Origin of the sequence: Paenibacillus sp. MABNR03 (assembly GCF_050455445.1) — a bacterium.
Taxonomy (GTDB): Bacteria; Bacillota; Bacilli; order Paenibacillales; family Paenibacillaceae; genus Paenibacillus; species Paenibacillus xylanilyticus.
Genome location: NZ_JBCIYR010000002.1, coordinates 57,672 through 173,014 on the forward strand (window position 1 = coordinate 57,672; position 115,343 = coordinate 173,014).

93 protein-coding genes and 1 pseudogene (2 of these 94 cut by a window edge) are annotated in these 115,343 nt (G+C 46.8%); 70 read left to right on the top strand and 24 right to left on the bottom strand.

The features are described 5' to 3' along the window. The 13 genes from AAIH57_RS09060 to AAIH57_RS09120 all read left to right on the top strand — a co-directional run. On the top strand, nt 1–742 hold the 3' portion of the coding sequence (locus AAIH57_RS09060; RefSeq protein WP_430021389.1) for a ketopantoate reductase family protein. The gene continues 182 nt to the left of window position 1, outside the view; only the last 742 of its 924 coding nucleotides appear in the window; the start codon falls outside the window, past its left edge; its stop codon occupies nt 740–742. Between the two features lie 101 nt (nt 743–843). After that, on the top strand, nt 844–1,260 hold the full coding sequence (locus tag AAIH57_RS09065) for a DUF4395 domain-containing protein (protein ID WP_430021390.1): 417 nt from the start codon (nt 844–846) through the stop codon (nt 1,258–1,260). A 434-nt stretch (nt 1,261–1,694) separates the two neighbouring features. Further along, nucleotides 1,695–2,576 (top strand): diacylglycerol kinase, encoded by an 882-nt coding sequence (locus tag AAIH57_RS09070; RefSeq protein WP_430021391.1) that lies wholly within the window; start codon nt 1,695–1,697, stop codon nt 2,574–2,576. Nucleotides 2,577–2,728: 152 nt separating this feature from the next. Further along, nucleotides 2,729–4,444: a 23S rRNA (uracil(1939)-C(5))-methyltransferase RlmD gene (rlmD, locus tag AAIH57_RS09075; RefSeq protein WP_430021392.1), complete on the top strand. Its 1,716-nt coding sequence runs from the start codon at nt 2,729–2,731 to the stop codon at nt 4,442–4,444. 464 nt (nt 4,445–4,908) lie between these two features. After that, nucleotides 4,909–7,284, top strand: coding sequence for an EcoAI/FtnUII family type I restriction enzme subunit R (gene hsdR / locus AAIH57_RS09080; RefSeq protein WP_430021393.1), 2,376 nt, complete (start codon nt 4,909–4,911; stop codon nt 7,282–7,284). Nucleotides 7,285–7,307: 23 nt separating this feature from the next. Next, complete coding sequence (locus tag AAIH57_RS09085; RefSeq protein ID WP_430021394.1) at nt 7,308–8,750, top strand: type I restriction-modification system subunit M; 1,443 nt, start codon at nt 7,308–7,310, stop codon at nt 8,748–8,750. Beyond that, nucleotides 8,737–10,176 (top strand): restriction endonuclease subunit S, encoded by a 1,440-nt coding sequence (locus AAIH57_RS09090; protein ID WP_430021395.1) that lies wholly within the window; start codon nt 8,737–8,739, stop codon nt 10,174–10,176. Before AAIH57_RS09085 ends, AAIH57_RS09090 begins: the two co-directional genes overlap by 14 nt. Nucleotides 10,177–10,181: 5 nt before the next feature. Beyond that, complete coding sequence (locus AAIH57_RS09095; RefSeq protein WP_430021396.1) at nt 10,182–10,541, top strand: ImmA/IrrE family metallo-endopeptidase; 360 nt, start codon at nt 10,182–10,184, stop codon at nt 10,539–10,541. A 22-nt stretch (nt 10,542–10,563) separates the two neighbouring features. Beyond that, nucleotides 10,564–10,953, top strand: coding sequence for a hypothetical protein (locus tag AAIH57_RS09100; protein WP_430021397.1), 390 nt, complete (start codon nt 10,564–10,566; stop codon nt 10,951–10,953). 2,144 nt (nt 10,954–13,097) lie between these two features. Continuing rightward, entirely contained in the window at nt 13,098–14,252 is a 1,155-nt protein-coding gene (locus tag AAIH57_RS09105) for a restriction endonuclease subunit S (protein ID WP_430021398.1), read from the top strand. After that, nucleotides 14,249–16,003: an HsdM family class I SAM-dependent methyltransferase gene (locus AAIH57_RS09110; protein WP_430021399.1), complete on the top strand. Its 1,755-nt coding sequence runs from the start codon at nt 14,249–14,251 to the stop codon at nt 16,001–16,003. Before AAIH57_RS09105 ends, AAIH57_RS09110 begins: the two co-directional genes overlap by 4 nt. A gap of 4 nt (nt 16,004–16,007) precedes the next feature. Beyond that, nucleotides 16,008–17,681: an AAA family ATPase gene (locus AAIH57_RS09115; protein WP_430021400.1), complete on the top strand. Its 1,674-nt coding sequence runs from the start codon at nt 16,008–16,010 to the stop codon at nt 17,679–17,681. Then, entirely contained in the window at nt 17,626–18,795 is a 1,170-nt protein-coding gene (locus AAIH57_RS09120; RefSeq protein ID WP_430021401.1) for a hypothetical protein, read from the top strand. The genes AAIH57_RS09115 and AAIH57_RS09120 overlap by 56 nt, the downstream gene beginning before the upstream one ends. A 412-nt stretch (nt 18,796–19,207) precedes the next feature. Here the strand turns inward: AAIH57_RS09120 and AAIH57_RS09125 are convergent, their stop codons facing one another. After that, nucleotides 19,208–21,073 (bottom strand): leucine-rich repeat domain-containing protein, encoded by a 1,866-nt coding sequence (locus tag AAIH57_RS09125; RefSeq protein WP_430021402.1) that lies wholly within the window; start codon nt 21,071–21,073, stop codon nt 19,208–19,210. Between the two features lie 183 nt (nt 21,074–21,256). Then, complete coding sequence (locus AAIH57_RS09130; protein ID WP_430021403.1) at nt 21,257–22,138, bottom strand: GNAT family N-acetyltransferase; 882 nt, start codon at nt 22,136–22,138, stop codon at nt 21,257–21,259. A gap of 427 nt (nt 22,139–22,565) precedes the next feature. Here AAIH57_RS09130 and AAIH57_RS09135 point away from each other — a divergent pair, with 427 nt between their 5' ends. The 3 genes from AAIH57_RS09135 to AAIH57_RS09145 all read left to right on the top strand — a co-directional run bounded on the left by AAIH57_RS09135 (nt 22,566) and on the right by AAIH57_RS09145 (nt 29,450). Continuing rightward, nucleotides 22,566–26,546 (top strand): endo-1,4-beta-xylanase, encoded by a 3,981-nt coding sequence (locus tag AAIH57_RS09135; RefSeq protein WP_430021404.1) that lies wholly within the window; start codon nt 22,566–22,568, stop codon nt 26,544–26,546. A 329-nt stretch (nt 26,547–26,875) separates the two neighbouring features. Next, complete coding sequence (cysD, locus tag AAIH57_RS09140; RefSeq protein ID WP_110755561.1) at nt 26,876–27,775, top strand: sulfate adenylyltransferase subunit CysD; 900 nt, start codon at nt 26,876–26,878, stop codon at nt 27,773–27,775. Between the two features lies 1 nt (nt 27,776). Further along, complete coding sequence (locus tag AAIH57_RS09145; protein WP_430021405.1) at nt 27,777–29,450, top strand: GTP-binding protein; 1,674 nt, start codon at nt 27,777–27,779, stop codon at nt 29,448–29,450. A gap of 298 nt (nt 29,451–29,748) precedes the next feature. Here the strand turns inward: AAIH57_RS09145 and AAIH57_RS09150 are convergent, their stop codons facing one another. Next, nucleotides 29,749–29,955, bottom strand: a complete 207-nt coding sequence (locus AAIH57_RS09150) for a DUF2536 family protein (protein WP_175397799.1) — start codon at nt 29,953–29,955, stop codon at nt 29,749–29,751. 560 nt (nt 29,956–30,515) lie between these two features. Between AAIH57_RS09150 and AAIH57_RS09155 the strand changes: the two genes are divergently transcribed. Continuing rightward, complete coding sequence (locus tag AAIH57_RS09155; RefSeq protein ID WP_430021406.1) at nt 30,516–31,505, top strand: tRNA dihydrouridine synthase; 990 nt, start codon at nt 30,516–30,518, stop codon at nt 31,503–31,505. Nucleotides 31,506–31,681: 176 nt separating this feature from the next. Here the strand turns inward: AAIH57_RS09155 and AAIH57_RS09160 are convergent, their stop codons facing one another. Further along, nucleotides 31,682–32,737, bottom strand: a complete 1,056-nt coding sequence (locus AAIH57_RS09160; protein WP_175397797.1) for an ankyrin repeat domain-containing protein — start codon at nt 32,735–32,737, stop codon at nt 31,682–31,684. A 227-nt stretch (nt 32,738–32,964) separates the two neighbouring features. Between AAIH57_RS09160 and AAIH57_RS09165 the strand changes: the two genes are divergently transcribed. Further along, a complete protein-coding gene (locus AAIH57_RS09165; protein ID WP_175397796.1) occupies nt 32,965–33,534 on the top strand; it encodes an SF0329 family protein in 570 nt (189 codons plus the stop codon). 219 nt (nt 33,535–33,753) lie between these two features. Here the strand turns inward: AAIH57_RS09165 and AAIH57_RS09170 are convergent. Continuing rightward, nucleotides 33,754–33,825: pseudogene (locus AAIH57_RS09170) on the bottom strand (putative holin-like toxin); the annotation flags it as partial. 80 nt (nt 33,826–33,905) lie between these two features. On the opposite strand from AAIH57_RS09170, the gene AAIH57_RS09175 reads away from it, so the two are divergent. The 15 genes from AAIH57_RS09175 (at nt 33,906) to AAIH57_RS09245 (ending at nt 53,354) form a co-directional block, all read left to right on the top strand. Further along, nucleotides 33,906–34,805 (top strand): DUF5655 domain-containing protein, encoded by a 900-nt coding sequence (locus tag AAIH57_RS09175; protein ID WP_175397795.1) that lies wholly within the window; start codon nt 33,906–33,908, stop codon nt 34,803–34,805. 244 nt (nt 34,806–35,049) lie between these two features. Beyond that, complete coding sequence (locus AAIH57_RS09180; protein ID WP_430021407.1) at nt 35,050–36,210, top strand: cobalamin-independent methionine synthase II family protein; 1,161 nt, start codon at nt 35,050–35,052, stop codon at nt 36,208–36,210. A 342-nt stretch (nt 36,211–36,552) separates the two neighbouring features. Continuing rightward, nucleotides 36,553–39,924, top strand: a complete 3,372-nt coding sequence (locus AAIH57_RS09185; RefSeq protein ID WP_430021408.1) for a HEAT repeat domain-containing protein — start codon at nt 36,553–36,555, stop codon at nt 39,922–39,924. Between the two features lie 106 nt (nt 39,925–40,030). Next, entirely contained in the window at nt 40,031–40,840 is an 810-nt protein-coding gene (locus AAIH57_RS09190) for an AAA family ATPase (protein WP_175397793.1), read from the top strand. 257 nt (nt 40,841–41,097) lie between these two features. Beyond that, a complete protein-coding gene (locus AAIH57_RS09195; protein ID WP_281366156.1) occupies nt 41,098–41,685 on the top strand; it encodes a TetR/AcrR family transcriptional regulator in 588 nt (195 codons plus the stop codon). Between the two features lie 38 nt (nt 41,686–41,723). Then, nucleotides 41,724–43,013 (top strand): cytosine permease, encoded by a 1,290-nt coding sequence (locus tag AAIH57_RS09200; RefSeq protein WP_430021409.1) that lies wholly within the window; start codon nt 41,724–41,726, stop codon nt 43,011–43,013. 4 nt (nt 43,014–43,017) lie between these two features. Beyond that, nucleotides 43,018–44,133: a DUF917 domain-containing protein gene (locus AAIH57_RS09205; protein WP_430021410.1), complete on the top strand. Its 1,116-nt coding sequence runs from the start codon at nt 43,018–43,020 to the stop codon at nt 44,131–44,133. Beyond that, nucleotides 44,130–45,719, top strand: coding sequence for an ROK family protein (locus AAIH57_RS09210; RefSeq protein ID WP_430021411.1), 1,590 nt, complete (start codon nt 44,130–44,132; stop codon nt 45,717–45,719). Before AAIH57_RS09205 ends, AAIH57_RS09210 begins: the two co-directional genes overlap by 4 nt. A gap of 526 nt (nt 45,720–46,245) precedes the next feature. Continuing rightward, complete coding sequence (locus tag AAIH57_RS09215; RefSeq protein WP_175397790.1) at nt 46,246–47,424, top strand: DUF4317 domain-containing protein; 1,179 nt, start codon at nt 46,246–46,248, stop codon at nt 47,422–47,424. 75 nt (nt 47,425–47,499) lie between these two features. Then, the gene (locus AAIH57_RS09220) at nt 47,500–47,892 is read left to right on the top strand and encodes a hypothetical protein (RefSeq protein ID WP_430021412.1); all 393 of its coding nucleotides are present in this window, start codon (nt 47,500–47,502) and stop codon (nt 47,890–47,892) included. A gap of 56 nt (nt 47,893–47,948) precedes the next feature. Continuing rightward, complete coding sequence (locus AAIH57_RS09225; RefSeq protein WP_430021413.1) at nt 47,949–48,656, top strand: DNA alkylation repair protein; 708 nt, start codon at nt 47,949–47,951, stop codon at nt 48,654–48,656. 306 nt (nt 48,657–48,962) lie between these two features. Then, the gene (locus tag AAIH57_RS09230; RefSeq protein WP_430021414.1) at nt 48,963–49,772 is read left to right on the top strand and encodes an ABC transporter ATP-binding protein; all 810 of its coding nucleotides are present in this window, start codon (nt 48,963–48,965) and stop codon (nt 49,770–49,772) included. A 90-nt stretch (nt 49,773–49,862) separates the two neighbouring features. Next, entirely contained in the window at nt 49,863–50,618 is a 756-nt protein-coding gene (locus tag AAIH57_RS09235; protein ID WP_312884339.1) for an ABC transporter permease, read from the top strand. Nucleotides 50,619–50,715: 97 nt separating this feature from the next. Next, entirely contained in the window at nt 50,716–51,726 is a 1,011-nt protein-coding gene (locus AAIH57_RS09240) for an ABC transporter substrate-binding protein (protein ID WP_430021415.1), read from the top strand. Between the two features lie 269 nt (nt 51,727–51,995). Beyond that, complete coding sequence (locus AAIH57_RS09245) at nt 51,996–53,354, top strand: LLM class flavin-dependent oxidoreductase (RefSeq protein ID WP_175397785.1); 1,359 nt, start codon at nt 51,996–51,998, stop codon at nt 53,352–53,354. A gap of 101 nt (nt 53,355–53,455) precedes the next feature. Here AAIH57_RS09245 and AAIH57_RS09250 read toward each other — a convergent pair whose 3' ends face one another. Beyond that, nucleotides 53,456–54,397: an AraC family transcriptional regulator gene (locus AAIH57_RS09250; protein WP_430021416.1), complete on the bottom strand. Its 942-nt coding sequence runs from the start codon at nt 54,395–54,397 to the stop codon at nt 53,456–53,458. 401 nt (nt 54,398–54,798) lie between these two features. On the opposite strand from AAIH57_RS09250, the gene AAIH57_RS09255 reads away from it, so the two are divergent. The 8 genes from AAIH57_RS09255 to AAIH57_RS09290 all read left to right on the top strand — a co-directional run bounded on the left by AAIH57_RS09255 (nt 54,799) and on the right by AAIH57_RS09290 (nt 63,932). After that, the gene (locus tag AAIH57_RS09255) at nt 54,799–55,818 is read left to right on the top strand and encodes a glycoside hydrolase family 88/105 protein (RefSeq protein WP_430021417.1); all 1,020 of its coding nucleotides are present in this window, start codon (nt 54,799–54,801) and stop codon (nt 55,816–55,818) included. Nucleotides 55,819–55,831: 13 nt separating this feature from the next. Beyond that, on the top strand, nt 55,832–58,012 hold the full coding sequence (gnpA, locus tag AAIH57_RS09260) for a 1,3-beta-galactosyl-N-acetylhexosamine phosphorylase (protein WP_430021418.1): 2,181 nt from the start codon (nt 55,832–55,834) through the stop codon (nt 58,010–58,012). 156 nt (nt 58,013–58,168) lie between these two features. Then, nucleotides 58,169–58,843: a response regulator transcription factor gene (locus tag AAIH57_RS09265; RefSeq protein WP_430021419.1), complete on the top strand. Its 675-nt coding sequence runs from the start codon at nt 58,169–58,171 to the stop codon at nt 58,841–58,843. Beyond that, on the top strand, nt 58,828–59,922 hold the full coding sequence (locus AAIH57_RS09270; protein ID WP_430021420.1) for an ATP-binding protein: 1,095 nt from the start codon (nt 58,828–58,830) through the stop codon (nt 59,920–59,922). The genes AAIH57_RS09265 and AAIH57_RS09270 overlap by 16 nt, the downstream gene beginning before the upstream one ends. Before the next feature lie 132 nt (nt 59,923–60,054). Then, entirely contained in the window at nt 60,055–61,467 is a 1,413-nt protein-coding gene (locus AAIH57_RS09275) for a serine hydrolase domain-containing protein (RefSeq protein WP_430021421.1), read from the top strand. A gap of 150 nt (nt 61,468–61,617) precedes the next feature. Beyond that, the gene (locus tag AAIH57_RS09280; RefSeq protein ID WP_430021422.1) at nt 61,618–62,346 is read left to right on the top strand and encodes an SMI1/KNR4 family protein; all 729 of its coding nucleotides are present in this window, start codon (nt 61,618–61,620) and stop codon (nt 62,344–62,346) included. A gap of 47 nt (nt 62,347–62,393) precedes the next feature. Next, nucleotides 62,394–62,912 carry an RDD family protein gene (locus AAIH57_RS09285; RefSeq protein ID WP_430021423.1) on the top strand — a complete coding sequence of 173 codons (519 nt, stop codon included), beginning with the start codon at nt 62,394–62,396 and terminating at the stop codon, nt 62,910–62,912. Between the two features lie 30 nt (nt 62,913–62,942). Continuing rightward, on the top strand, nt 62,943–63,932 hold the full coding sequence (locus tag AAIH57_RS09290) for a phosphotransferase (RefSeq protein WP_430021424.1): 990 nt from the start codon (nt 62,943–62,945) through the stop codon (nt 63,930–63,932). A gap of 109 nt (nt 63,933–64,041) precedes the next feature. On the opposite strand, the gene AAIH57_RS09295 is transcribed toward AAIH57_RS09290, so the two are convergent. Next, a complete protein-coding gene (locus AAIH57_RS09295; RefSeq protein WP_430021425.1) occupies nt 64,042–65,037 on the bottom strand; it encodes a DUF4003 family protein in 996 nt (331 codons plus the stop codon). A gap of 445 nt (nt 65,038–65,482) precedes the next feature. On the opposite strand from AAIH57_RS09295, the gene AAIH57_RS09300 reads away from it, so the two are divergent. From AAIH57_RS09300 to AAIH57_RS09315, 4 genes are all read left to right on the top strand, one after another. Then, nucleotides 65,483–66,862: an amino acid permease gene (locus tag AAIH57_RS09300; RefSeq protein WP_430021426.1), complete on the top strand. Its 1,380-nt coding sequence runs from the start codon at nt 65,483–65,485 to the stop codon at nt 66,860–66,862. Between the two features lie 314 nt (nt 66,863–67,176). Beyond that, complete coding sequence (locus AAIH57_RS09305) at nt 67,177–67,596, top strand: hypothetical protein (protein ID WP_175397774.1); 420 nt, start codon at nt 67,177–67,179, stop codon at nt 67,594–67,596. Nucleotides 67,597–67,611: 15 nt separating this feature from the next. Further along, a complete protein-coding gene (locus AAIH57_RS09310; RefSeq protein ID WP_175397773.1) occupies nt 67,612–67,959 on the top strand; it encodes a hypothetical protein in 348 nt (115 codons plus the stop codon). 205 nt (nt 67,960–68,164) lie between these two features. Beyond that, complete coding sequence (locus AAIH57_RS09315; RefSeq protein ID WP_430021427.1) at nt 68,165–69,679, top strand: alpha/beta hydrolase family protein; 1,515 nt, start codon at nt 68,165–68,167, stop codon at nt 69,677–69,679. Nucleotides 69,680–69,705: 26 nt separating this feature from the next. On the opposite strand, the gene AAIH57_RS09320 is transcribed toward AAIH57_RS09315, so the two are convergent. Next, on the bottom strand, nt 69,706–70,698 hold the full coding sequence (locus AAIH57_RS09320) for a MerR family transcriptional regulator (protein WP_430021428.1): 993 nt from the start codon (nt 70,696–70,698) through the stop codon (nt 69,706–69,708). 360 nt (nt 70,699–71,058) lie between these two features. Here AAIH57_RS09320 and AAIH57_RS09325 point away from each other — a divergent pair, with 360 nt between their 5' ends. Continuing rightward, nucleotides 71,059–71,961 (top strand): SDR family oxidoreductase, encoded by a 903-nt coding sequence (locus AAIH57_RS09325; protein WP_430021429.1) that lies wholly within the window; start codon nt 71,059–71,061, stop codon nt 71,959–71,961. Nucleotides 71,962–72,059: 98 nt separating this feature from the next. Here the strand turns inward: AAIH57_RS09325 and AAIH57_RS09330 are convergent, their stop codons facing one another. After that, entirely contained in the window at nt 72,060–74,510 is a 2,451-nt protein-coding gene (locus AAIH57_RS09330; RefSeq protein ID WP_430021430.1) for a transglutaminase domain-containing protein, read from the bottom strand. A gap of 284 nt (nt 74,511–74,794) precedes the next feature. On the opposite strand from AAIH57_RS09330, the gene AAIH57_RS09335 reads away from it, so the two are divergent. Then, nucleotides 74,795–75,214: an ester cyclase gene (locus AAIH57_RS09335; protein ID WP_430021431.1), complete on the top strand. Its 420-nt coding sequence runs from the start codon at nt 74,795–74,797 to the stop codon at nt 75,212–75,214. A gap of 220 nt (nt 75,215–75,434) precedes the next feature. After that, nucleotides 75,435–77,813, top strand: a complete 2,379-nt coding sequence (locus AAIH57_RS09340) for a GH36-type glycosyl hydrolase domain-containing protein (RefSeq protein WP_430021432.1) — start codon at nt 75,435–75,437, stop codon at nt 77,811–77,813. 167 nt (nt 77,814–77,980) lie between these two features. Here AAIH57_RS09340 and AAIH57_RS09345 read toward each other — a convergent pair whose 3' ends face one another. Then, a complete protein-coding gene (locus AAIH57_RS09345) occupies nt 77,981–78,748 on the bottom strand; it encodes a GNAT family N-acetyltransferase (protein ID WP_430021433.1) in 768 nt (255 codons plus the stop codon). Nucleotides 78,749–79,106: 358 nt separating this feature from the next. Here AAIH57_RS09345 and AAIH57_RS09350 point away from each other — a divergent pair, with 358 nt between their 5' ends. The 5 genes from AAIH57_RS09350 (at nt 79,107) to AAIH57_RS09370 (ending at nt 83,958) form a co-directional block, all read left to right on the top strand. Further along, nucleotides 79,107–79,769, top strand: coding sequence for a M48 family metallopeptidase (locus AAIH57_RS09350; RefSeq protein ID WP_430021434.1), 663 nt, complete (start codon nt 79,107–79,109; stop codon nt 79,767–79,769). A 56-nt stretch (nt 79,770–79,825) separates the two neighbouring features. Next, the gene (locus tag AAIH57_RS09355) at nt 79,826–80,212 is read left to right on the top strand and encodes an iron chaperone (RefSeq protein WP_175397765.1); all 387 of its coding nucleotides are present in this window, start codon (nt 79,826–79,828) and stop codon (nt 80,210–80,212) included. Between the two features lie 197 nt (nt 80,213–80,409). Next, the gene (locus AAIH57_RS09360) at nt 80,410–81,993 is read left to right on the top strand and encodes a glycosyltransferase family 39 protein (protein ID WP_430021435.1); all 1,584 of its coding nucleotides are present in this window, start codon (nt 80,410–80,412) and stop codon (nt 81,991–81,993) included. A gap of 4 nt (nt 81,994–81,997) precedes the next feature. Continuing rightward, nucleotides 81,998–82,585, top strand: a complete 588-nt coding sequence (locus AAIH57_RS09365) for a hypothetical protein (RefSeq protein WP_430021436.1) — start codon at nt 81,998–82,000, stop codon at nt 82,583–82,585. A 386-nt stretch (nt 82,586–82,971) separates the two neighbouring features. Further along, nucleotides 82,972–83,958: a phosphotransferase enzyme family protein gene (locus AAIH57_RS09370; protein WP_175397761.1), complete on the top strand. Its 987-nt coding sequence runs from the start codon at nt 82,972–82,974 to the stop codon at nt 83,956–83,958. Nucleotides 83,959–84,035: 77 nt separating this feature from the next. Here the strand turns inward: AAIH57_RS09370 and AAIH57_RS09375 are convergent, their stop codons facing one another. Beyond that, on the bottom strand, nt 84,036–84,638 hold the full coding sequence (locus AAIH57_RS09375; RefSeq protein WP_430021437.1) for a hypothetical protein: 603 nt from the start codon (nt 84,636–84,638) through the stop codon (nt 84,036–84,038). Nucleotides 84,639–84,863: 225 nt separating this feature from the next. Between AAIH57_RS09375 and AAIH57_RS09380 the strand changes: the two genes are divergently transcribed. From AAIH57_RS09380 to AAIH57_RS09410, 7 genes are all read left to right on the top strand, one after another. After that, complete coding sequence (locus tag AAIH57_RS09380; protein WP_246311018.1) at nt 84,864–85,436, top strand: RNA polymerase sigma factor; 573 nt, start codon at nt 84,864–84,866, stop codon at nt 85,434–85,436. Next, nucleotides 85,408–86,256 carry a hypothetical protein gene (locus AAIH57_RS09385; protein ID WP_430021438.1) on the top strand — a complete coding sequence of 283 codons (849 nt, stop codon included), beginning with the start codon at nt 85,408–85,410 and terminating at the stop codon, nt 86,254–86,256. Before AAIH57_RS09380 ends, AAIH57_RS09385 begins: the two co-directional genes overlap by 29 nt. Next, nucleotides 86,237–87,112 carry an ABC transporter ATP-binding protein gene (locus AAIH57_RS09390; protein ID WP_430021439.1) on the top strand — a complete coding sequence of 292 codons (876 nt, stop codon included), beginning with the start codon at nt 86,237–86,239 and terminating at the stop codon, nt 87,110–87,112. Before AAIH57_RS09385 ends, AAIH57_RS09390 begins: the two co-directional genes overlap by 20 nt. Then, on the top strand, nt 87,109–88,179 hold the full coding sequence (locus tag AAIH57_RS09395) for a hypothetical protein (protein WP_430021440.1): 1,071 nt from the start codon (nt 87,109–87,111) through the stop codon (nt 88,177–88,179). Before AAIH57_RS09390 ends, AAIH57_RS09395 begins: the two co-directional genes overlap by 4 nt. 153 nt (nt 88,180–88,332) lie before the next feature. Next, nucleotides 88,333–88,665 (top strand): GyrI-like domain-containing protein, encoded by a 333-nt coding sequence (locus AAIH57_RS09400; RefSeq protein WP_430021441.1) that lies wholly within the window; start codon nt 88,333–88,335, stop codon nt 88,663–88,665. A gap of 18 nt (nt 88,666–88,683) precedes the next feature. Then, the gene (locus AAIH57_RS09405; RefSeq protein ID WP_430021442.1) at nt 88,684–89,133 is read left to right on the top strand and encodes an SMI1/KNR4 family protein; all 450 of its coding nucleotides are present in this window, start codon (nt 88,684–88,686) and stop codon (nt 89,131–89,133) included. Further along, the gene (locus AAIH57_RS09410) at nt 89,130–89,576 is read left to right on the top strand and encodes a hypothetical protein (protein ID WP_430021443.1); all 447 of its coding nucleotides are present in this window, start codon (nt 89,130–89,132) and stop codon (nt 89,574–89,576) included. The genes AAIH57_RS09405 and AAIH57_RS09410 overlap by 4 nt, the downstream gene beginning before the upstream one ends. 245 nt (nt 89,577–89,821) lie before the next feature. Here AAIH57_RS09410 and AAIH57_RS09415 read toward each other — a convergent pair whose 3' ends face one another. The 5 genes from AAIH57_RS09415 to AAIH57_RS09435 all read right to left on the bottom strand — a co-directional run bounded on the left by AAIH57_RS09415 (nt 89,822) and on the right by AAIH57_RS09435 (nt 96,797). Then, nucleotides 89,822–91,033 carry an alginate O-acetyltransferase AlgX-related protein gene (locus tag AAIH57_RS09415; protein WP_430021444.1) on the bottom strand — a complete coding sequence of 404 codons (1,212 nt, stop codon included), beginning with the start codon at nt 91,031–91,033 and terminating at the stop codon, nt 89,822–89,824. A 16-nt stretch (nt 91,034–91,049) separates the two neighbouring features. Continuing rightward, entirely contained in the window at nt 91,050–92,471 is a 1,422-nt protein-coding gene (locus AAIH57_RS09420; protein ID WP_430021445.1) for an MBOAT family O-acyltransferase, read from the bottom strand. A 108-nt stretch (nt 92,472–92,579) separates the two neighbouring features. Continuing rightward, nucleotides 92,580–93,737, bottom strand: a complete 1,158-nt coding sequence (locus AAIH57_RS09425) for a hypothetical protein (RefSeq protein WP_430021446.1) — start codon at nt 93,735–93,737, stop codon at nt 92,580–92,582. Nucleotides 93,738–93,755: 18 nt separating this feature from the next. Next, nucleotides 93,756–96,032, bottom strand: coding sequence for a glycosyltransferase (locus AAIH57_RS09430; protein ID WP_175397750.1), 2,277 nt, complete (start codon nt 96,030–96,032; stop codon nt 93,756–93,758). Nucleotides 96,033–96,392: 360 nt separating this feature from the next. Beyond that, the gene (locus AAIH57_RS09435; protein ID WP_095288594.1) at nt 96,393–96,797 is read right to left on the bottom strand and encodes a CBS domain-containing protein; all 405 of its coding nucleotides are present in this window, start codon (nt 96,795–96,797) and stop codon (nt 96,393–96,395) included. Nucleotides 96,798–96,945: 148 nt separating this feature from the next. On the opposite strand from AAIH57_RS09435, the gene AAIH57_RS09440 reads away from it, so the two are divergent. From AAIH57_RS09440 to AAIH57_RS09470, 7 genes are all read left to right on the top strand, one after another. Then, nucleotides 96,946–99,063 carry a penicillin-binding transpeptidase domain-containing protein gene (locus tag AAIH57_RS09440; protein ID WP_430021447.1) on the top strand — a complete coding sequence of 706 codons (2,118 nt, stop codon included), beginning with the start codon at nt 96,946–96,948 and terminating at the stop codon, nt 99,061–99,063. Between the two features lie 77 nt (nt 99,064–99,140). Then, on the top strand, nt 99,141–99,560 hold the full coding sequence (locus AAIH57_RS09445; protein ID WP_175397811.1) for a VOC family protein: 420 nt from the start codon (nt 99,141–99,143) through the stop codon (nt 99,558–99,560). Nucleotides 99,561–99,755: 195 nt separating this feature from the next. After that, complete coding sequence (locus tag AAIH57_RS09450; RefSeq protein ID WP_430021448.1) at nt 99,756–101,000, top strand: FxLYD domain-containing protein; 1,245 nt, start codon at nt 99,756–99,758, stop codon at nt 100,998–101,000. 14 nt (nt 101,001–101,014) lie between these two features. Then, nucleotides 101,015–102,160 (top strand): S1C family serine protease, encoded by a 1,146-nt coding sequence (locus AAIH57_RS09455; RefSeq protein WP_175397747.1) that lies wholly within the window; start codon nt 101,015–101,017, stop codon nt 102,158–102,160. A 114-nt stretch (nt 102,161–102,274) separates the two neighbouring features. After that, on the top strand, nt 102,275–102,874 hold the full coding sequence (locus AAIH57_RS09460; RefSeq protein ID WP_175397746.1) for a TetR/AcrR family transcriptional regulator: 600 nt from the start codon (nt 102,275–102,277) through the stop codon (nt 102,872–102,874). An 80-nt stretch (nt 102,875–102,954) separates the two neighbouring features. Next, on the top strand, nt 102,955–104,175 hold the full coding sequence (locus AAIH57_RS09465) for an MFS transporter (protein ID WP_175397745.1): 1,221 nt from the start codon (nt 102,955–102,957) through the stop codon (nt 104,173–104,175). Nucleotides 104,176–104,312: 137 nt separating this feature from the next. Next, the gene (locus AAIH57_RS09470; protein WP_175397744.1) at nt 104,313–104,480 is read left to right on the top strand and encodes a DUF3934 family protein; all 168 of its coding nucleotides are present in this window, start codon (nt 104,313–104,315) and stop codon (nt 104,478–104,480) included. Nucleotides 104,481–104,563: 83 nt separating this feature from the next. Here the strand turns inward: AAIH57_RS09470 and AAIH57_RS09475 are convergent, their stop codons facing one another. Both AAIH57_RS09475 and AAIH57_RS09480 read right to left on the bottom strand, forming a co-directional pair. Then, the gene (locus tag AAIH57_RS09475; protein ID WP_175397810.1) at nt 104,564–106,303 is read right to left on the bottom strand and encodes a methyl-accepting chemotaxis protein; all 1,740 of its coding nucleotides are present in this window, start codon (nt 106,301–106,303) and stop codon (nt 104,564–104,566) included. Between the two features lie 311 nt (nt 106,304–106,614). After that, nucleotides 106,615–107,724: a hypothetical protein gene (locus AAIH57_RS09480; protein WP_430021449.1), complete on the bottom strand. Its 1,110-nt coding sequence runs from the start codon at nt 107,722–107,724 to the stop codon at nt 106,615–106,617. Between the two features lie 208 nt (nt 107,725–107,932). Between AAIH57_RS09480 and AAIH57_RS09485 the strand changes: the two genes are divergently transcribed. The 3 genes from AAIH57_RS09485 (at nt 107,933) to AAIH57_RS09495 (ending at nt 109,927) form a co-directional block, all read left to right on the top strand. Beyond that, nucleotides 107,933–108,556, top strand: a complete 624-nt coding sequence (locus tag AAIH57_RS09485) for a deoxynucleoside kinase (RefSeq protein ID WP_175397742.1) — start codon at nt 107,933–107,935, stop codon at nt 108,554–108,556. Continuing rightward, complete coding sequence (locus AAIH57_RS09490) at nt 108,553–109,209, top strand: deoxynucleoside kinase (protein WP_413035016.1); 657 nt, start codon at nt 108,553–108,555, stop codon at nt 109,207–109,209. The genes AAIH57_RS09485 and AAIH57_RS09490 overlap by 4 nt, the downstream gene beginning before the upstream one ends. 235 nt (nt 109,210–109,444) lie before the next feature. Continuing rightward, on the top strand, nt 109,445–109,927 hold the full coding sequence (locus AAIH57_RS09495) for a hypothetical protein (RefSeq protein WP_312884334.1): 483 nt from the start codon (nt 109,445–109,447) through the stop codon (nt 109,925–109,927). Between the two features lie 190 nt (nt 109,928–110,117). Here the strand turns inward: AAIH57_RS09495 and AAIH57_RS09500 are convergent, their stop codons facing one another. The 6 genes from AAIH57_RS09500 to AAIH57_RS09525 form a co-directional block, all read right to left on the bottom strand. Next, complete coding sequence (locus AAIH57_RS09500) at nt 110,118–110,861, bottom strand: MerR family transcriptional regulator (protein ID WP_175397740.1); 744 nt, start codon at nt 110,859–110,861, stop codon at nt 110,118–110,120. A gap of 203 nt (nt 110,862–111,064) precedes the next feature. Continuing rightward, the gene (thiE, locus tag AAIH57_RS09505) at nt 111,065–111,730 is read right to left on the bottom strand and encodes a thiamine phosphate synthase (RefSeq protein WP_430021450.1); all 666 of its coding nucleotides are present in this window, start codon (nt 111,728–111,730) and stop codon (nt 111,065–111,067) included. Beyond that, a complete protein-coding gene (thiD, locus tag AAIH57_RS09510) occupies nt 111,730–112,542 on the bottom strand; it encodes a bifunctional hydroxymethylpyrimidine kinase/phosphomethylpyrimidine kinase (protein WP_430021451.1) in 813 nt (270 codons plus the stop codon). The genes thiE and thiD overlap by 1 nt, the downstream gene beginning before the upstream one ends. After that, complete coding sequence (thiM, locus tag AAIH57_RS09515) at nt 112,539–113,351, bottom strand: hydroxyethylthiazole kinase (RefSeq protein ID WP_430021452.1); 813 nt, start codon at nt 113,349–113,351, stop codon at nt 112,539–112,541. The genes thiD and thiM overlap by 4 nt, the downstream gene beginning before the upstream one ends. 55 nt (nt 113,352–113,406) lie before the next feature. Beyond that, a complete protein-coding gene (locus tag AAIH57_RS09520) occupies nt 113,407–114,474 on the bottom strand; it encodes an ABC transporter substrate-binding protein (protein ID WP_430021453.1) in 1,068 nt (355 codons plus the stop codon). A gap of 92 nt (nt 114,475–114,566) precedes the next feature. Beyond that, nucleotides 114,567–115,343, bottom strand: the 3' portion of a protein-coding gene (locus tag AAIH57_RS09525) for an ABC transporter permease (RefSeq protein ID WP_430021454.1). 36 nt of this gene lie beyond the right edge of the window; the window shows 777 of its 813 coding nt (coding positions 37–813); its start codon lies off the right edge, out of view; it ends in the stop codon at nt 114,567–114,569.

Below are 115,343 nucleotides of genomic sequence, written 5' to 3' on the forward strand. Positions count from 1 at the left end.
AAGAGAATTAAAAGCAGATGATGTCTATGATCTCATTTTCGTTGTCATGAAATATAATGATTTTCCATCGGTGTTACCCATTCTTGCTGACAATCAGAGCCACAACATCGTGATTGTGGGCAACAATGCGGACGCGCGAAGCATGCAAACCTATCTCGAAGACAACAGCCGGGTGGATAAGAGAGTGGCGTTTGGTTTCCACGTTGGCGGTGGGAAGCGGTACAAAGACCGGATGCTGTCCATAGGCGGGGGGAAGGGACTGATGGTGATCGGCGCCCTGGACGGTGAGATTCCTTTTCAACCTCTGCTCGATCAGGCCTTCGCAAAAGCAAAGTATAAGCTGGATGTGATTGAAGATATCGATGCTTGGCTGAAGAGTCATCTCATCCCGATTTTGATGCTGAATGCGGTGAGTTTCAATGAAGAGCGAGAGCTGAAGAAGCTGGAGGGAAACAAAGAGCAGCTCCTGCATATGATCGGTGCCTTGGATGAGGGGATTACTGTACTGGAGGCCATGGGCATCACCATGATCCCGAAAGCACAGGCGAAGCTAATCCGCAAGCATAAGCGGCTGCTGTATCTTTTGCTGAAAATCTATAGCATTCTTCCGGTGCATAAGCTGGTAGCGGGTTCTTTTGGCGAAATAGAGGCGATGGAAAGGGCATTTGCCGAGTGGAAAAGGGTGACGCATACTCCAACGCCCCATTGGGATGTGCTCAAAAGCGATTTTACCATCCTATAATGAAGAAAATTTGCATTTCCAATAGTTCTTCCTATTGCTCAAAACCTCGATCCCGACTACAATAAAACCAACTAATAAAATGGGGATAAGGAGATATGAGGATGCGGGAAGTGCCTATGCGTTATGTCAAAGCGAATCAGGTCGGGATTGTGCTGTGTGTATTGCTCTCATTTCTGTTTAATCCGCCGCTGATATTGGGTGCGTTATGGATCATCCAGATGATCGGGCTCGCCTCAGGCGGAAAGCTGAATCTATTTGTCCGGATCGGGAAGGCTGTGCTGAAGGAAAAAGGTACGGAAACCCAGGCGGTGGAGCTGCAGCGCTTCAATAATATATTGGCGGTCGTGTTCCTGTCGCTGGCTCTCGTCTCATTCTCCCTGAGCTGGCAGGTAGCCGGTTATCTGTTCTCCGGGATGCTCCTGCTTGCTGCAAGTGCAGCATTGCTCGGTTACTGTGTGGGCTGCACCGTCTATTTCTGGTATAAACAGCTTCGTGCCGGCAGGCGGATTGGCTTCTAAATGGATATTAAGTGCGGAAAATAACGTTCATATACACGCGGCTTCGTTCATCGGAGCCGTTTCTTTGTGCTCCCTTTCTAAGGAAGGGAAGGTTAAATTCTTGTCAGACGGGCAGAATGGGTGTCTATGAAATGGGTTAAATACAGTTGAAGAGAAAATCGATGGCTGTGTAAAATGAGAAGACACCGGGGTGCCGGAAGTCGTAAATACGTTACAGGCTAGGACATCTTCGCATTTGATGATATGATAGAATATAAAGGCTTTGGAATCAGATGGAATTCCTTATGCATAGATATAGGTATGGATGAAGATTCGGGCAGGATTAACGGACGTGGGTGATCATGTAAAATGTTCCCCGGTTGTGGACGCTCGCAAGTAGAAAGAAAATGAGGTCGATCAGACTCATGGATAATGTGGAATAGGTGGCGTATGAGATGAAAAAGGCTCGCTTAATATATAATCCGACCTCAGGCCGGGAAGAAATGAAGAAACGTCTGGCTGATGTTTTGCAGCGTTTGGATCAAGGTGGAATTGAAGCTTCAGTACATGCAACAACGGGTGAAGGAGATGCAACCCGGGAAGCGGAGCTCGCAATCGAGCGTGGATATGACATGATTATTGCCGCAGGCGGCGACGGAACGCTATATGAAGTCATTAACGGCATGGCTGAGCGGGAGAATCGTCCTCCGCTGGGTGTGTTCCCTTTGGGGACAACGAATGATTTTGCGCGTGCGCTCGGTATTCCAAAACATTGGGAACATTACGTGGATGTCGTGATTAATCAGCAGACCCGCCCTCTCGATCTGGGTAAGGCTAATGATAAATATTTCATTAATATTGCAGGCGGCGGCTCGTTGACCGAACTGACATATGAGGTGCCAAGCCGTCTGAAAACGATGATTGGACAGCTCGCCTATTATATGAAGGGCATTGAGAAAATGGCCAGCCTGTCTCCGCAGGAGCTGATTATCCGCGCGGCAGGCCAGGAAGAGATTCATGATGAATTCATGCTGTTCCTCATTGCGAATACCAATTCTGTTGGGGGCTTCGAGAAGCTGGCTCCGGGTGCGACGATTGACGACGGTCTGTTTGATGTTATCGGTGTGCGCAAATGTAACCTGGCCGATATGATCCGCCTCGTAACGCTCGCGCTGCGTGGTGAACATCTGAATGATAAGAAAGTGCTGCATTTCCAGACGGATTATATGGAAGTGACGTCACCTGGATACGTGCAGCTAAACCTGGATGGGGAGCTTGGCGGCACATTGCCTGCGACGTTCCAGAACCTGCAGCACCACCTGCAGCTGTTTCGGTAAGAGAAGTGTGTGATGGCACGGGTGGCAGTGTGTTTTTCCAGTTGCCGACCGCGAAGGGATCACGTATAATCTCAGGGTGAAATTGAAAAGATGAAGTGGAATGAACTCCCCATGCGTGGGGTGATATATAAGAAGAAAGAAGTGAATGTACGTTGTCTAATACGAACCGCAGCGGTCGTGGAAAAAACCGCCGGAATTCGGCTGCCTCTCAGGGGCAAGGGAACGCTACGGCGTCCCGTCAGCCAGGTAAATCATCTCGTCCATCAACACGTCAGCAAGGAAAAGAGGTGCGGCCACAAGGCGCATCTCTTTCTGCCGTTCATCCGAAGGGACGTGGACGTGAATCCGCGCCAATTGAAGGACTTCCAGTCAGTAAAAACGAAGAAACCGTTATCGACATCATTGGTATGAACCATGACGGCGAGGGCGTAGGCCGTGCGAATGGATACACGTTGTTCGTGCAGGGCGCACTTCCGGGTGAAACCGTCCGCGTACGTGTGATGAAGACCAAGAAGCAGTATGGCTACGCCAAGCTGTTAGAGATCGTGAAGGCGAGTCCGGATCGCGTATCCGCACCGTGCCCGATCTACGATCAGTGCGGCGGCTGCCAGATCCAGCATATGAGCTACGCCGGACAGCTTGCGTGGAAGCGTCAGCTGGTGGTGGATAATTTGCAGCGGATCGGGAAGTTGAACGTGATGGTGGAGGATGCAGGCGAAAAGAATGCGGATCAGGTAGCTGAACCAGCTATTTCGGAAGAACAAGGGAACGGCAGCAATCGTATTCGTCTTCGGCTGGAAGGTGTCATGAGCGAAGAAGATGCTGAGCAAGGCATTCGTGTGCTGCCTACCTTGGGCATGGACGAGCCGTGGCGTTATCGGAACAAGGCACAGGTGCCAATCGGCGTGACCGAAGGCGGCCTGGTGGGTGGATTTTACGCCAAAGGAAGCCATCGGATCATCGATATGGAAACCTGCCTTATTCAGCATGAGCATAACGACGAAGTGGTAGCGAAAGTGAAGGAGATCGGCAGTCATCTCGGGATCAGTGCATACAACGAAGAGACAGGCCGCGGCCTACTGCGTCATGTTGTCGTGAAGAAGGCATTCCGCACAGGTGAGATGATGCTTGTTCTGGTCACCAATGGCCGGGATATCCCGCATAAGGACGAATGGATCGGCAGTATCCGTGAAGCGATCCCGCATGTGGCGAGCATCTGCCAGAACGTGAACAAAAAGCAAACAAACGTTATCTTCGGTGATGAGACCCGCGTCCTGTGGGGCCGTGATGTAATCTACGATTATATCGGGGATGTGCAGTTTGCCATCTCTCCACGTTCGTTCTACCAGGTAAATCCGGTGCAAACTGAAGTGCTGTACGGGAAGACGGTAGAATACGCCGGACTGAGTGGCAAAGAGACCGTTATTGATGCCTACTGCGGCATTGGGACGATTTCTCTTTTCCTCGCGCAGCATGCGGATCAGGTGTACGGGGTTGAGATTGTGCCCGAAGCTATCGAAGACGCTCGCAGTAATGCGCTGCTGAACGAGATGAAGAACGTGAAGTTTGAAGTCGGTGCATCCGAAGATGTCATCCCGCGCTGGAAAGAGCAAGGCATCGAAGCCGACGTCATCGTCGTCGATCCGCCTCGGAAGGGCTGTGATCCACGCTTGCTGGATACGATTCTGGAGATGAAACCGGAGCGCGTGGTGTACGTGAGCTGTAATCCAAGCACCTTGGCACGTGATCTGCGTGTACTGGAGGATGGCGGTTATCGATCGGTTGAGGTAACGCCGGTGGACATGTTCCCGCATACGGTGCATGTGGAGTCGGTGGCGGTTCTAAAATGGGCAGGGACTAGCAATTAAGCCACTCATTTTCATACCCTATTAAATAAAACGAGTGATTATTGTAGGAATTTTAGTTCAACAATCTTTACTAGCTTCAAGTTATATATTTGAAAAAGTTGTTTCATGATGCGTTCATCTTTGATGTCTATCTTTGCAAGCTTATCAATTTTATGCTAAAAGGCATGAAGATGAACTCTTATTCATTTTGGGCTGTAAACCTTCCTTTACTAGAATTAAGGGACGCAATTGCTCATTGTTAGTGGAAATAAGATTTCAACAATAATATTCAGAAGTTTCATCAGCCCCTCAACCTCCCTAATTTGGGAGTTTTTTCATGGAAACATATAACTGCTTACAGCCAAGTTTAATTGAAATGTTATATAATGGAGGTAATAATCTGTCGAATAAAGGATCACCGGATAGATTGTGAACTAAGTTAAATGGACTGATTATAAGGTGTTTATCGATGAGGGGGTTTATCAATGAATAAGAAGGACATGTCAGAACGTGATATATGCTCTAAATACATAACACCTGCACTCATCCAATCAGGATGGGATTTACAAAAGCAAATACGTGAGGAAGTTACTTTTACAGATGGCAGAGTAATCGTTCGTAAAAAGATGGTTTCGCGTGGAGATAAAAAACGAGCTGATTATATTCTTTATTACAAAACCAACATTCCCATAGCTATTATTGAAGCAAAAGACAATAAGCATTCACTCGGTTCAGGTATGCAGCAAGGACTGAACTATGGAGAGATACTGGACATTCCTTTTGTCTATTCTTCCAACGGTGACGGCTTCTTAGAACATGATCGAACCGCTCAATCAGGAATGGTAGAACAGGAGATCTCCCTTAGCCAATTTCCTTCGCCTGAAGATTTATGGAATCGCTATAAGCAATTTAAGGGTATTGATCAAAAAGCTGAAGAAACAATCACCCAGGATTATTATTTTGCTCAAGGCTCTAAAAGCCCAAGGTATTACCAACGAATTGCAATCAACAGAACTATTGAAGCTATCACAAAAGGACAAGATCGTATTTTACTTGTTATGGCTACGGGCACGGGTAAAACATATACTGCGTTTCAAATTATATTTCGTCTATGGAAGTCTAAGAAGAAGAAGCGGATTCTATTTTTAGCAGATCGCAACATTCTTGTTGATCAGACAATGGCGAATGATTTTGCCCCTTTTGGAGATAAAATGATTAAAATTAAAAACCGGAAAGTTGATAAAGCCCATGAGGTTTATTTAGCTTTGTATCAAGGTATTACTGGTACTGAGGAATTTCAAGATGTGTATAAAGAGTTCTCCCCCGACTTTTTCGATCTTATTGTTATCGATGAATGTCATCGAGGAAGTGCTAAGGAAGACTCTTCTTGGAGAGAAATACTAAGCTATTTTAATGGTGCAACTCAAATTGGTTTAACAGCTACTCCAAAAGAATCAAAGGAAGTTTCAAATCTAACGTATTTTGGTGATCCTGTTTATACATATTCCTTGAAGCAAGGTATAGATGATGGATTTCTTGCTCCATATAAGGTCGTGAGGGTTACGCTCGATAAAGATGTTGAAGGTTATCGTCCTACGAAAGGACAGAAGGATAAATACGGTCATGAGATTGAAGACCGAGAATATAACGTTAAGGATTTTGACAGAAAGCTTATTCTTGAACAAAGAGCGAATACCGTTGCCAAAATGGTTTCTGATTATATGAAGAATAATAACTCACGTATGGCAAAAGCGATATTTTTCTGTGTTGATATTGATCATGCCGAACGGATGAGACAAGCGCTAGTTAATGAAAACTCTGATATGGTCGCTAAAAACGCAAAATATGTCATGCGTATCACAGGGGACAGCGAAGAAGGAAAAGCAGAACTAGACAATTTTATCGATCCTAACTCACCTTATCCTGTATTAGTAACTACGAGTAAATTGATGAGTACAGGCGTGGATGCTCAAACGTGCCAATTGATTATTCTTGATTCCAATATTGGTAGCATGATCGAATTCAAGCAGATCATAGGCCGTGGTACGAGAATTCGAGAAGATCATGGGAAATTGTATTTTACAATTATTGACTTTAGAAATGTAACGAAGTTATTTGCTGATAAGGATTTCGATGGTGATCCCGTTGTGGTGATGACACCGACAGGAGATATACCTCCTGAAAATGATGAACCAGACGATCCTGACATGGATGATGGTGAAACGGTAATACCTAGCGGCTACGGAGATGGAATAGGTGATGACCGAACTGCTGGGGGAAGTGACATACTTAATGATCCGCCAGCTAAATATTACGTCCACAATGTGGAAGTCAAAGTATTGAATCATCGGGTGTACTACTATGACAAAGATGGTAAACTGATAAACGAATCGTTGATTGACTACACGAAAAAAAACGTGAAGAATGAATATCACTCTCTCAACGATTTTCTGCAAAAATGGAATAATGCGGACAAGAAAGATGCGATATTGAAAGAGTTAGAATCGCAAGGTATTTTACTTGATGAGTTGCAGGATGAAGTAGGAAAAGACTTAGACCCATTTGATCTTATTTGCCATGTGGCGTTTGATATGCCTCCATTGACTCGCCAAGAACGGGCGAATAATGTGAAGAAACGAAACTATTTTGCTAAGTATAGCGGAAGCGCAAGAGTGGTTTTAGAGGCACTGTTGGATAAATATGCTGATGAAGGTTTGGAGAATTTAGAAAATTTGGAAGTGTTGAAGATTCCTGAATTCCAAGCTTACGGTTCACCCATTGAGATTGTTAAGAGTTTTGGTGGGAAAAGTGGCTACTTATCAGTAATCAAAGAATTGCAAAGTGAGATTTATACAGCATAGGTTACTCAGAAGGAGAATGATTCATGTCAGTTTCATCAGTTATTAAATCAGTTCAAGATACGATGCGCAAAGATGCGGGTGTCGATGGCGATGCACAGCGTATTTCTCAATTAGTGTGGATGGTATTTCTTAAGGTGTTCGATGCGAAGGAAGAAGAATGGGAGTTAATGCGAGACGAGTATACTCAGGTTGTTCCTGAAGGTTTGCGCTGGCGCGATTGGGCAGCAAATGATGAGGGAATGACAGGAGATGAGTTACTCGATTTCGTTAATAATAAGCTGTTCAAAGAATTGAAAGAAATGGTTCTTGATGAATATAGTGATCCGAAGGCTTTTATCGCGAAAGCTGTATTTGAAGATTCTTATAACTATATGAAGTCTGGTACATTGATGCGTCAAGTGATCAATAAGTTGAATGAGATCGACTTTTCCGCACAGGAAGATCGTCATACATTCAATGATATATATGAAAGTATTCTCAAAGATCTTCAAAACGCAGGGAACGCAGGAGAATACTACACGCCACGTCCAGTAACACAATTTGTCGTTGATATGGTCAACCCAATTCTAGGTGAGAAAGTGTTAGATTTTGCTTGTGGAACAGGTGGATATTTAACTAGCACGATTGAACACTTTAAAAATACAGGGCAGATCAAGAACGTTGATGACAATCAGGTGCTGCAGGAAACGATTATGGGAATTGAGAAGAAACCCATGCCACATATGCTTGCGATTACAAATCTGATCTTACATGATATCGATACTCCAAATATCAGGCATGACAATTCGTTAACTAGAAATGTTAGAGATTATAAACCAATAGAACAAGTGGATGTGATTGTTACGAATCCTCCATTTGGTGGAATAGAGGAAGATGGAATAGAGACGAACTTCCCAGAGAAGTTTCGGACAAAAGAGACAGCAGACTTATTCATGGTTTTGCTCATGTATGTATTGAAAGATGGAGGCCGTGCAGGGATTGTATTACCTGATGGATTTCTTTTTGGTGAAGGAGTAAAAACTGCGATTAAAGAAAAACTGCTAGGAGAGTTTAATCTGCACACAATCGTAAGAATGCCTAATGGTGTGTTTTCTCCGTATACAGGGATTAACACGAACCTTCTCTTCTTTGAAAAAGGGAAACCAACGGAGAATATTTGGTACTTCGAGCATCCGTTGCCTGAAGGTTATAAGAATTATACAAAAACCAAGCCAATTCGACTGAATGAGTTTGATCTTGAAAAAAACTGGTGGAATGATCGAGTTGAAAATGAATTTGCTTGGAAAGTTAGCGTCGAGGAAATAAAGAAACGAAATTACAATTTAGATATTAAGAACCCGACTACTCAAGATGAAAGTGTTCAGCATTCATCTGAGGAGATTATAAGAAGGATAATTGATTCAAAAACTAAATCTATTGACATTGCAAATAGACTAAAGGAGTTTTTGATGAATGAAGTTAGGTGACGTAATTGAAATAGAAAAGAATAACTTAATCCAAATTGAAGACAAAGGTAGCTATGTAATTGCAGGAGTTCAGAGTTATGGTCAAGGAATTGTCAATAGAAAAAATGTAACTGGTACTGAATTAACAATGAAGCAGTACCAGGTGATAAAGCCAAATCAACTAATGTGGTGTAAAGTGGATACTAAAAATGGAGCATTTGGTGTCACAAAAAAAGATCATCAAGATAGTTTGGCATCAACTAATATGGCATTAGCAAATATTTTACTAGATAAAGCTAATCCTGAATTTATTCAGCTGTTGTTCCAAATGCCCTTTTTCTACAATTATATTAATGGACTTTCAACAGGGACGACAAATAGGAAGTACCTAAAAATAGGTGAGGTATTTTCCAAAATAGAGATACCCGACTTGAGTTTAGAACAGCAGGATAAGTTTGTGAAATGGTACAACAAATTTAAGCAACAGTTTGATAAATTGCTCTGTGAGGACAATAAGCAAGTTGAATTAATACAAACTCTCCGGCAATCTATTCTCCAAGAAGCCGTTCAAGGTAAGCTAGTACCGCAGGACCCGGACGATGAACCGGCAAGTGTGTTATTGGAGAAGATAAAGGCTGAAAAAGAGAAGTTGATTAAAGAGAAGAAAATCAAGAAAGAAAAGTTACTTCCAGCGATTACAGATGATGAGATTTCTTATCAATTACCACAAGGTTGGGAATGGGTGAGGTTGGGTGAAGTCATGGAGTGTATCGGAGGTAGCCAACCACCCAAAAATTTGTTTATCTATGAACCTCGCGAGGGATATACAAGACTTGTTCAGATTAGAGATTTTAAATCAAACGAATATGCAACATTTATACCAAATGAATATGCTAATCGCCCATTTACTGAAGATGATGTGATGATAGGAAGGTATGGTCCTCCGATATTCCAAATTTTGAAAGGCCTAAAAGGGACATATAACGTTGCATTAATGAAGGCTTCACCAAATGAAACTGTATTATCAAAGGATTTTGTTTATTATCTTTTACAAGAAACTGAAATACAAAACAAAGTCATTAAAGAATCAGATCGGACTGCAGGACAAAGTGGTGTTAGAAGAGAATTAATTGATTCCTTTGTTGTAGGAATTCCCCCACAAAATGAACAAAAACGGATTGTTGGAAAAATCAATCAACTTATGGCTCTATGCGATGATTTGGAGAAATCAATTGAGCAATCAAAACAGGATAACGAGAAGTTCAAGCAAGCTGTTTTACAAGAAGCATTTAGTGCTATTGAAAGGGGAGATAATGTGGTTGAGTTCCCTTCAGCAAACCCCATTCATATCAAAGATTGGGATATTGCTGCTCGTTCTGATGGCGAGATTATTGCAGATACAAAAGCCAAAATCAAAAATAGAGTAACCGAATTACTCGGTAAATAAAATCGATGATACCTATCCTCAAAGCTCAACAGGTGCTGTTTGATTTCAGTATTACGACAGCGCCTGCACTGATTATTGACCAAATATTTGATCGCCACAATATCATCTACGATGAGATGGAATACGGCGATCCAAATTACATGGGAAGCTTGATACGAGCTGAAGGTAAGACAATCATTCTCGTTAATACGGATATAAAGAATGCTGGAAGAATTAATTTCACAAAAGCCCATGAGCTCGGACATTTCATCTTAAACCACAAAGGACAGCAGTTTGAATGTTCCCGAACCGATATGTTAGATTCTACTAGAAAGCCACTTGAGGTAGAGGCTAACCCAATTTGCAAAAGAATTCCTTCTACCTGAACATATGGTCAAACCCATATCTATGTCATCACCATTTGATTTTGATACAATCAAAGCAATCAGTAACGCATTTATGGTTTCCAAGCTTGTAGCCGTGTTTCGAATACTCGATTTTCATTTAGGAAATTATGCTGTTATTGGTTCTAAACATGGTGTAATCACTCATCTTGGAATGTCAAAGAATCTAGTTGGCAAGATTAATCTCATGAAATTAGGTGCTTCTATTCATAACAAATCATTTGCCAATGAGTGTCTACTTTCAAATTTTCGAATGAATGGGTATTCATCTATTGATCCTAAAACTTGGATTACAAGAAATAAGTTAGGATCAGCAATTACATTGAAAGAATATTCAAGAGCAGATAAGCTGTCCGGAAGTGTCTTGACTCTTCTCAAAGTGGATTGTTTGTAATTCGATATGCGTGAAAGATCATAGATGGGCAAGGTGTCACCATGTCATTGGACAGGGCAGTGATGTAGTGTTGATTAAGAAAGCACTCTTAAGTAGCAAATAAGTTGTAATCATTAAGCCGAAGCCCCTATTCTATTCAGGGCGTAGAATTTATACAATTAAGATAAAATGTTTAGTTCATTTTATCTATAAATCCGTAAAAGTCCGGTAGTCAGACGTTCATTTGATGGGGGCACATCGCATAAGATTTTTCGCACCAACACTACCACACATGTAGAGAGTGTGGTAGTGTTGGTGCGAAATAAATCTGATTTTTAAAAGCCTTATTAATTCTAAATTTTTCAGATAATATAGTAAGTTGGATTAGAGATATAGAAATGCTTTATAGCACTTGTCAAAAATTGGTGTGAAAATTCAACATGAATGAGCAAAATCATCGGATGTCTCCCTAAAAGAACTTGAAAAAAGACGCATTTTGAATAAACTGATATCGTCCTTAAGAAAATAACCCAAACGATCAGTATAACAATCGTTTGGGTTATTATATTCTTTACAGTTTTTAATATGGAATGATCTGATCAGATTTCATTATGGCTTACTTTATAATTTCAATAGTATTTGAATAGCGAGTTTAAATCCTTTTGCTTGCTCCATTAAGTAAATAGCTCATCGCAAAAATGGGGAATATCTAGTGTAGTAGTGGATTTAATGCGTATTTTATTTATTTAATGGAAAGCTATTTGATTTCCAGTTGACTTTAGAGTGAGACTATGAATTCATTAGAATGGACGAAGCAAATCGCTAGTACAGGCTTCATTACCTATTAGAGAGTAAAGAGAAAATCGTTCTTAATAGAATTATTTTATATTAAAATTGTCATAACTGAGGTGATTTATTACCTCGGTTTCTCAGCATATACATAATGGGAATGGAATGTTGCGTGGAAGAATTATTATAAGGTTGAGAAGGAAATGGTTTTTTAACCACGAATCCTGTCAGAGGAAGGTTTAGAGTGCATTGCATCTGAGACCAAGGTATTAGTGAGTTTGAGCTTCAATTATTATTTCAAAGAACTTGAGATCATGTGTTTTCCACCATATTTTGTCAGATCCGGTCTCTATACTTATAGAAATACTAAACTGAGGTGACCTCAAAAGTTCTCTAATTGATAGTATTTGGATGGTGTTGTTGACCGAGAGGCATGTACAGTCCTAAAAAGGTTATCAAGCAGCGTATAACGGGCGGGCTTGTAACGTAGGGTATTTGACTGTTCAAGGTCTGGCAAGATCATTATTAAGAGAAGTACTTGGTAGGGATACCGTTACTGACGATTCTAACTGAACCGGAAAATTGATCGAAGCGGTGCGTTGCGCGCACGAGACAAACATTGAAATCGTGAATAGAAATCATGAGCGGTCGCCGTGAGCGATACGTTTGCTTCCCAAATTGTACTAGGCGTTTTCGGATGTGTGCAGGCCTTTGATCGATACTTCGTAGAGGGGTTGAAGTATTGCGGGTTTAGCTCTACCATATTTTAATGCAGTCAATTCAGCAACTGCTTGTTTTCTATCAGGACTATTTCGCTGAGTTTTTGGTTTAAGGATGAGGATAGTGCTAGCTATACGTCGATGATGCTAATCGATATGCTCTTCTGATTAGTAGGTTTTTGGATTGGTGACAAGTCAGGAATATTCCAAAACGGGTTGAATCTTGAGGACGTTTGCGTCTTCATGTCGAGAAACCTTGAGCAGGTTAGAGTTATTGATCACTCCTGCTCGGCCAATGTTAGCTTCTAGAAAGACCGATGCAATTCGCGATTTTATTAGGTCACATGGTGAGTCTAGAAGGTTAGCGTTATGATAAAGTCCATGATACTGCCAGCGGAAAGAGTTCGACGAAGAGAGTTCGTTATTGGCTCTAATTTTAGAAGAAAAAGAAAAACATATGAACTAATGTGTTGAACTGGGAATTTGTTGCGAGAAAAACAAGAGCGAATTGAATCGTGAAATGTTGCATTTATGTATGTTCCTCGTTTCATTTTTGGCTTGATTTTTTCCTGTGTAATAACGTGATTGTAGGTGATAAGGGTTCGAGATATCTGAGGTAATGCTGATTATATACTTTCTTACTAGGGGATTGTTGCCATGAAAAGAAGTCGTTGGCGGGAGGTTCAGCTCGGTGAAATTGTCACAATGGGAGCGAACACCGGAAATCGCTATTATGTGGGGCGCCAAGGGGAGCAGAAAATCGTTGGACACCGAAGCTTGGCTGATGATCCAATGCTCACTGATGATGATCTGCTTCTAGAAGATGCAGAAAGAAACAAGGAGTACATTCTTTATCCTAAAGGCACTATTCTCGTTTCCTTGGGTCGACATTCACGCGGCGTTGGCTTTCTTCAGGGGGCTGCACTCGCAGAGATTACAATCTGTGGTATACGTGTAGATGTAAGCGACGTATTGCCGGAGTATTTGTTTTATGTGTTGCGGTGGTACCGAATGAAGCAGGCGGGCCGATGGAGTCAGCGACGATTGAAGAGCTGGCCCATCCCGTTGCCTCCGTCGATTATACAGCGTGATATCGTCAAATTTTTATTGAAGCTGGAAGAGATACAGCAAAGCCGCAAACGGCTGATTACCATGTTGTCCGATTATATAAAGGCCCAGTATGATACGATCATTCTAAAAGAGTCTACGTATCAACCCCGAAGCAAACTAAGTGATTGGATTTACCACGTCGAGGTAGGCCGTCAGATTCCTGAACATATCCTGCAGGAAGGTATCTGGTATTGGAAGGGAAGGCCTGATCCATTCAGGAAGGCGCCACGATCAGTGGTGGTACAAAGCAATCCCATTGAAAGGACCCGTTATTCAGGTGTGTTTTCCGAGCCGGGAGATATTTTGTGGTATCGGTACGCAAACGAGCGGACCGAAGGATCGGTACTCGTCCATCGATGGGAACGTCCAGTCGTCATCTCGAACGAGTGGATTAAAGTCACACCATTGCCAGGTATTCCCTCGGAGTTTTTAGCTGCATACATTAAGGAAAATTATCAGCGTGCCGAAGCGTTGTTCCAATACCGAGATCGTGGACGCATTGCAGATATGATCAAGCAGCTTCCGACTGTAGTTCCATCAAAAAATGAACAAGAAGAGTATGCAGCAATTGCGAGGGCGACTGAACAGATGGCAAATACGAATCTGGACTCTCTACATAAACTTAACATTTTATATGAAAACTATATGGAAAAAATGTTTGGAACAGATATGATAGATGGACGAGGTGAGGAAATCGAATGATAACGGAAAAAGATATTCATCGTCGAGCAGATGAGTTGTGGAGAATTGCTAATCGCAGTGGGTTGTCTGATCCAATTATGGTGTTTGAGCACTTATCTTACCTCATATTTTTAAGACTGCATCAGAGCTTCGAAGGCAATGACTATTCATGGTATGACTTGATGGAGTTTATTCGGATCGGGGAATTTCAACTTGCAATTGATGAGTATATGGAAAAGCGGTTAAGGTTTACACCAAATGGATCAAACATTCCTCCCTCTCATTTTCCCTTTGATATCAAGACACTACAACAGCTAGTAATGTTTTTGAACGAAGCACTTGATTGGGTTTCTGATGATACCTTGACCGAGGTATTCTATGATGCATTGCTAAATCGAGCAATCGGTAACAAGCATGGCTTTGTGCCTACGCCTCATTTGCTTGCTAGCACGATGGCAAAATTACTAGCAGAGTTTAACCCGATTCGGCATAGTCGGTTGAACGTTTGCGATCCAGCATGCGGAATTGGCTCATTGTTAGCTTCTTTATGGGATGAGCTACACACACGAGAGTTTGAAAATGCTAATTTTGATGGTTTCGAGGTCATGACTTCGTTTGCTAGAATTGCACAAGTAACCATGCTGTTCCGAAAAGTGTCTCATGATTGGATCCATAATGAGGACAGTTTAGACCTACCAAGCGAGTATCGTGGGCGATATGACTATGTGATTTGCAATCCACCTTTTACGAAGAAGCCTGATTGGGTTACAGAGCCGATGTGGTATTCAATGGGGGATTACTCGAAGAGAGGTACACGAAGTTATCAATTCATCGAGCTCTCGTTAGCATTGTTGAAAAAAGGCGGCCATTGCGCGATTGTCGTACCGGAAGGGCTGTTAAGCAGCACCCAGCGTTACGATGTGTCTTTTCGAATGCATTTGCTCGAACGGTATCAACTTAATAGCGTTGTTTCCCTCCCATCTGGATTCTTCCCAGGGACTGCCATGAAAACCTCTATTTTGTTGCTGACTCGTCCTAGAGATGGGGTGATTCTCGCTGGGGAGGTATTGTATTATGATTTTGAGCAAAAAGCGATTCGTTTACGTACGGATAAGGAATTATGGGACAAGCTCGTTACTTTATGGAGGACATATCTTTACTCCGGTGCCGTACCGGATACTGAAGGTGGTCATGCATGGACAGTTTCGCTTGAGGAAATCAAACAGAACGAGTGTCAGTTAGGTGCGACGGTCTATAAGCAAAGTTTATTACCCAAGAAAAAAAACATTGATCCGAGTCGACTGCTTTACGAAATATTTGAGCTTGAAAAGCAACTCCACAACGAGATGGAGGATCTGTATGAGCTCCATCACAAAATAAGGCCCGACGTTAATGGTCGAGATCCTGATGCTCTTGATTCAGAGACTGCCGGAGCGGAGGCTGAACTATCATCAGTACTGCAAGTGTTGCGAGAGCACTTCTCGAGACAGCAAAACTTTCTATTAGATGTTTACATGGAATCCGAGAAGCCTTTAGCCATTCACGAAGCTGCGAAACGGGCGAACAGGATGCTTGGGGAAGAAATGAAGCTTGGAGTCCAGGAAGCAAATCAAATGACGGAGCTCTTCGACGCACTAGGCTTACTGGAATCAACTTCATCTGGAGTAATGCTTTATCCAAAACAATTTGACGAGAACGAACGGATTATTCAGACGCAGAAGCCTGTCACGATTCTATTGTGGAAGAAAGCCGAACGGCTGAAAAGGAGTTAACGGCATGAGATTGCAATCGATCTATATTAAAGAGTACAAGCAATTGAAAGAGTTTCGGATCGATTTTAAGAATGTAGAGCGAAGCGTCGGTCAAGATCCATTCCGGTTTCTCATCGGCCGTAACGGAGTCGGGAAGTCGTCGCTTTTGGAAGCGATCGGGTTGATCTTCACTCGGATGCTGCAGGATGAAACGCCAGGTTTTGCTTTCGAAGTCGTGTATACGATGGATGTTGACGGCCGGCCGGTTACAATCGCGGCTCGCCCGAATGACGGCAGCGATTCGGCGGATCTGGAATCAAGGTTGCAGGTGGATTTCACGAATGTGGAAGGGAAGAAGACGCGCCTTGATTTGCGGAAACAACCATTCAGCCAATACAGGGAATATCATCCGCGCCGTATTATCGGATACGCATCAGGCCCGACAAACGGGTTCGAGGAAATACTGCTTACATCTCCTGTAGATTCAATTAAGAGCGATATTTACGATGCCCGTCTCGGGGCCCAAGAAGAACAGGATTACGATCTTAATCTTTTGGAAATTGAACAGTCACTCGTTAATTTACAGCACTTATATGAAGACGCTTCATATATGTTTATTGACGGGAAGACATCAGCATTGGTGCTACTCTGTCTTTGTGCTGCGATCCCCTCGATCAATTCCGATGAAGAGTCTCAATTTGAGGATTCATATATTGCGCTCCGAAAGAAGCTGTTCGATATGATCGGTGGAATAGTACCTATCGGAGTAACCTTTGTCGTTGATGAGATGCGGCTGAAGGAATACGTTGAGATAAAACCACGTTCTATGCGTCTCGAGCCGTTGATCCGTTGGATGAGCACTCATAGTGAACAGTCCGGTGACCAAGGTGTATCACACGCATGGTGCATCTCCCGCCAAAAGGAGTCGTTATCGGATCACCTATTTACCGCAACGATTCATAAGGAAAGAGTGGCTTATTTCCCTATAACAGAGCAGGAAGAAAATGCGTATCACTGTTTTGGCCTTGGGTTGGACACACACCCTTTCGAACTTTTGACGATGTTGCTCATCGCAAAGCGGGAAGGGCTTCTGTTAGATGCGCACTTAGTGTTTAAACATAAGCAATCAAACAGGTTGTTATTTGAGAAAGCTCTGAGCGACGGAGAGTATTTTTGGTTAGGTCGATTGGGGCTCGTCCTGTTGGCCCGATCCGATCCGAGCGGAGACTCGTTGTTTCTTTTCGACGAACCAGACATTCATCTCAACGAGTCGTGGAATGAGCAATTTGTGGAGCTACTGCATCAGCTATCAGTTACGCCTGAAGGGACGACTCATAATGAGTTTTTAATAGCTACCCACTCCACCTTGCTGTTAACAGATGTTGATCCTGATCAGCTTTACTTGCTAGAACGGACGAAGGAGCAGGGAACCCAGGTTGTTTCCTTGGCGATCTCGACCTTTGCGGCGAATCGTGTTGATATCTCCAAACGCATTTTCGGTGTTACATCTCCGATTGGACAATATTCAAGAAGACTTTTAAAAGAGAAGTTTTTGTCGGACAACAAGGACCAGCTTATAGAGCTTGCCAAGAAGGTCGGACCCGGTTATTATCGTTTTCGCATCCACAGCCAGATAGAGCAATTTGAGCATCGGCAGAGGGGGGGAGACGACAATTTTACTCGAGACGAACAAGAGTAATTGTGCCAACGATCTTGACATTGTGTGTCTCTTCATCGAAAAGGTTCTAGATTATGCGGCGACCGATCTGAGTCCATCCTTTGATCGTATCTGTTTTGATATTAAGTTCGCTGGACTAGGGGTAGAGTGGTTTCTCGATTATAAAGCAATCCGAGAGGGACTGACCGGTCTGTATTTTCTAAGTCAGCCACAACGAAAACTGCTCTATGATTCTTATAAAGCAGATATTTCATTCGCTGTTCAGCTTGGAAAAGCCGATTACCAATTTTCATATCCAGGGCTGCCTGCCAAGGTGAAGGAAATTGCTAAGCCCCTCTTCGAAGCGCTATATGACGATATTTTAGGAGGTTCTAAGGGTTTTCGGATGATTGGGCTTGCAAACCCGAACTTACAGCGTGGTCATGTGCGTCGAGGTTTCTTTGAGGCGAATCGGAAGAGAGATAATCAATTCAATCAAGTATGTCCTGCATGTTTGGGAATGATAGAGGTTGATAGCGAGGACGGGCATGCAGACCTTGATCATTATTTTACGAAGTCTATCTATCCGATGCTCTCCGTGTCGTCGGATAATTTAATCCCGCTTTGCAAGATATGCAACCAAACGATGAAACGCGCAAAGGACCCGCTTGAGGCTCATCGAGAACCTGGTCAGCTTGCGTTTTTGTTTCTTCCTTACCATCGACCAGGTATTGAATCAATTACGATCGAACTTGATCAAACCGAGCCGGACGAGAAGATCATTGTAGGTGTGCAAAGAGATAAGGTGAACGACCGCGTCAGAGTGGCAAATTTTGTATCGCTCTTCGAACTGAACGACCGTTGGTCCGGGAGAATTAACTCCAGCTTGTACGAAACAATCCGGCAGGACGTAATCAGCGATTTTTTGGACCCGAATAAGGCTGTGACAGAACAGGCTGTGAAGGACAAACTAACCAATCTGTTTAGAGCAAAGATGAGTTCTAAATCAACGGTGCCCGATGCTTATCTACTTGCTAAATATTTAGAAAAGATCATCAATAACATAGAACTATTCTCTGCCTTTTATCGGGAGATTACAGAGGTCATTGACCTGGAACGGGAAGAGATGCTGGCAATTGAACTGGAAGAAGAGTGACGGTGAGGGGGTAATAAAATTATCACTGATGTGAAATTGGTGAAAAAACCTCTTCTAAATCAATAGAATAAGCTTAAACGAACATAATTTGAAGACGTCCCCAGTATATCAAGGCTTTAGCCGACTGTGACAGGCTCTACAAAACTCTGCTTTTGATTGGCATACGGTATATGTGGAGTCAGTGGCGATGTTGATAAGAAGGGATGAGAATTTATACAAAATTCTCATCCCTTCTCCTTCTAATATATGACGGTCAATTGGACTATTAACTTTCCAAATTCAAAGCATTTTGACGAATTGGAGCTTAGGCCTTCACTTAGGACTATTAGCGAAAATAGTAAAGAGGAGCATTTGCTCCTCTTTACTTCATTAACTACATTAGTCTAAACATCCCCATCATCCCAGGCGGTAACTAATATACGTGCACACCCGTACCAAGCACGGATTTGTTTTGTACGGAATTACCGGATAGATATACCTTTTGCAGATTAGGCAGCTGGCTTAGGGTCTCGATATTGGAAATGGCATTGTTCTCGAGATGAAGCTCTTCTATGGCCTGCCAGTTACTCATGAATTCGAGAGAAGCCAAATTGCTGTCTTGCAGGGTGAAGGAACGCAGAGCGGACAGTTTGGCAAAGTAAGGCATCATTTGATCAACTTCAGTAACAGAGGTATTGTTTATGCTGAAATATGGCTGCTCTAAGGTCAAATGCTCAAGCACGCTGTTCTCCGCGGCCGCCTTTTGTTCAAAGTTCAGCCTGCACTCAGAGCACGTCAGAGATTTGACCTGCTTCAAACGAAATAAAGCATCGCTCTCCTTATATAGTGAAGAGTCGTAAATGTTCAGGGTCTCTAGGTTGGACAAGCCGTCTAAGGCGCTAAAACGGGTTATTTCATCGATCTCCGAGAGGGAGAGTTGCTTAAGTTTCGGGAATTTCCCCAGCGCCGCCAAATTCAACTCTCCACTTCCGCCACGGAGTGTCAGACTGGTCGCGGCGGGCGCTTTCAGCCCGGGAAGAAAGGAGCTTGGAATTTCCACCCGCTCTACTTTTGGCAGTGTCAGCACTTCTGTATTCTCGTAATAACCGGACAGCGTTAAATCTCGCAGTGATGAGAGGCTGTTGATGGGTTTGACTGAGCTGAGCTTGCTTAAAGAAGCCAGGCGTAGTTTCGTGATGGAAGTCTTGTCGGTCAGATGCTCCAGACTGGAGAAGTTTACATTTTCAATATCTAGCTTTTGTAGAGCAGGCATATTTTGCACAAAGTCGATGGACTTTACGTTGGTTAAATAAGAAAGCCGGAGCTCTTGAAGCTGAGTTAAGGCGTACAGCGGCTGCAGGTCTGTGGCTTCACTGTAATTGATGGACAGGGAAGTCAGCCCAGTCATAGACGACAACCATCCCAATTCATTGGTATAGGTGAGCGACAGGGACTTGAGTGGCAGTTTGTTCAACAAAGAAAAATCCGTTACCGATTCATCCGCATAGGTAATAGATAACGAGTTCAGATTAGGGAATTCCAGCAGTAGGGCCAATTCCTGATTGCTGCGAAGCTGAGTGGAAAGCTCCGTAACTTTGGACTTGTCACCAAAGAAGTCCGAAAACGTGCTGAAAGATTCGTTAAAAGCACCTCCATAGCTTTTTAATCCGGACATATGAGCAAACGTGGTTTGGTTCGACTGGGAGATTTCGTAGGTGTTCGTCAGGTCCAATGCCGTCAGTCCCTTAAAAGCTTCAAAATCTCGCTGATCAATCTGCTGGCTATTCAGTTTCTTGTCCTGAGTAACATACGTGATTTTCTCGGCCTTTTCGTCGCTGAAGGGATCGGAGAGGCTATATGTAAACTTCCACTGATCATTCTCCGAATATTCTACGGTTAAATAACGAAGGCGAGCCAATTCCTCCTCTGTCGGCAGGGCAGACCCTTTATCGAAGATATCTCGCAAAAAGGAGAGCAGAACCTCGCTTTCAGGCATCTTCCGCACAGGCAGATTGGCTTCTGCTTGTGGATGAGTAGAGCTGACGCTGTAATAAAAATAAGTACCGATGGCCCCGGTTAGGAGCAGCATCAATATCAGCAGCAGCCTTACAGAGACGTTCAGCTTCGGTGCTGTTTTTGGGGGCGTTCCGTGGTAGTGATTAATGGTCTGGTCCACGTAATAGACATGATTTTGCTTCAATAAAAGCTCTGTTTCACAATAGGGACACTTTAATATCTCACCCTCTTTGTATTCAATTCTTCCGTTGCAATTGGGACAGTTTAACGGGATAAAAGCCACGAATGTCCCCTCCTTCATTATGATGGTCATGAGATCATGCTGAACGGTCAGCTAATTGCATTATACCTTGTGAAATTACGTTTGATGAGAGAAAGAAGTTTCGCATAGCGAAGGAGCAGGGAATCCTGCTCCTCTTTGATCTTATTAAAGTGTAGCTAGAGGTGGGCATTATTACATAAGTCATTAAGCGATCGAAGTAATCGGATGTTTAACTTGCACAGGGTAGAGATGATCACCAGGGGTTCTTACAAATAAGCCGTCATTGGTGAGGGTACTTTTTAGAACGAGATGTTCTGTTGCATCTGGTGTGAAATGGAAGGTTATTTTCTCTGTATCCTCATCTGCAATCTGATGTAAAATATCTGTCATATGGATTTCGTTTAAACCAATAACATCGAAGAGGTCAATATTATTGTCTTCCTTCTGATAAATCACGATGACATTTTTATTTTCCAAGTGATAGATATCGTTACTGAACACATTCAGGCAATAAAACATGAGTATGCCTTGAGTCTGGGCGGTTCCGAAATGTTGCGAAACAGGTAGCCTTTCGGATGCAAATTTAAGGATAAGGCGTAAATCCTCCGCGTTAGTAACATCGAGTTTCCGAAGGTTCGCAGGCTCGGGTGATTTTTTTGCCATATAATCCGTTGAAAAAAGATGTTCTTCCACCGGTTTAAACCCAAACTTGGGGTAAAAATCAAGCACTGATTCATTGGCAAAAAGGTACATGAGATCATACTTGTTGTCGTATTCCTCTAAGATCTTGTTCATTAAACGAGTGGATAGTCCTTTCCCTCGAGAATCGGGATGTGTCATCACCGTGCCGATTTGAATCGCCTTTTTCTTCTCCCCGTGAATGATGAGTTCAAGGATGTTAACAGAAGCGTTGGCAATAACTTGGTCTCCATCTACAAATGAAAAAGGTATGTATCCTTCTCCCCAAAACCCTTGTTGGTACCAATTTTCAAATTTTAAATCAAAAGTGTTAGCAGCAAGTTCAAAGAAACTCTTTCGAAGGACTTCATTGTTTTTATAACCCTTCTTAAATACAAATTCCTGCATTCTATGTCCTGCCCCCCCTTAATTCTCAAAAGTGACTGTCTGTATATTAATGGTATTATCCAGCACTTAAACTGATATATCAAGCATCGAATTCACGGAAACGCTTGACTGTGGATTTTATGTATTTGATAGAGATTGATCATGATATTGAACATAACAATTTCGTGACGAGTAATGAATTACCGTTTCAGCTTATATAGCTTCTCGAGTCTATCTGCCGTTGCCTGATTATCGAAACGAAAAGCATGACCATACCCGTATCAGAATTGGTATAGTTCTGAAATAATCTAGGATTCCCCTTTAATTTGGAGTAAGAATTCTCTTCCATGAAGTGGTATTATCTGGGGTGAAAGGAGGCTGGTTACAGTAAATTATGTAAGCGCTTTACATGGTTTATAAAAAATTTGGTATGGGGGGAAGGCTTCGAATGAGGAAATCATTTAAGCAGGTCGTTTCCGGGTTACTCGCAGCGGCTCTGCTTCTTCCGGGCGGCTTGACGGATCCGACAGTCAGTGCAGCAGATTCAGTATCATCTGATTCACAGATCGTCTATCAGGAAACATTCCAGAATGGTCAAGGCAAGGCAACTCAATCCGGCGATGCCCAGCTGGAAGCTGTCACAGGCAAGTCATTTGAGGGCAATGATGATGGAGCAGCGCTAAAAGTCAGTAACCGATCCAAAAACTATGATGGCGTGGATCTTGCATTCGCAGATCTTGGTTTGACCAATGGCCAAGAGTATTCTGTAACCGCTTCCGTTTATGTCGATACTGATGCCAACCCACCTGCAGACGGGAAAGCCGTTCTGGAAATTGTAAGCAATAAGGGCGTTGATGGATCTGAGGCATACACTGGAATTAGCTCTGCTGACTTTATAGCCGGCCAAGGCATTACGCTAACCGCTGATCTCTCCGTTAACAGTGTGGACAAGACAGCTCTGCGGATTAAATCCGATGATGCAGGGAAAGGTGTGCAATTCTATATCGGGGATATCACGATCACCCAGGAAGAAACCCCTGGTGAAACCGCACCAGAGATTGTGGATAAAACAGGAATCACTGCAGACTTTGAGAGCGGTCTGGATGGATTCAAAGCACGCAATGGCCGCGAAACGGTAGTCCTCTCCCAAGAAGATAATCATTCACCTGAAGGCAAGCAAAGCTTGCTTGTAACGACTACGGCACAATATGATGCAGCCTTGGTTGATGCTGCTGGCAAAATGGCGAAGAATCACGAATATGAGCTGTCTGCATGGGTGAAAATGGCACCAGGCCAAGCGCCTACAACACTTCGTATCAGTGTTCAATATGCGGACAGCGGCTTTGCGAACGTTTCACAAAATGCAACCGTTACGAATCAAGAGTGGGTACATCTAACAGGGAAGTATACACTCACGACGACTCCAAGCATACTCAATGCGTATATTGAAACGGCAGATGACGATAGAGGGAACCGTACCTTTTTCCTGGATGATTTTGCTCTAAAATATGTGGGTCCCGTAACTACTGCGCCTCCGATTCAAGAAAACCTTCCTGATCTGAAGGAGGTTTACAAGAGTGATTTCCTGATCGGAAACATTGTTAATCCGGCGACCTTTGACGAGACCCGGCTCAAGCTGCTGACGAAGCATCACAATGTCGTCACGTTTGAGAATGATATGAAGCCGGATTATGCATATAACGCGGACAGACAATTTGATTTCACAGCAGAAGATGCTCTTGTCCAAAGAGTACAGGATGCAGGCCTTGATCTGCACGGTCACGTGCTCGTATGGCATGCGCAGTCTCCTACATGGCTTCATACGGCAGCAAACGGCGAGCCTTTGAGCCGTGAAGAAGCTCTGACGAACCTGAGAACACATGTTAAAACGGTCGTTGAACACTTTGGTGACCAGGTTATTTCCTGGGACGTTGTCAACGAAGCCGTGAACGATAACCCGGCTAATCCCCAGGACTGGAAAAATGCATTGCGTAATTCCGGCTGGTTACAGGCCATCGGCCCTGACTTTCTTGAGGAGGCATTCCTTGCAGCCAAAGAAGTCATTGACGAGAATGGCTGGGATATCAAGCTTTACTACAATGACTACAATGATGACAACCAGAATAAATCTACAGCGATCTACAGCATGGTGAAAGAGATCAATGAAAATTACGAGAAAGATCACCCTGGCGAGAAACTGATTGATGGCATCGGCATGCAAGCCCACTACAATCTGGGCACGAGATTGGACAATGTGAAGATGTCACTCGAACGTTTTATTTCCTTGGGTGTAGAAGTTAGTGTCACCGAATTGGACATTATGGCAGGCACCAACTCTGCAATCACTGAAAAAGAAGCGAAGCAGCAGGCTTATCTGTATGCCTCATTGATGGATCTCTATAAGGAGAACAGCGAGCATATTCCGCGTGTGACCTTCTGGGGATTGAATGACAGCACGAGCTGGAGAGCCGAGCAGAATCCAACCTTGTTCGACAAGGATTTTCAAGCCAAAGAGGCCTTCTACGGGGTCGTTGATCCGGAGAAGTACCTGGCAGAACATCCACCCGAAGAGCTTGATTACAAGAAATCAAGTGCCCTCTATGGGACACCATCCATTGATGGTTCTGTAGACAGCATATGGAGCAAAGCTCCTGAATTGAAGCTGGATACGAAGCAAATGGCGTGGTCCGGTGCAACAGGAACGGCAAGAGTACTGTGGGATGACGACAACCTCTATGTGCTCGTTCAAGTGAAAGACGATCAACTGAACAAGACCAATCCAAATGTATGGGAGCAGGATTCCGTTGAGGTATTCGTCGATGAAAATAACGCCAAAACGTCCAGCTTCCAGGATGATGATGGACAATACCGAGTGAATTTCGAGAACCTTGCTACCTTTAATCCTGCGGAAATCGCAGCAGGTTTCGATTCCAAAGTCTCTGTTGCGGATACCAACTACACGGTCGAGATGAAAATTCCATTCAAAAAGGTGAAGCCTGCGAATAATGCCAAAATCGGATTTGATGCGCAGATTAATGATGCCAAAGACGGCAACAGAATCAGCGTAAACGCATGGAATGATGCATCCGGTCAAGGTTACCAGGATACGTCCGTATTTGGTGAATTGACGCTCACGGGCAAACCTTCTTCAGGAGGAAACGACGGTGGCGGCAACAACGGTGGAGGCAACAACAGTGGAGGGAACAATGGTGGCAGCAATGGCGGATCGAACTCCGGGATTACTCCGCAGCCGCAACCACAGCTTCCAGGCAGCGACTCGGCAATTGTGCCGGTAGTGAAAGTCGAAAATGGAACAGCCACAGCAACCATTTCAAGCGACAGCCTGAATAAAGCGATTGAACAGGCTTCCCCAGGTGCAAATGGCAAGAAACAGGTTACTATCGAAGTACCCAAGCAGGCGAATGCCCAATCCTATGTGGTGCAGCTGCCAACTTCAAACCTGCAGAGCAATAATAATGTTGAGTTTGTACTTAAGACAGACTATGCAGCACTTCAAATTCCATCCAACATGCTGTCTAACATTACGGAACAAGCGGACCAAGTCTCTATTCAAATTAGCAAAGTCTTGGCAGATCGCTTGAACGCAGAAGTACGCGCCAAAGTGGGCAGCCGTCCGGTAATCGATCTTAGCATCAAAGCTGGGGACCGTGTGCTGGCTTGGAATAATCCAGCGGCGCCTGTAACGGTATCTGTTCCGTACACACCTGCTGGCCAAGAACTTGCCAATGCACATCAATTGGTGATCCTGAATATTGACAGTCAAGGAAAGGCAGCAGTCCTACCGAACGGACGATATGATGCTAAATCCGGATCGGTTGTGTTCAAGACAACGGAATTCAGCACATATGCCGTAGCCTACGTAACGAAGTCTTTTGCCGATGTACAGCATGTCCTGTGGGCAAAAGAAGCCGTTGAATCAATGGCAGCTCGCGATATTATTAAAGGCATATCGGATGAAAGCTTCGCTCCTGCAGCTTCCATCACGAGAGCTGACTTTATCACCTTGCTGGTGAGAGCCCTTGAATTGAAGGGCAAGGACACGAACACGGCAACTTTCAGCGATGTACAGCCTACCGCTTACTATGCACAGGCCGTGGCCATTGCCAAGGAGCGGGGAATCGCCTCTGGATTTGAAGACAACACGTTCAAACCAAGCAGCAGCATTTCCCGTCAAGACATGATGGTTCTTACAGCGAAAGCTCTAAAAGCAGCTGGCAAGCAATCTGCCGGCAGCGGGAATCTGGCTCCTTATTCCGATACTGCAAGCATTTCCGCTTACGCGGTGGATAGTGTAACTTCCCTCGTAGGAAGCGGAATCGTCAACGGCAAAGATGGCAAAATCGCACCAACTGAATCATTGACCCGCGCTGAAGCAGCAGTGATTCTGTCCCGGATCTGGAACATGTAAGTGATTGTATAGGACATTTTGAAAAAACTAGGCAACTATTGAAGCTGCTGTCTGTACTTTACAGGCGGCAGCTTTTCCAAATTCCATGGCCCTCGATCATGATTGTAATAGATCGTTAACCAACCGATTCTCTTTGCAGCTCAGCAAAAATCATTCGTTTAGGCGATTTTATTTAGGAGGGAGCCGCTACTCCATGCTGAATATTGTCGATCCAATACATAGACATCATAAATTTTACTTTTTTCCACTTTGCAATAAAGATGGAATCTGATAGGATAAGTTTATAAATACGATGGTTTTAGTGAGGATTAAAAGGAGGCCGCCTTGCCATGCAAGAACTAACACATCTGGATCAACTTGAGGCTGAAGCGATATACATTATCAGAGAAGTAGCAGCGGAGTGCGAGAAACCGGTCATGTTGTATTCCATCGGCAAGGACAGCTCGGTCATGCTGCACTTGGCCCTAAAGGCTTTCTACCCCGAGAAGCCGCCGTTCCCATTCATGCATATCGATACAACCTGGAAGTTTAAGGAAATGATCGAATTCCGCGACCGAAAGGCGAAGGAATTTGGTATCGAGATGATCGTGCACTCTAATGAAGAGGCAATTCAACAAGGAATCAACCCCTTCGACCATGGTTCCGCATATACCGACATTATGAAAACCACAGCCCTGAAGCAGGGATTGGACAAATACGGATTCACGGTTGCGTTCGGTGGCGGAAGACGTGATGAGGAGAAGTCGCGTGCGAAGGAGCGAATCTTCTCGTTCCGGAACAAGAACCACTCGTGGGACCCGAAGAACCAACGTCCGGAGATGTGGAAGCTGTTCAACACGCGAATCAACAAGGGAGAGAGCATTCGAGTCTTTCCGCTGTCCAACTGGACTGAGAAGGATATCTGGCAATACATTCGTCGGGAGAACATCGATATCGTTCCGCTTTACTCCGCGGACGTAAGACCGATCGTTAATCGTGACGGGCATATCATCATGGTGGATGACGAGCGGATGAAGCTTGAGCCTGGCGAGAAGGTAGAGATGAAGAAGATTCGCTTCCGCACGTTGGGTTGTTACCCGCTCACGGGCGGAGTCGAGTCCGATGCCGTTACGCTGGATGAGATCATTGAGGAGACATTGGGTGCGTTATCTTCCGAACGGACCAGTCGGGTTATCGATCAAGAAGCGGCGGGAAGCATGGAACGACGCAAACGGGAGGGCTATTTCTAACATGAAGAGTCTACTTAAATTCATTACCTGCGGAAGTGTGGATGACGGCAAGTCCACGCTGATCGGACATATGCTCTATGAGGCCAAGCTGCTGTTCGCCGATCAAGAACGCGCGCTTGAGCTCGATAGTCGATTGGGAAGCCGAGGCGGCAAGATCGACTACTCGCTGCTCCTCGATGGTTTGCTGGCCGAACGCGAACAAGGGATTACCATCGATGTGGCGTATCGTTATTTTACGACGTCTCATCGTTCCTTCATCGTGGCGGACACACCGGGACACGAAGAGTATACGCGCAACATGGCTGTAGGCGCTTCCTTTGCCGATCTAGCCATCATTCTGGTGGACGCTACCAAAGGCATCATTACCCAGACCAAACGCCATGCTCGGATCTGCGCCCTGATGGGGATCAAGCATCTCGTATTGGCTGTGAACAAGATGGATCTGGTCGGCTTCGATCAGAGGACGTTCGAGGCGATCAAGGAAGAGTTCATCCAAACGACGGCCGAATTCCAAATCAAGAGCATTCAGGTCATTCCCGTATCCGCTACGGAAGGGGACAACATCACAACCCAGTCGCCGAATGCCCCCTGGTACGAAGGGTTGGCTTTATTGCCGTATTTGGAAAATATAGATGTTCATACTACAGATGATACGAAGCCTTTCATGATGCCGGTTCAGCGTGTAAGCAGACCGGACCATACGTTTCGTGGGTTCCAGGGCCAGATCGAGGCTGGTAAGATTTCGGTCGGAGACGAAGTCATGACTCTGCCAAGTCGGGAGAAAGCAAAGGTTAAGCGGATTTTGGTGACGGACCAAGTTCAGGATTCGGCTTATGCTGGCCAACCGGTTACGATACAACTGGACCGCGAAGTTGATGTTTCGCGGGGCTGCGTGCTCACGGTGGATAATCAAGTGCAAGAAGCTGACAGCTTCGCTTCAACGATCCTGTGGATGGACGATTCCGTCCTGACTCCGGGCAAGCATTATTGGGTAAAGGTTGGAACGAAGACTCTTCCAGGCACTGTAACGGCGATTACCCATAAAATTGACATTAACACGGGCCACACCGTTCCGGCCGATCAAATTGTTAAGAACGAATTGGCCAAGTGTGAATTTACGCTGTCAGATCAGATCGTCTTCGATTCCTTTGAACACAATAAGAGCATCGGAGGTTTTATCCTTATTGATCGTGTCACCAACATGACGTCCGCTTGCGGAGTCATCGATCAAGCGCTGAAGGGAGATAGCCGATTTGACACGCCGGATACGGGGATCACGAGAGAGGTTCGCGCCCAGCAGAAAGGACAATCTCCGCTCACGGTCTGGTTTGCTGGCTCGGATACGGTAGCTCTCGCAAAAGAAGTGGAGAAGCGACTAATGTCATCTGGTTACCATACGATGCTGCTTGAGAGCGTCAGTGGAGAAACGCTCCGCGGTACGGCGGAGATGGCAAAGGTGTTGAACGACGCCGGCCTGATCTCACTGGTATCCCATGATTCTATCAGTGCGGGCGAACTTGAGACAGCCCGAGAGATCATCGGGGGCAAAGGATTTATCGAAGTTAACGCGGACGAGATCGGCGGAATATCCACCCAGGATGCCGCGAAATCCGTGGTTAAACGAGTCGTGCAATCCATTATCGCTCACAGTCCTTCGAATAACTACGACATTTAATAAGCATGTCAGATGCAGCGGTTGCCGATCAGGCAGCCGCTTGTTTGCTTAAGATTAATGAGCAGTTAAAAATCTTGGGAATTCATATGTAAGAGTCGGTGTAAGAGGGTCAAGGTAAATATGGGGAATAGCCAAAAAAATAATATTCAAAACAATTTTAAGGGTAAAGTAAACTTTAATGGGCCGTTACAAATTGCTGCAGGAGATATAATTAACCATATACCAAACAAAGCAAAAACCGGATTGAGCATAGATCAATCCGGTTTTTGCTGTTCCCATAAATTTTACCTATGTCTCATCACTCAACGGCAAAATGCACGACTGCACTGTATAACATCTTGTTGCGAAACGGATCGAACGTCACTTGATGCTGTACCTGCTTCACTCGAAGCAGCAGCGCCTTGTTCATTCCGATTCGGTCTTCAATCGCCCGTTCCAGTTCATTGAAGTCATAGGCCTGCAGGCATTCGACTTTGTCTTTGATAATATCCAATGAAATTTCCATGTTAATTCAGGCCACCTTCATGTCACAATTTGCAGGTACAAAAGCCTGCCGAGCTTTAATTGTAGAGGAGCTTGTTCGGTTCGGCAAGAGCGGACAGCGAGAATCATTAGAACGAAGGAGACGGTTTGATTACTATACTTGGGGAGACCAAGCGGGAGTTGAGTTAGGCTTTGAGACATGACGAATAAACTCGTGCTGAAAATCGGCTTGAGACGTGATAAAATTAGAGAAAGGACAAATGGAGGAAGGGGAAACCCGGATCCAAGTTCCATTGGGTAAGTAGCCAAGAGGGGCATCGCCCCTCTTTTTTATGTGAGTCCATAGAAAAGCTTTGCTTCTGTTCAGGTTGTAATGTATTTATTTTGTTGCGCCATTAACATATAATGCTGTTTGAACTACGCTGCGGTAACATGGTATAAGTGAAGATGGTTTAACTGAAGATGGTGTAAGTGAAGAAGTAGCAATGACATGAATATCGAATGATAACAAGCAGACGAATAAATTATTTTACTATTTTCGGGATAGCGAACTGTCCCGGTATATATAGAGGAGTTTTTAAGATGAAAGACAATTTTTGGCGTGATTTGCCACGACCATTTTTTATATTGGCACCAATGGAAGATGTGACGGATGTTGTGTTTCGCCATGTCGTAAGTGCAGCGGCCAGACCGGATGTGTTTTTTACGGAGTTTGCAAATACAGAGAGTTATTGTCACCCGGAGGGGAACAAAAGTGTTCGTGGGCGGTTGACGTTTACAGAGGATGAACAGCCCATGGTGGCTCATATCTGGGGAGACAAGCCGGAATTCTTCCGTGAAATGAGCATCGGTATGGCGAAAGAAGGCTTTAAAGGGATCGACATTAATATGGGTTGTCCTGTAGCCAATGTAGCGGAGAACGGGAAGGGGAGCGGGCTGATCTGCCGTCCCGAAACGGCTGCGGAAATAATCCAGGCCGCGAAAGCTGGTGGATTGCCCGTAAGTGTCAAAACACGTCTTGGTTTCACTGAAGTAGACGAATGGCGCGATTGGTTGACCCATATTTTGAAACAAGACATCGTGAATCTGTCCATTCATCTGCGCACAAGAGAAGAAATGAGCAAGGTAGATGCTCACTGGGAACTGATTCCGGAGATTAAGAAACTTCGTGATGAGGTCGCACCGAATACGCTGCTGACCATTAATGGGGATATCCCTGACCGTCAGACTGGGTTGAAGCTCGCTGAGGAATATGGCGTGGATGGCATTATGATTGGGCGTGGTATCTTCCAGAACCCGTTTGCTTTTGAAAAAGAGCCGAAGGAACATACCAGCGAAGAATTGCTTGGTCTGCTGCGGCTTCATCTGGATCTCTATGATCAGTATTCCGCACAGGAGCCGCGTTCGTTCAGTCCACTTGCGCGCTTCTTCAAAATATATGTTCGTGGATTCCGTGGGGCAAGTGAACTCAGAAACAGCTTAATGAACGCTAAATCCACAAAGGAAGTGCGCACGCTGCTAGATGAGTTTGGAAGCAAGAATCATGATGAGGTAGAGGAACACGGAAATTAAATTGCCAAGTTTCGACTAATAGTTGAGATGTATTGGCGGGTTACAAGAAAAGAAGCGGGAAATATTCCGCTTCTTTTTTTAGCTGCTGTACTTCTATTTTTACCCGTAACACGTTCATTGCCCAATCTGTCCACGAATGGGACTAAGCAACTCCAAAGCCATCTATCCTAGGAAAATTAACGAGAATATTCCGGTTGTGCCATCGTTACGGGTTGAGGATTGTTAAGCACCCATAACACCGCCAATTCGCATAATCTAGCAGGCGCATCATAATCCGATCCATTGCGAAGCCTGCCGGCCAAGTCGGTTGCCTCTTGCAGAAGTGCCGGAGCTAATGGCGTACCGGTACCCAGGTACCGGACCAGCGCATCCAGCATCTTGAGGTATTGGGCATCCCAGTTTCCCCCGCCATTATCCAATACTTCATGAGACACGCGCCCGGTGATGCGGATGACCTCTCCCTGTACCGTTTGCGCATGACCTTTGGGCGGAATGAGATATTCCCACAGCTCTTGGTGCTGCTTGGGCCAGGTGGTTGCGGTTACCTGAATGGGGGCAGTCCCATCATGCATGATTCGATTCGCTACCGGCTCGACATCAAATAGTCGATACAGCTTGAGAAGCGCGTCCGACACTTCGTCAACGCTGTCTTGATTGAACTTTTCCCGGACGAATTCAAAATCCTTGCCAATTCGCTTTACCGACTCTTTCATAGCAGGGGTGACCGATGCTCCGGCATCCAGCAAAATCGCGGAGATTTCAGACATACTGACAATATCGCTATTCCGGCAATTGACTAATCCTTTAGCGAGCGGGGTGTTCCCCTGTTTATTCTCTGCGTTGATATCAGCACCTCGGGTTACTAACTCTTGCACCACTGTGGTTCTATACGAATTGACTGCTGAATGCAGCGGTGTTTCATTGGTATAATCAACCGCGTCCAGCTCTGCACCCAATTCGAGGAGCAAGGCTACATTTCCTGACCAGTGCGCAGCATGGGCATGCAATGGCGTACGCTGGTACTTGTCCCGGGCGTTAATATCAGCTCCTTGCTCTACCAGCCAGCGAACGACTTCATCCGAAATCTGCCGGAAACTGAGGGCCGTACCTTTGCTGTAACCCCCGCGGGCATCCCATTCGCATTGCTCAAAGACCTCTTTTACAGCAGTGATATCATTATTTTTAATGAGTTGCTCCATATGGGCGGGTAATGTTGTTTTCTTCTTAGCCATTAACGTCTTCCTCTCCTTTGTGAATAGCAACGTAGTATTCCATGATCGGCAATGACAGTTTAATAGAAAGTAGATAATTTCCAGCAATTTTATCACATAGGGAAAGTAAAATCCAAAAATAGGAATTCCCCCGTCTGAAGTGCTTCATATCCTGTATCAACCTAAGATGGCAATTCGGTATGCTGTGTTATAATTAAGGTAGTAGGCTTTTGAGAATAGGAGGATTTATGTCCTGGAGCAAATTGAAGCAGCAACTGGAGAGTTTCCTTAGCCCGGCGTTAGTCGGAAGAGTTGAATACCGCGCAACAAGCTACCGTTATGCACTTGATAAATCAGGAAGCTGTTACCTTGCCGTAGATAAAAAGAACCTGCTCAATATGAGTGACACAACAACCCCCATCCGGTGGTATCAGACGGAGCAGGAGATCAAGAACGATCCGAATATTGAAATTCCTGTAGACAACGAAGAGATTGAAGCCATTCGAAAAGAGACCAAAGGGACCGTTCCGGAGGACCGCCTTCACGTCATTGCACGAAGCAGAAAAAGCTCAGTGCTTGCCAAGGAGCTATTGTCAGCACAGTCAGCATTAAGCAAATCCAATTTTACGGTTGCAGCGACTACGTTTCTATCAAGACCTATAGAGGAAAGTCTGGAGAGTCAGGATATCTTGCTGAACATTCTGGCTTTGGTAGACAGACGGGTTGGCAAAAAGCGGATTTTGAACATGTCCGAGAAAATTAAGTTAAAGCACCCAGCCGTGCAGTATTTTTATGAATTACGGCGTAGGACGTTGTGAATTAGTTGAGAGTTAGATGTTTATCGTTTTTATTCTACGCTTGTTAAGCCTTGAATTGAATTCCTCATTTGTCATGTTATAATAAGGGCATGAACAGCTTATATTGCAAAGAGAGTCGTGCGACAACACGACTCTCGGAGCAATAGCCGCTTTTAAGGGCGGTGGGCTTAACAAGAGGATAGACGTCAAGTAGACCGCAACCTTTGCATGGGGAGCGGTCTACTTGTGTTTATTGGACAGCAGCGCTACAATCAGCGAACCGAAGGTAAGCATAATTGCTTCAAACACCGATGCATTTGAAAATAATAAAAATTACTTGAAACTATGAAGAGAAGTCTTCTGGTGATCAAGTTTTAGAAAGTGAGACATACATGTCCGATACTAAGCTGTTTCATATAACGGGAGAAGTTAAAGAGTTGCCAGCCAGTTCTGTTCTACTTGAGAGAGAATTACAAGTATTAATTGAAAAGAATATGCCTGTTTTTTTTGGAGTAACTTTTCTGAAAAGCGAATATACGACATCGAACGGTGGTAGAATTGACAGTTTAGGGTTAGATGAAAACAACTGTCCTGTCATTTTTGAATATAAAAGAACCAGTAACGAGAACGTGATTAACCAAGGATTATTTTATCTCGACTGGCTACTTGATCATAAAGCAGAATTTGAGTTGTTAGTGATGAAGAATCTAGGAAAAGAGTGTTCGGATAAGTTAGATTGGAGTATGCCCAGACTTATTTGTGTAGCAGGAGATTTCACAAAATATGATAAATATGCAGTTAAACAGATCAATAGAAACATCGATCTTGTTCGTTACAAAAAGTTTGGAACAGATTTACTTATGATGGAGCTAGTAAATTCAAGTACGGTGAGACCTTACAATATTCAGGAACAGGGAGATAAATGGACTAAGCCATCATCAGACAAGACTTTTCAAGAACAACTTCAGTCAACAACGCCAGCGCTCAGAGAACTGTATTATTCCATTAGAGCCTATATACTTGCACTCGGTGATGACGTTACAGAAAATCAGCTCAAGTTGTATACAGCGTTCAAAAAGATGAAAAATATCATTTGTGCAGAAGTCTACCAGAAGCAGATACTACTACACATGAGATTAAATCCTGGTGATTTTGAACTTGAGGATGGATTTACTAGAGATATGCGTAATGTAGGGCATTTTGGGACTGGTGATTTACAAATTATCATTAAATCCCCTGAAGATTTTAAAAGAGCAGAACCATTAATTGATAAAGCTTATAATTTAAACTAGCATAGATAAACAACTAGCGCTTTAGACCAACGATAGAAAAAGTGGAAAATAATAAAATGGAATATCTAATCATAGATTGTGAAAGCAGATAAACCCAGTTAACCCCATTAAGGGGAATCATTTTGATAATCCACTTTTATTTCTTGCTATAGCTGTTAGCTATAACTAGTTATCTTCTTTTGATTATTCTTCGAACTCCACTCGGCGTGCTATGATACTCGTATACAACGAGGGGGTTATTTACATGACTGATAAGTTCCAGATCGTAGGAAGTTTGTTGCGGCCCGAAGAGCTGCTGAAATATAAAACGCAAATTGAACATCGTGATGATATCCAGTATCCGTTCTATGAAAACTTCGAAGGGTATGCCGAGTGTGAGACTGAGGCAATCAAACAGGTTGTTAAAAAGGAAATAGAGCATAATCTGTCGGTTGTTACGGACGGCGAGTTCTCCAAGTCGATGTGGCATCTGGATTTTGTCTGGGGCTTTGACGGAGTGGAGCGTTATATCGCGGACCACGGCTACTTTTTCCGGGATGTGGACGGAACATCCAAATATGAGACTCGCAAAGATATTGGATTGCGCATTACGGGCGAACTGAGCGGTAAGAATCACCACTTTATTACGCTGTTCAAACAGCTGCAAGATACGGCAGGCGATCAGCAGACGAAACTTTGCGTACCGTCTCCTTCCCATATCTTCGGTGAGCTTTCCTGGTCGGATAACATTGGCGGGAAGGATGCCGTTTATCAGAACAAACAGGAGCTCAAAGCGGGTCTTGTGAAGGCGTATAAGGAATTTGTGGCGGAATTCGCTACGGCTGGCGGCAAAATTCTGCAATTTGACGACTGCCTGTGGGAGCTGTTTGCAGACGACAACCCGAACTCTCCGTTTACCGGCGAGCATATTGATCAAGCAGAAGTAGCGGGTCTCGCTACTGAATTTATTGATATTAACAATACCGTGATTGATTACGGTCATAGCCTGGGTTTGAAAATGTGGACACATAACTGTCGCGGCAACTACGATTCCCGCAACATGGGCGGCGGCTCTTATGCGAAAATCGCCAACCTGTTCCTGAAACAATTGAAATATGACCGCTTCTTCCTGGAGTGGGATGATGATCGTGCGGGTTCGATCGAAGCGTTGGAAGTGTTCAAGGATAGACCGGAAACAGAGATTGTTCTGGGCCTGCTGTCTTCCAAAACAAATACACTGGATGATGAAGCACGCGTCATTCGTCTGCTTGACGAAGCATCCAAAATCATTGATAAGGATCGTCTGCTGCTCTCGCATCAATGCGGATTTGCCTCCTGCGATGGCGGTAATGAGCTAAGCGAAGCCGAGCAGTGGGCGAAAATCGACCAAGGTCAACAGATTGCGAAGCAGTACTGGAATAACTAAATTCAGATAAGCAACAACTTAGATAAAAGGGATGACTCAAAGGGCCGTTTATGGTGCCCGGCGAGGCATCCCTTTTTGTATGCAGCGGTTTGTCCCGTTCAAACGCAGAAGCAGCGAATCCGGACGTGACTTTTGAAATGTATAACTAGTTCCACCATACATGAATCAGGCAGCAAAAGCCCGATCATATCGGCTAAGTTGGTCTGAAATGCCGCATTGAAAAGGAGAAGCTATTGCTGATGAAGAAGTTATACTATTCCAGGATTACCCTGTGAAGTATGGTTGTGGATTTGTTTTGATCGGTATAAAGAGCTTATTAGAGACATGAGGGGAGAGGAAATAATGACATCTAACAAGGATCTAATGAATATAGAGCAAGTGCTCACGGAGCTGGACTCGCTGGGTTATTCGGACAGGATGAAGCGGATGGCACTTCTGGGACGCCAGCATACAGGAGATGCGAATTATTCCGCGCTGCTTGTATCCTTACTGGAAAGCGGCACCGCCTATGAGGCGCATCTGGCTTTGACTGGTGCGGGTGTAATAAGTGATGCTCGTGCGGTTGTACTGGCCCTAAAGCATCCCAAGGCAGGAGTTAGGGGCCGGGCGGCTCGGCTGCTCCCAGAAGTAGTGACCGACCCGGACTTTTCAATTGAAACCGAAATCGCTCTGATGTCATACCATTGCCGCCGCCAATTGCTGCGGAGCATCGTGAATACACATCGTCAGGATTGGGCGGAACGGCTGCTGCCGCTCGTGCTTAACCGCTGGGGCGCACAAGAAGCAGCCTTGTTACTGGCTGTGTGCAGCGAAGAGACGGTACGCCTCAGGCTTCCAGAGCTGGGATATGCGTTACTTAATTGGCGGCTCTTAACGAAGTACCACCCCGATCTGGTGGGAGCGTACTTCAAGAATGCTTTGCAGCATGCAACGCATCGGGAAAAGACCAATGTATGGTGGACGCTCTCATCCGCGGTTGAAATACTGAGTGTTTCAAGGCCAGCAACTGTTCTGGAATGTGCGTTGAAGTTTGGTCCAACGGATACGATTCATCCTGTACTCAAACAGCAATTAGGGATTCTGATTCAGGCCAGCCCAGAGGATGTATTTGAGCTGCTGACACGTGAGGAGACGCGGGGATATCTTTTGAATCATGGCGTTCCGGCAGGTGTATTGAAAAAGCGAAAATGGTTCACCACAGCGCAGTGGACGACCTTGGCTGCTCTGCTCGCAGATCAGCCAGTGCACCTAGCCAAGGTGCTGGATACCCTTGCGCCGTCGAACCGCGAAGCGATCTTTGATGCGGCTTATAAGGAAGATGAGCGGAAGACACGCATTTTCCCTATGCCGCTGCTGGATGTGCTGCCACACCGACTGCGTGACAAGGAAGCTGCCCGCATGCTTGAACTGCGCGACATTCGTGATCACCGGGACAACAAGCTCGAAACGACAGCCCGCCGCTTAATTGCTAATAGCAGAGAGCAGCTGGAGCAAGCCGTTCAGGTGTCTAATAGCGATGAACGTGCTGCGGCCTATGCTCACCTCGTTCGAAGTACAGCACTTTCTCGCCGTGGAATAGATGAGACGCTGCGCTTCCTGACCCGAATCAAGAACGACCAGGATCCGGTACGCTTCGTGGTTATGGCTGAGCTCTCCAACTGTCCTGCTCCCATGTTCAAGGAAGAGCACATGGACGATCTGACGGTACTGGTGGATAGCGTGATCGAAGCCAGAGACACATCATATGGGACAAGGTCCGCCACGGAGAGACTGGCTTTTGCCATACTGCGTCAACATGCATTGGAGCCGAAGGGCGAGTTATTCAAGTTCGCTCTGAGAACGTTTGGAAGACTGACGATGCGGGACGGACAGTTTGCATTGTACTCGATGGATTGGGACAGCATACCGAGTTTTGCACTGGAAGCGTTATTCGATGAGATCTATGCCTTTGCTGTAGAAGCGAACAAGCGCGAAAACACGAGTGTGGTCCTTCGCATGGCGGATTTGTTTGGAAAATCGGTGGATCGGCTGCCGAAGCTCCAGCTTCTGCTGGAGGAACTGCTGCAGGCCAAAACGGTATCCCCACAGGCGGTCCATTATTGGCTTCTTCCCTATAAGACGCGAGATGCGAGGGTTAGAGAACTGCTGGACAGAGACCCATCCTTCATCTCATTTCACGATGTATTTATGCATCTACATCTGAAGCGTCAAGAATGGCTTGACCCGTTTATCTCGGGGAAAATCATCAAAGGCAAGCATTTATCAGGAAAAACAATTTATGTTGTGCCTGCGCATAACGGGTTTCATCGGTGGCTGCCGCGTCAGCAAAAGGCATTTGCTTCCCTTCTGGAACGGGTGGCCTTGGATGGCAAACGAAGCTTCCATGAACGTGCATCCGCGATGCGCAGCTTGGCCAGCATGCCCGATTATTGTTCCGATCAGCTGGAAGTTCTGCTGCAGGACGAGGAAGTGCATGTCGTGGAGGCAGCACTTTACGCGTATTCGTTATGGGAAGAGCCGGAGAGGGCACTCCCTGTATTGTTGGATAACCTGAATGGAGACCGTGCTCGGGTAGCCATGTACTCAATCCCCAGATGCATGCGCAGGGTGAGTCCGGTGATGCTGACGTCCATGCTTTCAGATCTGTTAGATCGGGAAAAACTGAAGATCACGGTAAGAAAAGAAGCCATCCGACTGCTAGGAGCTTATAAAAGCGAGGAGAGCATGGCGCTTCTCATCCGTGAATACGAAAAACCGAATGTACACAAAGACGTGATGATCGCCATAGGCCATGCTGCCAGACAATGGCTTAATGATGAACGCAGCTGGGCCATGATGCGTGCCATGGCTGCTTCCCCGCAGTGCGATATCGCAAGAAGTCTGCTTAACCAGTATTCTGGTGGGATTCCCGTGGATTCCCGGCCAAGGTATTTGGACTTGATTATCGAGATTGCAGGACATGCCGATCCGGTTGTGGCAAGAGAGGCATTCCAAGCCATGAGATTTTGGGTGAATGGAAGTGAGGAGAAGGTCGCCGCTTCTGCCAGCAAAACGATTCTAGATCTGGAGGACAACGCTAGATGGAGGAGTGCGTTGAATACGCTCATTGTGGCTTGTCGTGATGGAAAGGTGAATGATCGGGTCATCAGCATTTGCACACAATTGGCCGAGACGGAGACGAAGGCCGAATGGAATGCTGCCCCGGAGAGAGACCTACCAGAGCGGCAGCGTCTGGTGGCATTGATTGACGAGCTGACCTCATTGCCCCCACATGTAAGGCGGGTACTCGTTCCTCTATATGCGGGCATGATCAATGTCCTTCAATCCCAAGAAACCTTGAAACCAGCCGTGATCAAGCTATATTTGGCGTCTGTTGAATGGAACCAGGCGGATCAGACAGCTCTGCAATTGGACCCTGTGACTCAAATGGTGGACACCCATCCATATCTATTGGATTACGCCTACAGACAGGTCGCCCGTGCAGCCAATGCCAGTCAGGAATATTGGAGACCAGAGGCGATTCTGGATCTGGTGGATCATTTGAGAGGTCGGCAGTCGTTTACAGCCCAATATCTCGGACTTTCTCTGCTGAAGATTGCGGGAACATCCTTACTGTGGAACCAGACTTGTACCGAACGTTTGAGAGCATACCGGAATCATGAGCATGAGGCCATTCGTGTGGCGGCACTGGATATTTGGACGGTGCTTGAATAGAAAGGTTTTTGTGTCGGATGGATGCATTAATAGAATGGTAAAGTATAAATATCAGGTATGAATATCAAACATGGATTATTTCAATTTCCAAGAGGGGAGTGAGACGATGCTATATCTAAGTAATTTCAAACTCTCTTCTACCATTTCCAGCAACCCGAATATATACCCCGATCATGTGTTCAGGCACATGGCAGGGGAGGTTCTGCTGTTTGATCGTATCACGGTATTATACGGCAGTAATGGTTCAGGCAAATCCACTTTGCTGAATCTAATCGCCAACAAATTGGGAATGGCGGGCGCTGAGCGAATGGCAACTTATGGACACAGCATCTATGTTCAGCGGTTTATCGAGGAGAGCAGCTATCAACTTGGGCATGATGATCAGGAGCGTCCGATATATAAGCTTCCCGGTGGGAGCCGGTACATCAAGTCAGAGGATCTGTTGTATGAAATCAAGAAAATACAGCAGGAAAGCGTGCTTCGCGAAGGGCTGCTTCATGAGCAATTCGTGCAGGGGAAGAGCAAGGCGGAGGTAGAAGAGCTGGAGCAGTCATATGAATTAAAAAAGAAGATGGATATCATCCAATTCTCGCAGGAGAAATATTCGAACGGGGAAAGCTCAATGCAGTTTTTTGAGGAACATTTGCTTCCCGGGCAGCTGTATTTATTGGATGAACCGGAAACGTCCCTGTCTCCGGCGAATCAAATCAAGCTGGCCGAACAAATGAACGATCTGGCGCGCTATTTTGATAGTCAATTCATTATTGCCACGCACTCTCCCTTTGTTCTGGGCACACTTCATGCGAAGATCTACAATCTCGATGCGAGCATGCTGCAAACGGCAGAATGGTTTGAACTGGACAATGTACAATTCTTTTATCAATTCTTTCATAAACATCAAAGGTTGTTTGAATGAATAGGTTCGAGCTTCCTGAAGAGGTATCCTTGGCGTAAGGATATCTCTTTTTCGTATTGGCATCTTATCGACCTCGCCGTGGCACCCTTTTTAATTCATAGGATAGATTATTAACGACCTTATAGAAAAGCCCTGCTTGAGGTTTGAAACGTATAAGGTTTGAAAGATTATGCAGCATACCTGACAAATACATTGATTTTTATGCAGATAATTGTATAATCTACTTAATTAACGTTAATTAGAATGGAGAAAAGGGGATGACCATGACCAGAACGAAGCTGAAGGAAGCCGCGCTGAGATTATTCGGGCAGAAGGGCTACGACGGGACGGCATTATCGGAAATCGCGAAGGCGGTCGGCGTCAAAACACCGGCAATTTACGCCTTTTTTGAAAGCAAGGAAGATCTGTTCATGACGGTCTTTGAAGAATCGATGAGCGCCTATAACGAATATATCCAAGCGATGGCGGAAACCAGCAAAGGAATGAGCACAGAGAAAAAGCTGCATGCGCTGCTGCTTCGCCAATACGATTTTCATCGGAATAAAACGGAGCTTGCCACATTTGCCTTCCGGTATTTGATTTTCCCGCCGGACTTTTTGCTCGATCGGATGCAAGAGGCATTCGGGCGTTTCGATACGCTGCTGAGCAGCATTATTGATGAGATCATGCAGGAGGGTCTGGATCGCGGCGAATTGGCCGCCGTTTCAATGGAGACGATGGTGGATTCATTCCTTACCTTAATGGACGGACTGGGCATGCAATATTACTACTATAAATCGCCGGAGCTGTTTGAACGGAAACTGCAGCACGCATTTGAGATGTTCTGGAGATCCGTCAAAGCATAGGCAAACAACAAGACTGGACAGAAAGCAGAGGGTGGAACATGAGCAACGATACGAAAATAGAAGATTACGAGCGGGAGCCTGTACCCCAGCATTTGCGGAAATCATGGCTCTCGATGGCATTTGTCTGGATTGCGATCGGCATTGATCTGTCCGCCATGTTTCTGGGTGCGCAGCTCGGGGCGGGCATGAGCATCGGCGACTCGCTTACGGCGGTCATCGTCGGTTCTGTTATCTTGGGCATCATTGGTGGTGTCTGCGCCTATGTCGGGGCCAAAACCGGTTTGTCGACGGCCATGATTAGCAGGTTTCTTTTCGGAAATAAAGGGGCGTTAATCGTCTCTGTTATCCTCGGTATTTCTTCGCTGGGCTGGTTCGGCGTTCAGGTCGGCTTCTTCGCTTCCAACTTCCAAACCGCATTAAGCGAGCTATGGGGTTGGCATTGGTCGCTCTGGGTACTGTCGATCATTGGTGGACTTCTCATGATGTCCACGGCAATCTGGGGTTACCGGGCGATTGAAAAGTTAAGCGTCTGGTCGGTACCGCTGCTCGTCGTGTTTATTATCATCGCTCTGGTCTTGGCGCTTAACGGGGAAGGCGGAAGCAACGTCTGGTCACCATTCGAGGGTGATGCCCTACCGATGGGGACGGCGATTTCGCTCGTCATCGGTATCTTTATTCTTGGAACGGCGCTGTCTCCTGACATTGCGCGCTGGGCCAAAACGCCAAGGCATGCTGTTACCGCAGCGTTTATCGGCTTCTTTGTCGGCAACAGCTTCATGACCATCATTGCGATCTTTTTGTCGCGTGCGATGGATTCCGACGATCTAACGGGCATTCTTCTGACGCTCGGAATCGGTATTCCGGCGATTATCGTGCTGACACTGGCACAATGGACGACCAATACGAACAATTTATATTCTGCGGGGCTGGGTTTCTCCGTCGTATTCAAACGGGTGCCTAAGTCCGTCATCACGATCATTGCAGGTTTAATTGCGACGGCACTTGCCTGCTTCGGTATATATGACCGTTTCATGACGTTCCTGACGTACATTACGATGCTTGTCGCACCGCTGGGCGGAATATACACGGCTGAGTATTTGCTGGTTAGCAAAAAGAGATTCTCGTTTGACGGGCTGGACAGCAACCGGAGCTGGATTCCCCGCTCCATCATCGTTTGGATAATTGCTACGTTCTTCGGATTGATGACAACGATGGCACCAGATGGACTTGGTTGGTTTCAGGTGACGCAGGTTCCGGCACTGGACAGCTTCTTGGTGGCATTTATCGTACAAGCCGTCATAGGCAAATGGGTAGTAAAGAAGGGATGAAAGCATGAACAAGGCAACCACATTAACAACGTTGGATGAACAGGCAATTGAATATATCGCGATAGGAGCTGCGGTGCTGGGCACAGGCGGCGGAGGCGACCCTCATGTCGGAAAATTGATGGCCATGGAGGCGATCCGCAAGTATGGTCCGGTCCGAATCGCGCAGCTTGATGAGCTCGATGATGAAGGGCTTATCGTGCCGGTATCGATGATTGGAGCGCCGACGGTGATGCTGGAGAAAATACCTTCCGCAGAACAGCTGACCAAACCGCTTGATCTGATGGAAAGAGAACTTGGCCGCAAGGTGGATGCTGTCATGCCGATCGAGGTCGGCGGCGGCAACTCGCTCGTTCCGGTCATTGCGGCGGCACAGCGCGGAATTCCGCTCGTCGATGCCGATGCGATGGGGCGTGCGTTTCCCGAATCACAGATGGTCACGTTCCATCTGGAAGGCATCCCTTGCAGTCCGGTGGCGATGGCAGACGAGCGAGGCAATAGCGCGCTGATGCATACCATTGACGGCGTGTGGGAAGAACGGATGGCGCGTGCGCTGACGGTAGAGATGGGTGGTTCTGCCTCCATATGCGATTATCCGGTATCCGGCGCGCAGGCGAAGCAGAGCGCGATTGGCGGTACGCTGACGCTCGCCTATGAGATCGGGCGGACGTTGTTCGAAGCGAAGCAGGAGAAGCTGAATCCTGTGCGTGAACTGCTTACGAAGCTGAATGGTCATGCCTTGTTCCATGGCAAGGCCGTGGATATCCGCCGCCGTATGGACGGCGGTTTTACGCGCGGCGAAGCGGTATTTGAAGGTACAGGCGAGAATAAGGGAAAAACGATGCGGTTGTTTTTCCAAAATGAGTTCCTGCTCGCCACTGTTGATGATCAACCACTCGCGATTACGCCTGATCTGATTACACTGTTGGATCAGGATACGGGTATGCCGGTAACGACGGAGAACCTGAAGTATGGTGCCCGGGTGACGGTAGCAGGCTTGCCATGTGATGACAAATGGCGCACGCCAAAAGGCATCGAGACGGCTGGGCCGAGATACTTCGGTTATGACTTTGATTATGTGCCGATTGAGACGTTGGCTTCGAAGAGAGGTGCTGCGGAATGAATGACAACTTGAACGATGTTTCTACGGCAGATGCAAACCAAATTTACCGCATCGGCATTGATGTGGGAGGTACGAATACGGATGCCGCACTACTGGATTCCGACTTGCGCTGCGTCCACAAGGTGAAGGTACACACGACTGCCGACGTAAACGAGGGTATTGTGGAAGCCGTTCGTAGGCTGCTGCAGGAGAGCGGCGTGAATGGAGCAGACATCCGCTATGCAATGCTTGGTACCACGCATTGTACCAATGCCATCGTGGAGCGTAAACATCTCGGCCGGGTCGGCCTGATTCGCATCGGTGCTCCGGCAACGACGGCTGTTCCGCCGCTTGCTGGCTGGGACGAATCGCTGCGCGCTGCAGTTGGAGCGCATAGCTATATTGCCTCTGGCGGATATGAGTATGACGGTCGTAAGATCGCGAATCTGGACGAAGAGCAGATCGCCGAACTGTGCCGCGGGATGAGCGGTGAAGTTGACGCAGTGGCGGTGTGTGGGGTATTTGCTCCCGTGAACCGTGAGCAGGAGAAGCGGGTTGGCGATATCGTACGCGAAGTGTTGGGTGCGGACATGCCGGTCACGTTTTCCAGCGAGATTGGCAGCATTGGACTGCTCGAGCGGGAGAACGCCTCCGTATTGAACGCAGCGCTGCTGCAAGTCATTGCGGGTGTGGTGCGCGGCTTCGAAGAAGCGCTGAACGGCTTCGGCATCAATGCACAGTTGTACATTTGCCAGAATGACGGCACGTTGATGAAGAGTGAATATGCGCTTCGTTACCCGATTTTGACGATTGCCTGCGGGCCAACGAATTCAATCCGGGGCGCTGCACACTTGTCCGGACTGAGCGATGCGTTGGTCGTTGATATCGGCGGCACGACAACAGATATCGGTGTGCTCGTGCAAGGCTTTCCGCGTCAGTCATCGGCAGCAGTGGATATCGGCGGCATTCGCACGAATTTCCGGATGCCGGACATTTTGTCCATTGGCCTTGGCGGCGGTACAGTCGTCCGTCTTGATGAAGAGGGTGGCGTAACGGTTGGCCCGGACAGCGTGGGCTATGAGCTGACGAAACGGGCCCTTATATTCGGCGGCGATACGCTGACGACGACGGACGTGGCTGTGAAGTTGGGCCGGGCCGCATGGCCGGGCACAAACGCGGATGCGGTGGACGAAGCTGTTTGCCGCAAGGTGGATGCAGTCATGCAGCAGAGTTTGGAAGATGCCATTGACCGGATGAAGACAAGTGCCGACCCGGTCGATGTCATTCTGGTTGGCGGTGGCAGCCTGTTGGTGCCGGATACGCTGGCCGGGGCGAGCCGAATTATCCGGCCGGACAATTATGATGCGGCGAACGCGATTGGCGCAGCGCTGGGAGAGGTTAGCGGTGAGTCGGAGCGGATCTATTCGCTGGACGACTGGAGCTATGATGACGTCATCCGCGATGCGAAGCAGAGCGCCATGAACGAGGCAACAGCTGCTGGAGCGAATCCGGAGACGGTACAGATCGTATCCGTCGAGGACATTCCGATTGCGTATCTGCCAGGCAATGCGCTGCTTGTAAAAGTGAAAGCTGCGGGCAAGCTGTAACATCGCATGGTATGGGAGTTTTGATTGGCAATGGTATCAATCCCAGAGCGCGATTAGCCAATGATACTCGTGCGCATGGACGGCGAGCATACGCATAACGGTGCTCGGCGGCGAATGACGCAGCAACAAATGAGCATAAAAAAATGGCAGTACGGAAATGTTCCCGTACTGTCATTTTTCATGCTGTGAACAGGCTTTCCAGCCAATCTTGGATCAAGATGAGCAGGTGCGCCTTTTTTTACGTTGCATCGGAATGAGCAAAGGAAGCACCCTTTGGCAGGCTTCTTTTATAATATCTCCAATGCTGCGGGTCCGAGAAAAAAGGAAATTCACACAGTGAAGAAAGATGTTTTTTTCATAGAAATGTCCTCGACTCAGGTATTCAAATATGCCACAATAGAGGATCAGGGCACAGGAGAATTGACCCTAGGCACAGCAATGCTAGCTGCAAGATCGCTAACAAATTTACGTTCAATAATTTATACTATATAAGCCAGAATATATCTAAGGAGCTGCCGAATCCGATATGAACAAAAAAGAAGTCGCCAATATACGCAAGCAATTTAAAATGGATCACGATTTACTGAACATTTACGATATCCTCAATGTCTATATTACGAAGGAAACGAATGAAGTCTACCACTGGGAACGCCATCCGTTCGAACTGGTGGATCGCGAGAAGCAAGAGTTATACATGGGGAATTTTAAAAAACTGCTGACCGGCGAACTGGATCAAAAATTGTTCGAGTTGAAGTTTCAGGAGCAAGCGGAGGAACCGGCGCAGGTGCTGCTTCACCAAGCTTTGGTGTCAGGTGATCCGGAAGAATGGCAGGACTTGATGCTGGTGCTCGTGGATCGAATGTTGGCGGATGCCAAGTATGAGCGGGATATGGTGGTCACGTTTGTCCGAGGGCAGTATTATTTGCCGACCAAGGCGAGAAACGATGAAGCGGAAGAGAGCGAGAAGAACGAGGTATTCGCCCATCCGTTCATTCTATGCAGCGTGAATTCTACGGAAAAACAACGGAAGACGCTCTTGTTCGATTATGTGGAGCGGGAGTTCAAGTACAATGTCATTGTCGATCCAATTATCAAATTAAGCACGCCGGAGCAAGGATTCCTGTACCCGAGTGTGACGGACAACTATTCCGATGTGAATCGCATTTTGTATTGTACGGGAAAATCGAATTTCCCGGATCCGCATTTTGTCGAACAGGTCCTAAACGGAGAAAGATCCGTGACAGCACTGGAAGAACGAGCAATCTTCGAAGATATCGTCAAGGAAGTGGCCGGCGAAGAGCTCGATTCAGCCACGATTGCACAGGTGTATGAGGAAATTAACCGGGTAATCGAAATCAACGAAGAGACGAAGGAGGAAGAACCTCCGAAGCTGGATTATAAAGATCTGGAGCGCGTGCTGAACGCAAGCGGCGTGGAAGACGTGACGACCGAGAAGGTAGAACGGGCATTTGAAACGATCGTGGATAACAAGAACTATGAGATGAAAGCGACCAGCGTCATGCCAAAGTTTACTTCCAAATCCATTAAGATCGAAACCAAGGTAGCTACAATTTCGGTTAGCCCGCAGGATTTGAGGTACGTAAAACAGGTTAATTTTCAAGGTAAACGCTGCATCATGATCGAAGTCGACGAAGATGTCGCAATCGAGGGCTTTACGCTAGCTTCTGAGACGCTCATAAATTAAATCACGTTTAATTTGAAGGACAACGATCAGGTACCGTACCCATAAAAAGCACTATGCAACAGGAGATGACTTAGGGTGAACAAAATGCTTTTGATTTTGATTGCAGCCGCAACGATGCTGACGGCCTGCAATTCGAACGAGACCAATCCCGTCAACGATATCGGCAGTAATGAGCAATCCGCACCGGACGAGACGGCGCAGCAAGATAAGGATCAAGCAGAGGAAAGCCCGGACCACGGTGAGTGGTCTTCACTTCCCGAATATGACTTAATTGTTCGGACTATTGATTCGCAGGATTATACTTTTCGAACGGTAACCGATAACGAAAACGAACGCATTCTTCTTCTCGCAAACCAGGACGGTGAAGAGAAATACAAGACCATTTTTATCAAAAACACGAGTCGCCTTAAAATCATTGATGTCGATGGTGGTGGGCAACTTTTCAATGATGTTTTGGAAAACAGCTGAGGTCTGCAGCAGATGAAACACCCCAATTCCAATATAAATCAAGGAGTGTTGTGATCATGAATTTGGAAGAAGTGATGCAGGAGCTTGAGGCGCTCGGCAAGGATCGCACAAAAAAAATATACATGTCCAATGGTGCACATGAACCACTATTCGGTGTGGCTACGGGAGCGATGAAGCCGATTGCCCGAAAAATCAAAAAGGATCAGGCCTTGGCTGAGCAGCTGTACGCAACGGGGAATTACGATGCAATGTATTTTGCAGGCGTGATTGCCGATCCGAAAGCGATGACGGAAGCGGATTTTGACCGGTGGATCGAGGACGCCTATTTTTACATGATCTCCGATTTCATCGTTGCCGTCACGCTGTCCGAAACGGATATCGCCCAGCAGGTGGCGGATAAATGGATTGCCAGCGGCGAAGAGCTGAAAATGTCGGCAGGTTGGAGCTGTTACTGCTGGCTGCTTGGCAATCGAAAGGATACCGAGTTCTCCGAGGAGAAGCTGAGCAAGATGTTGGAAGACGTGCAAGCGAGGATCCACCAATCTCCTGAACGGACCCAATATTCGATGAACAGTTTCGTATACACCGTGGGCGTGTCCTACGTTCCGCTGCATGACAAGGCCGTTGAAACAGCGAAGGTCATCGGTCCCGTCGAAGTTCAAAAGGACAAGCCCAAGAGCAAGTTCCTGAATGCTTCCGAAACCATTCAAAATGCCGTAGATAAAAATCGAATTGGTTTCAAACGTAAGTATGTAAGATGTTAAAGGAAGGCAGCACGGATTGTAGTAAACCATAATGTTGTCCAAGGGATAGCCATTATTTGCATGGCCTTCGACTGAAGTGGAATAGAGTTCACATGATGAAATTACATTATTTTGAAGTAGTTGTTGACAATCATGTGGGACTAAAATATAGTAAACACATCAGATTAATGAAGTTTTGAAATATTTAAGTTTTAGTTAATTGAATGTAAGCTGACTGGTTCATCCAGAGGCTCAGGTGGCAACGATTGTCGTTGTCGCCTGAGCCTTTTTTGTTACTCTCCCAATATAATTGAAGAGGTGAAGTCAATGGTTGCTGCTGAAAAAATCAGATTTGAGAGTGCCACCAAAACGTTCAGTGTGCGCGATCCTAAGCAAAAGGAGGCAACACAAGCCTTTACAGCGGTAAAAGACCTGGACTTTTCGGTAAGAAAAGGCGAATTCATAACTATAGTGGGCCCGAGTGGCTGTGGAAAATCAACCTTGCTGGATATGATTAGCGGTTTATCCTCACCTACACACGGACGCATTTTAATTGATGGCCAAACCATTACTGGCCCAGGGCTTGATCGAGGCATTGTATTTCAGCAATATGCATTATTTCCGTGGAAGACTGCGCGCGGCAATATTGAATTTGGTTTGGAAGCCAAGGGCATCCCGAAGCAGGAGCGTAGAGAGCAAGTGGAGCATTATCTTGCGTTAGTCGGGCTTACGCATTTCGGAGACCGTTATCCGCACGAGCTGTCCGGAGGGATGAAGCAGCGTGTGGCGATTGCCAGAAGCCTTGCATTTAACCCAGATGTCTTATTAATGGATGAGCCTTTTGCCGCATTGGACGCTCAAACACGGGAATCCCTGCAAAGTGAACTTTTGCGTATTTGGCAGCAAACCCAAAAGACCATCATTTTTATTACACATGGCATTGATGAGGCCGTTTATCTTGGAGAGCGAGTCGTCGTGTTGACACCAGGGCCCGGTATGGTGAGACAAATCGTGGATATTCCGCTTCAATCGCGACTCGAAGATGCGGACATTCGCTCCCATCCTGATTTTGTGAAGGCTCGCCATGAAGTATGGAGTCTACTGCATGAACCCGAATATCGCGGTGCTTATATCTAATGGATAAAGGAGTGTATTCCTATCGAAACCGTAAAAACGGCTCGTTCAACCCTACAGCTTGGTAAACGAAGCCCTGTTGCCTTTTCCGGTGTGCTTAAGTTGTTCAAACAGTCTGTCGTGTTAATTGCATTGATCTTACTATGGGAAATTGCACCAAGGACGGGCTTGGTAGATGCAGCATTTTTCCCTGCCTTTTCCGAAGTGATCAGGGCGTTGTGGAGTTTGATCATTTCAGGCGAACTTTTCACTCACTTTCTGGCGAGTATCATTCGTTCTTTCAGTGGATTCGCCTTAGCCTTAATTATTGCGATCCCGTTAGGGTTACTGATTGGCTGGTATCCATTAGCCAGACAGTTGTTAAATCCCGTGTTGGAATTGTTTCGAAATACTGCCGCACTAGCTCTGCTCCCCGTATTTATGCTGCTGCTCGGAATCGGGGAAACTTCCAAGATTGCTATCGTCCTGTTTGCCTGCACATGGCCCATTCTTCTGAATACGATTGCTGCTGTTGGTAACGTGGATCCCTTACTTATTAAAGCAGCAAGATCCATGAATATTAAGTCCTTTACATTATTTCTTAAGGTGATTTTGCCAGCATCCGTACCAACCATTTTTACCGGTATTCGCATGGCAGGCACAGGGGCGATATTAGTGTTAATTGCTGCAGAAATGGTAGGAGCCAAAGAAGGCTTGGGTTATCTGATTACGTATTCCCAATATAACTTTCAGATCCCGCAAATGTATGCTGGCATATTAACCATTGCCTTGCTGGGCTTAATCATCAACCAAGGCTTGAGTATGCTTGAACGTAAATTTTCCAAATGGAAGCAGCAAGTGAATGAATAGTACGGATTATGAATTGATTTTTTTTAAGGCTAATTCTTACTAAATCGATGTAATTAATGAGTTATGGAAAGAAATCGTTTGGAGGAGGAGAAACGAGATGAAGCGAACATTAGGAATCCTTGTACTTGTAGGCTTGGTAAGTGGTGTTTTATCAGGCTGCTCAGATCCCAAGACCTCCGCGAAGAGCGGTGAAGAAGATCAAGTTCTGCAATATCAGTCTTCACCTGGAAGTGTTTCTTTTCCGGAACTGGCTGCGGATTTGGGTTATTTAGGGGATTTGAAGTTGGAATCTATAGGGGACAGTGTTGGGGGACCGGAAAGTATTCAATTAACCGCGACAAAACAAATTGACTTTGGTTCAGCATTTAATGGGGCCATTATCAAATCCTACTCCCAAAACGTGAAAATAAAATCCGTCATCGGTTCATACGGCAGTGATGAACATACGTACATCGGAGCATATGCACTCGAAGGGGCGCCAATCAAGTCCGCTAAAGACTTTATCGGGAAAAAGGTAGGGGTGAATATTCTCGGTGCCCATCTGGAGTTTGTGCTCAAAGACTATTTACGACAAGGCAACCTGACTGAGAAAGAAATCGAACAGGTCACTTTGGTGACGGTTCCGAGTTCGAGCGCGGAGCAGGTTCTGCGTAATCAACAGATTGATGTAGTGTTACTAAGCGGAATCGGCCGGGACAGGGCTTTGGCAACAGGCGGGATCACTGAAATTTTTAGAGATATCGATGTGTTTGGAACGGAGTTTACTGCGGGCGATTATTTCTTCAGTGAAGCGTATATCCGGGAGAATCCGAACACGGTGAAGCAATTTGTAGACGGGGTTGCCAAAGCCATTGATTGGGCCCAAACCACACCCAGGGAAGAAGTCATCAAGCGGTTTGAGGACATTGTAAATAAGCGTGAACGAAAGGAAACGACAGAAAATCTGAAATATTGGAAGAGTACGGGCATTTCGGAAAAGGGGGGCGTGATTACTCCATCGGAATATGGGGTTTGGATCGATTGGCTTGTGAATAATGGCGAGCTAAAAGAAGGTCAATTAAAACCGGAAGATTTATATACGAACGAGTATAATCCATTTGCTAAATAATCTTTTATATAAACCGCAAAAACATACACACGTTAACGGAAAGGCAGTACCAATCTGGAGAAGCGAAGCGCTCGCCTGAAAGCTTTCTGAATGAAAGCTGCATCGGAAGCATAGGCTTATCACCGGATTTTCTCCTTAGAAAAGGGGAACCAAAAAATCTGGGGATAACAGCGATCGGAAGATGGTACTGTACTTGCAGTGTCCTTGTGTGATTGAGTAGTTCGGTTTATATAGATTAGTTTTTAATATGAGATAAGGGAGTGGTTCGTATGACAAGAAAACAAATGAAATTAGGCGCATTCATTAATCTGCCCGGCCATCATGTCGCAAGCTGGCGTCATCCTTCTTCAGGTGCAGGCCGCGCATTTGATTTGGATTATTTAACGGAAATTGCACAGACAGCTGAACGTGGCAAATTCGATATGGTGTTTTTTGCCGATGTATTGGGTCAGAGGCTTTCCGGGAATGCACAATCCTCACTGAAGCTGGACCCTGTTATTATTATTTCAGCACTTGCAGCGGTGACGAAACATATTGGATTAACGGCCACGTTGACGACGACCTATAACGACCCTTACCATGTAGCGCGTAAATTCGCAGCCATTGATCATCTGTCCAAAGGACGTGCCGCCTGGAATGTAGTCACATCCGCCAATGATGGAGAAGCTCTCCTGTTTGGTAAGGATAAGCATTTGCAGCATGCACTCCGTTATGAACGCGCCGAGGAATTCGTGGACGTTGTCAAACAACTCTGGTTGTCCATAGAAGATGAGGCGCTTGTCATCGACAAGGAAAAAGGACGGTATTTAGATGTAGAGAAGGTACATCCCGTTAACCATGAGGGTGCCTGGTTTAAGGTGCAGGGCTCGCTTGATTCCCCGACAACACCGCAAGGACATCCCGTGATTGTTCAGGCCGGATCTTCTGAATCCGGAAAAGAGTTAGCAGCGAAGACGGCGGAAGTTATTTTTACAGCATGGCAAACCCTTGAAGAAGCACAAGTCTTTTATCGGGATGTTAAAGGGCGACTGGCTAAATACGGGCGTAAACCGGATGACCTGAAAATCATGCCTGGTGTGTTTATTACGGTTGCCAAAACAGAGGCAGAAGCCTTATTGAAACAGCAGCAATTAAACAGCTATATATTGCCTGAAGTAGGATTGGCGTATTTGTCCGCTTTTACCAATATTGATCTGTCGGGGTATGATGTCGATGAACCACTGCCGGAAGCGAGTTCCATTGAAGATGAGACGAATCCGCGAATCCGCTACAATATCATTCGCGAAATTGCGAAACGGGAGAATCTGCAATCGATACGTGCAATCTATGAACGAATTGCAGGAGCGCGCGGCCATCGGGAAATTGTCGGCACCCCGGAACAAATCGCGGATCAATTGGAAGAATGGTTCTTGAATGAAGGTGCAGATGGCTTTAATATTATGCCACCGCATTTCCCGGAGGGTTTTAATGACATCATTGAATTGGTGATACCGGAATTACAGCGGAGGGGCTTATTCCGTACAGAATATGAAAGCAGCACCCTTCGAGGGAATCTGGGGTTATCTGTGCCTGCGGTAAAAACACGCGAAAAGGCATTAACCGGCGCGAACACTGGAGAGAACGTGTAAGGGATGAACATTAACGCAACCTTTCGGGGTTGCGTTTTTTACATTAGGGAACTGGAGTTTACCCATTTAGAGGAGGATACCAGCCGCCTTCTGTTTAGTAATTACACCCACCCCGTAAACTCCAATATGGACGCTTTCGCGGATTGCACTTCGGATTGTGCGCCTTTGCGCCATGCTTTGGGCGACTTCCCCATCAGCTTGGAGAAGCAGCGATTGAAGCTGGAAATGGAGTGGAAACCAACTTGCTCAGAGATCGATAGAATGGAGTTGTCCGTGCTTTTCAACTGCTTGCAGGCCTCTTCAATCCGGGTGCTGTTGATAAAATCGAGAGGCGTCGTACCCATAATTTCATGAAATTTTCTGCGGAAATGTGTTGTACTCAAGTGGCATAGATCGGCCAAAAAATCGATGGTAATGGGGGTCATATAATTTTTGGTGATGTACTCCAGCACCGGTGAAATAACAAGATCGCCTTTCAGACTATGGTCTTGACCCTGTTCTGCCAGGGGCTGATTCCTGGAATGAATCCGCAGGAGTTCGATATACAGGGACAGCATCAGGCCATAGGCACTTTCCTGGTAGTAGGGGTTCTGTTGTTTCAACTCCTCAACGATCGATGTGGCAAGGGTATACACCTTGGGATGCTGCTCCTTGCTTAGCACACAGTTCGTTCCCTGCACAGCCCATAAATTCGGCTCAAAGTCACGGTATGTACTTTTCAATGAATGCTGAAACAGGTCCTCTGGCGAAAAGAAAATATAAGCCCACAGGCTGGCTGTATTAGGCGTGCTGTATGTTGTGTGGGGAAGATATCTGGGAATGAAGGTTACATCGCCGGCCTGAAAGGGAACGGATTCTCCCTTGATTTCCATGATGCCGCTATCCGAATAACAGATGCCAATCTCCAGATGGTTATGAAAATGAAGATGTTCGCTCTTGATATCGGATATTTTCCAACGTTCACCGCTTAACAGCAGCACAGGAAAGTGAATGGGCAGGCTGTAATGGCGATATTCAATGACAGGCTTCTTTTTTTTAGGCATATACGATCCCCCTATTTGTTAATTGGAGTCCATTTTTATTAGAAACTACAGTAAAGGTAACTTTTAAAAAGGATGAAATTCTACAATTAAACGGTAACGGAGAGGGCAGAACAAATCTGGAGAAGCAGAGTGTTCGCCTTTATCACCTGATTTTCCCATAGAAAAGGAATCAAAAAAATCTGGGGATAACAGCGATCGGAAGATTGTTCTGACAGCGGAGTGACTTAGTGTAAACCTTAGATATTATTCATAAATGGTTGAAATTGCGCAGTTTTGTTGTGAATATGCTTAGATTGACACTATTTTACTGCGTAGAATGGGATAAGTAAAGCGTTTACAATAATGGACGGACACCTCTCAGGGCGCACTTGGGGGCGTGTGCGCAGGAGAGGGGAATACCAATGCTTCAAGTGAAATATGACAGGGAAGAGATTTTAAAGGTCATCGATAACGTCACCCAAAAAACGCTGGCCATGGATCTAACGTGGGATTGGCCTTGCGGCGTGGCCTATTATGGTGTAACCAGAGCTTATCAAACGACGGGGAACAAGGAGGTTTTGGACAGGCTGGTTCAGTGGGCGGATGAGTACATTGAGCTCGGTCTGCCAAGCTGGACGGTTAACACCTGTGCCATGGGCCATATGCTGATTACCTTGTATGAAGAAACAGGGGATCAGAAATATTGGGATATTGTCTTGAGCAAGGTGGACTATCTCCAGAACCATGCGCTCCGCTTCGGAGACAACGTGCTGCAGCATACCGTATCCGTTGCCAATGATTTTCCGGAACAAGCCTGGGCGGATACCTTGTTTATGGCTGCATTTTTCCTGCTGCGCGTGGGCAGCAAACTAAAAGATGAGGCCATGATTCAAGATGCCTTGAATCAGTATTACTGGCATATCAAATACCTGCAGGACCCGAGCACGAGTCTCTGGTATCACGGCTATAACAACGTTAACAAGGACCACATGTCGGGATTTTACTGGGGCAGAGCGAACGCCTGGGGCGCCTATACGATGTCACAGGTGAAACCGCAATTGAAGGACTGGTATTTGTATCCGCAATGCATGGACGTCGAGTGTTCGCTTCGGGATCAACTGGCAGCACTGAAGCTGGTACAGACGGAGAACGGCCTGTGGCGGACGGTTTTGGACGACGAGGAGTCCTATGAAGAAGTATCGGCATCTTGCGGGATAGCGGCAGCTATGATCAATAACGGCAATCCGCTGCATACCAAATATGTGCAAAAGGCTTTGGATGGCGTTCTGAAAAACATCACCGAAGACGGGCGCGTACTGGGTGTATCCGGCGGCACGGCTGTAATGAAGGATCGTGAAGGATATCGTAATATCCCCAAAGACTGGATTCAGGGCTGGGGTCAAGGCCTGGCACTCGCTTTTCTGTCCGACATGTTGAGATAGGAGGAGATCCAATTTGTCCAAAAAATCAACGGGAGCCTTTACCCTGCCCGGAGAATCGGGTTATGAGGCGCTGACATTGGAACTTGCTGAACGGTGGGGTGCCGATGTCATTCGTGACAGTGACGGTACCAAATTGTCGGATGAGATTATCAATGCAGGTTACGGTATTTATTCGACGATCTGTATTATCCGGGATCACAACGAGTGGGCTTCCCGCAATACGGATAAGCTGCAGCAGTGTTTCCTGATTACGAACCCCAAGGTGGCCGTGCAGGATTACCTATCCATCTACCTGATGGAGGATTTCTTCGCTGAACAGTTCCGGGTTAACGATTCCCGGGAAGCGTTCAAGTATTGGCAGGTCTATGACCGGACGACGGGGAAAGAAGTGCCGAGAGAACAATGGAATTATGAGCGGGAATCCGGCAATGTGGTCATTACCGGCATTGTTCCGTGGCATAAATACACCGTCAGCTTCATGGTTTACCGGATATGGGAAGAGATCTCCATGTACAACCACACGACCAATGACTGGGACAAAGAACACCTGATGCAGATTGATCCCATCTATCCAGAAACTCAAGCATACTTGCTGAACTGGATGGAAAATTGGTGTCAGGAGCACAAGGAAACGACCGTTGTCCGGTTTACTTCCCTGTTCTATAATTTCGCCTGGATCTGGGGCAGCAGTGAGCGGAACCGTCATCTGTTCTCGGACTGGGGTTCATATGATTTTACGGTAAGTTCAAGAGCACTTGATCTGTTTGCCAAAAAGGTCGGCTATTCCCTCACGGCTGAGGATTTCGTGAATGGCGGGAAATATCAGGTCAGTCATATCCCTGCGGATCAGCGGAAGCTTGACTGGATGGCATTCATCAATGATTTCGTGATTGAATTCGGCAAAAAGCTGATTGATATTGTACACAAACATAACAAGCTGGCCTATGTCTTCTACGATGACAGTTGGGTCGGCATGGAACCTTATAATGACCGTTTTCAAGAGTTTGGATTCGATGGCATGATCAAATGCGTATTCTCCGGGTATGAGGCAAGGATGTGTTCGGGGATCGACGTGGACACGCATGAAATCCGGCTGCACCCATACCTGTTCCCGGTTGGTTTAGGCGGCCTCCCTACTTTCAAGGAGGGCGGCGACCCAACGCTGGATGCCAAGAAATACTGGATTAATATCCGGCGTGCCCTGCTCAGGGAGCCGATTGACCGGATCGGACTGGGCGGTTATTTGCACCTGGTCGAGCCTTACCCGGATTTTGTGGATTACATTGAAAAGATTGCGAATGAATTCAGGGGAATGAAAGAGCTGCACCAGGCTGGCAAACCTTATCAGATCAAGACCAAGGTAGCTGTTCTGCATAGCTGGGGCAAACTGAGATCGTGGACGTTGTCCGGGCATTTCCATGAAACCTATATGCATGACTTGATTCATGTCAATGAAGCCTTATCCGGATTGCCGGTTGAAGTGCGGTTCATTGATTTTGAAGACATTCGTCAGGGCGTACTGCAAGATTGCGATGTCGTGATCAATGCCGGTTCTGCCGGTTCCGCATGGAGCGGTGGAGACCACTGGAATGATCACAAATGTGTGGATTTACTGACGCAATGGGTGCATAAGGGTGGTACCTTTATCGGCATCAATCAGCCTTCGGCGATCGAGGGATACGACAACTTTTTCAGAATGGCACATGTTCTTGGGGTGGATGAGGATACTGGTTCCAGAGTCGTTCATGGAAGATGGTCTTATGAGGTTCAGGATAAGCATGGATTAGTACCGGATGAGGCCAGCATTACGCCTAAGAACGGTATTTATCTCACGGATGGAACAGCTGAGGTACTGCACGAAACGGATGGCTGCATTACGCTGTCTTCACATGCCTTCGGCAAAGGAAAAGGAATCTATCTTCCTGCATTCGCATTCAACTGGGAGAATACCAGATTGCTGTTGAATCTGATTCGCTATGCTGGCCATGAGTACGAAGAAACGAAGTATATCCCGGATAACCTGTATACCGAGTGTGCTTACTATCCGGAAAGTAACATATTGGTTGTCATCAACAACAGCGACCAGATGCAAAAAACAACGATCGATACAGAGTATGGAAAACAAACGCTGGAACTGGCCCCGTATGATACGGTTATCACCAAGATTGGCGTAACCAAATCGGTGTCCTCATAAAATATCTTCTTCATAGACCGTTTCCCTGACTAGGGAGCGGTCTATTTTAGCTGAACAGGATTTTCTCCATGAATATGTTGTTGGATTCCCTTCTTTATGAGCCAGCTCATTTTTGCTATGCTAAATTCAAATATTTGGATACGGGAGAGAGCATGGATGCCTAAAATACTGATTGTTGACGATGAAACGGATCTTCTCAAGCTGCTGACCGATTATTTTGAAATCAATGGATATACCGTTATGACGGCCAAGAACAGCCGGGAGGCGCTACGGAAAGTGGAACAACAACCCGATCTCGTTTTGCTAGATATCAACATGCCTGAGCAGAACGGTCTTCAATTATGCGAGCAAATCCGAGACTTTGTCTCTTGCCCGATTGTATTTTTAACGGCTCGAATCGAAGATGCTGATAAAATAGCCGGATTTCAGGCTGGAGGCGATGACTACATTCTGAAACCTTTCAGCATTCATGAGCTGGGGGCCAGGGTCGAAGCGCATTTGCGCAGGGAACGGCGAATCCAGACTAAATCCTCGGTGAGGTTTAACGATGATCTGGTCATTGATTATACGGCCCGGGAGCTCTACTACCGGGATGAGCGAATTCCTCTGGCCAAAAAAGAGTTCGCTATTATTGAACTGCTGTCAATGCATCCAGGTATGGTGTTTGAAAAGGAGCGCATATATGAAAAGATATGGGGCTTGGACAATGAAGGTGACAGCAGTGTGATGGCGGAGCATATCCGGCGAATTCGCTCCAAATTTAAGGAGTTTGGTTGCTCTAACCGAATCGAGACCGTTTGGGGAGTAGGATATAAATGGCCAAGTTTATGAACAGGCTGCTGCTGAAGCCGTTTACCTTGCTGCAATCTTTTATCCTGTTATGCGTGGTCACGCTCATTGCCGTGCTGGCCGTCATAACCCTGGAGTTCGCTTGGGCGGAGAACCTGCGGCTGCGTTATGGTGAAACGGATTGGGTGCTGCCTTCCCTCGTCGCGGCGGTGCTGCTAACTGTGACCGCCGGGATTGTCACCATGGCCGTTTTGTTTTACAGATTGAAACTAAAACGTCCGTTGGAGCTGTTAAAGCGAGCATCCGAGAACATTTCGGCCAACGACCTGGGCTTCCGTATCTCCTATGACAGCCGGGACGAAATGGGAGAGCTGGTCACGGCCTTTGAAAGCATGCGCACACAGTTGGAGAAAAACGTAAAGACACTCTGGCGTTCGGTAGAGGAGCGCAAGCAGCTCAATGCAATTTTTGCCCATGACCTTAGAACACCGCTGGCGGTGTTGAAAGGAAACGCCGAGCTTCTCTCCACCTATCTGCCGGAGAAGAAATTGTCGGAAGAAAAGGTGCTGGACCTGATTCATACCATGAACCTTCACATTGTACGTCTGGAGAGCTATGTGGAGGCGATGAACTCGATACAGAAGCTGGAGGATGTCCCGGTGCATCGCCAGTCGACGGATGTAATCTCATTGACGGCTTTGCTGAATGACAGCGGCGAACAAATCGCAAGGAAATTCGGCAAACGCTTTGTCTCTTCCATGGAATGTGATCATACTGCAATTAACGTGGATCCTTATATCATCATGCAGATTTTCGAGAATGTGGTGGCCAATGGGGGACGATACGCAGTCAGTCAAGTGAACGTTCGTTACATCGTACAGGAAGGCTCTATGAAGATTACTGTCTCAGACGACGGGCCGGGCTTCTCGGACGAAGCCTTGCACAAGGCCGATCTCCCTTTTTACCGCGATGAGGTGTGGGATGCTACCGAACATCGCGGGCTGGGCCTTTACGTTTGCAAAGTTTTTTGCAAGAAACATGGAGGGAGCCTGCATGTTGAAAACGGACCTCGCGGTGGCGGAAGTGTGACAGCAAGTTTGGGGTTTGGGGACCCGAGTTGATAAATAGTTGAAAATGACATGATAGCATTTCCTTATCTTGATTTAAGGAGTGTTATGATGCCAAAACTGAAAAAAAGTATTTTTTTCGCAATAAGCTGCTTACTGTTGTTATGTTCCATGTGGGTGAACCCTGTGTCCGCCACGGAAGCCCGAGACAAGACAGAAGTCATGAGGGACATCGACGAATTTATGACTCGGAGCATGAAAGCCAATCATATCAAGGCTGCATCATTGGCAATTGCCAATAACGATGAGGTCTTCTACGCAAAAGGCTATGGAACATTTGAAAATGGCCAAAACGTTACGGGCGGAACTCCTTTTCCCATTGCTTCGCTAAGCAAGTCCTTTACCGCATTGGCTGTTCTGCAGCTCGCGGACAACGGTCAGATTGACCTGGATGCGGCTTACGCTTCCTATTTTCCCGGGCTTTCCCCACGGGATCCTCATTTTCGTGATATTACGGTCCGCCATCTATTGAATCAGACCAGTGGTCTCAATGACAAAATAAATCCCGATATGACGAGGACTCCGCAATTCCAATCCCTGGACGAGGCAAGCCGGTTAATATCCGAGGTTCAATTGGCCCATAGCCCCGGAACCGCCTACAGCTATCATAATCCCAATTACGTGCTGCTGGCGAACCTTGTGGAGAGCGTCAGCGGAGAGCGCTTTTCGGATTACCTGAAAAGGCACATTTTTGAACCGCTAGGAATGAATCATACCTTTAGTGTCAGCACGACGCTGCAAATCGATGGGAATGAAGCTGTTCCGTCGGGACATTACTCGAGTTTGGGACGTTCTGTAAGTCAATCGGAACCACTGTGGTTTATTGAGGGCCCTGCAGGCATCGTATCAACCGCTGAGGACATGTCGCTGTGGATGCTTGCCCAATATCACGGCCGCCTGCTTTCCCCCGATCTGATGAAACAATATCATGAAGCCGGAGCCATCGGGCCGTACGGCATGGGATGGCTTGCAGATCCCCAAGATGAATCCGGGGGGCGAACGATCTCCCATAGCGGTATTTTCTGGACGTACAAGTCGGAAGAAACGGTGTATTTGGATGAGCAGCTGGGCATCGCGGTGATGTTTAATTCGGGTATAAATGCTTTTGTGAACTACTCGGCTTTTATCGATGGAATCGCGGATATTATGAGGGGGGAGAAGCCCGAAACCTCTTTTGTGAACGGCCGAAACATGGAAATGATCATGATTGCGCTCATCCTCGCTACGCTTGTATGGGGCGTCTATGCCTATTCTCGCATCCGTCGGAAGAACCAACGTCTCACAATCACAATCAGCAGATTGATTCTGATCACGGTCGGCAAGCTTATCCCAATCCTGATTCTCTTGTCCCTGTCCCCATTAATGACGTTTATCGGCGGAGGGCGCGTGCTGCCTTGGTTCGGCATCTGGACTACCCTGTCGTCTCCAATCATATGGCTTGTTGTATGGTCGCTTGTCAATATAGGACATTTGGCTAGTTATTATTACGTTTATGTTCAGAATACAAAGAAAGGCCGAATATCCAAATCCATGAGGTGAATAGATGATACGTATGGCTGTGGGCGCGGTCATCCAAAAGGGTGACGAATTACTGTTGGTTCACAAGGTGAAGGGAGCACAGGGGAGAATCCAAGGAACATGGGATTTTGTTCTTTGAAAAATACGTTCTCGAGAGGGGAGGAGAGTAAGGTGAATGCGGAATTCAAATTATTGACGGAGTTCTTGCAAGGTCATGATGAAGTAAGTGATTCCATTTCAGAGGAGGACATTCAGGAGCAGGAGCGTCGTCTAGGTAAGCCGTTTCCAGCCGCTCTGTGTGAATATTATAAGAGGTTTGGACATTCCAGATTCATCACGCAAAAGTGCAGTAATCAGTATGAGCCGATGACCCTGCATGATATATTCGTGCCTGATCCCGATTTCTTTACAACGGACAAGGGGTTTCTGGTGTTCTATCAATGTGAAGAGTCGGTGATCTATTGTGGTATTCGTTTTAGCGACCTGAAGCAGGAAGACCCGCCAGTGTATCTGTGCGCATGGAACAATCCCGACTGGTCGCTGGAGAACGAATCGCTCACCAATTTCTTGGTAAGCAAAGCATTCGTTCAGATGGGGGTGGAGGACAGGCTGCCCTATTGGGTTATTTTTGACGAGAGTATGTGGGGTTTATCGGATTACCTAACGTATTGGGGATTGTGTGACGAACAGGATGAGATCCAGGAAACGTCCTCTCTTCAGGCTTGGCGAATATTTTGTAAGGACGGTGTCATTTTTCTCTTTGAAATGGCTATTGGGGAAAATGAAGATGATATTTTGGCTGTATATCTGACGTCATTCAATAGAGAGAGTATAGCGAGCTTGTTGGAACGTGCAACGCAAGATCGTCAACTGCCCGACTACAGAACCAATCTTGGTTGATTGTTTTAAAGGAGAGCCTTATATGAGATGAAATGGAGGTCACTCGCATGTATGCCACATTTCTACTTCGAATCAAAGCCTTTTTGTTGGATTACATTCTGATGTTTGGTTATTTGGTCTTGTTATTGGTTGTGAACGTGTTCATCTTTCCTGCCTTGCAAGAGCTTTTTAATGGATCCCTTGCTGTAGCTCAGCTTACCGGTTTTATAATGGTAACTCTACCGATCTCCGTATATTTTGTGATTAGTGACTCAACAGTGGGTGGACAGTCGTTTGGGAAAAGGAAGACGGCCATTCAGGTTGTTAATCAAAATGGAAATGCTTTGTCAGTACCGCATGCTATATTCAGAACGATTCTGAAGTTCCTGCCTTGGGAGCTCTCGCATTATCTGGTGTACCGGCTGGTCCATGTGGGAGAAGGTGCTGTTCCTGTCCAGTATTATGTAATAGGCGGGCTAATCTACGCCCTGATGTTCACGTATATTTTTACCGCAATATTTACGAAGAGAAAGCAGTCCTTGTACGACCTTCTAGCAAAAACACAGGTGGTTAAGCGGGCTGGCTGAAGCTTATTACTAAACTGAAGGAGCATATATATGCAGAAATTTGATCAACCAACTGCTTTGCGATCCGTTTTAAGTCCGAAATACTTGGAATTTGCTCTAAGTGATCAATATGACATCGGGCAATGGAAAGAATGTTTATTTTGGCTGCGGGGATTGAATGATACTTATCGGGTAAAAACGTCCACGGGCATGTATATCCTTCGGGTATACCGAACAGAGGTTGGCGAAGAAGAGGTACGCGCGGAGTTATCGGTGCTGTCTCAATTGAAAGCAATATTGAGTTCTTCAGCGCGCGCTGATGTAGGAGAGCATCTCAATAAGAAAGACAACAGTGGATACACTGTTCTGGATGCGCCGGAGGGTAAACGGATGGCCGTAATGTTCCGTTACATCAATGGGATCGAGAATAATTTGCAGGATGAAGAGTCCTGTTATGCTTTTGGTCAATCTGCGGCGGAGCTGCATAAGGCTATGGATCAGGTGGTGCTGGAGCAGCCCAGATATGAGCTGGATACATCATTTCTGATTGATCAGCCGCTCGCGCGCATTGTGGCGTATATCGGAGAGTCACATGAGGCAGTACCATTTTTGTATGCGTTTACTCAGGAGCTGAAGAAGCGTATTACGGCATCCAGCCATAGTCTGGAATGGGGTCTGTGTCATGGTGATATGCATGGCAACAATAATGCTTTTCAGCAGGGGAATTCGTTTACACACTATGATTTTGAGTGGACGGCTAATGGCTGGCGTGCGTATGATCTGGCTCAAGTGAAAGCTAGGAAGAGACAGTCTGGTGAGCAAAAGGAAGCATTATGGAAGGCACTCATGGCGGGTTATCGTTCGATACGAAGCTTCTCTCCAGAGGACGAACAAGCCGTCGACCTGTTCATTGTCGCTCGCAGATTTTGGGTCATGGGTCTGGATGCTGCATTTATCGAAAGTGATATGGGTGCGCTGGATTATGGCGATGATTGGCTGGACAGTTTTATGGAGGAGTTTCGTGAAACGGGAATCGTATAGTTTCGGAAAAAAGTTTTATTATTTTGATACTGAATTAAATAAATCTAAGACCCATCTGAGTGACTCAGATGGGCCTTTTGGTCTCGTGATAAATCTGCCTTGTCAAACATTAGCTTGATGAAGATGATGAAGCGGCAGCAGAGGCCGATGCCGCGGCAGCAGAGGCCATGGCAGCTTGCTGTGCGATGATAATGTTCGTGATACTTGTTGAGAGAGTGGTGGTCAGAACGCCATTTCTCAAATTCTCAACATGCTGAACCGCCACAAGGGCAGATGAGAATAACAGCAATTCCTGTTTGGTGATCGACCATGCCCCGAAGCCCTTTTGATCACGCAGCCAGTCATACGTTTCCTGGACCTGATCCACAAGTGTTTCCTGGTCCACAGGCAGTAAAGAGAGTACACCCAGGGAAGATAAGGTATACGTTTTATCCAGTCGGATGCTGCGTTTGCGGAACGCCTCTTGTAATCTCAACACGCGATGACTCGATTCCGGACTGTCGTCCCCAAGAACCAATACTTGTGTTAATGCCTGTACGCTATTGCCTGAAGAGAACTCCGGCTTCAGTTCACGATAGAGCTGTTCCATGCGGGCCACACCGGAATCCACATCCAGATCGGAGAGAGCCAGCATGGCTGCAAAAATATAGTCATCCTGTGCAGTAAGGAAGCGGTGGTTTGCTTTCATCTGATCGTAAAAAGCCTTAGTGCGTTCTACCGTATACTGAAATTGATCAGGCGCTGCCTGGACAGCAATTTGATAAGCAGCAACCGCGAGAAAATCGGAAGAGCGGAATTTGATCTCTTTCATCAGGTCGTAGACATGCAAAGTTTCCGCCAGCTTCGTTTCCTGATCCGTTGTGAGGGAGAGCATGGCTGCGATACTGATGGCCGAATTGCCCCTGAATGCAGAAAAGAGACCTGTATTATGTTTCATCAGATCATGACTCTGACGAATGGCCTCGCCATCCGCAGTTTTATTGTCCGCTGCATAGAGAAGGGCACTAAGGCGGTGCATCATCGGATTTTGCCACTTGAACGACTTCTTGATGATTTGGGTGTTGGAAACGAATAATTCAACTCGTGCTGCGTGTTGCTGCTCCATATGCAGACCTCCCGAATGTTATTACATGGTTTGGGTCGTGGTCTAACATCGACCGATCTCGTTTATAATATCAATTGAATGAGAAAATATAGGAACTATAACCAGTACCCCATATGTGATCTTCTGAAATACAATACGGGGATAGTCCTGAGGGAGTTCCACTAAACTAAGGGTAGAGGTAACAAAAGAACCTTCTCTCTGGTTTAAGAGGTTCCTTTTTGGAGGGGATTAACCCCCTCCTTATCCAAAGTAAAAGCCAGAAAAGTGGTTTTGTAAATTGTTATAAGTGATAATTATTCTCATTTCAAGCGCTTCCTTACATTCCTTGTTGTATTTCTGCGGCACATCTCGTACAATTTGGTGATGCAATTCTGCATTGCGTTAATGTGAGCATAAAAATGAAATCTACAACACGAAGCTGCACACAAGAAAAGGGGAGAATCGTTTGGAATCGAAGCAACTATCTAGAGGGCTTAAGCCCCGGCATGTAGAGCTGATTGCACTCGGGGGTACAATCGGCGTCGGATTGTTCATGGGATCGGCAAGTACGATCAAATGGGCAGGTCCTTCGGTACTGCTGGCCTATTTGCTGGCCGGAATCATTATCTTTTTTGTCATGCGTATTATGGGTGAAATGTTGATCCAGGAGCCTGTCACCGGTTCATTTGCCACATTTGCTCACAAATATATCAGTCCGCTCGCCGGATTCCTAACTGCCTGGAGTTACTGGTTCCTCTGGGTAACGGTTGGGATGGCGGAAGTTACGGCAATCGGCATTCATGTCGGTTATTGGTTTCCGGACATTCCACAGTGGCTGCCTGCACTCGCTGGGGTACTCATTATTGCGGCAGCGAATCTCGCTGCGGTTAAATTTTACGGTGAGTTCGAATTCTGGTTCGCCATGATTAAGGTAACAGCCATTGTCTTCATGGTCGTAATCGGAACCGGATTAATCTTCTTCGGTCTTGGTAACGGCGGAGAGCCGATTGGACTATCGAATCTGGTAAGTCATGGGGGATTTTTCCCTGGAGGGATCAAAGGATTTTTATTCGCCCTATGTATTGTAACGGCTGCCTATCAGGGTGTTGAAATGGTCGGCATTACGGCAGGGGAAGCAGAGAATCCGAAGCAGACGCTGCGTAAAGCAATCAAAAATATCGTATGGCGTATCCTGATCTTTTACGTAGGTGCCATCTTTGTTATCGTAACGCTGTACCCATGGAATGAAGTCGGACAGACGGGAAGCCCGTTTGTACTGACGTTTGCCAAGGTTGGTATCGTAGCTGCTGCGGGGATTATCAACTTCGTGGTGCTTACGGCGGCAATGTCGGGATGCAACAGCGGAATCTATAGTGCGGGCCGTATGTTATACACGCTTGCGGAGAATGGACAGGCACCTGCCTTTTTTAAAAAGTTGTCCAAAGGCGGAGTTCCCCGCAACAGTATCATTGTCACCATTTCCTTGCTGTTGATTGGTGTTATACTGAACTACCTGATGCCGGACTCCAAACTGTTCCTGTATATCTATAGTGCAAGTGTTCTTCCGGGGATGGTACCGTGGTTCGCACTGGCATTCAGCCAGTTCCGATTCAGAAAGCGTTGGGGTAGTGAGATGGCTGATCACAACTTCAAGTCCAAATGGTTCCCGATCAGCAATTACATTATCATCGTGTATCTGATCCTCGTCATCATCGGCATGGCGTTTAACCCGGATACACGCTTACCCCTGGTTGTTGGTGCCACATTTATGGCGATCGTGGTGATCGGATATTACGTATTTGGCATAGACAAGAGACAGCGGGTAGATGGCGGAGAAGGACAATAATCTTTTATATGAACTTCTGAATTTGAAATTCCATTTCATGCATTCCTTGAATACATCGGAGAACCTTTAAGGGGTTCACATGTCATTCAGGGAGTGCATTTTTATTTGTTTTATAGGGGAAGAATGTGTTATATACAAGCAAAATTCCCTCAAACTATGGAAATCCGTAGAAGGGAGAAGCGAAAACTGCAGTAATGCCCTTTTATTTGTAAAAAAGCGTCGAAATAACAACGTAATTTATTGCTCAGCATGGAGGCTTACCTTATAATCAAGAGGATTGAAGAATTTGTAAAACATACTGGGGGAGTTTGCTAATGTTAGTAGGAAAAGGCGCAGTACGTGAGATGTCCAATGATATCGACAAGGTAATCAGAGAAATCGACCAGATCACTCAATCCAAAATTGACCGGGTGTCGGACAAGATTGATTCCGAATTGAACTCTTGTGGTCGTGAGCTTGCCAATGCAGCTACTACGCTATCTCAAATCAAACCTCTGATTGACAGACTGGTCGCACAGGTTGGACAAGATGCTCCCGATCATGTACAGGTACTTGTGACATCGATTGCACAAGAAGTGATGTCCAAAGTAATTGCTACTAGTGGCAACATTGACGAAGTTCAGAAGAACATTAAAGATGTGGACAAATTAACCAACGAAATTGATAGTCTCACGGACGAGATCGACAAGTTGACAGACAAGATTGATGAAATTACTGATAAGTATCAGAAATAGGGAGGTTCGGTCTCTATGAGCGATTACACACCACCTGTAGGTCAACCCAACTACATATCGGGTGGCTGGGGCAACAAACAAGCAAAAGAAACGGCTCTAAAAATAGATCATATCGCAGACAAGGCTAAGTTTGGCATTGAGATGCTGGGTGCAGGATTGGACGGCATAGATGCTATTGAAAAAGAACTGATTGAAATCTCCCATGCGCCTCAGCCTCCTACACAAGAACAGGTTCGATCCATGGCCCACCGTCTCGATGCACATCAAAAGCAGCTTCAACTGGCATTGGATCGGATTAAAGATATGATGACAGATATCGAAAAAGAAACAGATGCAATTCAAAAACCGCGTACATCATGGTGATTTTACGTTGTTTTCGAAATTAGGATATGTGGAAGGAGAGGGGAATCCCTCTCTTTTTTTATTGTTTTAAAGTAGTTTAGGTTCGTTTTCTTAAAAAATCCCCCTTGAATCTCCTGTTACTGGAGCTTTTATGATTGCAACTAGAAGAATTGCTGTACAGCTTGCAATTCGAAACGCAGCAAACAGACAAGGGGGAACTAGTATCATGAGGACAGTAGAATGGATCTATCTTATTTTCAACGTCGTAATGCTGGTGTGGTTGATCGGAGGGCGGAATAAGCCGCAGAAAAGGGTATGGGGAGGACTCGTCATATCGGGTGTGCTGCTGCTGATTCATGGATGGGTAGAGGGCATGCGTTGGCCGATGATTCCAGCGTACCTGCTCACATTGGTTCCACTGATTGGGATAATGGCAGAAGCAAGAAGACAGCAGCGCTCAGTGACGACAGTGGGCAAACATGCTGCAGCATCGTCTTCCAGCACGTCTGCAGTACAAAAAACTGGACGTGTTCGAATCATCGCAACGTCTATGTTGGTGTTGGTATACGCTGCCGTAACCGTTGGGCTACCGCTGCTTTTTCCGGTATTTTCATTTGAAAAGCTTACAGGTCCCTATGGAATCGGAACAGTATCCTATGACTGGACAGACAATAGTCGGGAGGAATTACTGACAAGTACAGCCGGGGACAAACGGGAACTGATGGTGCAGATCTGGTATCCCACAGATCCAGATGCCAAGGGAACAACAGCCCCTTATGTAAACGATCCAGCCGTATATGCAGCAGCCTTCAATGAAGTGCTGCAGCTGCCGAAGCTGTTATTTTCAAGTTTGGACCAAGTCAAAACACATGCGATTCAGGAAGCTTCATTATCTGATGCGGAAGCGCAATACCCGGTAATCCTTTTCTCTCATGGTCTGCATGGCTATGAAAATCAGAATACGTTCCAGGTGGAGCAGCTGGTTAGTCAAGGTTACATTGTTGTTGGCATTAATCACACGTATAGCAGTCTGGTATCTGCATTTCCGGATGGACGTGTGGCCCAGTTTGAATCGGAGGGGAAAGAAGGTTTCGAACAGCTGCAATTCAGTTATATGGACAAGCTCAACGAGACATGGGTGAAGGACGCGCAGTTTGTACTGGATGAGGTGGAGAAATTAGCCGCAGGAGATCCAAACGGGCGTTTTACCGGACATATGGATCTGGACAACATCGGCATGTTTGGACATTCATTTGGCGGGGCGACAACGGTACAGATGTTAATGGATGATCCGCGTGTCAAAGCAGGGATGAACATGGATGGTGTATTGTTTGGAGAGAAGCGCATTCCCGCTGAAGGGGTAGGCAAACCGTTTCTGATGATGAGTGCGGACACAACGGTCGCAGGTACAAGTGTAATGAGTGACGAAGAGATCGCGGCCATGGGCACGACCCGTCCGGAAGCCGAGAAATACTACGAGGAAGTATATGCCCGATATGAGCCAGTGACCGCAGGAGGGAACTTCTGGATGGAGCTGAGCAACACCAAACATCTGAGTTTCTCGGATCTTTATCTGATATCTCCCATTCTGGAATGGTCACAGGGTGTAGACGCACGTGGGGCACAACAATTGATAAACGATACAACGATCGACTTCTTCAATCACTATTTAAAAGGGCAATCGCTCCGTATGGATAGTGAAGTGGGGGAACATGCATCCTATTCGTTAAAAAAGGGCTAAAACGAAAAATGGAAGGAGACTGACGTTCAGTCTTCTTCCATTTGTTTTAACCGCAGCCTCATGCCTTCCTGAAGCAGGTTAATACCGTTAACAATTTCGCTCCATTCGGGGTTCAGCACCATACACAGTCTATTAAAACGAAGGATGCGCTCTGTAACGAAGTCCAGCATGTACCGGGCTTGTTTGCTGAAAAAGGCTTCTGGGTCTCCGGTATGTTCATTGCTGGCGTACATCATTACAAAATCCCAAACCATAGCCTGAACCGCAGGGCTGTCTGGTGGCCATTGCTTGGTCAGAGCCTCGGTGGTACGAATACGGATTTCCTCCATTTTTCTCACCCAGGCGTCAGCCTCAACCTGTGGATGGTTTGCCATGGTGAAGAAGGGCAGTTCGAGACGGGCCAGATCGGCGATATAGGCCGGATCATTAATGATCTCCTGAATTTCCTTCCAGGCCATTGTTTGTTTGGCAGATAATCTCGTATCTTTCATCAGGTATTTATCAAAAAAGTGCAAAAACGAGACTCTCCATTCCTGCGGGATCTCGTCCAGGAGATGAGATTCTTCCATCTTGGCGGAGACAAATTGCTTCCGTTTCTTGGCATGGGCCGTTAGTGAATCCACCAGGCTGGATACATAGGTGAGAGACTGACCGGAATTCAGTGAAGCTTCCGCTTCATGCTGTTTGGCTTGCTGCAAAATGGAGAGCATGGAGCTCATGGTGCTGATCTGGGTTTCCAGAGCTTCAATCTGCAGGTCCAGCGCCTGTGACATGCCCAGTTCACCGGACATGAGCCTGCGAATATCCGGTATGCCGAAATTCAGATAGCGCAGTGTAGTGATAAGCTCCAGCCGCCACAGGTCCTGCGGTGTATAGAGACGGTGCCCGCCTTCCGTATAAAGCGAGGGATGGACCAGTCCGATTTCGTCGTAATAACGAATGGTTTTAACGGTTGAACCGATCATTTTGGCAGCTTCACCGATCGAATATGTATCTTGGTTTAAATTCAATGAGATCACCTCATGATTGATTATATAACCTCCAGTCACTGGAGATTCAATGCGGAACAATGGCTATAAGGAATTGAGCAGGCCCAGTTTAAATTTGGCCCATCTCGGTTACAAAGAAAAGAGTGCAACTTTTATGAAAACAACAATAAATAAATTTAAATTTGCATGGTCACGAAGAGAACAGAAATAACCTGGAGAAACGAAGTGCTCGCTTAAAAGCTTTCTGCAAGAAAGCTGCATCGGAAGCATACGCTATCCCTGGATTTTCCCCTTAATAAAAGGGAGAAAAAAAATCTGGGGATAACAGCAATCGTAAGGTTGTTCTGTGATCGTAGTGATCATCTGTAAATGACCGAGGAGGAATTGAACATGGCTAATCAAGACCAGCATACTGTACAAGATCCGACGACACAATATCCGAAGGCAACACCCGAGTGGAAGCAGCAGCAGGAAGAGCCTGGACTTCAGCGCGAGATGACACCTGTACCTGATGCAGGGGAAAAGAGCTACAAAGGCAGCGGACGTCTGACTGGACGCAAAGCCGTAGTCACCGGGGCGGACAGCGGGATTGGCCGTGCGGCAGCGATTGCTTTTGCCCGTGAAGGCGCGGATGTTGTGCTGTCCTACCTTCCGGAGGAAGAAGCCGACGCCAAAGAAGTGGTGCAGCTGATTGAAGAAGCAGGCCGCAAGGCTGTTGCGATTCCAGGTGACCTGAAGGATGAGAAATATTGCGAGCAGCTCATTGAATCTGCCGTAAAAGAGCTTGGCGGGATTGATATCCTTGCGAACGTGGCAGGTAAACAGCAGTTTGTTGAACAGATCGCCGATCTGACGACAGAACAATTCGATGCGACATTTAAGACGAATGTGTATTCTCTGTTCTGGCTCTGCAAAGCTGCTATAAAACATATGAAACCAGGCAGCTCCATCATCAATACGTCCTCCATTCAGGCTTACAGTCCTTCGCCAATCCTGCTGGACTATGCAACGACGAAGGCAGCCATAAACACGTTCAGCAAAGCACTCGCCCAGCAGGTCGGCAGCAAAGGCATCCGTGTGAATGTCGTTGCGCCAGGACCGGTATGGACACCGCTTCAGATCGTAGGCGGACAACCCGTGGAGAAGCTTGGTAGTTTTGGCTCCAATACACCACTTGGTCGGGCAGGGCAGCCTGCCGAGATGGCGCCTGCGTTTGTATTCCTGGCAAGTCAGGAATCCAGCTATGTGAGCGGCGAGACATTGAATGCCAATGGCGGTACAGTTAGTCCGTAAACATGAGATAACAGGCATCCATGATTGAAATAGTCGGTTAAACCAAGAACTCCATCCCCTGTTCATGGGAGATGGAGTTCTTTATTCTTTTTAGGGCATTAGTTTTGTTCCGGATTCGGCTCCAGAATTGCGTAACTGCCCAGTGTAGCCAATTGTGCCGTGTTCAAAAGGGCTTCATCCACCGCAGCAAGGGCTTCGCCTGCTGCTGTCATCAGTTCATCCGAGTTAACGGGCGAGGCAAATCTTAGAATAACCTGCTTCTCACCGTTTCTCAGTTCACTTTCAGCCTTCGTTTTGTATTCACTTAGCGAAGCGACTTCAAGATCGTTTTGCACATAATAGTCGTTTGCATCACTTTCGCCATTAAACAAAGTAAGTTCGGAATCGAGCCAATAATCTTTATCCGCTACCGTTTCCTGACTTGCAGCCGTTTCATCGTTTGCATTGTACAGGAAGTAAGGGATACCGGAGTTGGTTAGATTATTGGTGGCATCCACATGCAACCATTCACTTCCAATTTTGACCTTGTTCCACGCATGAGGGACACCACTGGAAGTTCCGGTGACAACAATGCTTTCCAGTCCGGACAGATCGGAGAGCAGTTTGTATACAGAAGCATAGCTGGCACATACACCAACACCTTTGACGAGAATGCCGTAGGTGGTGAATGAGTCATTATATTGTGGATCGGTGGTTTTGAAGTTGTTCTGCTCCGCACTTTCCAGCGCGGCATCATCATACTTCGCATTATCGTTCAGGTAATCATAAATCGCTTTGCGTTTCTCATCCTCGTTCATGCCATCCTTGATAATGGAAGCAACAACTTCGTTTGCTTTGGCAATAATCTCATCCTGTTTCTTTTGGATGGCTTCAGGGGATTCATTATAATGAATCGAAAGCGTCAATGTGCCGTAGTTGTATTCGAAGCCTTCCACACCCAGAACCAATGGATTCTGATACATTACTTTCAGTACAACATCCGAGAGCGTCGTGAAATTTTGGGCTTCAGGAAAAGCTTTCAAAGAGATCTTGTCTTGGGCAGCAATCATGTTTTTGGCCAACACTTCTTCTAATGCGGAATCCGCATTGATAAGTTCATCACCTGCAGCCGGTTCAGGAACCGTTTCCTGATTACCCTCTTCTACCTTTTGCTTTGTATTGGATTTCTGCTCGTCCACAAGGTTTTCTTCACCAGGTTCAGGCGTTGAAACTGGTTCATTTCTATCTTCCGACGGTGCATTTTCAGTCTCGTCTTCTTGTGCTGGTGCAGAGTCGGTGGACTCAGCAGGTGAGGATTCGGCCGCAGAATCCGATACAGGAGCATCACTGTTGTTGATGACCGTAGGCACATCAGGTGCAGGGACGTAAGGCGTATCGTTCTTCGGTTCGATCAATCCGTTACTGGATTCCGCAACCGTTTGGTTTTCCAGTTTTGCCAAATCGTCTGTGGTTAAAGACTCTACCCGTACATAACTGGTAAGAGCAGTTCCTTTGATGTGAAACGGAATGTTCGTTTCGTTAAACTCTGAAATCTCTACATTCGCGGTATCATAGACAATCCTTCCCTGTAATAATGAACCGTCAATATGTTCAATATTCGTTGCTTTGGGCAGTTCATTCACGTTTTTTAATTTCTTCATATATAGTTGTTCTGTCAAAGCCATAGGCAACTGGTCAGAGAGTGGAGCAGTGGCAACACCATTACTGAAATTCGATTCCTTGTCTCCACTAACAGCGGTGACGTAATATTCACCCTTCATGCCATGATTTTGATAGGATGTCATTAGTTCATTGATAACACCAAGGCCGCCTTTTCCATCTCCATTGAAATCATCGAAGGACGTCTCGGTTGTAGTCGCTATAACCAGAGGATTACTTCCATTGTAGGCTTTCTCTGCGCCTTGCAGAGGGATGTTGTTCGTTTCAAAAATTACGGTTCGATCAGCACGATTATAAATTTTGTATTCTGTGGCGCCATCTACTTTGTCCCAAGTGAGTTTAAATCGTTTATTCTTGTCGATCTCATATTTGAGATGAGGGACAGGCACTTCGGACTTAACTGTGAATGGGATGATCATGGGTTTGTCGAGCGGTGTCAATTGGTCTGCATCCAGATCATAGTTAATCCGAATGTAATAGATTGGGGCACCGCCCCAAGTGCTTTGATTCTTGTTCTTCATTGAATCTGAGCTTAATACGCCCCACCCAAGAGGCTTGATGGAAACACTGTTGTCGTTGATTTCTGGTATGGCGTAAACTTTACTAGCTTCGAGTGCTTTAATATCGGTATGTACGCTAATCATATCACTTGCTTGCAGACGGCTATTTTTCAGATCAGCTTTGAACGTAAACTTGAATTCTTCGTCTTGAGCTACGTTATACATCGGCATGATCGATGGGTTCGATTCAGAGCCGTATTTCTGTTTCAAACTTAATATGGTAGAGCCTTCTTTTACAGTATCCTCCGTTGAAATCGTTTCCTCGTTACTGCTCTGACATCCAGCCAGCAGCACGGTAAGTGCAAACAATATAAAATACAGACGTTTCATGGTACACCGCTTTCCTGTTTTTCTTGATGAATCAGACATATTCAATTATGGATAAAAACTATCGTCGATCCTCTTATCAGCAAAACCTCCTATTAATTTCCTAATACCTTTTGCTAGTTTATGGTTATATAGTCTCAATGTCAAGGCATACGAAGAGGGTTGATAGTCCTATAGAACAGTAGAACAGGAAGGAAATCCTGGCATGAAATGGATGATAAAATAAAGATGTACTTTTTAAAGTCATCGAGGTTAAAGAGGAATTCAATGTGAATGGAGTGGCGTGAATGACACCAGAGCAGATTGTCCGAACTTTTTTTGAAGAAGTGCGATCAGGTCGGAATCTTGATTATGCAGATACATTAATGGCGGATCAGGTACTGGCCCATCAGGTGATATCGGAAGAGGAAGTGACCGTAAGCAGGACGCCTTCCAATTATGCGGATCATGTGAGAGAAATGCTTCAAGCTTATGGCGAGTTTTCACTTGAGATTCAGGAACTGATTGCACATGGCGATAAAGTGTATGTACGCTGGAGACAAGCGGGTACCCATATTGGGGAAGTGGATGGATATACACCGACCAATCTGCCAGTGATTGAAATTGCCAGTGCCGTTTATCGCGTGCAGAATGAGAGGATTGCAGAATATTGGATTCAGATCGACAGGCTGGGAATTGAAAAACAAATGGAGCGCAATAAGAGCTGAGAATTCAGCTCTTTTTTTGTTAAGTCGATCCCCTTTAGCAGAGGTTTATTTTAAAAAGAATATTTTGCGATGTTTATGAGCCGAGCCATTTAATTCAGACGAAGTTGAACATTAATCCGTGACTGTAAGCGTTCCCGTGTTATAATGAATGAAGTTGTATACAAGTTACTAAAACGTTTTCTGTCATTCCAACTCCATAACCCGAAAGAGAGGTTCAGTGATGATCAGAGCAACGAAAGATAATGAATACTACGAACTGACAAGTCCTACAAGTATGCCCAAGGCATCAGGATTCCTCTGGAACGAAAAGATGATGATCCATATGAATTGCCGGGGATATGCTGTAGCCCAATTCATGCAGCCGGAGCCTGCCAAGTACTCGCATGCGCCAAATCTGGAGGCCAAGACATTCATGCAGCCGGAGCAGCCGTACTATGCCCATCATCCGGGACGATTTGTTTACATCAAAGATGAAGTAAATGGTGAAATTTTCTCGGCTCCGTATGAGCCGGTACGAAAACAAGCGGACAGTTATACATTTGCCGTCGGGAAACATGATATTCGCTGGAATGTTGTAAGCGATGACATCTCTATTGAGATGAGCCTGCGTCTGCCTAAGGAGGATGCCATGGAGCTGTGGCAGGTGAAGGTGAAGAACCTCTCTTCCCATAAACGCAAGCTGAGCATCTATCCGTATTTCACGGTTGGATATATGTCATGGATGAACCAGTCGGGTACGTACGTGGAGGATCTGCAGGGTATTGTTTGTTCGTCGGTCACGCCGTATCAGAAGTATCAGGATTATGCCAAGATCAAAAATTACAGTGACAAAACCTACCTGCTTGCCGATCGTAAGCCTGCTTCATGGGAAGTGAATCATGAGCATTTCGAAGGCGAAGGTGGCATACACGCCCCGTCTGCTTTGCAGCTGGACGCCTTAGAGGGTGGGGATGCGAGATACGAGACACCTGTGGCTGTTCTTCAGTACAGATTGGAATTGGAGGCGGGAGAGGAGCAGGAATATCGGTTTATTTTTGGCCCTGCTCATGATGAGGAAGAGATCGAACTCATCCGGCAGCGGTATTTTATTAAACAGAATACTGAAGGATTAGATGGCTTTGCCTTGGCCGAACAGGAATATGCAGCTTACGTTGCAGAAGGACAGGGGAACATTCAGATCCAGACACCGGATGACGGACTGAATAATTTTGTGAACCACTGGCTGCCACGTCAAATGTATTACCACGGCAAAACGAACCGGCTGACGACTGATCCGCAGACCCGGAACTATCTGCAGGATAACATGGGCATGAGTTATATTCGGCCACAGATTGCGCGTGAAGCATTCCTGACCGCCCTGGCACAGCAGCATGCAAGCGGCGCAATGCCAGATGGAATCATTTTGCACCCGGATGCGGAACTCAAATACATTAACCAGGTTCCTCATACGGATCACTGTATCTGGCTACCTGTCTGTATGAGTACGTATCTGGATGAAACGAATGATTACAGCATTTTGGAGGAGCAGGTTGCATTTGCCGACAGTGAGGAAAAAGCCTCAGTCCTGGAGCATATGAATCTTGCCATGCGCTGGTTAATTCAGGATCGGGACCATCGTGGCCTTAATTACATTAATCAGGGTGATTGGTGTGACCCGATGAACATGGTTGGGTACAAGGGCAAAGGGGTTTCGGGTTGGCTGACGATCGCGACAGCTTATGCGTTCAAGGTATGGGCTGATATTTCCAAGCAGGCGGGGCATCCCGCAGCAGCGCAGCAATTCCGAGAGGAAGCAGATCGGACCAATGCCATAGCGAATGAGTATCTGTGGGATGGCGAGTGGTATGCTCGCGGAATTACGGACGATAACGTCGTTTTCGGAATCAGCAAGGATCAGGAGGGACGTATCTTTATTAACCCTCAGGGTTGGGCACTGATGAGTGGTGCGGCAGACGAAGAGAAGCGAGAGAAGCTGATTCGGGCTGTAGAGGAACAATTGGAGACGCCATATGGTGTGGAAAAGCTGGCACCGTCCTTCACGGCCATGCGGGAGGATGTGGGCCGGGTCACGCAGAAACATCCGGGCAGCGCCGAAAATGGGGCAGTTTACAACCATGCTGCTGCGTTCTACATCTATGCACTGTATTTGGTGGGAGAAAAGGAGAACGCCTATCGTCTCCTGCGTAAAATGATTCCCGGTCCGGATGCAGATGATATCCTCCAGCGGGGCCAGTTACCTGTATTTATCCCGAATTATTATCGCGGGGCGTACAGACAATTTCCACGTACAGCAGGCCGCTCCAGCCATCTGTTCAATACAGGAACAGTACCTTGGGTGTACCGCTGCCTGATTGATGGACTGTTTGGCTTGCAGGGGCACGCCGAAGGATTGCTCGTTCGCCCGCAATTGCCTGCGGATTGGAACGAAGCATCGGTGACGCGATTGTTCCGCGGGGCCGAGCTGCATGTGAAGCTGCAGCGGGATGCGTCTGTACGTGAGACCGAAGTGTATGTTAACGGTCAATTGATTGAGGGTGACATCATCAAGGATGTTCGAGCTGAGTTGAAATATGAGGTACTGGTGAAGCTTCCTTTGTAAAGGGTTGAGCAGATTACGATGAATATTGAACAGCTTGAACAGTGTGCTAAAAACGAGCTAATTACAGAAAAATGCCTTTCTTATTATATAAGGAAGGCATTTTTTGTGATGTGATATCACTGTGCGTATATGTATGGCTGATGAATAAAATCTGGAGCAGTTGATGCTCAGACTTGGTTGAATTCTTTGACCCTGTACCAATACTTATAGACCTCCGAGTAACCGAGCTTGGCATAAAGTCTTAATGCGGGTCGGTTATTCGCTACCACCTGCAAGTAACTGGATGTGGCACCCTGTCTTTTTCCCCAATGGAGGAGATGCAGAATCATCTGTTCAGCGAGTCCGCGGTTGCGATAGTTCACATCTGTAATGATATCGTACAAGCCGATATAGCCGCGTTCCACAACGCCGAGCCCACAGGCAACGACTTGCCCGTCGACGGAGAGCGAGATGAGGGCCTTGCATGTGCGGATGTTGGACAGCATCTGTGTCATGGTTCTCCGTTGCAGGTTATTCACCTGGTTCAGCCGGCAAAAGTGGTCCAGCCACTCCTCTGTCAACTGCTCGTCGATTTGTACGAAAGAGTGTTTCGGTTCCTGTAAATGTTCCAGACTGCGGGTCTGAATGCTGGAGTGGTCCACAATGACATAACCTTTGTCCTGCAAGAGCTGGTCCAGATGATTCGGGTGAATAAAAGGTGTGATTTTAAAAATCGTACTGAGCTGATTGGAAGCATAAATTTGTTCACACTCATCAATCTTGGCATGCACGTCCTGTGTTGAATAATGGATGGGCTGTATGGAGTTGGCACGCTTCGTATACCCATTGGCAAAACGCAGAACCCAGCCATCGTAGAGCAGGGTGGATAAGGGCTGCCAGTGATTGAGGGATAGTTCCTCAATGGTTTTGTGGTCAGCTTCAGTCATAGGATTCATGGCGGTATCCTCCATTTCTATCACGTTATTTAGTTGCTTAAAATGTTGTGAAGTAGCCGTTCCGGTTACGAATCATTCTTCCGATCGCTGTTATTCCCAGATTTCTTTTTTATTCCCTTTTTAAAAGGGAGAAATCTGGGAATAAATGCGAACGCTACGCTTCTTCAGAATCGATTTGGCCCCTGCTCTACTTCCGTATTTCATATCAAAGATTAAAGTTGAGATTTAACAAATAATAATACATATAAATGAATAAAAATACAATAATACTTAATTAAATATCTAATTGTTGTGCAGATGAGCTCGCGATGGTATACAATCGTATTGAATTGAGAACTTGAAAGAAGCGGAGCACAGCATGTTAACGATCAAATTAAACGAACACGTCATTCAATGTCATATGGTATATGGTAAACGCAAGAAAGTATCGATCACAATGGACCTGCCCTACATGGTTACCATTAAGGCGCCTAATGGTACGAGCGAAGAGATGATTAAGCAGCTTGTAGAGCAGCACGGTGAGGTTATTTTGAAGAAATCGGCCCTCATGCAGCATGCCTTGGAAGGACCCCAGGCCAAGGCGTACGAGGAGGAAGGCAAGGGTACATTTTTGCTCTTTGGCAAGGAGCATGCCCTGCATGAATTAATTGAGGTAGAAGGACTTGGGGAAGAGGAGCTGCGGGCAAATCTGAAGAAGTTTTATTTTGCCGAGTGTAAAAGGGTTATTGGTGAACGCATCGGTCGCTATCAACAGGAGCTAAAGGTGAAGCCGAAGACAGTAGACATTGTGGAATCAGCCACCAAGTGGGGCAGCTGCAGCTGGGACAAAAAGCTCACATTCAACTATCGTCTGGCGATGGCACCACTGGAGGTCATTGATTATGTCATCATTCATGAGCTGTGCCACATTCATCATATGAACCATGATCGTTCCTTCTGGCGACGTGTCGGCAGCATCATGCCGGATTACAAAGTGAAGGAAGATTACCTGATGCGCAATGGCCGTGCCATGACGTTGTAAAAATTATATCCGTACCACGGCCCTGCTCGATGCACCCGTGGTGGAAGGAGTCCAAGATGGCTGAGGGTAACCATTATTCTGTACTGGTGGATGAGTATATCTCGGGGTTTACTCCAGATGTACAAGTAAGACTGCAGGCATTGAGACAGATTATTCGCGAGTCTGCACCGAATGCGGAGGAGAAAATCAGCTACCAGATGCCAACGTATGCCTTGCATGGGAATCTGGTTCATTTTGCCGCATACAAGAATCACATTGGATTCTATCCTGCTCCCAGCGGAATCGAGGCATTTCGGAAGGAACTCTCCGTTTACAAAGGAGCCAAGGGTTCAGTACAGTTTCCCCTGGGTCAACCATTGCCGGAAGAACTCATCCGCCGAATCGTTGCATTTCGGGTGAAGGAAAATGTGGAGAAGGCAGTGGAAAAGAAACGAAAGAAGTAGTGAGTTTCTGAGAGTAAGACCATTGGGATTCAGCAGTAGGAAAACAAATAGACCGTTACCTTTTTCCAAGAGGACGGTCTTTTTTGTGTTTTATTAAAATTTCACAGACACACCTTAGGCTGCACGCGAATTCAGCGATTTTTCAGTTAAAGCCATTATACTGTTTTCGAATCCTGTACTCGAAAAGGAGTTTTGGCATGTCTAAGGTGATCCATAAGACGCTTTATCTCATTCTTGTTTTCTTTGTTGGTTTGTTTATCGTTTCATCTTTGTTTGTGCGGGCGCAGTACAATTATGGCCTCTATGGAGACAATCCCATCCTGGGAACACAGCAATGGGGCATTTTCCTTCCGGTAATCATCCTGCTTCTTTTAACGGGTATCGGACTCTACAGGCTCTGCCTGAGATTGAACAAGTACGGTCCGAAAGTAGTCGTTCCGCTGGTTCTGCTGTGTTCCATGGCGATTCAGATCGGAATCATCTTTGTGTTTCCAAGAGTGCCGACCGACGACTCACAGACGGTGGTTTCTCTTGCCATGAGCATGCTCTATGATCAGGATTATTCCTCGTTCGAAACGGGTGGATATCTTCACATGTTCCCGTTTAACTTTTCCATCGTGTTGTATTTAAAAACACTGCTGTACCTGTTCCCGGATAACTATCTGGTGATCAAGCTGTTTAATATTTTATTTTCAACGGTTACAACCTTTATGATTTATCTCATTTATAAGCAGCTGAACCCCAAATCTAAGGAACGGGATTACGGCGTTTTAATTTTTGCAGCGACGTACTTGCCTTCCTTGTTCTTGAACAACCTGATTTACAACGATGTGATTGCAACGGCATTTCTGACATCCTGTTTATACTTTTTGCTTCGGTTTGTGCGTGAAAAATCCTGGAAAGCCATTCTTCTTGCTGCCATTTTTCTCGCGATCGGAAACTACTTCCGCAGTATCGGCGCCATTGTGCTGATTGCCGCAATCTTGTACATCCTGCTGAATATGCGGGGTATCGGCTTCAAGAAGGTGCTGGGCTCCATCGCTGTACTGGCTATTTTGTTTAATGTCCCGGGTTGGACCCAAAATGCCGTGCTGCAATCCACAGGTGTGGCAAGCGAACCGGTCGGTGAGAATTCGGCACCCGTCTATATGTGGCTGAACATGGGAATTAACCTTGAACGATTCGGATTCTGGGACAATATGGAGAGCTACCAAATTTATCAGAGGCAGGCCAATTACAATAAAGCTGATAGCACAGAACTCTTTAAGCAGGAAATTGAATCGAAGCTGTCGGAAGCGAGTGTAAGTGATCTGATCCAAATGTATTATAAAAAGATCATATGGACCTGGACCGAAGGGACGTACCAGATGGATCGATACGGAATTGGCAATGAAAGTGCCTCTGGTATGGGGAGAGGAAGAGCAGGCGGAATCGCAGGTTCCTACAGTTATACCAATGGGGTAACGGACTTGTTCCAGGGGGATTCTGTCTATCGAACGGCTGTGCTTTGGGTAGTATATGTGATGAATTTTATGATGTACTGTTTTATTTTCGTCCGGTTGGTTCGTGGAATTCGCGCCAAACGATATGATGAAGTCTCGTTGATCCTGGTGATTCTCGGATTTATCGGTTTCTATATCTTATGGGAGATCAAATCACGCTACATCTATCCTGTATATCCAATGCTTATCGTGTTGTCTTATATGGGATTCAAAGATTTGTATGAGATGATGTTCCACAGAAAACTCGGTTGGGGACGGCCATCCCTGAGAAAAGGGTGATCCTATGCGAAAAAATAACTATTTTACCTATGTTCTGATCTTACTGATGGGCTGTTCTGTTCTGCTCGCTGCTTGTGATGTGATTACAGCCCAAACCATTACCAATACCGGTTCTGCGCAAGGTATGAATGGTGGTGGGATGATGAACGGTGGCCCTGGTATGAACGGAGGGACATCGAGAGGTGGGGGCACAGGCATGAATGGCCGAACAGGGAGCCCGAGTGAAATGGGTGGCATGATGAATGCCGATCTTGATCTTACAGGCAGAATTATCTCCATCGACGGGAATACGGTCACTGTGGAATTGCTTGAGTTTCAGGACAACTCATCACAGAACTCCAATAATCAGGGTCAGCAAGGGGGCGCTCCCGGCAGAAGTATGGAGATGAATGAAACCGGAGTTGAAATGAAGTTGAATCTAAATGCGGATATTACCATCACTGAAGGTATGGCGATGGGAGGACGGGGTAGTACCAGTCCAAACACCACTTCAACACTCCAGATGTCTGATCTGAAAGAGGGAGATGTTATCATGGTCTGGTACAAGGAGAATACGGAAACGGTGGAACGAATGGCTGTTATCCAGTCCTAATAACGATTGCGTACAGTACTGGGTTGGAGTAATATGGAAATAACTTGATTCCCGAAGGGAGTGAGCGTCATGAAACGACGGGCTAAGATGATGAAATGTGTGACTACAATTAAGGTAATGATGAACTGAATAGATGCGGTAGACAGATGGAGACAGAACGAGGTGAAAGCTGCTTCGGATGGCTATTTGAAGTCTCCCGGGATATAGGGATATAACTGCTCATTTTCTGGTGTTGATGAGGTTTGTTTGCTCATGCATTTCGCAAATGACTCATGCATCACGAAATTTTTAAGCCGCAGGCATAGCCTGCGGCTTTTTGCGCGCAAAAACAGCCGTTCGAAATCTAAATGAGTTCTACATTAAATGGCCGAAAAGGAGAACTGCCCATGCTAAAATTAAAATATTTATTTCACAATAGCGATCTCGCCGAGATGATTTTGAAAAACTGGAGTTATGACCCCGAGTCGCTGGATATGTTCCGGTATTATCGTATATCTTCAAACGCTGTGTATCCGTTCAGGGATCAGGGAGAGATCAGCATGCTTCGCTTTGCCCCAGCCCTGGAAAAAGATAAAACCAATCTCAGTGCTGAACTGGAAGTGCTCAGCTATCTGCATCAGTGCCAATATGGAGCGATGGAAGCAGTGCCTTCTCGTGCAGGAACAGAGCTCTTGGAGGTCCAAACACCCTGGGGCTTGTATTTTGCCTCTGTATTCAAGCGGGTACCCGGTATGCAGCTGAGCAGCACAGATCTGAATGACCAGGTACTCTACAACTATGGTCAGGCACTGGGCAAGCTGCATCATCTGGCTCGTGAATATACGCCGGTGCGGGCGAAACGCTGGAGTTATACCGATGTGCTGGACTGGATGCAGGATATTTTGAGGGGTTTTCCAGATGAGACTGCTGCTGTTCATGAAGTGAAAATGCTCCGTACACATCTGTCGACCTGGCCTGTAACGAAACAAAATTTCGGATTCATTCACTACGATTTTGAGTTGGATAATGTGTTCTATGATGCGGAAAGTCAGTCCTGTTACGCCATTGACTTCGATGATGCCATGTATCATTGGTACGCGATGGATGTGGAGCAGAGTCTGGACAGTTTGCGTGAGGAAACGAAGCCGGAGCAATGGGAGCAGAGGAAGCAAATGTTCATGCAGGGGTACTGGGCGGAAGAAGGAGAACGCTATGATATGGAATCGATGTTTCCGGCTTGCAGGCGCTTTGCCAATCTATACGGGTATGTACGTATACTCCGGTCAGCATCAGAGCATTGGGAGCATGAGCCGGATTGGATGAGCGGTCTGAGATCAAGGCTTGCTGAAAGGATGAACGAAGTGGCACAAGGATTTGGTCAGGCGATTATTTAATATAAATCCAAAAAAGAGCACAGGCTATTTCCGTAAAAGGAAGTCCTGTGCTCTTTACTTTTTATGTATTGTCATGTTTAGTCCAGACTCAGATCAAAATCAGGCTCACACATATAATCAATCGGATAGAGATCATCTCTGGCTGAGATTAATGCACGAAGGTGAAGATAAAGATTGTTCGGCTGTACCGCCACACCATCAACACGGTAAGGAGCAAGTTCGGCTGCGACAAATACATCTTCTGCATCATTACATCTGAAAATGACATTGTTCGGGTTAATTACTTCTTCCGGGTAGCTGTAAGTCATCACGTGAAATGCTTGTCCGCGCCAATTGGTCTTGATCACTTTATAGGACTGGGTCTTCACCAGATCGATATAGCGTTCCAACGGAAAGGTATGTTCAAATTGCGTGATATACCCCTTTTTATCCACATCAATCGTAAATTCCACATCATAGCTCGCGTGAAATTCTTCCTTATAGGTTCCCTTCATGATTTTCATCGCATCAAAATGAGACCCGAAAGCCTGGTCTTCCACATAGGGAATAGCAACAAGCCCAGGATCAACATGATCGGTAATTTGGCTACTGCCTGAGATTCCCTTACTAATCTTTGATGGCTGTAGATCAATCGATCCGATCATTTTTCCAGCATAGGCTGGACTACAGGTTATTCGCATAGTCATCTCCTTTGTTGTTAATCAGTAATTAGACGAAAGAGGCAGGCGAAAGTTTCACTAGAGATAAGGAAAATGTGATAAATACGATACGAGATCACTGGACATATAAAAACACCAGGAATATAGAGATTTGGATAATTTTTATTGATGTAAAAGAATGACATAAACAATTTTGATCTTTTATGATCAAGTTATCGTTAGTTAAATTGAGGGGGTGAGGGAGCGTTGGATGATGAAGAGTTGATTCATGAGATTCGTAAAGGCAGCCGGGCTGCGATGGAAGTATTGGTGAAGCGGCATTATCATTCGATATTTGCTTATGTGTACCGGAAAACGGGAGACTATCACACCGCTTATGATTTAACCCAAGAGGTATTCGTGAAAATGATGAAGTCTCTTGGCGGCTATCGGGAGAACGGGAAATTCAATCACTGGCTGCTGAAAATTGCAGTGAATCATTGCATGGATTATTTTCGGGGACGCGAGTTCAAACAGCAAAACAGAGTTAGTGAGTTAACGGAAGAGGCGCTCCCTGCAAGTGAGCACCAGAATGTGTGGAACATCTTCTATAAACGGCTTCAGAACGACCAGGTCAGGCAGGCGGTAATGAGTTTGCCTGAACAGCAGCGGGACGCAGTCATTCTGAACTATTACAATGGACTGAAGATCAGGGAAGTAGCCGAACTGACGGGAACCAACGAATCGACGGTGAAATCACGCATACGGTTGGGCATAACGAAATTAAAGGAGATCATTGTGGGAGGTGAGCGTGATAAAACGTACAGGAAGCCAAGATAAAAGGAAGCATATTGCTGAATTGGAGATGGAGGAGTACACCGAGATTGCCCCTTATTTAGATGACTATGTGGTTGAGTTTCCATCCGAGATAGAGATCGATCAGACGATCAGGGCACTGGGGGCACACATGCCGGGACAGCTGAGCGATCATCTACAACAATCCCCTGGGAGGTCACTAAAAGAATTGTTCCAGCTCGTTTGGGGTGAGGTGATGATTTTCCACAAATCGTACTGGCTGGTATGTGCATTGCTTTTGTTGTGCGGATTCTGGTTGGGAACCCGCAGCACCATAAACCCGTACATGAGTGGGCTTGTACTGGTACCCGTCCCCTTTGTTCTCGGACTGCTGGAAGTATTCAAAGGTCGGGATCTGGGACTGATGGAAATCGAGTTGACCTGTAAAATTACGGCACAGCAGCTGATGCTCACCCGTTTGATCGTCGTGCTCGCGGCAAATATGGCATTTGTGGTGCTTCTTATGCTGGCGGTATCCGGGGGAGCAGGAGGTTCCATTTCATGGGGTGCCATCGGTCTATGGTATACGCAGCTAATAATTGCGGCAGGGGCTAGTTTGTGGCTGGCTATGCGTGTCCGGGGTGGGACAGCTGTTAGTATTTTCTTGGTCGTATGGTTTGGACTCTTATGGCTTGTATTAAGCAATCCACAATTCATTACCCTGGTGCAATCGATCCAGACGCCAGTTCTTATTGCACTCGCATTATGCGGAGTGATTCTGTTGATCAGTCAGATCGGTCAGATGACGCGAAAATATACATCTCAAACGGAAAGAGGTTATTCCTTTGATATTGACCATGGATAACGTATCCAAGAAGTACAGAAACAAGTGGGCTGTAAAATCGTTCTCGCTGGAACTGTCCAGCGGTGGCGTTTATGGTCTGCTCGGTCCGAATGGAGCGGGCAAAACAACATTGCTTCGCATGCTTGTAGACATCTCCAGGCCAACGTCGGGACAAATTATGTTGGATGGACAATCCATTGAACAGATGGGAGACGGTTATCGCGGTTTATTGGGCTATATGCCGCAGCGCTTTGGATTTTATAATCGTTTCAGTGCTCATAAATTTCTCATGTACATGTGTTCGTTGAAAGGGTTGGGTGTGACTCAAGCCGCTGTTCGTGTGCAGGAGACATTACGAATGGTTGATCTGGAACAGCAGGCACAGCATAAAATTCGTACGTTCTCTGGAGGCATGAGGCAGAGGCTCGGAATTGCACAAGCCTTGCTGAATGATCCGCAAATTCTAGTTCTTGACGAACCCACCGCTGGCCTTGACCCCAAGGAACGTATTCGCTTTCGCAACATTATCGGCGAGTTGGGAAGAGACCGGATTGTACTGTTATCGACGCATATTATCTCTGACCTGGAATTCTCGTGTAAGGAAATGATTCTGATGAACGAAGGTCAACTGATCACTCGGAACACGCCGGAAGAAATCATGAACAATATGAGAGGCAGCGTTTGGACGGCAACGTTAACGGAGCAGCAGCTTGCTGAACTTGCCTCTCATTTCAAGATAAGTGGCTTGTCCTATCAGTCTGATGGCATTGTAGCCAGAATCTTGGCGAAAGAACGGCCTGTCCCACAAGCTATACCAGAGCCACCTCGACTTGAAGACGTATATATGCACTATTTTGATGAGGAGGCCACATCGTGATTCGGTTGACCCAGTTCGAATTTATTAAAATGATGACACGTAAAAGCGTTTATCTGGCACTCGCCGGGCTGCTTGTGCTTCTTGTTTTATACGCCTGTCTCGGACATTCCGGGCCATTGAACGGTACATCATATTACAAGCCCTATGAAGGAGCCATTACGGAGGAGAAAGTTCAGGCCGCGAAGGATGAGATGCAAAGCGAGGGTTATAGTGAAGAAGAGAATCAGAATCGATATGGCGTATTTTATGAGATCTCCATATTTTCGCCGGAATCCATAAAAAACTACACCAGATATGATGATAGCGGGAAGGCCATGGAACGAACCGTAACCGTCTCGGAAATTCACTACAATAAACCATGGGGCTATCTGTTGGAATACATTGATCAATTTGGAGTGCTCTTTATGATGATCATGATTCTGCTGGGAGTGGCACCCGTATTTGCAGAGGAATATACATTGGGAACGGCAGCATTACTGCGCAGCAGCAAACGTGGGAAAAGCCAAATCGTATCAGCTAAATTGATGGCTTCCATGGGATATGTGATGCTATGCGTCATCTTATTTACAAGTGTCAACTTGCTGATTTACTGGTTAAGGTTTGGAAATTTGGGTGGGGCAGGTACACCTATTCAGAGTGTCGGGATGTATTTTCGGGGCTTTGACTATGAGTTCACCCCTTATCGGTTATCGGCAGTTCAGTATTATGGAGTACAGTTTGTCACTCACCTAGCAGGCAGCCTGGTCTTTGGATGCATTGTGTTGTGCGTCTCTGCGCTTAGTTCAACGCCGTTTGCAGCCATAGTCATTAATGTTGCGATTGTAGGCGTGCCTTATCTGGCATTTGATGTGTTGAACTTTAACCCGGGATGGGCCAAGTGGATTGAGGACTTTTCATTCAGTACCATGATGCGGGTAACGAGGCTTTTTCAAACTCCGGCTAGCTATTCCATATTTGGGCTGGAGCTGTCCTATTTGAATTTGTATCTGATCATCATGTCTGTAGTTACTATAGTAATTTTATTTGGCACATATCGTACGTTCCGCAATCGCGAGGTTTTTTCTTAATAGAAAAATATGAGGGAACATTACGTTATTGCAAAATCAGGTCCGCAGATTCTGCGGGCTTCTTTTTATGTTGTGGAACATGATGTGATATTTCCAATCGTCCTGCTCTTTTGATACAGTAACTGTAGTACAACACAGCGGAGGTATAACGATATGGAACATTCGCTCCAGGAGCTGATGCGCAACGCCCGAGCGGAAGAGAATACCTTTTTGTATATGCTGTATGAAGAAGCGCGTTTGATCAGTTGTTATTCTCAGCTGGTTGATTCCAGGTTAGGTTTGTTCTCCATCGAAATTCCGGCAGCCCAATGGACGGTGTTTGAAGCCGATGAGTTGGCTCCGGAAGCGATACAGCAATTGTGGAAATATATTATGAGCGAGTGGTTCCCTAATACCTCTTACAAGCATGCGGGAATTCCGAAGCTCGAAGTGTACAGGGGTCAAGGTGAACGACCTCAAGTGTGGATACCGGTTAAACCTATTTAGTTCATTAGGAGGATTCATATGTTATCGAGTAAAGTGATTGAACATTGCCAGAACCAAGGCTGGTGGCATAAAGATGTGCCCAAGGAGTATGAAGAAGCATTACAGAAACTGAATATTGACCTTCAGTCTGATTTTGCACAGTTTTATCTGCATGCAGATGATGGTCCCACCTTTTACAGCAGGCATCAGGAGATTTATCAGATCTGCTGGGTTATGGAAAATACCGTGTATTTGGAAGATATGACGGTGGCTCAGCTCACGCTGGGATTGCCTGAAGCTTACATACCGCTGGACAGCTTCGAAGGGGAAGGCGGATTCTTTTATAATCGGCAGACTGGAGAAGTGGTTCTGGTGGAGCTTGGTGAGTCGATCGAACGCTTCCTGCGCGGCGAGGGCAGCCCGCAATGGCCTGATTTTAATACATTTCTGGAATGGTATTTTCAACTGGAGGAGGAGAAGGCATCATGAAAGAATTGAAGCCTGAACATCCCGAATTGGAGCAACAGATTATTGAAATGGTTGAGGCAGGCAACGTTCTGGATGAAACGCAGCAGCATGAACAGGCCCTGATCTATTATGATCAAGCCTGGGGCATGTTACCCGAGCCGAAGACAGACTGGGAAATAGCCAGCTGGATTGCTTCCTGTCACGCGAATGCACATATGGACTTGGGGCAGTATGCGCTGGCGAAGCCCTGGGCGGAAATATCACTGCAAACCCGAGGTTCGGATATCGATACGGGTCCGCTCATTGAGCTGGGTACCATCTGCATGAGACTGGAACAGCATGATGAGGCGTATTCTTACCTGCATCGCGCCTATGAGTACGGCAAGGAACGCTCATTTCAAGGCTGCCCGCCTGACGTGCTGCACTATTACAAGGAACAGAAGATGAAGCGTGAACGAAACTGATTCTACTGGATCACAAAAAGAAAAGGGTACCCTGTCTGCCAAAACATTATTGGCTTTGGGTTACCCTTCTTTTATTTTTCAAGATCATACTGGAACGGAGGGGGTAGAAATAATCTGAAGAAGCGAAGCGTTCACCTTTATCACCGGATTTCTTCCTTTAATAAAAGAATCAAGGAAATCTGGGGATAACAGTGATCGGAAGATTGTTCTACAACCGCAGTGGTAAAATATGATCTTTCACTGGCTTAATTTTTCGCCCCATAAGGGAAAAATTCTTCTACAAGATCCTGTGGTGATATCGACACAAAGACGTGATCCAGCTCGGTTTTACTGGCAAAATCCATGATGTCCCCGGTGTAATACCTCGGATCAATCACGTAAATCTCGGACACAACAGTGGACAGGAAGGAGATCATTGGCACGGCGAGCGAGTCCTTGATGAACATGACTTTCAGTCCGTCCGGATTGTCCTTGTTCACGACATGAACAATCCCCTGATTCCCGTACAGGTACGTGAAGTACTTATCTGCGGTCAGATCATAGGTAGCTCCTTGCACATTGAGCGGATACGTGGTGAGCAGCGCATCCTCGAAGCGCCCGTTCAGTGCAGCTTCCGTCTCGCCTGTCTTGAAGTAGAACGAATAGTTCGTCTTGAATTTCGGGTAGATCAGATCGAAATCATCTGCACCCGCGAAGTATTTACCGGCTTTGCGGCCCTGAGATCCGATAAAGATATCTTCATATGGAATCACATTGTAGTTATGGATATCCGTATAATAATGATCCGGGTACAACGGCTTGGCGTACATGCCATCCAGATGATTCACGAGCTGGCCGAAGGCCCAGAACGCCGTCTTGATTTTCCAGTGATGGTCCGTTGTAAAAAAGAGATCCTTCGCCGGAATGCCGCTCTCCAGCAAGCCTTCACGCAGGTCAAGTGTATCGATCCCATCCTGCTTCAGATTGGCAAGAAAGCCGTCGGCAGTCTCGTTGTTATAGTTGTACGGAATGCCTTCCGGGAAGGTAGTATATCCACGTACGTATTTGTCCGGAGTCATGACGTAGGTCAGCTTGGTTTGAGGAGCCAGATGCGCTCCAAGCGCAGCAACCCGGTCGGACAAGTCTTTCGTATACGTTGGACCGTTGGCAAAATAGGTATAGTGCAGCTTGCCCTCCATGTCTTTCACGACCTCGAAGTTGTTCTCCTCACTTTTCCACATGAGGGACTGCAAGTATCCATAGGCTTCCACGAAGCCGAACTTTTCGAAGACATGTTCATTAATGTCCGCATCCAGCTGGTGGATCAGTCCTTTGGTTTCAGAAATATCGTAATCTCTGGATGTCAGCGTTTGTTTGATTGGTCCGAAGGACTGAATCATATTTAGAACAGAGAGCGTCACCAGCACGAGAATGAAGAGGAAAGCGGTGATTCTCTTTTTGCCAAGAAAGTTATGCATGCTTGTGTGCCTTCTCTCAGAAATTAAAATAGATAAACGGATTGTACGTACCCTTGACCAGATACGATACGCAGACCAGGAACAATAGAATGATTGTCAGCGGATAAACCAGCTCCAGCGGTTTGCGGAAACGGGCGCCATCGACCATCAATTTGTTCATCCGGGTGGCGATCGGCATGCAGAACAGAATGCCCAGAATGAAGAAGAATGCATATTCCTTGAGGAACATCCAGGTTGTATCACTCCAGAACCCATTGCCGTACAGTCCAAACATATTGCCCAGATAGTGACCCGCCTGCAGGAGATCCGGTGAACGGAAGATGACCCAGCCGATGACGACAATAAACATGGCATAGAGATGCCTTAGCGGGATGAAGCGTGTTCCTTTGTCAAAGTTGAAGATCTTCTCCAGCGCGATGAACGCAAAGTTAATTAATCCCCACACCACAAATGTCCACTCCGCACCATGCCATACGCCGGTAAGTCCCCAGACGACCAACAGGTTGCGAATCATTTTATCCTTGTTGGTGACACGGGAACCGCCCAGCGGGAAGTATACATATTCCTTGAACCAGGTACCGAGCGAGATATGCCAGCGGCGCCAGAATTCGGTGATGGATCTGGAGATGTACGGATATCTAAAATTCTCTTCAAACTTGAAGCCGAACATCAATGCCAGACCAATGGCCATATCGGAATACCCCGAGAAGTCAAAATAAATCTGCAGTGTATAGGCAATCGCCCCAAGCCACGCCAAACTGGAGGACACTTCGGATGTGCCTCCCATGCTGAAGATATGATCGGCGACGATCGCCATGCTATTGGATAGCAGCACCTTTTTGCCCAAGCCCACAATGAACCTGCAGCAGCCTACCGCGAACTTGTCCCAGCTCTCTTTGCGATTCACCATCTGATCCGCAATCGTGTTGTACCGCAGAATCGGTCCGGCAACGAGCTGAGGAAAGAAGGAGATATACAATGCAACGTAAAAGAGATTTTTCTGAACAGCCCCGTGTCCACGATAAACGTCAATCACGTAGGAAATGCCGTGGAAGGTGAAGAATGAGATGCCCAGCGGCAGGGCGATGTTCGGAATGCTGAGTCCGAAGCCCGTATTCTCGTTCACGATGCGCAGCGCAAAGGCCAGGTATTTGAACACAAACAGCATGCCGAGGTTGACGATCAACATCATCGTAATGATGGTGTAGGCTGCATTGCGCCGTTCCCTGAACTTGTCCACAAGCAGAGCGAAGACATAGTTGAAAACGATCGAGGCCAGCATGATCAGGACGAACCAGGGTTCACCCCAAGCATAGAAGAACAGACTGGCGACTAGAAGCAGCATGTTTTTGAGCGTAACCGAGAATTTCAGTACGTAATAGAGCCCCAGAACAAGCGGGAGAAAGTAAAATAAAAAGACTACACTGGAAAAGAGCACTGCCTTTCCTCCTTGAGGATCATATAAGAATGCAGCATGTGTCCAGGCTAAAGAAAGACAGGCGGTACCTGCATCCAGGGATGTGGTCCAGCCTGCCGGAGTTCAGCCTTACATGCTGAATGGACGTCTCGCCCGGCGCTGAGCACGGCGGGCACGCCTTTTTTGGGCACGAGGTGTGTTCCTGCCCTTCCGCCACAGCCAGTAGGCAGCAAGCGTAATGATTCCGGCTGCCGTCACGACAATGCGGATAAGCCATTCCACCCATGGCTTCATTAGCGGATTGGAGGGGGTTAACACCTTGGTTACCTGATCAGGAGACGGAATGGAGCGCTTCGTTCCATCCTTCTCCTGAACATTCATGGCCGTAGAATTGTCCAAGATAACAGGATAAGCCAGGTTCCATTTTCCATCCACGAGTGCACGTATGGTCAGACTTTCAGGTTGAACGGCAGTCTGAAGCGTAAGCAAACCATCAGGTGTAATGGTTGCTCCCTGCACAGGGCTGTCCAACCGAAATGAAACGTTCTGTACCTCTTTGCTTGATGAAGATCGTACGTCGTATTGAGCAATGGATTCACCGACTTCCGGCCTTACCATCCGCTCGTCTCCCGTAATCTGAAGTGTGGTTAAGTCATTCTCCACAGCGGCTTGCTTTTGGGATACAGGCTTGATGTTTCCGACCCGGAAGTTCAGTTTGGCATTCTCGGTGGTCGTCGTCGAGATGCCCCAACCGGTGATTTTGCCCAGCTTCACCTGGCCAGTCGTCTTGGCCTTGTCCTGAACCATCAGACTGGAAAAGGGGATGCGGATCTGTCCGACAAATCCCGGCTCCAGTTGGATCAGACCTGCAACCGGATGAACCAAGGCAGCTTCCTTGGTCGCCTTGGGAATCACAATGACATTCCGATCGTCCGATACCGTAACAGAACTCTGATCTGCTCGGGTAAATACGACATTTAAGGGTAAAGTCTGATCCGATTCATTGCGGATGGAGAAGGTCATTGCACCGTACCTGGACCAATCTCTGTTCCGCAATTCATAGACGTAGGCGGAATAATAGCCTTTTTTGAGTCCCTGCGTAGAGGTGCTGATCTGCAGGCTTCCGGTTTTGTCGACCCTGGCGTTCACTTGGGTCCCATTATTCCATTCACGGATGGTATTCCCGCTCAGATGAAGCTGTTTGGCTTGAACAGCCTGCACCGGAAGCAGGCTCCATAACACGGCGAGACTGGCGATAAGTATCCGTTTTTTCCACTTCTTGATCATGTGTTGCTTGCCTCCGCTCTATAAATAAGCCATCTCGTTGAGTTCATCATCCGAGAAGTGTTTGTCTTTCGCTGTGACGTTTGGACGGCCAGGTTGCCGCTGCTCACTGTTCCACTGTGTAAGCAAAGCCTCTAGTGCCTCCATTTGATGGTTGCGTGCAATGTCCCCGATGTTGGTTACCCGGTAGAGATTGCCGCGTTTGTTGCGCAAGGACTGCACCCATATACACTCCAGCGTCAGGTCCTCGGCAAGAGAAAGGTTCATCTCATAAGCCAGATCATGGCGGGACGTCTCCAGCAGAACATATTCATAGTTAAAATCGAGCAGGGTAACTGCTCCATGCGTGGATGTGTTCACCGTACGGTTCAGCCCAATACGTGCCAGCTTCCGGTTGGACAAGAACTCACTCTGCCCCCGGCGTACAAAATTCAGGCGAATGTCCTCAAACGTGCTAATATCCTTGTCCAGCTTCTGGGGAAGCGTAGGCTCGCGGTCATAGATCATGTGAAGCAGCTGACGCTGCTGCTCTTCTGTAATGTCCTTGATGATAAAAGCATACTTCCAGCGATTGCCGATGGATGCCACGTGAGCGACCTTGCCTGTAAACTCACTCGTATATCGATCGTTAACTAGCCTGATGCTGACCTCAACATCGCTTGGAATGTATTTCGGCTTATCCAGCATCACGGATATTCCGCCTTCCGACAGATCATGCGTAAGGCAGGAGATCGTCTCCCCTTCGGTCGTAATCATGCAGTCCACAGAAGCGAGTGAACGCTCGTGGTTGCGGAATACTTTGCGCCCGGCGAGGAAGAAGATGGACATCATGATGTTGTAGAAGTTGATCAACAGCCAGTACAGCACCACAAGGAAACCAATCGTGCCCTGACTGAACGTCCAGTGAATGCAGTTTACAATACCAATGATGGACAGCACGGCCAGGATCAGATGGGGAATCATCTGTTTGATCTGGTAGTTCCGGTCATCATTTTGCGCACCATCTTTGCGGGTCACGACGAATTTGTTCATTGTGATGCCAAGCGTCTCCAGAATGACGGCTGGCAGCAGGGACGGGAACAGAATGGTTTCATAGACATTGGTCCATTTGGTGGTTCGAATATTGCCTGACAGCATGCGCAGACAGGTATTGGTCAGTAAATACATCGGCAGCCAAAATATCAAAATTTCAAGTATCGTACATTTCACGACAAGAATGCCGAAGACGGCAAACAGAATGGGTGACATGATATACAGCAATCTCTTCAGTCCAGAATACCAGTAGGTAATCGAAGAGATATAGTTTAATTTCTGAGCAAAACTTAAGCCTCTCTTGAACAGCAGATTCATCTTCTTGCCTGTCTGGATACAACCGCGTGCCCAGCGCTGACGCTGCTTGATCAGGCTCTTCAGATCGCCTGGGGCAAGTCCGGATGCGAGTACCTTGTTGGTTGCGAAGCAGCGATACCCTTTGCTCTGCATTTCAATGCCTGTTGCAAAGTCCTCTGTAATGGAACCTGTATAGAAGCCGCCTACGTCTTCCAGTGCCTGTCTGGAGAGAACGGTATTGGTCCCGCCGTAGATCACGGAATTGGATTTGTTGCGTCCCACCTGTACGTCACGGTAGAAATAATCCTGCTCATTCGGAATCCGGTTCTCGGAGTAGAGATTGTACTGGAATTGATCGGGATTGTAGAAACTTTGCGGTGTCTGCACGAAACCGATCTTTTCTCCTGTCAGAAAATACGGAACACAGGACGTCAGAAAATCATGCTTCGGAATCATGTCGGCATCAAAGGTGACGATCAGGGGGGAAGAAGTATGTTTCATGGCGTTGTTCAGATTACCAGCCTTGGCGTGTTTGTGTTCTGACCGGGTCAGGTAGTTGATGCCCAGATGGGCGGCCAGCTCCCGCATCTCGGGACGATTGGAATCGTCACACAAATGAATATGTACTTTGGAACGGTCCGGATAATCCATATTGAGACAGCCGTTAATCGTTTTGAAGAGAAGGGATGTTGGTTCATTGTAGGTCGCAATAAAGACATCCACATCCGGGTATAACGCCTTGTCTACCACCGGAAGCTCGGGATACTCAAGCCGGGTCATATTATAAAAGTGGACGGCCAGTTCAAACATGCCGATGAGTTCGACAATAAGGAGGGCAAGACCGGCGGTCACGGCGAGAGGGCCATGGCCGAAAGGAATCGTGAAGAACGTACGCCAAATGACGTAAATACAAGACATGATCACCGTAGCCGTGACCAAAATCTTGTTGCGTGTACTTAAATAATTCAATGGAATACCTCTCTCTGATGTTTCTGAAATAAATCTGCACTAAAAAAATTAAGATGTGCTCATTGTACTAAAGCATTCTGAACAAATTCTGAAAAAAAACCGTAGGACCCACCCCGTGTAAGGCACGATAAAACACGATTTATACCTCTGATTATGTCGTATATTGATAATTATTGTAGTTATTTGTCGAATAATGCGCAATGAATTTTTACTTCTTATATAAAGTTATAAGGGAAACAAGTAGGCAGAAGAGAAGGTGGTTGGACGATATAAGGAGGTTTTTTTGGCAACAAAAAAAGCGAGCAAGGGCGCTCACTTTTTTTCATCGATCTGACCACAGGTGGTGTATGTCCCATTCCACTAATCAGAGATATTGCGTGTGTAATACTCAATAATATCCTTACGGCGGATAATGCCAAGAAAGACGCGGTCCACGTCCACAACAGGCACGAAATTCTGGTCCGCTGCAAGTGTCAGCATATCCTCCATTTCTGCTTTGATGAAGACGCATTCATTATATACCCGGTTGCTAATCTCATGCACCTGAACCTGATCCATGTTATCAAAAGTCAGTCCGGGGGTGCTCCGCATTTTCCATAACAAATCGCCTTCGGACAGGGTAGCAACATATTTTCCGTCCTGGTCAATCACGGGAATGGCGGTATAATGCTGTGCTTCAAGCTGTTCGAGCGCTTCCTTCATGGAAGCGGAGGACTTGATATAAGCCACTTCGTCTTTGGGGAGTAAAAAATAGCTGATTTCCATCATCGGGCTCCTTTGCCTGTAATTTCACTCTCCTTATTTAAACATATTATGTGAGCATTCGGCTATTTTTAATGATAAATTCGTCAGATTTGTTCCATTGTTTTAGGGGCTCTGGAAATCTATAGTATATATTAGAGGTGATCTGACCATGAAAAAGTCAAAACGCAAAATCATATATGGACTGCTCCCCCTTCTGTTTGCTGGCGGAATTGGGGCATATTTATACATGCAGAGCAGCAAAGCAGAGGAAGCGAAGCCAGAGGCAACCGTAGATCAATACATAGAGCATTTGCAGAAGCAGGAATTTGATCAGCTGTATACGTTGATGACGCCTGCTTCACTGGATGAGTCCGGCATGGACCGGGAACAGTTTATCGAAAAGTATAGTGCCATCTATTCGGGTATGGAGGTATCGGCGATCAAGGCAGAAGTGAAACCGAAGGTGTCTGAGGCGACGGCAGATAGCAGTGCAGCAGAAAACAAGGGCAGCGGAGAGCAGAACACAGCCAAGCCGGAACAGAATCCGGATGCCTATGAAGTGGATTACAATCTTCAGTTAACGACCTTCCTAGGAGAAGTGAACGAGACACAGACACTGAAGCTTGTCCGGCAGGAAACGGAAGACGGCAGCAAAGTGTGGCGAATTAACTGGCAGCCTTCGATGATCCTGAGCGACATGATTAAAGGAAGCAAAGTCAGAGTAAGGACACTCTTGCCAGAACGCGGAGATATTGTGGATCGGGATGGTCTGCCGCTTGCTACCAAGGGCACAGTGAACGAGTGGGGCATTGTGCCCGAGAAGCTTGGTGACAATCCGGAGGCCATGATTGTGCAAGTTGCGAAGCATTACAAGGTATCAGAAGATGTCATCAACAATGCCTTGTCGCAAAAATGGGTGAAGCCGGAGTATTTTGTTCCCATTAGTTCAACAGAGGAGTCTGACATCCCTGAACAATTCAGTGGAGTAAAGTTACAGTCCAAGGAAATCCGCTACTATCCGCTTGGTGAATCGGCTGCACATCTGATTGGCTATGTGCGCAAGGTCACTCAGGAAGATCTGGAGAAGGATACGGAAGGATATTACCGTGCTGAAGATTGGATCGGAAGAGCGGGACTGGAGCAGTCGCTGGAGAAGCAGCTCCGCGGCGAGCGCGGGGGCGTAATTGAGATCACGGACGAAGCTGGAAAAGTCCACTCGGAACTCATCCGCAAGGATGCGGTAAACGGTCAAAAAATACAATTAACCATCAGCGCGGAAACGCAGTCGGAACTGTATAAGGCGTTATCGAGTGGCGGAGATGCCGGAGCGGCAGTGCTCATGAATCCGACCGATGGCAACCTGCTGGCTCTGGCAAGTGCACCCGCCTACAATCCGAACAAGATGGTTACCGGACTCACTCAAGCGGAGTGGGATGCGTATTCTGCGGATGAACAGCTTCCATTTATCAATCGATTCACTAATCGGTATGCACCCGGTTCAACATTCAAAGCGATTACAGCAGCAGCGGGATTAATGGAGAAGGTCACAACAGCGGATAAAACCCATGATATATCCGGTTTGCAGTGGCGCAAAGATGAGAGCTGGGGAGGTTACTACGTCAAGCGAGTGAAGAGTCTAACCCCGGTAAATATGGTTGATGCACTTGTCTATTCGGATAACATTTATTTTGCCCAAGAGGCTCTGGAGATGGGCAGCAAACGGTTTATTGAGGGCATACAGAAGTTTGGTTTTGGAGATAACCTTGGCCTGGACGAATTATATTTGAAGCCGAGCCAGTATGCCAACGAAGCGAATTTGGACCTGGCTTCCGAGGTGCTTCTTGCAGACACATCCTATGGGCAGGGAGAAATGCTGATGTCGCCGATTCATCTGGCGTCGTCATTCACTCCTTTTATTAATGAAGGAAAAATGGTGAAGCCTGTTCTGATCGAGGGAAAGGAAACCTCCGAGCCAGAGGTTATCATCACCCCGGATGCTGCGAATACGGTTAAGGATGCACTCGGCCAGGTTGTTTCCCGTTCAGGAGGAACGGCTCATGCGTTGAACTCGCTTCCGGGGGATTTGGCAGCCAAGACGGGAACAGCCGAGCTGAAGGCGAAAAAGGGTGAACAGGGACTGGAGAACGGATTTGTCGTCGTGTTCGATACACAAGCGCCCAGCTTCCTGATCTCGGCGGTCATTGAAGGCGTGAACGGTCGGGGAGGCAGCCACTATGTGGTGGATAAGCTCAAGCCTTTCCTGAAGCAGCTGGAATCTACTCCGTAAAACCTTTGCATTGACAGGCCCTGTTCGGAATGTTATTTTGTGGTAGAATCTACTCTATTGGATTGAGGTGGTCGATGGTGGCTGTTCGCGCCAAGCAGATTTTTGTCAATTTGCCCGTTAAGGATTTGAAGAAGTCGGTGGAGTTTTTTACCAAAGTAGGATTTGAGTTCAATGCGAATTTTACAGACGAGTCTGCTACCTGCATGATCATTGGGGAAAATATTTATGCCATGCTGCTGGTGGAGGAACGGTTTCAATCCTTTATTAACAAGGAAATCTCGAATGCGGCGAATACGGCAGAAGTGATTGTAGCCTTATCGGTGGATAGCCGCGAAGAAGTGGATACCATCGTACAAGCTGCCCTGGATGCAGGCGGCAAGCCGTACAATGATCCGCAGGATCATGGATTCATGTATGGATGGAGTTTTCAGGATCCCGATGATCACCTCTGGGAAGTTTCCTATATGGACCTCAGCAGCTTTCCGGCTCAAGAGTAGAGTAGAACATGAATTAATAGCCAGCACCTTCCTACTATATAGTAGGGAGGTTTTTTGTCCTATTTATATAAAATCGAAAGGCACAATTTATATCCGGATAACATATGGTGTATTTTACCTTTTTGCTATATGATAAATGTCGATTCGTGTAAAAACAGCAAACATACATACGTTCTTTTTGATGGAGGGATCAAGGTGTATTGTCACGTATGTGGGACCAAAAGCAGTCCAGGGGACAGCACATGCAGAAAGTGTAGAACGAAACTAAAAGATGCAAGCTCTACAGAGGAACAGATCTGGGCCGAAACGGCAGTTGGTCTGGAAACGGGAACGGGAGACACAGCCCATTCGTTATCGAGGCAGCAGCAACCTGCGCCTATGCCGAACAACAAAAGGCCGGGCCGAGCCTTCAGCTGGATCATCCCACTGCTGCTGGCAGCGGTGATGGGTGCTCTACTGACGTATTACTACAACCAGGAGAGCAGTGTGAATGCAGAGGTGCAGTCACTGCATCAACAGGCCGAAAAGGCTGCACTGGACGGGAAATATACAGAAGCCCTTCAGCTGCTGGACGCAGCCATTGCCAAACGACCGAATTACGATGCGCTGGTGCAGGATCGTCAAATTACGGCGAAAGCCTTCAATCTGATGAATCAGTTAAACGAGGCTGCTGCGAGTCTGAAGACAGGCAAACTGTCCGCAGGGGATAAAACGATTCAAGCGGTTGCGAAAGAACTGAAAGAGCGAGAGGAACCCGTTTTTGCCAAGGTACGCACTGCGTTAAGTAACCGGAAGGTTACACTTGCTGTATTGAAGGTGAAGAAAGAAATTGATAGTTTGACAACGGTAGAGGCCCTGGCCGAGAAACTGGATACGGTATCAAAGCTGAAAGGCAGCGAAGCCCAGGCCGTCCAGAAACAAATTACCGACAAGTTGGCGGGCATTAGTTACAAACAAGCCGAGCAGCAAGTGAAGAAAAAAGATTTTGCCGCTGCGCTGTTAACCGTAGACCAGGGGCTGTCCTATGCGCCGGAGGATAACAAACTGACAGCATATCGTGAGCGGGTGCTGAGTGAGAAAAAAGCGTTTGAGAAAGCGGAAGCTGAACGAATCCAACTGGCTGAGCAGCAAGCCGCGGAAGAAGATTTGAAAAACCGGACGGCTGCCGTAAGCGTCGTGAACGTGGATGCAGCACTCGATAACTACGGTGACCTGTACATCAGTGGTTCAATCGTGAACAATGCGACGAGACCGATCTCATCCGTTACGGTTATGGTCGATATCTATGGAACAGATGGCACCTATCTGGGGCAGACCTATGTCGATGTATATCCAAGCTGGCTGGAAGTTGGCGAAGAAGGCTTTTTTGAAACCTACTATTATGGTGTGTACGAGGAAGCGCAAGTTTCTGTTGTGAATGCAACGTGGTATCTGGAATAGGAGGACAGGTTGGAATGAGCAAACGAACATGGAGTACGATCATATCCTGTGCCATCATTATTGGTGCCGGGGCAGGAGGCGTGTTCTGGATACATCAGCATTCGGAGGATCAGCTGCAGGGCGGGCCCAGACTGGCTGTAGTGGCTGCAAAGGAAACGGAAACGACGGCAGCGAAGACGGCTTCCGGTACCAAAGTGAAGAAGACGCGCAAACAGATTATTGAGGAAAGTCAGAAGAAAGTGGTTACGATTGAGAGCAGCAGTGGATTGGGTTCCGGTTTTCTCTACAATGACAAGGGCGACGTCATCACCAATGCGCATGTGGTGGAAGGTTCAAAAGAAGTGACGGTCCGCACGCTTAACCATGAGGAATACAAAGGGACGGTAATTGGAATCGGGGAAGAGACAGATGTGGCTGTCGTCAGAGTTCCGGATCTAAAAAAGCTTACGCCCCTGACCATCGCCAAAGCTAAAGCCGAGACCGGAGACGAGGTATTGGCACTGGGCAGTCCGCTGGGGCTGGAGAACACAGTGACGACAGGCATTATTAGCGGTGTGGGCCGCAGCTTCGAGATTCCGCCGTACATTTACAGTAATCTATATCAGATCTCGGCTCCCATTACCCACGGCAACAGCGGTGGACCATTGATCCACGCGGAGACGGGCGAAGTTCTTGGCATTAATTCGGCTGTCGTGGAGCAGGAGGGCGGCATTGGTTTCAGCATTCCGATCACCAGTGTGCTGAAGCAGGTGCAGGCATGGTCCGAGAAGCCGAACGCTACAACGGTGGTTCAGACGACAGGTGGTAACACCGGAACAAGTGGTATTTCTGCCGAGGCAGAGGGGTTGGTGACCAATTTCTATCTGAGTCTGAACCAAAGTGATTATGTTACCGCTTATGCACTGCTGGGCAGCGAATGGCAGAGTGGTACGAGTTATGCCAAATTCCGAGAAGGATACCTGAATACAAGCTACGTGACCATTAGCGGAATTTCTTCCACCGATAAAGGGAATGATGAGTTGGAAGTCACGGCGACCATTACAGCGGATGAGCGAAGGGACGGCGAATATGTGACCACGAAATATAAGGTGACGTACCAGGTCGGTTATGAGAATGGCCAGTTGAAAATATTGCATGGTCAAGGCAAAAAGATGAAATAATAAAATCAAAAGGAGAATCGGCATCGCGTCCATTCTCCTTTTTGATTGCCAAATTACCAGCGATCTGTTAAAATACAGAACGAATGTTCAGTATGTAAGGAAGAGAGTGATGGAATGAACAAGAAGCAACTGCAAACCGAGCAGACCAAGAAGAAACTTGCGGATGCCTCCAGAGCCCTTTTTGTACAAAAAGGCTATAAAGCCACATCCATTGAAGATATTGTGGCTGCCACAGGCAGCAGCAAGGGGAATATTTATTACCATTTTAAAAGCAAGGAAGGTCTGTTTCTCTATCTAATTGATGAGTGGGATCGGGAGTGGGAAGAGAACTGGGCTTCCAAGGAACATCTGTACAAGACCTCTACCGAGAAGATCTATGGACTAACGGAACAGCTTGTCCTGGATGACATGAACCATCCGCTGACCAAGGCAGCTGATGAATTCTTCACCGGCGAAAAGAAAGAGAACGATATTGAGGAACGAATCGCATTGATGTTTGAGCGGCATATTCAATTCAATAGACAATTGGTGCAGCAGGGCATTGAGAGTGGAGAGTTCAAGGAAGACAATGTTGATCACCTGGCGCTGATTTTGGAAAGTACCATTATTGGACTCAGCCAGTTATCTCGCGGGATGAAGCCCGAGGAGGCTGTGGCGTTGTACCGCCAGGCGGCGAATGTATTTCTGCACGGGATCGCCAAAAGCAAGGAATGAGATTGAAAAATTACTAAGAAACAAAAGGGTTGTTTTAGCTATAACAAGCAACATTTTGACAATATACGGAGGATTCAATCATGGCATTACTGACAAGAAACAGGGGCGCACTCCTGCTATTAATGTTTAATATTTTTCTCGTGTTTACAGGTATTGGGTTGGTGGTACCCATCATGCCTGCGTATATGGATCTACTGCATATCACCGGGTTCACGGTGGGTTTGCTGGTAGCAGCATTCTCCTTCACCCAGTTTCTGTTTTCTCCGGTTGCGGGCAGGTGGTCTGATGCATTTGGCCGTAAAAAAATTATTGTGGGCGGCATGCTGATCTTTGCCGTATCAGAGTTTATGTTTGGTGCAGTCAATGCGCCAGTGCTGCTCTTCGCAGCTCGGATGCTTGGCGGGATCGGTGCAGCGATGATCTTCCCTTCGATTATGGCCTATACCGCAGATATCACTACGGAAGAAGAGCGCGGCAAGGGCATGGGGCTGATTAATGCGGCCATTACGACCGGATTCATCATTGGACCGGGAATCGGCGGATATATCGCGGACTTCGGCATTCGGATTCCGTTCTATGCGGCAGGGGTTGCCGGATTGCTGGCAGCCATCATTACCCTGATTATCTTGCCGGAATCGACACGCAGCACAGGTGAAGCAAGTAAACCTGCTGCAGGTACAGCAAAGGGCAAAACGCCCGGGATGGTATCCCAACTGCTGAATTCGTACCGGGAGCCGTACTTCTTCAGTCTGATTATCGTATTTGTCATGGCATTTGGCCTGGCCAACTATGAAACCGTATTTTCTCTGTTTGTGGATCACAAATTCGGTTTTACTACCAAAGATATTGCATTCATTATTACGTTTGGCTCCATCGCGGGTGCAGTGGTGCAAGTATCCCTGATCGGCTGGCTGCTCAACCGGTTTGGCGAAAAGAAAGTTATTTCAATCTGTCTGCTTTTCGTAGCGGTGTTTGTACTGCTCACGCTATTTGTGCACACGTACTGGCTCATCCTGGTTGTAACATTCATCGTATTTCTGGGGATGGATATATTGCGTCCTGCCATCAGCACTCAGATGTCCAAGCTGGCGGAGGAACAGCAGGGGTTTGTTGCCGGATTGAACTCCGCCTATACGAGCTTGGGTAATATCGCAGGTCCAATTGTCGCTGGAGCCTTGTTTGATGTAAATATTAACTATCCTTACGTTTCGGCTGCTGCCGTTCTGGCCGTCTGTTTCGTGTTATCTCTTCTGGTTCTAAGAGAGGTTAAGCCGGCAGGGCAAACCAAGACTGAAATGTAATTCGGCGGGAAGGACGTAAAGACACCGATTTTTGTTATAATAAGAAATGCTGGAAGTGAATACGATGGGCTGGGTTACGATAAAAGGTACCGAGGACAGTCATTTTTAAGCATATACAGGATTATTGGAGTGATGAAATGAGTAAAGCAAAGGGTAAGGGCGGCACCGGCCGCGGTACCGGCAAAAAAGGCTGGAATCGCTGGCAAGCCAGTGCCAATCGGGCGAAAAGTGCCCCGAAGCCTTATAAAAGCAAAGGCACGAAGAATAAAACCGATGCCGAAACGTCAAGTGACAAGTCCCAGTGAATGGGCACAAGATAAGATAGAAAAAGAGATCTTCCGTGAACATGGGAAGATCTCTTTTTTATAAGTCGGCAACGTAAAATCGGTTAATTCACTTGTTTAACTTTGAAGAATGAGATCAGTTCCTGCAGCTGCTTCGATACCGCAGAGAGTTCGTCCGAAGCACTGACAATGGACGCCATGGAAGCTTCCTGCTCAGCGATCGACTGTTCAATCTGCTTGCTGCTGTTAGCTGCCTTGCTAACACTTGCGGACAGCTCATCTGCTGTTGCAGACATCTCTTGTGTACTGGCTGAGATTTCCTCCGTAGAACTGGAGATATCCTGGATCTGATTCGCGACTTTGTTCGTGGCTGTCAGGATATCGCCGAAGAATTCACCTGTCTCCCGGGTAACCTGAGAACCTTTCTCTACTTCACGTGAACCCAGCTGCATAGCTTCGGCGGACTGTGCGATGTCCCGCTGAATCTCGTCGATTAGCGAGCGGATCTGATCGGCGGATTGCTGCGATTGTTCTGCCAATTTGCGAACTTCTCCTGCCACGACGGCAAATCCTTTTCCTTCTTCACCCACACGTGCTGCTTCGATGGAAGCATTCAGGGCGAGCAAATTGGTTTGTCCTGCAATGTCAGTGATGAGATTGACAATACCGCTAATCTCATTGGAACGGTTTTCCAAAGACTGGATGGACTTGGATGTGTGTTGTACGGCTCCCGAGATCAGATCCATTTGCTCAATGACTTGCTGCATTATCTCATGGCCCGAATAGGAGCGCTGTTCCATGCTCTGCGCTTCATCGGCAACCTCCGAGGAGCTGCTCGCGATGGTTTGGACAACGGTGGACATTTCCGTCATGGCACGTGCATTTTCTACAGAGGCCTGGTCCTGAGAGCGAAGGCCAAGGGAGATATCCCGAATATTCGTACTGATCATTTGAATATTGCCATTGTTATTTTCCGAGATCTCCAATAATTTCTTGGAAGAGTTGGACAGGTGATGTGAAGTCAGTTGGACTTTGGACATCGTATCGTTGAATCGTTCAATCATCGTATTGAATTTCTGATTAATAATCCCCAGATCATCTCGTCCTGTCTGGATGGATACATCCAGATTCCCCGAGCTGGCAACATCGATGCCCTTCATCAGGTTGCGGATCGGAGTTAACGTTTTCTTCAACAGGATATATTGCAGAATCATGAACAGAAGCAGGAAACCTATAAGGAACATGCTGCTGTATGTAATCAGCTTATGGAGACCATTCGGGATGGCGTTGGCATCGACATCAAAGTAAATGGCGGCGTACACTTCACCCGCTGCATTCTTGATCGGATATATAATGGTTGTCCAGGTTCCATATTCATCTGTATAAAAGCTGCTTAGTGCAGGTTGCCCGTCCTTCTTCATGCCTTCCAGTGCTTTCGCGTTTTCTTGTGGGAGTTGGTACATGGAGCCTACAGCCAGATTCAATTCTTCAAAAGGCTGTACCAGGTTGGTCGGAACGGCGATGATGGACGTTTGGTTGCCTTCCGCAAGTTCCGTTCCAAAAATATAGGTTTGAGCAATGTTGGGATACAACTCATGAATGGAATCCAGATAGTCCCGCAGTTCTTTTTGTACCGGACCGTCATAGCTTTTTTCATTGATCGCTTCAAGTACTTTGGCCGTGTCCAGATCGTCTGACCACTTCTGGGTGGTCACCTTGGCCTGATCATAGAGCTGCTGACTGAGCACGTTTTTTTGCAGCTGATATCCTGCTGTAATCAGGATGATTCCAATCAACATAATACTACCGAAAGATATAACGAGGTTTTTGGCAAAGAAAGGCATGGTACTCCATCGAATCTTAGCGAACAACTTGTTTCTCTCCTTTTTCTAGCTAATTTTGATCTGTTCGTATATGCGAATCATTCCAGACTCTTCTAGGACCTCCAGACATGTTGTATTCATGGAATATATCGTAATAAAGTCATGTGAATGTTAGTAATGAAAATAAAATGATGCTTTAGCACTAAAACTTTCAGTTTATTTTCGTATTTTTCATATTTTAATTGAATTGCTAAAAAAGCATGGCTATGCGGAGACTATAAAAAAGCCTCTCCAAGTATGAACGAGTCATACGGGGAGAGGTACTTTGAAAACTAGTGGTTTTCACTGTAGGTTTCGGTGTATTCCTTGTAATCATCCTTAGCCTGGTCAAATCGGCTCTCAAATGTCCAGAAAATAACCTGTGAGAAATGAGTTGCCGATTCCAAAAAAGTATATACATAACCGATCTTCATTCGTTCTACTTCCGTTCGCACTTCAACCTGCCATCCAGTCATTCCATTGATGGTCACAGGTACCCGTTCCGAAATGGATGCATTCCCCTCCGGATTCACGTTATTCTCCATGATGAGATCGTAATAATCCTGCAGGGTGATGTCAGCTCCCACATCTTCCTTCGCCTCATGCAGAACAGCCATATAATCCTCATTGTTGACGAAAGAGGCCTGCAGATCCGCGTCAGGCACTAGGCTCAGGCTGGTTGACCAGTTGGAAGGAATTCGAATCTGGATATAACCATCCTCGCTGGTTAGCGTTTTTTTTACGATAGATGAACGTCCGGGATCTTCCGTTGTCATTTCATCATTAAGGATCTTGACCGACTCCGCAATCTGTACAAAAGTATCATGATCCTCGCTGGCTGAGCCGTCGGGGTGAAACAGGAAGATCCGATAGAAATGATTGTTTGTTTCCAAGGCAGCATTCAAGTAATAAACCTCTTTACCATTAAGACTTCCTTTGGATTCAATGACAGAGGCTGTTTTGGAATCGATGTTGAGCTTGTATGTATCCGTATCAGGCCCGGGCTCCAAGCCTGTGGAAAAGGGATCATTGAAAATATTGAAGGCATCTTCGAGAGTTGATCCTGCGGCCAAGTCAGATTTGGAAACCCGGGTGATGGACAGCCCGCTATTTTCCTGTTGATCCGATGCTGTAAACAACATTTCTACGTTTTTGTTAGAATACTTCTTCCAATTGGAAGGGACAGAGACCTGAATTTCTTTATTATCCGATAATAAAGTATGCTCTTCCCCAGAACGTGTGGCAGCTTTAACCGTCTCTGTAGAAGAGTCCAAAGGAGTTTTTGACGATTCGGCAGAAGGGGATGTCGCACTACTGGAAGGCGAGCTGCACCCGCTTACTACGAGTGGAATGGACAGAACAATCATCATGGATAGTTTCATAGACTTTTTGAGCAAACTCATCAAGGTGTAATCTCCTTCGGCATGTAATATAAAAACAAGTTGATTAACAAAGGGGTATTTTACCATTTATATCATGTTTCGGGCTATAGGTGAAAATTCATTTATATACATAAAATACTGGCCATCGACTCCGCGAAGCTGTGATACAATAGGTGAGGTCTATACAGAAACGGCAACACGCATGAGGTCAAGGAGGAGCAGGAACACGATGAAATCAGCCCCGTTTATTGCGGTGGAGGGTGCGATTGGAGCGGGGAAAACCACGCTGGCAACGATGCTTTCCAAGGAATTGAACCTTCCGCTGGTGAAGGAAATTGTAGAAGAGAATCCCTTTCTGGCTTCCTTCTATCAAAATATTGACGAGTGGAGCTTCCAGCTTGAAATGTTTTTTCTATGCAACCGGTTCAAACAGTTGGAAGACACAGGTCTACACTATATTAAACAAAATACGCCCGTCATATCGGATTATCATATCTACAAAAATATGATTTTTGCCGAACGTACCCTGAAAGGAACCAAACGGGATAAGTACCGTCAGATCTACCATCTTTTAACCGATGATCTGCCCAAACCCAATTTGGTGTTATATATTGAAGCGGAGCTTGATACGTTAATGTACCGTATTAACAAACGTGGACGTTCCTTTGAGCAGGATATGGATCCGGCATATATGGAACAACTGATTGCGGATTACAAAACAGGCATGGCTTACTTGGCAGAAAGCGCCAATCCGCCTACGATTATTAAAGTGGATGCGGAGCAGTTGGATTTTGTAGAACATCCTGAACATTTCAGGCAGATTGTTAACCAGATAAAGGAGTATATCACATGAATAACTATGGCATTCCGGCGAATGCATTAATTACGGTAGCAGGTACGGTTGGCGTGGGGAAATCTACGTTAACGGCAGCACTTGCACAGCGTTTGAATTTCAAGACCTCTTTGGAACAGGTCGATCATAATCCATATTTGGAGAAGTTCTACCATGATTTCGAGCGTTGGAGCTTCCATTTGCAAATCTACTTCCTGGCGGAGCGCTTTAAGGAACAGAAGAAAATATTTGAGCTGGGCGGGGGATTCGTACAGGATCGTTCCATTTATGAAGATACAGGTATCTTTGCGCAAATGCATGCAGATCAAGGCACGATGTCAGCCACAGATTTCGAAACCTACAGCAGTTTGTTTGAAGCGATGGTGATGACACCGTATTTTCCGCATCCGGACGTATTGATCTACCTGGAAGGCAGTTTGCCGTCCATTTTGAACCGGATTACGGAACGCGGACGCGAGATGGAAATCCAGACGGATCGTTCCTATTGGGAACATATGCACGAGCGCTATTCGGTTTGGATTAATCAATTCACGGCTTGCCCTGTACTTCGTCTGAACATTGATGAATATGATGTGCATGATCCAGCTTCCGTGGATGCCATTCTGGCCCAAATTGCTGCAGTCATTCAACCTTCCAACGCATCGCAAGTGTAAGTGTGACCGGTGTTTTCGCTATAATTGATGTGATTTTATAGATCCCTTCCTTCAGCTTTAGGCTGGTGGAGGGGATTTTTGCGTTGCATATAAATGATGTGAAATTACCCCAATGCCTTTCTCTTAATTTTCAGAAAAAAGCAGAAATTTGTTGAAAGAGAGCACATTTTGTGGTTTCATAAGAAAGGTGAATTCTGGAAAATTAGCATAAGTATGACTCAGGAGGGAAAGACACGTGGAAGAGAAACAAGGAATCAAGATTGGCTTGCCGATCATCGGCGGGTTAATTGCAGCAATTGTAGGGGGAGCCGTGTGGGCAGCAATCGCAGCATCGACCGAATATGAGGTTGGGCTTGTCGCGATCCTGATTGGGGCACTTACGGGGTACGCAGTGGTTTTGTTCTCCAACAAACGGATTGCAACGATACATAAAATCATCGCTGTCATTTTTGCACTTCTCGGCATTTTGCTGGGCAAATATCTTACGGTTATCTATTTTACATCCCAGCTGTTCGGTGATATCGGAATGATGGAGCTGGCGTTCGATGGTGAGATCATCAGTGAATTCTTCGCAACCATTACGGACTACTTCAGTGAGCCGGTTGATCTGTTGTTCATCGTACTGGCAATGGTATCCGCTTGGCAGATTCCGGGACGGATGGCGAAGACCAGCCTGGCATCACCAGCATCGTCATCGGACCATGCGCCAAAGGCGTAAAAAGAGACGGAGTCTGGTAAACGGAACAGTGCAAAACGGCTGCTGATTATAAAACTTAAAATGTACTCAGAGTGAAAGACCGGAAGGGGTCGATCACATTGCGGCTGAGATACAGGAGAAGGGACGTACGCCTAATGGCATACGTCCCTTCTTTGCAGTTGGAGTGGAATGGGATTTAATGAGGCAACCATTAGCTTTTGCGGTCGGCAAAGACTGCCATCGCATCCCTCATGAACAAGGCCAAGCCTTTACCAAATTGATCAATATTACGAGTAAAGCGCTCGTCATCCACATACATCTGTCCGAGTCCTCTGAAGGCCTCCGGAGAATAGCTGCCCATGTTGTTCAGACGGGTATACCATTCGGTAATCCCCTCTTGAGCCTCATCAGAGGCAGGGTCTGTATGACGAAGTTTCGCCAAGCGGGTGTAGATCTCGTTCATTTCATCGGATACAGCCTTCTGCTCCCTGGCAGATTTGTTCTGAAGTTTCCGGTTCGCTTCATCTACGACCTGGTCCCCCCAGCGTTCTCTTGCTTCCTGTTCATACGGATTTTCGCTGAAATCGAATCCTTCGAACTGTTCTTTTGTAGTCATATGAATCTCTCCTCTCATGTGCAGGACACTTCTATCAATCGTAGCGATCATGTGGTCGAGGCGCTGGCGCTTCTCCAGTAAAATACGGCGGTGCATATTTAGTGCTTCCTCCCGGTCAAAGGAGGGGTTGGTGATAATGCTTTTGATATCCTTCAAGGAAAAATCGAGCTCTTTGAAAAATAAAATTTGCTGCAGCATTTCCAGATTGGCATCTGAATACAATCGATATCCGGCAGAAGTGACTTCGTCCGGTGTCAATAATCCGATCTCGTCATAATGATGCAGTGTGCGCACACTGATCGAGGCAAGTTCGGCAACTTCTTTTACTTTCATGGCCATGTGGAATACCTCCTTACACCACCGATTGTACAGCGTCACGTTACGTGAGAGTCAACAGGTAATCATGTAAAAAAAAGACGCGAGCCATACGGCTTGCATCCCGGATAGAAAAGAGGAGCTTTGAAAAATTCATGAGGGTTGCCACTCAGGATGAACATCGTCGCCTCAGCGCGAAAAGGGGGAGGCGGTGCAGGGAGGCGCGGCTATGCCTGCAACCCGCGCACCGCCGCAGCGAATTGCGCAGCCGCTGCGCGCACATCGGCCGCGCCCGCGATGGCGGAGATGACGGCTACGCCGTCGGCTCCTGCCGCCATCACGGCGGCCGTGGTATCGGGCGTAATGCCGCCGATACCCACCACCGGAACTGCGATGCCTGCGGCGCGCAGTTCCGCCACCCCGGCGGGGCCCAGCACAGCGTGGGCATCCGCCTTGGATCGCGTCGGGTACATGGGCCCGACGCCAAGATAGTCGGCGCCCGCCTGCACGGCACGGCGGGCTTCCTCCGCGGAGTGGGCGGATACGCCAAGCATCCGCCCCGCTCCGATGCGGGCGCGTACCAGCGCCGCGTCCGCATCGTCCTGGCCGACATGCATGCCGTCGGCCTCCACGGCAACAGCCAGCTCCACATCATCGTTCACGATGAACGGAATCCCGTGCTGGCTGCACACCTCGCGAAGTCGCATCGCAAGCGAGATGCGGTCTTCGCCTGCAAGTGCCCCAGTTCCCTTCTCGCGGAACTGGAACAGCGTGATGCCGCCGGCGATGGCCTGGCACAGCACATCCACTGGGTCCAGCGCGGTGTTTACGCTGCCCATCACCAAGTACACCTGCATCGCCCGGCGTACCGCTTCTGCATCCCATCTGCGCATCACTGCTCACCCCGCTGTCTGCGCTGATACGCAAAATGATTCGTCGGCCCGTGACCGGCCCCAATCCCCAGTTCATCCTCAATGGCAGCCTGAATGAATGCTCGCGCGGTCGTTACGGCAGCCAGTACAGACGAACCCTTGGCCAGTTCGGCCGTGATGGCGGCGGAATAGGTACATCCGGTCCCATGGGTGTGGCGTGTTACAATACGCACGTTCTCCAGATAATGAAAGGAGGTGCCGTCGTAGAGCACATCCACGATCATCCCGTTACCCTCAGCATGACCACCTTTGACCAAAGCATACGCAGAGCCCATGTGCACGATCCGCTTGGCGGCTTCTTCACGTTCCGCCAGGTTCCGGATGCTCATCCCGGTAAGCAGCTCCGCTTCCGGTATATTTGGTGTCGTGATCAGCGCATGTGGAAGCAGGTCCGTGATCAGGGCATGTACCGCCTCCTGCTGAAGCAGCGGGGCACCGCCTTTAGCAACCATAACCGGATCGATAACCAGATTGGACCAGCCGAATTGCCGCCATTTCTCGGAAACCAAACGAATGGTCTCTGCACTGAAGAGCATGCCCGTCTTTACCGCCCCAGGCTGAAAGTCTTCACCCGTGGAATCGAGCTGCTGGGCGATGCCTTCCAGTGGAACGGGATATACCCCCTGAACACCGAGCGTATTCTGTGCCGTAACAGCCGTAATGACAGATAAGCCGTAAGCACCCAGTTCCTGAAAAGTTTTCAGATCTGCCTGAATGCCCGCCCCACCGCCATTATCCGATCCGGCAATTGTGAGTGCCTGTGCCATACTCATCCTGCAACACCGCCAACCTGGCGAACTTGTGCCCGCTGCGCAAGCAATTCCGGATTTACCAGCGCAAGCTGGTTTAACAGCTCGATCTGGAAACTGCCCGGTCCCAGATGGGCTGTGCGCTCTGCCGCGATCTCGGCCGCAACCCCATAGAAGGTGAGTGCTTCGACAACGCTGCCGAGCAGTTCTTCTCCTGCCGGGGCAACCGCAGCAAAGGCACCGATGATGGAGCTGAGCAGGCACCCTGCGCCAGTGACTTGGGTAAGCAGGGCATGTCCGTTTTGTGCCAGGAATGTCGTCTGTCCATTCGTAATGACATCCTCGCGTCCGGTGATAACAACTACACAGCCGAGCTTTTGCGCTGCCCGCTCGGCGATCCCGATGCGGTCTCCTTCTCCTTGGCCTGCGTCCACGCCCTTGATGCTCCAGTTCTCGCCAATGACATTGGCCACTTCCGCCACGTTACCCCGCAGGACGGTGAGGCGAAGCTCACGCACGAGCATCTGAACCGTTTCTGTGCGATAGGCTGTTGCACCTGCGCCGACTGGGTCCAATACGACAGGTACATGATTGGCATTGGCCGATTGCCCGGCGAGGCGTATGGCTTGAACCACCTTGTCGTCCAGTGTGCCAATGTTAAGCACGACCGCTCCGGATATTTTGGCGACATCGGCTACCTCTTCATGTGCATAGGCCATGAAGGGAGAGGCACCGAGTGCAAGCAGACCGTTGGCTGTGAAGGGAGCGACCACGATGTTGGTGATATTGTGAACAAGTGGATTCTGGGTACGAACAAGAGTCAGATATGACATATGAAAATTCCTCCTAGTGAGCCATTATTGTTTTTTATAGCAGCAACTGCACTACTTACTGCTCCTGCAAGTTAATAAAAGCATCCGCGGCTTTGACCGATTCCGGAACCAATTCACTTTGTACCAGCCACTCCCGGACGTTCTCCCAGGAGGAGGCTTCCTGCCAGCCAAACGGCTTATCTTCTTCAGTCATTAGTGGCAGCAGGATGTCCAGGCTTTTTCCTTCAATCTCCGGATCAAGCGGGGACGTTTCATTTTCGTGGGTGAGCAGGATGTTCAATGCTTCTTCTGGATGTTCCGCCACATATGTTTGCCCTGCCTGCATCGCTTTGACGAAACGGGTGAGCTGATCCTTCTTGGCCTCAATGCCCTCATCGCTTGCCGTCAGGACGAGTTCATAATAATCCGGTACGCCGTAATCGACAGGATTGATCGACTTCACGGCATGACCTTCTTTCTCCAGAATCAACTGCTCATGATTGATAAAACCACCCATTATGGCATCAGCCTGTCCGGAGGCCAGCGATGGAAATAGGTCAAAACCGACATCCACCAAATTCATGTGGTTCGGATTGCCACCATCCTGGCGGATCATCGTGCGTACCATGGCTTCATACAGGGGAACGGAGGAATACGCTACCGTCAGTCCTTCGAGATCTTTGGGCGAATGTACTTTCCCGTCCGTTTCCGTCAACAGATGAACGAGCGGATGCCGAACAACAGCGGCAATGGATCGTACAGGAATGCCTTCTCCACGAGCTAGCAAAATTTGCGGCTGATAGCTCAGCGCCAGATCCACTTTGCCAGCAGCTACAAGCTTGAGCGCATCATTCGTATCAGCAGGCATCTGAATGTCCACATCGAGACCTTGGTCTGCAAAATATCCCTTCTCCTGTGCAACGTATATAAAGGAATGGACTGCGTTCGGATACCAGTCGAGCATGATGGACAATGAATCATGGTCACCAGACGACGATCCGGTTGTTGTTGAATCTGTGCCCTGAACCTGGGGATCGGAATCGGACGATGATGGGTTGTCACCCGTATTGCCACAACCGCTGACGATCAACAGTAAACAGATGAGGGCAGGAAGCAGGATGTGAATGAGTTTCTTTTTTCTCATGGATAAATGGGCCTCGTTTCGTTCATTTTTGTTTGGTTCCAATCGCTGATATGTTTCAAAGAGATCGACAGGAAGGAGCAGCACTTGTTATCTCATTGCGATTGCCCTTTAATCGACTTTTCTCTGCCTGCATGGTCTGCATTCCGCTTCAATCCAAGGGCTCGCTCCAGCCAGGCAATAAGCACGAACAGACCGATGCCCAGCAAGGATAACAGCAGAATGGAGGCAAACATCGCATCGGTATTCATGTTGCTGGACATTCTGCGGCTGAAATAACCAAGACCTTTGCTGCCTCCGAGCCATTCGCCAATGGTTGCGCCGACCACGCAGTACACCACTGACATCTTCAATCCTGAAAAGAAAGAGGGGAGCGCAAGAGGTACCTGTAGCTTGCGGAACAGATCCCACTTGCTTGCTCCCATGGTCATCAGCAGTTCGCGCTGTTCCGGGTCGCCTTGACGGAGACCATCATAGGTGCTGACCACAATCGGAAAGAAAGCGATCAGAAACACCACAGCGACTTTGCTCCAGAGTGTGTAGCCAAACCACAGAATGAATACAGGAGACAGGGCGATCAGTGGAATCGTCTGGCTGATTACGATGAAGGGATACAGCGCCTTTTCAATCGAACGGCTGAGGTGCATGCCAGCGGCCAGTGCGCTTCCGGCAACGATGGACAAGCCGAAGCCAACTGCTACCTCCATCAATGTGGCAGGCAGATGGGTTCCCAGGAGCAAATGCCTATGCTCAACTAGAGAACTCGCTATTGATGTAGGTGCAGGGATAATGAAAGAAGGGACCCAGCCCAATCGCACGATGCATTCCCAGCCAGCCAGCATCAGGAGGAGAAGCACAGCGAACAGGGCATA

Excerpts from the sequence above, each read along its gene's own strand:
- AAIH57_RS09065 (WP_430021390.1), top strand. The coding sequence starts at position 844 with ATGCGGGAAGTGCCTATGCGTTATGTCAAAGCGAATCAGGTCGGGATT.
- AAIH57_RS09070 (WP_430021391.1), top strand. The coding sequence starts at position 1,695 with ATGAAAAAGGCTCGCTTAATATATAATCCGACCTCAGGCCGGGAAGAA.
- hsdR (WP_430021393.1), top strand. The coding sequence starts at position 4,909 with ATGAATAAGAAGGACATGTCAGAACGTGATATATGCTCTAAATACATA.
- AAIH57_RS09085 (WP_430021394.1), top strand. The coding sequence starts at position 7,308 with ATGTCAGTTTCATCAGTTATTAAATCAGTTCAAGATACGATGCGCAAA.
- AAIH57_RS09090 (WP_430021395.1), top strand. The coding sequence starts at position 8,737 with ATGAAGTTAGGTGACGTAATTGAAATAGAAAAGAATAACTTAATCCAA.
- AAIH57_RS09095 (WP_430021396.1), top strand. The coding sequence starts at position 10,182 with ATGATACCTATCCTCAAAGCTCAACAGGTGCTGTTTGATTTCAGTATT.
- AAIH57_RS09100 (WP_430021397.1), top strand. The coding sequence starts at position 10,564 with ATGTCATCACCATTTGATTTTGATACAATCAAAGCAATCAGTAACGCA.
- AAIH57_RS09105 (WP_430021398.1), top strand. The coding sequence starts at position 13,098 with ATGAAAAGAAGTCGTTGGCGGGAGGTTCAGCTCGGTGAAATTGTCACA.
- AAIH57_RS09110 (WP_430021399.1), top strand. The coding sequence starts at position 14,249 with ATGATAACGGAAAAAGATATTCATCGTCGAGCAGATGAGTTGTGGAGA.
- AAIH57_RS09115 (WP_430021400.1), top strand. The coding sequence starts at position 16,008 with ATGAGATTGCAATCGATCTATATTAAAGAGTACAAGCAATTGAAAGAG.
- AAIH57_RS09130 (WP_430021403.1), bottom strand. The coding sequence starts at position 22,138 with ATGCAGGAATTTGTATTTAAGAAGGGTTATAAAAACAATGAAGTCCTT.
- AAIH57_RS09135 (WP_430021404.1), top strand. The coding sequence starts at position 22,566 with ATGAGGAAATCATTTAAGCAGGTCGTTTCCGGGTTACTCGCAGCGGCT.
- cysD (WP_110755561.1), top strand. The coding sequence starts at position 26,876 with ATGCAAGAACTAACACATCTGGATCAACTTGAGGCTGAAGCGATATAC.
- AAIH57_RS09145 (WP_430021405.1), top strand. The coding sequence starts at position 27,777 with ATGAAGAGTCTACTTAAATTCATTACCTGCGGAAGTGTGGATGACGGC.
- AAIH57_RS09150 (WP_175397799.1), bottom strand. The coding sequence starts at position 29,955 with ATGGAAATTTCATTGGATATTATCAAAGACAAAGTCGAATGCCTGCAG.
- AAIH57_RS09155 (WP_430021406.1), top strand. The coding sequence starts at position 30,516 with ATGAAAGACAATTTTTGGCGTGATTTGCCACGACCATTTTTTATATTG.
- AAIH57_RS09160 (WP_175397797.1), bottom strand. The coding sequence starts at position 32,737 with ATGGCTAAGAAGAAAACAACATTACCCGCCCATATGGAGCAACTCATT.
- AAIH57_RS09165 (WP_175397796.1), top strand. The coding sequence starts at position 32,965 with ATGTCCTGGAGCAAATTGAAGCAGCAACTGGAGAGTTTCCTTAGCCCG.
- AAIH57_RS09175 (WP_175397795.1), top strand. The coding sequence starts at position 33,906 with ATGTCCGATACTAAGCTGTTTCATATAACGGGAGAAGTTAAAGAGTTG.
- AAIH57_RS09180 (WP_430021407.1), top strand. The coding sequence starts at position 35,050 with ATGACTGATAAGTTCCAGATCGTAGGAAGTTTGTTGCGGCCCGAAGAG.
- AAIH57_RS09185 (WP_430021408.1), top strand. The coding sequence starts at position 36,553 with ATGACATCTAACAAGGATCTAATGAATATAGAGCAAGTGCTCACGGAG.
- AAIH57_RS09190 (WP_175397793.1), top strand. The coding sequence starts at position 40,031 with ATGCTATATCTAAGTAATTTCAAACTCTCTTCTACCATTTCCAGCAAC.
- AAIH57_RS09195 (WP_281366156.1), top strand. The coding sequence starts at position 41,098 with ATGACCATGACCAGAACGAAGCTGAAGGAAGCCGCGCTGAGATTATTC.
- AAIH57_RS09200 (WP_430021409.1), top strand. The coding sequence starts at position 41,724 with ATGAGCAACGATACGAAAATAGAAGATTACGAGCGGGAGCCTGTACCC.
- AAIH57_RS09205 (WP_430021410.1), top strand. The coding sequence starts at position 43,018 with ATGAACAAGGCAACCACATTAACAACGTTGGATGAACAGGCAATTGAA.
- AAIH57_RS09210 (WP_430021411.1), top strand. The coding sequence starts at position 44,130 with ATGAATGACAACTTGAACGATGTTTCTACGGCAGATGCAAACCAAATT.
- AAIH57_RS09215 (WP_175397790.1), top strand. The coding sequence starts at position 46,246 with ATGAACAAAAAAGAAGTCGCCAATATACGCAAGCAATTTAAAATGGAT.
- AAIH57_RS09225 (WP_430021413.1), top strand. The coding sequence starts at position 47,949 with ATGAATTTGGAAGAAGTGATGCAGGAGCTTGAGGCGCTCGGCAAGGAT.
- AAIH57_RS09230 (WP_430021414.1), top strand. The coding sequence starts at position 48,963 with ATGGTTGCTGCTGAAAAAATCAGATTTGAGAGTGCCACCAAAACGTTC.
- AAIH57_RS09240 (WP_430021415.1), top strand. The coding sequence starts at position 50,716 with ATGAAGCGAACATTAGGAATCCTTGTACTTGTAGGCTTGGTAAGTGGT.
- AAIH57_RS09245 (WP_175397785.1), top strand. The coding sequence starts at position 51,996 with ATGACAAGAAAACAAATGAAATTAGGCGCATTCATTAATCTGCCCGGC.
- AAIH57_RS09250 (WP_430021416.1), bottom strand. The coding sequence starts at position 54,397 with ATGCCTAAAAAAAAGAAGCCTGTCATTGAATATCGCCATTACAGCCTG.
- AAIH57_RS09255 (WP_430021417.1), top strand. The coding sequence starts at position 54,799 with ATGCTTCAAGTGAAATATGACAGGGAAGAGATTTTAAAGGTCATCGAT.
- AAIH57_RS09265 (WP_430021419.1), top strand. The coding sequence starts at position 58,169 with ATGCCTAAAATACTGATTGTTGACGATGAAACGGATCTTCTCAAGCTG.
- AAIH57_RS09270 (WP_430021420.1), top strand. The coding sequence starts at position 58,828 with ATGGCCAAGTTTATGAACAGGCTGCTGCTGAAGCCGTTTACCTTGCTG.
- AAIH57_RS09285 (WP_430021423.1), top strand. The coding sequence starts at position 62,394 with ATGTATGCCACATTTCTACTTCGAATCAAAGCCTTTTTGTTGGATTAC.
- AAIH57_RS09290 (WP_430021424.1), top strand. The coding sequence starts at position 62,943 with ATGCAGAAATTTGATCAACCAACTGCTTTGCGATCCGTTTTAAGTCCG.
- AAIH57_RS09295 (WP_430021425.1), bottom strand. The coding sequence starts at position 65,037 with ATGGAGCAGCAACACGCAGCACGAGTTGAATTATTCGTTTCCAACACC.
- AAIH57_RS09305 (WP_175397774.1), top strand. The coding sequence starts at position 67,177 with ATGTTAGTAGGAAAAGGCGCAGTACGTGAGATGTCCAATGATATCGAC.
- AAIH57_RS09310 (WP_175397773.1), top strand. The coding sequence starts at position 67,612 with ATGAGCGATTACACACCACCTGTAGGTCAACCCAACTACATATCGGGT.
- AAIH57_RS09315 (WP_430021427.1), top strand. The coding sequence starts at position 68,165 with ATGAGGACAGTAGAATGGATCTATCTTATTTTCAACGTCGTAATGCTG.
- AAIH57_RS09325 (WP_430021429.1), top strand. The coding sequence starts at position 71,059 with ATGGCTAATCAAGACCAGCATACTGTACAAGATCCGACGACACAATAT.
- AAIH57_RS09330 (WP_430021430.1), bottom strand. The coding sequence starts at position 74,510 with ATGAAACGTCTGTATTTTATATTGTTTGCACTTACCGTGCTGCTGGCT.
- AAIH57_RS09335 (WP_430021431.1), top strand. The coding sequence starts at position 74,795 with ATGACACCAGAGCAGATTGTCCGAACTTTTTTTGAAGAAGTGCGATCA.
- AAIH57_RS09340 (WP_430021432.1), top strand. The coding sequence starts at position 75,435 with ATGATCAGAGCAACGAAAGATAATGAATACTACGAACTGACAAGTCCT.
- AAIH57_RS09345 (WP_430021433.1), bottom strand. The coding sequence starts at position 78,748 with ATGAATCCTATGACTGAAGCTGACCACAAAACCATTGAGGAACTATCC.
- AAIH57_RS09350 (WP_430021434.1), top strand. The coding sequence starts at position 79,107 with ATGTTAACGATCAAATTAAACGAACACGTCATTCAATGTCATATGGTA.
- AAIH57_RS09355 (WP_175397765.1), top strand. The coding sequence starts at position 79,826 with ATGGCTGAGGGTAACCATTATTCTGTACTGGTGGATGAGTATATCTCG.
- AAIH57_RS09360 (WP_430021435.1), top strand. The coding sequence starts at position 80,410 with ATGTCTAAGGTGATCCATAAGACGCTTTATCTCATTCTTGTTTTCTTT.
- AAIH57_RS09365 (WP_430021436.1), top strand. The coding sequence starts at position 81,998 with ATGCGAAAAAATAACTATTTTACCTATGTTCTGATCTTACTGATGGGC.
- AAIH57_RS09370 (WP_175397761.1), top strand. The coding sequence starts at position 82,972 with ATGCTAAAATTAAAATATTTATTTCACAATAGCGATCTCGCCGAGATG.
- AAIH57_RS09375 (WP_430021437.1), bottom strand. The coding sequence starts at position 84,638 with ATGCGAATAACCTGTAGTCCAGCCTATGCTGGAAAAATGATCGGATCG.
- AAIH57_RS09400 (WP_430021441.1), top strand. The coding sequence starts at position 88,333 with ATGGAACATTCGCTCCAGGAGCTGATGCGCAACGCCCGAGCGGAAGAG.
- AAIH57_RS09405 (WP_430021442.1), top strand. The coding sequence starts at position 88,684 with ATGTTATCGAGTAAAGTGATTGAACATTGCCAGAACCAAGGCTGGTGG.
- AAIH57_RS09410 (WP_430021443.1), top strand. The coding sequence starts at position 89,130 with ATGAAAGAATTGAAGCCTGAACATCCCGAATTGGAGCAACAGATTATT.
- AAIH57_RS09415 (WP_430021444.1), bottom strand. The coding sequence starts at position 91,033 with ATGCATAACTTTCTTGGCAAAAAGAGAATCACCGCTTTCCTCTTCATT.
- AAIH57_RS09425 (WP_430021446.1), bottom strand. The coding sequence starts at position 93,737 with ATGATCAAGAAGTGGAAAAAACGGATACTTATCGCCAGTCTCGCCGTG.
- AAIH57_RS09435 (WP_095288594.1), bottom strand. The coding sequence starts at position 96,797 with ATGGAAATCAGCTATTTTTTACTCCCCAAAGACGAAGTGGCTTATATC.
- AAIH57_RS09440 (WP_430021447.1), top strand. The coding sequence starts at position 96,946 with ATGAAAAAGTCAAAACGCAAAATCATATATGGACTGCTCCCCCTTCTG.
- AAIH57_RS09455 (WP_175397747.1), top strand. The coding sequence starts at position 101,015 with ATGAGCAAACGAACATGGAGTACGATCATATCCTGTGCCATCATTATT.
- AAIH57_RS09460 (WP_175397746.1), top strand. The coding sequence starts at position 102,275 with ATGAACAAGAAGCAACTGCAAACCGAGCAGACCAAGAAGAAACTTGCG.
- AAIH57_RS09465 (WP_175397745.1), top strand. The coding sequence starts at position 102,955 with ATGGCATTACTGACAAGAAACAGGGGCGCACTCCTGCTATTAATGTTT.
- AAIH57_RS09470 (WP_175397744.1), top strand. The coding sequence starts at position 104,313 with ATGAGTAAAGCAAAGGGTAAGGGCGGCACCGGCCGCGGTACCGGCAAA.
- AAIH57_RS09475 (WP_175397810.1), bottom strand. The coding sequence starts at position 106,303 with ATGCCTTTCTTTGCCAAAAACCTCGTTATATCTTTCGGTAGTATTATG.
- AAIH57_RS09480 (WP_430021449.1), bottom strand. The coding sequence starts at position 107,724 with ATGAGTTTGCTCAAAAAGTCTATGAAACTATCCATGATGATTGTTCTG.
- AAIH57_RS09485 (WP_175397742.1), top strand. The coding sequence starts at position 107,933 with ATGAAATCAGCCCCGTTTATTGCGGTGGAGGGTGCGATTGGAGCGGGG.
- AAIH57_RS09490 (WP_413035016.1), top strand. The coding sequence starts at position 108,553 with ATGAATAACTATGGCATTCCGGCGAATGCATTAATTACGGTAGCAGGT.
- AAIH57_RS09500 (WP_175397740.1), bottom strand. The coding sequence starts at position 110,861 with ATGGCCATGAAAGTAAAAGAAGTTGCCGAACTTGCCTCGATCAGTGTG.
- thiE (WP_430021450.1), bottom strand. The coding sequence starts at position 111,730 with ATGCGCAGATGGGATGCAGAAGCGGTACGCCGGGCGATGCAGGTGTAC.
- thiD (WP_430021451.1), bottom strand. The coding sequence starts at position 112,542 with ATGAGTATGGCACAGGCACTCACAATTGCCGGATCGGATAATGGCGGT.
- thiM (WP_430021452.1), bottom strand. The coding sequence starts at position 113,351 with ATGTCATATCTGACTCTTGTTCGTACCCAGAATCCACTTGTTCACAAT.
- AAIH57_RS09520 (WP_430021453.1), bottom strand. The coding sequence starts at position 114,474 with ATGAGAAAAAAGAAACTCATTCACATCCTGCTTCCTGCCCTCATCTGT.